At 69.0% G+C, this 114,242-nt stretch carries 104 protein-coding genes and 2 tRNA genes (1 of these 106 running past the window's edge); 66 read left to right on the top strand and 40 right to left on the bottom strand.

What is annotated here, in order from left to right; all coding sequences use genetic code 11:
- The 3 genes from ABD655_RS00530 to ABD655_RS00520 all read left to right on the top strand — a co-directional run.
- Positions 1-585: the 3' portion of an ABC1 kinase family protein gene (locus ABD655_RS00530; protein ID WP_344710568.1), read on the top strand. The gene continues 1,383 nt to the left of window position 1, outside the view; only the last 585 of its 1,968 coding nucleotides appear in the window; the start codon falls outside the window, past its left edge; it ends in the stop codon at positions 583-585.
- A 76-nt stretch (positions 586-661) separates the two neighbouring features.
- Positions 662-1,669 carry an aldo/keto reductase family protein gene (locus ABD655_RS00525; RefSeq protein ID WP_344710566.1) on the top strand — a complete coding sequence of 336 codons (1,008 nt, stop codon included), beginning with the start codon at positions 662-664 and terminating at the stop codon, positions 1,667-1,669.
- 11 nt (positions 1,670-1,680) lie between these two features.
- Positions 1,681-2,160 carry an NUDIX hydrolase gene (locus ABD655_RS00520; protein WP_344710564.1) on the top strand — a complete coding sequence of 160 codons (480 nt, stop codon included), beginning with the start codon at positions 1,681-1,683 and terminating at the stop codon, positions 2,158-2,160.
- On the opposite strand, the gene ABD655_RS00515 is transcribed toward ABD655_RS00520, so the two are convergent.
- Both ABD655_RS00515 and ABD655_RS00510 read right to left on the bottom strand, forming a co-directional pair.
- On the bottom strand, positions 2,136-3,296 hold the full coding sequence (locus ABD655_RS00515) for an aminotransferase class V-fold PLP-dependent enzyme (RefSeq protein WP_344710562.1): 1,161 nt from the start codon (positions 3,294-3,296) through the stop codon (positions 2,136-2,138). The two genes, ABD655_RS00520 and ABD655_RS00515, sit on opposite strands and share 25 nt — an antisense overlap.
- Before the next feature lie 10 nt (positions 3,297-3,306).
- Complete coding sequence (locus tag ABD655_RS00510) at positions 3,307-3,699, bottom strand: RidA family protein (RefSeq protein ID WP_344710560.1); 393 nt, start codon at positions 3,697-3,699, stop codon at positions 3,307-3,309.
- Between the two features lie 161 nt (positions 3,700-3,860).
- On the opposite strand from ABD655_RS00510, the gene ABD655_RS00505 reads away from it, so the two are divergent.
- Positions 3,861-4,961 carry an aminotransferase class V-fold PLP-dependent enzyme gene (locus tag ABD655_RS00505; protein WP_344710558.1) on the top strand — a complete coding sequence of 367 codons (1,101 nt, stop codon included), beginning with the start codon at positions 3,861-3,863 and terminating at the stop codon, positions 4,959-4,961.
- 53 nt (positions 4,962-5,014) lie between these two features.
- On the opposite strand, the gene ABD655_RS00500 is transcribed toward ABD655_RS00505, so the two are convergent.
- Positions 5,015-5,830, bottom strand: a complete 816-nt coding sequence (locus tag ABD655_RS00500; protein ID WP_344710556.1) for a hypothetical protein — start codon at positions 5,828-5,830, stop codon at positions 5,015-5,017.
- Between the two features lie 248 nt (positions 5,831-6,078).
- On the opposite strand from ABD655_RS00500, the gene ABD655_RS00495 reads away from it, so the two are divergent.
- The 8 genes from ABD655_RS00495 (at position 6,079) to ABD655_RS00460 (ending at position 15,515) form a co-directional block, all read left to right on the top strand.
- Positions 6,079-6,762 (top strand): GntR family transcriptional regulator, encoded by a 684-nt coding sequence (locus tag ABD655_RS00495; RefSeq protein ID WP_344710554.1) that lies wholly within the window; start codon positions 6,079-6,081, stop codon positions 6,760-6,762.
- Entirely contained in the window at positions 6,759-8,300 is a 1,542-nt protein-coding gene (locus ABD655_RS00490) for an MmgE/PrpD family protein (protein ID WP_344710552.1), read from the top strand. The genes ABD655_RS00495 and ABD655_RS00490 overlap by 4 nt, the downstream gene beginning before the upstream one ends.
- 114 nt (positions 8,301-8,414) lie before the next feature.
- Entirely contained in the window at positions 8,415-9,314 is a 900-nt protein-coding gene (gene prpB, locus ABD655_RS00485) for a methylisocitrate lyase (RefSeq protein ID WP_344710550.1), read from the top strand.
- Positions 9,315-9,393: 79 nt separating this feature from the next.
- Positions 9,394-10,566, top strand: a complete 1,173-nt coding sequence (locus ABD655_RS00480) for a bifunctional 2-methylcitrate synthase/citrate synthase (protein ID WP_344710548.1) — start codon at positions 9,394-9,396, stop codon at positions 10,564-10,566.
- Between the two features lie 33 nt (positions 10,567-10,599).
- Positions 10,600-11,778: a thiolase family protein gene (locus ABD655_RS00475; protein WP_344710546.1), complete on the top strand. Its 1,179-nt coding sequence runs from the start codon at positions 10,600-10,602 to the stop codon at positions 11,776-11,778.
- 576 nt (positions 11,779-12,354) lie between these two features.
- Positions 12,355-13,512: an acyl-CoA dehydrogenase family protein gene (locus ABD655_RS00470; RefSeq protein WP_344710544.1), complete on the top strand. Its 1,158-nt coding sequence runs from the start codon at positions 12,355-12,357 to the stop codon at positions 13,510-13,512.
- A 28-nt stretch (positions 13,513-13,540) separates the two neighbouring features.
- Positions 13,541-14,440, top strand: coding sequence for a 3-hydroxyisobutyrate dehydrogenase (gene mmsB / locus ABD655_RS00465; protein ID WP_344710542.1), 900 nt, complete (start codon positions 13,541-13,543; stop codon positions 14,438-14,440).
- Between the two features lie 280 nt (positions 14,441-14,720).
- Entirely contained in the window at positions 14,721-15,515 is a 795-nt protein-coding gene (locus tag ABD655_RS00460; RefSeq protein WP_344710540.1) for an enoyl-CoA hydratase, read from the top strand.
- 107 nt (positions 15,516-15,622) lie between these two features.
- On the opposite strand, the gene ABD655_RS00455 is transcribed toward ABD655_RS00460, so the two are convergent.
- The gene (locus tag ABD655_RS00455) at positions 15,623-16,159 is read right to left on the bottom strand and encodes a MarR family winged helix-turn-helix transcriptional regulator (protein WP_344710538.1); all 537 of its coding nucleotides are present in this window, start codon (positions 16,157-16,159) and stop codon (positions 15,623-15,625) included.
- Positions 16,160-16,352: 193 nt separating this feature from the next.
- On the opposite strand from ABD655_RS00455, the gene ABD655_RS00450 reads away from it, so the two are divergent.
- From ABD655_RS00450 to ABD655_RS00435, 4 genes are read left to right on the top strand one after another with little or no spacing between them, the layout of a single operon-like run.
- Positions 16,353-17,129 carry an electron transfer flavoprotein subunit beta/FixA family protein gene (locus ABD655_RS00450; RefSeq protein WP_344710536.1) on the top strand — a complete coding sequence of 259 codons (777 nt, stop codon included), beginning with the start codon at positions 16,353-16,355 and terminating at the stop codon, positions 17,127-17,129.
- 11 nt (positions 17,130-17,140) lie between these two features.
- Entirely contained in the window at positions 17,141-18,109 is a 969-nt protein-coding gene (locus ABD655_RS00445; protein WP_344710534.1) for an electron transfer flavoprotein subunit alpha/FixB family protein, read from the top strand.
- A 5-nt stretch (positions 18,110-18,114) separates the two neighbouring features.
- The gene (locus ABD655_RS00440) at positions 18,115-20,004 is read left to right on the top strand and encodes a cytochrome b/b6 domain-containing protein (RefSeq protein WP_344710532.1); all 1,890 of its coding nucleotides are present in this window, start codon (positions 18,115-18,117) and stop codon (positions 20,002-20,004) included.
- Positions 20,005-20,014: 10 nt separating this feature from the next.
- The gene (locus ABD655_RS00435) at positions 20,015-20,869 is read left to right on the top strand and encodes an MBL fold metallo-hydrolase (RefSeq protein WP_344710530.1); all 855 of its coding nucleotides are present in this window, start codon (positions 20,015-20,017) and stop codon (positions 20,867-20,869) included.
- A 597-nt stretch (positions 20,870-21,466) separates the two neighbouring features.
- On the opposite strand, the gene cofE is transcribed toward ABD655_RS00435, so the two are convergent.
- Positions 21,467-22,237, bottom strand: a complete 771-nt coding sequence (gene cofE, locus ABD655_RS00430) for a coenzyme F420-0:L-glutamate ligase (RefSeq protein WP_378720990.1) — start codon at positions 22,235-22,237, stop codon at positions 21,467-21,469.
- 31 nt (positions 22,238-22,268) lie between these two features.
- Positions 22,269-22,775 carry a GNAT family N-acetyltransferase gene (locus ABD655_RS00425; RefSeq protein ID WP_344710526.1) on the bottom strand — a complete coding sequence of 169 codons (507 nt, stop codon included), beginning with the start codon at positions 22,773-22,775 and terminating at the stop codon, positions 22,269-22,271.
- A 152-nt stretch (positions 22,776-22,927) separates the two neighbouring features.
- Here ABD655_RS00425 and ABD655_RS00420 point away from each other — a divergent pair, with 152 nt between their 5' ends.
- On the top strand, positions 22,928-23,488 hold the full coding sequence (locus tag ABD655_RS00420) for a thioesterase family protein (protein ID WP_344710524.1): 561 nt from the start codon (positions 22,928-22,930) through the stop codon (positions 23,486-23,488).
- Between the two features lie 16 nt (positions 23,489-23,504).
- Positions 23,505-24,794 (top strand): hypothetical protein, encoded by a 1,290-nt coding sequence (locus tag ABD655_RS00415; protein ID WP_344710522.1) that lies wholly within the window; start codon positions 23,505-23,507, stop codon positions 24,792-24,794.
- Positions 24,795-24,801: 7 nt separating this feature from the next.
- On the opposite strand, the gene ABD655_RS00410 is transcribed toward ABD655_RS00415, so the two are convergent.
- The 3 genes from ABD655_RS00410 to ABD655_RS00400 are packed head-to-tail and all read right to left on the bottom strand — an operon-like array spanning position 24,802 to position 26,506.
- Positions 24,802-25,320 (bottom strand): hypothetical protein, encoded by a 519-nt coding sequence (locus ABD655_RS00410; protein WP_344710520.1) that lies wholly within the window; start codon positions 25,318-25,320, stop codon positions 24,802-24,804.
- Positions 25,317-25,862, bottom strand: a complete 546-nt coding sequence (locus tag ABD655_RS00405) for a hypothetical protein (protein ID WP_344710518.1) — start codon at positions 25,860-25,862, stop codon at positions 25,317-25,319. The genes ABD655_RS00410 and ABD655_RS00405 overlap by 4 nt, the downstream gene beginning before the upstream one ends.
- Positions 25,859-26,506, bottom strand: a complete 648-nt coding sequence (locus tag ABD655_RS00400) for a hypothetical protein (protein WP_344710516.1) — start codon at positions 26,504-26,506, stop codon at positions 25,859-25,861. Before ABD655_RS00400 ends, ABD655_RS00405 begins: the two co-directional genes overlap by 4 nt.
- Before the next feature lie 135 nt (positions 26,507-26,641).
- On the opposite strand from ABD655_RS00400, the gene ABD655_RS00395 reads away from it, so the two are divergent.
- A complete protein-coding gene (locus tag ABD655_RS00395) occupies positions 26,642-27,193 on the top strand; it encodes a hypothetical protein (RefSeq protein WP_344710514.1) in 552 nt (183 codons plus the stop codon).
- A 51-nt stretch (positions 27,194-27,244) separates the two neighbouring features.
- Here the strand turns inward: ABD655_RS00395 and ABD655_RS00390 are convergent, their stop codons facing one another.
- Positions 27,245-28,156 carry a LysR family transcriptional regulator gene (locus ABD655_RS00390; protein ID WP_344710512.1) on the bottom strand — a complete coding sequence of 304 codons (912 nt, stop codon included), beginning with the start codon at positions 28,154-28,156 and terminating at the stop codon, positions 27,245-27,247.
- 98 nt (positions 28,157-28,254) lie between these two features.
- On the opposite strand from ABD655_RS00390, the gene ABD655_RS00385 reads away from it, so the two are divergent.
- A complete protein-coding gene (locus ABD655_RS00385; protein ID WP_344710510.1) occupies positions 28,255-32,043 on the top strand; it encodes a proline dehydrogenase family protein in 3,789 nt (1,262 codons plus the stop codon).
- Positions 32,044-32,189: 146 nt separating this feature from the next.
- Here the strand turns inward: ABD655_RS00385 and ABD655_RS00380 are convergent, their stop codons facing one another.
- Entirely contained in the window at positions 32,190-32,948 is a 759-nt protein-coding gene (locus tag ABD655_RS00380; protein WP_344710508.1) for a hypothetical protein, read from the bottom strand.
- Between the two features lie 132 nt (positions 32,949-33,080).
- Here ABD655_RS00380 and ABD655_RS00375 point away from each other — a divergent pair, with 132 nt between their 5' ends.
- The 6 genes from ABD655_RS00375 (at position 33,081) to ABD655_RS00350 (ending at position 38,414) form a co-directional block, all read left to right on the top strand.
- Complete coding sequence (locus tag ABD655_RS00375) at positions 33,081-33,515, top strand: hypothetical protein (protein ID WP_344710505.1); 435 nt, start codon at positions 33,081-33,083, stop codon at positions 33,513-33,515.
- Positions 33,515-33,748 carry a helix-turn-helix transcriptional regulator gene (locus tag ABD655_RS00370; protein ID WP_344710503.1) on the top strand — a complete coding sequence of 78 codons (234 nt, stop codon included), beginning with the start codon at positions 33,515-33,517 and terminating at the stop codon, positions 33,746-33,748. The genes ABD655_RS00375 and ABD655_RS00370 overlap by 1 nt, the downstream gene beginning before the upstream one ends.
- A 203-nt stretch (positions 33,749-33,951) precedes the next feature.
- The gene (gene ddaH / locus ABD655_RS00365; RefSeq protein ID WP_344710501.1) at positions 33,952-34,845 is read left to right on the top strand and encodes a dimethylargininase; all 894 of its coding nucleotides are present in this window, start codon (positions 33,952-33,954) and stop codon (positions 34,843-34,845) included.
- Positions 34,842-36,065 (top strand): ornithine--oxo-acid transaminase, encoded by a 1,224-nt coding sequence (gene rocD, locus ABD655_RS00360; protein WP_344710499.1) that lies wholly within the window; start codon positions 34,842-34,844, stop codon positions 36,063-36,065. Before ddaH ends, rocD begins: the two co-directional genes overlap by 4 nt.
- 51 nt (positions 36,066-36,116) lie before the next feature.
- Complete coding sequence (locus tag ABD655_RS00355) at positions 36,117-36,914, top strand: IclR family transcriptional regulator (protein ID WP_344710497.1); 798 nt, start codon at positions 36,117-36,119, stop codon at positions 36,912-36,914.
- 60 nt (positions 36,915-36,974) lie between these two features.
- Positions 36,975-38,414: an aldehyde dehydrogenase gene (locus ABD655_RS00350; protein WP_344710495.1), complete on the top strand. Its 1,440-nt coding sequence runs from the start codon at positions 36,975-36,977 to the stop codon at positions 38,412-38,414.
- A gap of 64 nt (positions 38,415-38,478) precedes the next feature.
- Here the strand turns inward: ABD655_RS00350 and ABD655_RS00345 are convergent, their stop codons facing one another.
- Genes ABD655_RS00345 through ABD655_RS00325 form a run of 5 tightly spaced genes read right to left on the bottom strand, consistent with a single transcriptional unit; the run spans position 38,479 to position 42,950 of the window.
- A complete protein-coding gene (locus ABD655_RS00345) occupies positions 38,479-39,456 on the bottom strand; it encodes an aldo/keto reductase (protein WP_344710493.1) in 978 nt (325 codons plus the stop codon).
- A 51-nt stretch (positions 39,457-39,507) separates the two neighbouring features.
- Complete coding sequence (locus ABD655_RS00340) at positions 39,508-40,365, bottom strand: ABC transporter ATP-binding protein (protein WP_344710490.1); 858 nt, start codon at positions 40,363-40,365, stop codon at positions 39,508-39,510.
- A complete protein-coding gene (locus tag ABD655_RS00335) occupies positions 40,355-41,131 on the bottom strand; it encodes an ABC transporter permease (RefSeq protein WP_344710488.1) in 777 nt (258 codons plus the stop codon). Before ABD655_RS00335 ends, ABD655_RS00340 begins: the two co-directional genes overlap by 11 nt.
- A complete protein-coding gene (locus ABD655_RS00330; protein ID WP_344710486.1) occupies positions 41,128-41,955 on the bottom strand; it encodes an ABC transporter permease in 828 nt (275 codons plus the stop codon). The genes ABD655_RS00335 and ABD655_RS00330 overlap by 4 nt, the downstream gene beginning before the upstream one ends.
- Positions 41,952-42,950 carry an ABC transporter substrate-binding protein gene (locus tag ABD655_RS00325; protein ID WP_344710483.1) on the bottom strand — a complete coding sequence of 333 codons (999 nt, stop codon included), beginning with the start codon at positions 42,948-42,950 and terminating at the stop codon, positions 41,952-41,954. The genes ABD655_RS00330 and ABD655_RS00325 overlap by 4 nt, the downstream gene beginning before the upstream one ends.
- Positions 42,951-43,157: 207 nt before the next feature.
- Here ABD655_RS00325 and ABD655_RS00320 point away from each other — a divergent pair, with 207 nt between their 5' ends.
- Complete coding sequence (locus tag ABD655_RS00320) at positions 43,158-44,285, top strand: NDMA-dependent alcohol dehydrogenase (RefSeq protein WP_344710481.1); 1,128 nt, start codon at positions 43,158-43,160, stop codon at positions 44,283-44,285.
- A 24-nt stretch (positions 44,286-44,309) separates the two neighbouring features.
- On the opposite strand, the gene ABD655_RS00315 is transcribed toward ABD655_RS00320, so the two are convergent.
- From ABD655_RS00315 to ABD655_RS00295, 5 genes are all read right to left on the bottom strand, one after another.
- Entirely contained in the window at positions 44,310-45,488 is a 1,179-nt protein-coding gene (locus ABD655_RS00315; RefSeq protein WP_344710478.1) for an acyl-CoA dehydrogenase family protein, read from the bottom strand.
- Complete coding sequence (locus tag ABD655_RS00310) at positions 45,485-47,131, bottom strand: AMP-binding protein (protein WP_344710476.1); 1,647 nt, start codon at positions 47,129-47,131, stop codon at positions 45,485-45,487. Before ABD655_RS00310 ends, ABD655_RS00315 begins: the two co-directional genes overlap by 4 nt.
- Positions 47,128-48,045 carry an SDR family NAD(P)-dependent oxidoreductase gene (locus ABD655_RS00305; protein ID WP_344710474.1) on the bottom strand — a complete coding sequence of 306 codons (918 nt, stop codon included), beginning with the start codon at positions 48,043-48,045 and terminating at the stop codon, positions 47,128-47,130. The genes ABD655_RS00310 and ABD655_RS00305 overlap by 4 nt, the downstream gene beginning before the upstream one ends.
- The gene (locus ABD655_RS00300; protein ID WP_344710472.1) at positions 48,042-48,506 is read right to left on the bottom strand and encodes a MaoC family dehydratase; all 465 of its coding nucleotides are present in this window, start codon (positions 48,504-48,506) and stop codon (positions 48,042-48,044) included. The genes ABD655_RS00305 and ABD655_RS00300 overlap by 4 nt, the downstream gene beginning before the upstream one ends.
- 105 nt (positions 48,507-48,611) lie before the next feature.
- Positions 48,612-49,748 carry a zinc-binding dehydrogenase gene (locus ABD655_RS00295; RefSeq protein ID WP_344710470.1) on the bottom strand — a complete coding sequence of 379 codons (1,137 nt, stop codon included), beginning with the start codon at positions 49,746-49,748 and terminating at the stop codon, positions 48,612-48,614.
- Positions 49,749-49,911: 163 nt separating this feature from the next.
- On the opposite strand from ABD655_RS00295, the gene ABD655_RS00290 reads away from it, so the two are divergent.
- The 8 genes from ABD655_RS00290 (at position 49,912) to ABD655_RS00255 (ending at position 57,145) form a co-directional block, all read left to right on the top strand.
- Positions 49,912-50,451 carry a UGSC family (seleno)protein gene (locus ABD655_RS00290; RefSeq protein ID WP_344710468.1) on the top strand — a complete coding sequence of 180 codons (540 nt, stop codon included), beginning with the start codon at positions 49,912-49,914 and terminating at the stop codon, positions 50,449-50,451.
- A gap of 2 nt (positions 50,452-50,453) precedes the next feature.
- Positions 50,454-51,569 (top strand): hypothetical protein, encoded by a 1,116-nt coding sequence (locus ABD655_RS00285; RefSeq protein WP_344710466.1) that lies wholly within the window; start codon positions 50,454-50,456, stop codon positions 51,567-51,569.
- A gap of 55 nt (positions 51,570-51,624) precedes the next feature.
- Positions 51,625-52,908, top strand: a complete 1,284-nt coding sequence (locus tag ABD655_RS00280; RefSeq protein ID WP_344710464.1) for an aconitase X — start codon at positions 51,625-51,627, stop codon at positions 52,906-52,908.
- The gene (locus ABD655_RS00275; RefSeq protein ID WP_344710462.1) at positions 52,905-53,339 is read left to right on the top strand and encodes an aconitase X swivel domain-containing protein; all 435 of its coding nucleotides are present in this window, start codon (positions 52,905-52,907) and stop codon (positions 53,337-53,339) included. Before ABD655_RS00280 ends, ABD655_RS00275 begins: the two co-directional genes overlap by 4 nt.
- 93 nt (positions 53,340-53,432) lie before the next feature.
- Entirely contained in the window at positions 53,433-54,530 is a 1,098-nt protein-coding gene (locus ABD655_RS00270) for an ABC transporter substrate-binding protein (RefSeq protein ID WP_344710460.1), read from the top strand.
- 81 nt (positions 54,531-54,611) lie between these two features.
- Positions 54,612-55,442 (top strand): ABC transporter ATP-binding protein, encoded by an 831-nt coding sequence (locus ABD655_RS00265; RefSeq protein WP_344710458.1) that lies wholly within the window; start codon positions 54,612-54,614, stop codon positions 55,440-55,442.
- The gene (locus tag ABD655_RS00260; RefSeq protein ID WP_344710456.1) at positions 55,439-56,239 is read left to right on the top strand and encodes an ABC transporter permease; all 801 of its coding nucleotides are present in this window, start codon (positions 55,439-55,441) and stop codon (positions 56,237-56,239) included. The genes ABD655_RS00265 and ABD655_RS00260 overlap by 4 nt, the downstream gene beginning before the upstream one ends.
- Before the next feature lie 60 nt (positions 56,240-56,299).
- Entirely contained in the window at positions 56,300-57,145 is an 846-nt protein-coding gene (locus ABD655_RS00255; RefSeq protein ID WP_344710454.1) for an IclR family transcriptional regulator domain-containing protein, read from the top strand.
- A gap of 51 nt (positions 57,146-57,196) precedes the next feature.
- Here the strand turns inward: ABD655_RS00255 and ABD655_RS00250 are convergent, their stop codons facing one another.
- From ABD655_RS00250 to ABD655_RS00235, 4 genes are all read right to left on the bottom strand, one after another.
- Positions 57,197-58,564 carry an FAD-dependent oxidoreductase gene (locus tag ABD655_RS00250; RefSeq protein WP_344710452.1) on the bottom strand — a complete coding sequence of 456 codons (1,368 nt, stop codon included), beginning with the start codon at positions 58,562-58,564 and terminating at the stop codon, positions 57,197-57,199.
- Positions 58,561-60,327, bottom strand: coding sequence for a dihydroxy-acid dehydratase domain-containing protein (locus tag ABD655_RS00245; RefSeq protein WP_344710450.1), 1,767 nt, complete (start codon positions 60,325-60,327; stop codon positions 58,561-58,563). The genes ABD655_RS00250 and ABD655_RS00245 overlap by 4 nt, the downstream gene beginning before the upstream one ends.
- Before the next feature lie 106 nt (positions 60,328-60,433).
- A complete protein-coding gene (locus ABD655_RS00240) occupies positions 60,434-62,119 on the bottom strand; it encodes a thiamine pyrophosphate-binding protein (protein WP_344710448.1) in 1,686 nt (561 codons plus the stop codon).
- A gap of 127 nt (positions 62,120-62,246) precedes the next feature.
- The gene (locus ABD655_RS00235; protein WP_344710446.1) at positions 62,247-63,833 is read right to left on the bottom strand and encodes a molybdopterin-dependent oxidoreductase; all 1,587 of its coding nucleotides are present in this window, start codon (positions 63,831-63,833) and stop codon (positions 62,247-62,249) included.
- Positions 63,834-63,938: 105 nt separating this feature from the next.
- Here ABD655_RS00235 and ABD655_RS00230 point away from each other — a divergent pair, with 105 nt between their 5' ends.
- The 3 genes from ABD655_RS00230 to ABD655_RS00220 all read left to right on the top strand — a co-directional run bounded on the left by ABD655_RS00230 (position 63,939) and on the right by ABD655_RS00220 (position 67,691).
- Positions 63,939-65,642, top strand: a complete 1,704-nt coding sequence (locus tag ABD655_RS00230; RefSeq protein WP_344710440.1) for a circularly permuted type 2 ATP-grasp protein — start codon at positions 63,939-63,941, stop codon at positions 65,640-65,642.
- 233 nt (positions 65,643-65,875) lie between these two features.
- On the top strand, positions 65,876-66,808 hold the full coding sequence (locus ABD655_RS00225) for an alpha-E domain-containing protein (protein WP_344710438.1): 933 nt from the start codon (positions 65,876-65,878) through the stop codon (positions 66,806-66,808).
- A 37-nt stretch (positions 66,809-66,845) separates the two neighbouring features.
- Positions 66,846-67,691, top strand: a complete 846-nt coding sequence (locus tag ABD655_RS00220; protein ID WP_344710436.1) for a transglutaminase family protein — start codon at positions 66,846-66,848, stop codon at positions 67,689-67,691.
- A gap of 81 nt (positions 67,692-67,772) precedes the next feature.
- Here ABD655_RS00220 and ABD655_RS00215 read toward each other — a convergent pair whose 3' ends face one another.
- A complete protein-coding gene (locus tag ABD655_RS00215; RefSeq protein ID WP_344710434.1) occupies positions 67,773-68,165 on the bottom strand; it encodes a DUF5684 domain-containing protein in 393 nt (130 codons plus the stop codon).
- Positions 68,166-68,380: 215 nt separating this feature from the next.
- Between ABD655_RS00215 and ABD655_RS00210 the strand changes: the two genes are divergently transcribed.
- Positions 68,381-68,803 carry a glucose-6-phosphate dehydrogenase gene (locus tag ABD655_RS00210; RefSeq protein ID WP_344710432.1) on the top strand — a complete coding sequence of 141 codons (423 nt, stop codon included), beginning with the start codon at positions 68,381-68,383 and terminating at the stop codon, positions 68,801-68,803.
- Positions 68,804-68,858: 55 nt separating this feature from the next.
- Complete coding sequence (locus ABD655_RS00205) at positions 68,859-70,109, top strand: D-arabinono-1,4-lactone oxidase (protein WP_344710430.1); 1,251 nt, start codon at positions 68,859-68,861, stop codon at positions 70,107-70,109.
- 3 nt (positions 70,110-70,112) lie between these two features.
- Here ABD655_RS00205 and ABD655_RS00200 read toward each other — a convergent pair whose 3' ends face one another.
- On the bottom strand, positions 70,113-71,561 hold the full coding sequence (locus ABD655_RS00200) for an MFS transporter (protein WP_344710428.1): 1,449 nt from the start codon (positions 71,559-71,561) through the stop codon (positions 70,113-70,115).
- Positions 71,558-72,001: a MarR family winged helix-turn-helix transcriptional regulator gene (locus tag ABD655_RS00195; RefSeq protein ID WP_344710426.1), complete on the bottom strand. Its 444-nt coding sequence runs from the start codon at positions 71,999-72,001 to the stop codon at positions 71,558-71,560. The genes ABD655_RS00200 and ABD655_RS00195 overlap by 4 nt, the downstream gene beginning before the upstream one ends.
- 100 nt (positions 72,002-72,101) lie before the next feature.
- Here ABD655_RS00195 and ABD655_RS00190 point away from each other — a divergent pair, with 100 nt between their 5' ends.
- Positions 72,102-72,953, top strand: coding sequence for an alpha/beta fold hydrolase (locus ABD655_RS00190; protein WP_344710424.1), 852 nt, complete (start codon positions 72,102-72,104; stop codon positions 72,951-72,953).
- 12 nt (positions 72,954-72,965) lie between these two features.
- On the opposite strand, the gene ABD655_RS00185 is transcribed toward ABD655_RS00190, so the two are convergent.
- The 3 genes from ABD655_RS00185 to ABD655_RS00175 all read right to left on the bottom strand — a co-directional run bounded on the left by ABD655_RS00185 (position 72,966) and on the right by ABD655_RS00175 (position 76,369).
- The gene (locus ABD655_RS00185) at positions 72,966-73,967 is read right to left on the bottom strand and encodes a sugar phosphate isomerase/epimerase family protein (protein WP_344710422.1); all 1,002 of its coding nucleotides are present in this window, start codon (positions 73,965-73,967) and stop codon (positions 72,966-72,968) included.
- 76 nt (positions 73,968-74,043) lie between these two features.
- A complete protein-coding gene (locus ABD655_RS00180) occupies positions 74,044-75,204 on the bottom strand; it encodes a Gfo/Idh/MocA family protein (RefSeq protein ID WP_344715613.1) in 1,161 nt (386 codons plus the stop codon).
- A 115-nt stretch (positions 75,205-75,319) separates the two neighbouring features.
- On the bottom strand, positions 75,320-76,369 hold the full coding sequence (locus ABD655_RS00175) for a substrate-binding domain-containing protein (RefSeq protein WP_344710420.1): 1,050 nt from the start codon (positions 76,367-76,369) through the stop codon (positions 75,320-75,322).
- A 300-nt stretch (positions 76,370-76,669) separates the two neighbouring features.
- Between ABD655_RS00175 and ABD655_RS00170 the strand changes: the two genes are divergently transcribed.
- The 6 genes from ABD655_RS00170 to ABD655_RS00145 all read left to right on the top strand — a co-directional run bounded on the left by ABD655_RS00170 (position 76,670) and on the right by ABD655_RS00145 (position 83,686).
- The gene (locus ABD655_RS00170) at positions 76,670-78,145 is read left to right on the top strand and encodes a sugar ABC transporter ATP-binding protein (protein ID WP_344715611.1); all 1,476 of its coding nucleotides are present in this window, start codon (positions 76,670-76,672) and stop codon (positions 78,143-78,145) included.
- The gene (locus ABD655_RS00165; RefSeq protein WP_378720682.1) at positions 78,142-79,212 is read left to right on the top strand and encodes an ABC transporter permease; all 1,071 of its coding nucleotides are present in this window, start codon (positions 78,142-78,144) and stop codon (positions 79,210-79,212) included. Before ABD655_RS00170 ends, ABD655_RS00165 begins: the two co-directional genes overlap by 4 nt.
- 109 nt (positions 79,213-79,321) lie before the next feature.
- The gene (locus ABD655_RS00160; RefSeq protein ID WP_344710416.1) at positions 79,322-80,497 is read left to right on the top strand and encodes an ROK family transcriptional regulator; all 1,176 of its coding nucleotides are present in this window, start codon (positions 79,322-79,324) and stop codon (positions 80,495-80,497) included.
- A gap of 36 nt (positions 80,498-80,533) precedes the next feature.
- A complete protein-coding gene (gene lplAB, locus ABD655_RS00155; protein WP_344710414.1) occupies positions 80,534-81,583 on the top strand; it encodes a lipoate-protein ligase LplAB in 1,050 nt (349 codons plus the stop codon).
- A gap of 50 nt (positions 81,584-81,633) precedes the next feature.
- Positions 81,634-82,524 carry a DNA-methyltransferase gene (locus ABD655_RS00150; protein WP_344710412.1) on the top strand — a complete coding sequence of 297 codons (891 nt, stop codon included), beginning with the start codon at positions 81,634-81,636 and terminating at the stop codon, positions 82,522-82,524.
- A gap of 415 nt (positions 82,525-82,939) precedes the next feature.
- Entirely contained in the window at positions 82,940-83,686 is a 747-nt protein-coding gene (locus tag ABD655_RS00145; RefSeq protein ID WP_344710410.1) for a hypothetical protein, read from the top strand.
- Positions 83,687-83,778: 92 nt separating this feature from the next.
- Here ABD655_RS00145 and ABD655_RS00140 read toward each other — a convergent pair whose 3' ends face one another.
- Both ABD655_RS00140 and ABD655_RS00135 read right to left on the bottom strand, forming a co-directional pair.
- Positions 83,779-85,248 carry a carboxylesterase/lipase family protein gene (locus ABD655_RS00140; protein ID WP_344710408.1) on the bottom strand — a complete coding sequence of 490 codons (1,470 nt, stop codon included), beginning with the start codon at positions 85,246-85,248 and terminating at the stop codon, positions 83,779-83,781.
- 119 nt (positions 85,249-85,367) lie between these two features.
- The gene (locus ABD655_RS00135) at positions 85,368-85,709 is read right to left on the bottom strand and encodes a DUF2834 domain-containing protein (RefSeq protein WP_344710406.1); all 342 of its coding nucleotides are present in this window, start codon (positions 85,707-85,709) and stop codon (positions 85,368-85,370) included.
- Positions 85,710-85,816: 107 nt separating this feature from the next.
- Here ABD655_RS00135 and ABD655_RS00130 point away from each other — a divergent pair, with 107 nt between their 5' ends.
- Positions 85,817-86,689 (top strand): tryptophan-rich sensory protein, encoded by an 873-nt coding sequence (locus ABD655_RS00130; RefSeq protein ID WP_344710404.1) that lies wholly within the window; start codon positions 85,817-85,819, stop codon positions 86,687-86,689.
- A 108-nt stretch (positions 86,690-86,797) separates the two neighbouring features.
- On the opposite strand, the gene ABD655_RS00125 is transcribed toward ABD655_RS00130, so the two are convergent.
- Positions 86,798-87,634: an alpha/beta fold hydrolase gene (locus ABD655_RS00125; protein WP_344710403.1), complete on the bottom strand. Its 837-nt coding sequence runs from the start codon at positions 87,632-87,634 to the stop codon at positions 86,798-86,800.
- A gap of 183 nt (positions 87,635-87,817) precedes the next feature.
- Here ABD655_RS00125 and ABD655_RS00120 point away from each other — a divergent pair, with 183 nt between their 5' ends.
- Together ABD655_RS00120 and ABD655_RS00115 are read left to right on the top strand one after the other, a co-directional pair.
- Positions 87,818-88,918 carry a glycerate kinase gene (locus ABD655_RS00120; RefSeq protein WP_344710402.1) on the top strand — a complete coding sequence of 367 codons (1,101 nt, stop codon included), beginning with the start codon at positions 87,818-87,820 and terminating at the stop codon, positions 88,916-88,918.
- A 68-nt stretch (positions 88,919-88,986) separates the two neighbouring features.
- The gene (locus tag ABD655_RS00115) at positions 88,987-90,567 is read left to right on the top strand and encodes a carboxylesterase/lipase family protein (RefSeq protein ID WP_344710401.1); all 1,581 of its coding nucleotides are present in this window, start codon (positions 88,987-88,989) and stop codon (positions 90,565-90,567) included.
- Between the two features lie 25 nt (positions 90,568-90,592).
- Here the strand turns inward: ABD655_RS00115 and pgm are convergent, their stop codons facing one another.
- Positions 90,593-92,233 (bottom strand): phosphoglucomutase (alpha-D-glucose-1,6-bisphosphate-dependent), encoded by a 1,641-nt coding sequence (gene pgm / locus ABD655_RS00110; protein WP_344710399.1) that lies wholly within the window; start codon positions 92,231-92,233, stop codon positions 90,593-90,595.
- A 95-nt stretch (positions 92,234-92,328) separates the two neighbouring features.
- On the opposite strand from pgm, the gene pheA reads away from it, so the two are divergent.
- The gene (gene pheA / locus ABD655_RS00105) at positions 92,329-93,288 is read left to right on the top strand and encodes a prephenate dehydratase (RefSeq protein ID WP_344710397.1); all 960 of its coding nucleotides are present in this window, start codon (positions 92,329-92,331) and stop codon (positions 93,286-93,288) included.
- A 436-nt stretch (positions 93,289-93,724) separates the two neighbouring features.
- Here the strand turns inward: pheA and ABD655_RS00100 are convergent, their stop codons facing one another.
- The 4 genes from ABD655_RS00100 to ABD655_RS00085 form a co-directional block, all read right to left on the bottom strand.
- Complete coding sequence (locus tag ABD655_RS00100; protein ID WP_344710395.1) at positions 93,725-94,777, bottom strand: MsnO8 family LLM class oxidoreductase; 1,053 nt, start codon at positions 94,775-94,777, stop codon at positions 93,725-93,727.
- Between the two features lie 77 nt (positions 94,778-94,854).
- Complete coding sequence (locus ABD655_RS00095) at positions 94,855-95,253, bottom strand: TM2 domain-containing protein (protein ID WP_344710393.1); 399 nt, start codon at positions 95,251-95,253, stop codon at positions 94,855-94,857.
- 228 nt (positions 95,254-95,481) lie between these two features.
- Positions 95,482-96,849, bottom strand: coding sequence for a cryptochrome/photolyase family protein (locus ABD655_RS00090; RefSeq protein WP_344710391.1), 1,368 nt, complete (start codon positions 96,847-96,849; stop codon positions 95,482-95,484).
- Positions 96,850-97,025: 176 nt separating this feature from the next.
- A complete protein-coding gene (locus ABD655_RS00085; protein WP_344710389.1) occupies positions 97,026-98,228 on the bottom strand; it encodes a diacylglycerol/lipid kinase family protein in 1,203 nt (400 codons plus the stop codon).
- Between the two features lie 53 nt (positions 98,229-98,281).
- Here ABD655_RS00085 and serS point away from each other — a divergent pair, with 53 nt between their 5' ends.
- From serS to ABD655_RS00040, 9 genes are all read left to right on the top strand, one after another.
- Positions 98,282-99,562, top strand: a complete 1,281-nt coding sequence (gene serS / locus ABD655_RS00080; RefSeq protein ID WP_344710387.1) for a serine--tRNA ligase — start codon at positions 98,282-98,284, stop codon at positions 99,560-99,562.
- A 58-nt stretch (positions 99,563-99,620) separates the two neighbouring features.
- Positions 99,621-100,616 (top strand): HAD family hydrolase, encoded by a 996-nt coding sequence (locus ABD655_RS00075; RefSeq protein ID WP_344710385.1) that lies wholly within the window; start codon positions 99,621-99,623, stop codon positions 100,614-100,616.
- A gap of 46 nt (positions 100,617-100,662) precedes the next feature.
- A tRNA-Ser gene (locus tag ABD655_RS00070) sits at positions 100,663-100,747 on the top strand.
- A gap of 57 nt (positions 100,748-100,804) precedes the next feature.
- Positions 100,805-102,064, top strand: a complete 1,260-nt coding sequence (locus ABD655_RS00065; RefSeq protein WP_344710383.1) for an LCP family protein — start codon at positions 100,805-100,807, stop codon at positions 102,062-102,064.
- Between the two features lie 116 nt (positions 102,065-102,180).
- A tRNA-Ser gene (locus ABD655_RS00060) sits at positions 102,181-102,269 on the top strand.
- Between the two features lie 107 nt (positions 102,270-102,376).
- Positions 102,377-103,366 (top strand): CoA transferase, encoded by a 990-nt coding sequence (locus ABD655_RS00055; RefSeq protein WP_344710381.1) that lies wholly within the window; start codon positions 102,377-102,379, stop codon positions 103,364-103,366.
- A 68-nt stretch (positions 103,367-103,434) separates the two neighbouring features.
- On the top strand, positions 103,435-104,442 hold the full coding sequence (locus ABD655_RS00050) for an enoyl-CoA hydratase-related protein (protein WP_344710379.1): 1,008 nt from the start codon (positions 103,435-103,437) through the stop codon (positions 104,440-104,442).
- A 127-nt stretch (positions 104,443-104,569) separates the two neighbouring features.
- On the top strand, positions 104,570-106,135 hold the full coding sequence (istA, locus tag ABD655_RS00045; protein ID WP_344710377.1) for an IS21 family transposase: 1,566 nt from the start codon (positions 104,570-104,572) through the stop codon (positions 106,133-106,135).
- Entirely contained in the window at positions 106,132-106,878 is a 747-nt protein-coding gene (locus ABD655_RS00040) for an ATP-binding protein (protein ID WP_344710375.1), read from the top strand. The genes istA and ABD655_RS00040 overlap by 4 nt, the downstream gene beginning before the upstream one ends.
- Before the next feature lie 175 nt (positions 106,879-107,053).
- Here ABD655_RS00040 and ABD655_RS00035 read toward each other — a convergent pair whose 3' ends face one another.
- On the bottom strand, positions 107,054-108,634 hold the full coding sequence (locus ABD655_RS00035) for a flavin-containing monooxygenase (RefSeq protein WP_344710373.1): 1,581 nt from the start codon (positions 108,632-108,634) through the stop codon (positions 107,054-107,056).
- 222 nt (positions 108,635-108,856) lie between these two features.
- Between ABD655_RS00035 and ABD655_RS00030 the strand changes: the two genes are divergently transcribed.
- The 6 genes from ABD655_RS00030 to ABD655_RS00005 form a co-directional block, all read left to right on the top strand.
- Entirely contained in the window at positions 108,857-109,945 is a 1,089-nt protein-coding gene (locus ABD655_RS00030) for an extracellular solute-binding protein (RefSeq protein ID WP_344710371.1), read from the top strand.
- Positions 109,946-110,002: 57 nt separating this feature from the next.
- Entirely contained in the window at positions 110,003-111,112 is a 1,110-nt protein-coding gene (locus ABD655_RS00025; RefSeq protein ID WP_344710369.1) for an extracellular solute-binding protein, read from the top strand.
- The gene (locus ABD655_RS00020; protein ID WP_344710367.1) at positions 111,112-111,864 is read left to right on the top strand and encodes an SDR family NAD(P)-dependent oxidoreductase; all 753 of its coding nucleotides are present in this window, start codon (positions 111,112-111,114) and stop codon (positions 111,862-111,864) included. Before ABD655_RS00025 ends, ABD655_RS00020 begins: the two co-directional genes overlap by 1 nt.
- 13 nt (positions 111,865-111,877) lie before the next feature.
- A complete protein-coding gene (locus ABD655_RS00015) occupies positions 111,878-112,681 on the top strand; it encodes an HpcH/HpaI aldolase family protein (RefSeq protein WP_344710365.1) in 804 nt (267 codons plus the stop codon).
- Complete coding sequence (locus tag ABD655_RS00010) at positions 112,674-113,495, top strand: IclR family transcriptional regulator (RefSeq protein WP_344710363.1); 822 nt, start codon at positions 112,674-112,676, stop codon at positions 113,493-113,495. Before ABD655_RS00015 ends, ABD655_RS00010 begins: the two co-directional genes overlap by 8 nt.
- On the top strand, positions 113,492-114,242 hold a 751-nt coding region (locus ABD655_RS00005; protein ID WP_344710359.1), incomplete at its 3' end, for an ABC transporter permease. The genes ABD655_RS00010 and ABD655_RS00005, both read left to right, overlap by 4 nt.

The following is a 114,242-nucleotide window of genomic DNA, read 5'->3' as shown; positions in this document are numbered from 1 at the left end:
ACCCGCGTCGCCAATGCGCAAGTGGGTGAGAACGTCTTCAGCGCGCTGATCGACGTGCTGCGCAGGCATCGCCTCGCGATGCCGCCGTCGCTGCTGCTGGTCTTCCGCACCCTCATCTCTCTGGAAGGCTCGCTGCGCCGCCTCGTGCCCGGCTACGACATGGTCGGCCGGGGGCTTTCGCGCGCACCGCACATCGCCCTGCAGCTCGCGTCCCCGCGCGCGGTGGCGTTGAGTATTCAGGCGCAGTCTGCGATCGTCGCCGAGCAGCTGCGGCGACTCCCGCGGCGGATCGAGGGCATCACCCAGGCCCTGCAGGACGGCACCTTCCAAGTGCGGGTGCGGGCGCTGGAGAGTGCGGACGACCGTCGCTGGCTGGACTCGGTCCTCGGCGAGGTGACGGCGACGCTCGTCGGCATCGCGCTGGTGGCCACGGGCTTCTTCCTCGCCGTGTCCGATGTCGGGCCGGAGATCACCGAGGGCGTGCCGGCCTTCTCCTTCCTGGGCAGCGTGCTCGGCCTCGGCGGCATGCTGCTGCTGCTGCGGAGCCTCAGCGGAGCCTTCCGCCGGCGCGCTCCGGGACGCTGACCCCGCGACCGGACAGCACGGGCCGGGACCCGCGTCAACCCGGCGCCCGGGCCGTCACCCCCGGTAGCGTTGAGCAATGGTCAATTATCGATATCTCGGCAACAGCGGACTCAAGATCTCGGAGATCACCTACGGCAACTGGGTGACGCACGCATCCCAGGTGGACGACACCGACGCGATCGCCACGGTTCACGCCGCATTGGATGCCGGGATCACGACGTTCGACACCGCCGACACGTATGCGAACACGGGCGCCGAGACGGTGCTGGGCAAGGCACTCGCCGGGCAGCGCCGCGAGTCGCTGGAGATCTTCACGAAGGTCTACTGGCCCACCGGGCCGAAGGGCCCCAACGACGGCGGGCTGTCGCGCAAGCACATCCTCGAGGCCATCAACGGTTCTCTCTCGCGTCTGGGCGTCGACTACGTCGACCTGTACCAGGCGCATCGCTACGACTACGAGACCCCACTGGAGGAGACCTTCCAGGCCTTCGCCGATCTCGTCCGGCAGGGCAAGGTCCTCTACGTCGGAGTCTCGGAGTGGACCGCCGAGCAGCTGCGAGCCGGAGCTGCCCTCGCGAAGGATCTCGGCATCCAGCTCATCTCCAATCAGCCGCAGTACTCGATGCTGTGGCGCGTGATCGAGGGCAAGGTGATCCCGGCCTCCGAAGAGCTCGGGATCTCGCAGATCGTCTGGTCGCCGATGGCGCAGGGCGTCCTCAGCGGCAAGTATCTGCCCGGGCAGCCCGCACCCGAGGGCTCGCGCGCGACGGATCAGAACGGCTCCCGCTTCATCCAGGGCTTCCTCGAGGACGACGTGCTGACGGCCGTGCAGCGCCTCAAGCCGATCGCCGACGAGGTGGGCCTGACGATGCCGCAGCTGGCGATCGCCTGGGTGCTTCAGAACCCGAACGTCGCCGCCGCGCTCGTGGGCGCGTCGCGGCCGGAGCAGATCGCGTCGAACGTGGCTGCGTCGGGCGTCACCTTGGATGCCGACACGATGGCTGCGATCGACGCCGCCGTGGGGGGCGTGGCCGTCACCGATCCCGAGGACACCTACTCCGTCTCGCCCGCCTCACGCGTCTGAGGCGCGAGCCGATGGCTGTGACCAGCGCCGGCATCCTCCTCTACCGCCTTGTCGAGGGCGCCCCGGAGGTGCTCATCGCGCACATGGGTGGGCCCTATTGGGCGTCGAAGGATGCCGCGGCCTGGTCGATCCCGAAGGGCGAGTACGACTCCGACTCCGAAGCGGCGCTCGATGCCGCCCTGCGCGAGTTCGCGGAGGAGCTCGGTGTCCCCGCGCCCGACGTGCCGTACGCCGAGCTGGGCACCTTCCCCTACGCATCGGGCAAGCGGGTGACGGTCTTCGTCGCCGACGGCGGAGCGTTCGCCCTCGAGGACCTGAAGTTCGGGACGTTCGAGCTCGAGTGGCCCCCGCGCTCGGGGCGGATGCAGCCCTTCCCCGAGGTGGACCGCGTGGAGTGGACCGGATGGGACGCCGCGCGTGAGCGGCTGGTGAAGGGACAGCGCCCCGCGCTGGACGCGCTGGAGCGTCAGCTCAGCGAAGCGGGCGCCTGAGCTTCTGCTGCCGCGGGGCGGCGCGCGTCGACCGGGCGGATCCCCGTCGCCGCGACGCTGTCCGCGAGGGCCGCTCCGAACCGCCGGATGTCTTCGCGACTGGTGTAGAAGTGCGGTGACACGCGGACGAGTCCGCTCTTGTGCACCACGTCGATCCCGCGGGTCTGCAGCTGTGCGACCAGTCCTTCGGCGTCGTCGGCGCCGAAGCTGATGATCCCTGCCCGCGCCGCGGCATCCGTCACCGGTGTGAACCCCTGCGCCGACACCGTGGCGTCCACGAGAGCGGTCAGGTCGGCGACCCTGCGGTGGATCTCGTCCCACCCGAGCGCATCCAGGTACTGCAGGGTCGCATCCAGGACGTAAAGGCCGGGATAGTTCGGATCGGAGTACTCGAAGCTCTGACTCGGGGGTGGATTGCGGTAGCCGCGGTAGGCGGGCGTGAGCAGCTCGCGCGCGCGTTCCGCGAAGACGCCGATGCTCAGTCCGAAACCCGACAGCATCCACTTGAACACCGCCGCACCGTAGACATCCACCCAGGTGAGGTCGACGTCGATCGCACCGAGTGCTTCGATCCCGTCGACGACGAAGAGCGCCCCCACCCCGCGGCAGGCCCGTCCGAGTCGCTCCAGGTCGAGGCGGGCGCCGGTCACCGCATGCACGTGCGTGACGGCGACCACCCGCGTGCGGGCGTTGATCTGCGCGAGCAGCAGATCCTCGCGCCGCCGCTCGTCGTCGATCACGACCCGGTGCAGGGTTCCGCCGGCCGCTTCGGCCTTCGTCCAGGGCAGCACCACCGACGGGAAGTCGTCGGCGGCGACGACCACCTCATCGCCCGGCCGCCACGACACGCTGTTGGCCGCGAGGTTCATCACGTCGCTGGTGTTCCGCAGGAACGTCACATCCGTGGGCGGCACTCGCAGCAGCTGCCCGACGTGGGCGCGCGCCAACTCGGCGCGACGGATCCACTCGGGCTGCGCTTGGGCACCCCACGTGGCGAGGTGCGAGTAGTACTCGGCCGCGGCCGCCGGCGCGCCCGGCCAGGGCAGCCCCGCCCCCGCGGAGTTGAGGTAGACGCGTCCTTCGCGGTAGGGGAAGTCGACCTTGGCGCGCGTCTCCCACTCGTCGAGGTTCAGCACGGCGACGGCTTCAGGTGTTGCTCGGGATGGACGCGACGGCCTTGATCTCCACCTTGGCGCCGGGGACGGCCAGCGCGGTGACCGAGACGGTCGCGCTCGCCGGCCGAGCGGTGCCGAAGAACTCCGCGGCCACCGGCGCGATCTTCCCGCGGTCGTCCATGTCGGTGAGGAACGTGGTGATCGAGACGACGTCTTGCGGTGTCGCCCCGGCCGCCTCGAGTACGGTGCGCATGTTGGCCAGCACCTGTCGCATCTGCTCGACGACGTCATCGCCGCCGACGACGGCCAGGTCGTTGTCGGTCGGACCGCATCCGGAGAGGAACAGGAGGTTTCCGTGAGCCACGGCGTCGGTGTAGTGACCGATCGGCGGGTGCAGCTTCTCGGCGCGGATCTCTTTCCTCATGGGGGTCTCCTTGGGCAGCTCAGGCGGGGCGCGCGATGGTGGCGGTCCGGGGTCCGGCTGACGCTACCCGAACCGCCGGATGCCGAATACGAGCCTGCCTTGGGGCGGAAGACCGGTCGCCCCGCGCGCTCCGGCTTCGTATGGTCGATCGAATGTCGGGAATGAGTACGGACGAGTGGACGCAGCGGGTGCGACGGGACTTCCCGTACCGCCCGGACTGGGTGTACCTGCAGTCGGCGGGCACGGGACTGGCGTTTCCCGGCGCCGCGACGGCGGCGGGTCAGTACTACCTCGACGTCGCCGGGCTCGGCTGCGACGCGCAGTCGCTGTGGCAGGTGCCGGTGGTGAGCGCACGGGAGCGGATGGCGCGGCTGCTCTCGGTTCCCGTCGACGAGGTCGGCTTCTTCCGCAACACGAGCGAGGTGATCAACCTCGCCGCGCACAGCGTCGCCTGGCAGCCGGGCGACACCATCGTCGGGATGGCCGACGAGTACCCGTGCAACGTCCTCCCGTGGGAGGCGGCACAGGCCCAGGGCGTGACATACGTGCGGGTGCAACCCGATCCGAACTCGGATCGGGAACAGCAGCTGCTGGACGCGCTCACCCCGCGGACGCGTGTGCTGAGCGTCTCGCACGTGCACCCCTGGACCGGCACCAAGGTGGACCTGACACGGCTGGGCAAGGCGTGCCGCGAGGTGGACGCACTGCTCATCGTGGACGGAATCCAGGCCCTCGGAGCGACGCCGGTCGACCTTGCGTACGTCGACGTGTACGGCGCGGGCATGTTCAAGTGGATGCTCTCCGGTTTCGGAACCGCCGTGGGCGTCTTCCGGGAACGCGCGCGCAGCATGCTGACTCCGATCTTCCGCAGCTACGCCAATCCGGCGCCGAGCACGTCCTTCGCCTACGCCGCGCCGAACGTCCCGGGGCTGTACGTGCTCGATGCGACCCTCGGGTACCTCGAGGAACTGGGCTGGGATCGGATCCACGGTCAGGTCGAGGACCTCACCGCGCGAACGATCGAGGCCCTGGGCGGGCTGGGCATCGCCCCGGTCACCCCGGCTCACGCGCGCGCCGGGATCATCGGATTCGACGTTCCCGACTCCACCCGCGTCGCAGGTGAGATGGCGCGGCGAAAAGTCTCCGTCTCCGACAAGGAGGGGCGGGTTCTCGTCTCGCCCTACTTCTACAACACGCCCGCCGACATCGATCGGTTCGCCGAAGCGCTGGCGGACGCGCTGGAGGTCATCGGCCGGGATTGAGCGCGGTCGGCTCACTGCCGACCCGGCGGGCAGGGCGCCTCACCGCGCTGGGCTCATTGCCATCCCGGCGGCGGGACGGCGGATGCCGGCACGGCGACCACGCCGCCGCTCGGCAGGAGCGTGTATCTGACCGGCTTCTCGGGTGCCGTGTTCTCGCCGGCCGAACCGGCGTGACCGGACGGCAGCACCACCGACACGGGATCGGACCGTGCGCCGTCGACCGGGACGCACGCGATCGACGGCTCCGGGTCGCCCACGACGACCATGCAGATCTGCGCATCGACGGTCGGCCCGACGCCCACGCTCCGCCCGTACAGCGCGCCGTACGGGCGGAGCTGCTCGCGGATGAGCCGGCCGGCGATCTGCTGCATCCCCGGCGCCGCCAGCAGCTGATCGCGCAGGCCGTCGAGGTACCGCTCGTATCCGACCTCGTACGACAATGCCCGGTTCTCCAGCGCGACCGCCGCGGTCTTGGCGTAGCCGGACGGAAGCGTCTCGAACCGATGCGAACCCCACGCCGCCGCACCCAGCACGACGGCGAGGACCGCCGTGCCCGCCAGCAGCGCGGTATGCCCGCGTGGCCGCCGACCGGTCGACCGTGCGACCGGCACGGATGCGGGGACGACCCCGGCATCCGGTGCCGGCGTCTCCGGCGCGGCGATCGTGGGGACGGGGGGTCGGCCGGTTTCGTCGGATGCCGCTGCCGAGAGCTCCCGGCGCATCCGCGCGCGCTCTTCGAGCGCGCTCAGGCGGGACACCGCGCGGGGATCGTCGAAGATGTCGGCATCCGGTCCGTACGCACGCCTGCGCAGCACATCGAGCTCGCTGCGCTCGGCGTGCGGAGCGTCGCCGGCCGGGACCTCTGCCACGCATCCAGGTTACGTCCGCGCCGGCTCGGCCGGGGCGGCGCTCGTGCCCGGATCCCCTGCGGCCGCACTGATCCCGAGACGGCGAGCAGCAGCCATTTCCGAGCCTGCACCACCGCTCGCGAGCGGTGCGGCGGGAGGGCTGGGCGCTGCGGCCAGTGTATACGGAAAAGCCGCCGTCACTCGCTCAGGTGCAGCGATCAGCCTTCTGTGTATACAATAAGGCCTCAGGCTGGGTGAGGAGGCGTGTGATGAGAGCAAGCGACCGCGCCTACCGCACGCTGCTGGACGAGATCCAATCCGGCGCGCTTGCGCCGGGCGCCGTGCTGGGCGAAGTCGAGCAGGCGGTACGCCTCGGCGTGAGCCGCACACCCCTGCGCGAAGCCCTCGGCCGCCTGGCCGCCGACGGCCTGGTCACGCAGCAGTCCGCGCGCGTGACCGTCGTCACCGACGTGGACGCCGACGACATCCGCGCCCTCTTCGGGCTGCGCCGCGCGCTCGAGGAGACCGCAGCGCGGGTGGCGGCCGAGCGGGCCGACGCCGCGGCCTTCGCCGCGCTCGCCGACGAGTTCGCCGGAGCCCGCCTGAACGGGCAGCAGGGACTGGACGCGTACTACGCGCTCATCGCCCGTTTCGACGGCGAGCTGGACGCCGCGGTCGGCAACGACTACCTCTCCTCTGCGCTGCGGACCGTCCGGACCCACCTCGTGCGGGTGCGGCGACTCGCACGCGACAATCCCAGCCGGCTGGCGGCATCCGTGGCGGAGCATCGTCTGATCGCGTCGGCGATCGCTGCGCACGACGCTGAACTGGCCGCGCATGCGACCCACGTGCACCTGCACAACGCGCTGGCCGCGATCCTCGCGTCCGTCGAGGGTGCGCAGAACGACGACACCGAGATTTCGGCAGGCTCAATCACCGAAGGAGCAGCATGACTGTGAACCACCACCTCCGCGTCCACCGCAGCGACGAAGACCTCGCCCGTGAGGGACAGCTGGCCTGGCGCATCGCCGAGGTCGCAGCCGACCCCGTCGAGGTCGATTCCGACGTCGTGGACATGATCATCAACCGCGTGATCGACAACGCGGCCGTGGCCGCGGCATCCATCACGCGCGCGCCCGTGAGCGCCGCCCGCCAGCAGGCGCTCGATCACGCCGTGTCGATCAGCGGCAAGGGCGCGACCATCTTCGGATGCAGCATCGAGCGGCGCACGAGCCCCGAGTGGGCCGCGTGGGCGAACGGGGTCGCCGTGCGCGAACTCGACTACCACGACACGTTCCTGGCCGCCGAGTACTCGCACCCGGGCGACAACATTCCGCCGATCGTCGCCGTCGCGCAGCACGTCGGGTCGGACGGCGCGGCGCTGGTGCGTGCGATCGCGACCGGGTATGAGATCCAGATCGACCTGGTCAAGGCGATCTCGCTGCACAAGCACAAGATCGATCACGTCGCGCACCTCGGCCCGTCGGCCGCCGCCGGCATCGGCACGCTGCTCGGCCTGCCGGTCGAGACGATCTACCAGGCGGTCGGCCAGGCCCTGCACACCACCACGGCCACCCGCCAGTCGCGCAAGGGCGAGATCTCCACGTGGAAGGCGCACGCCCCCGCGTTCGCCGGCAAGATGGCCGTCGAGGCGGTCGACCGCGCGATGCGCGGTGAGACCTCGCCCAGCCCGATCTACGAGGGCGAAGACGGTGTGATCGCCTGGATGCTGGACGGACCCGACGCCACGTACGAGGTGCCGCTTCCCGCCGACGGCGAGCCGAAGCGCGGCATCCTGGACTCCTATACGAAGGAGCACTCGGCGGAGTATCAGGCGCAGGCGTGGATCGACCTGGCCCGCAAGCTCGGCAACGAGAATCCATCGCTGCGGGAGGGCAAGGGGCCGGACGGCCAGGACATCGAGTCGGTGGTGCTGCACACGAGCCACCACACGCACTACGTGATCGGATCGGGCGCCAACGACCCGCAGAAGTACGACCCGACCGCCTCTCGTGAGACGCTCGACCACTCCATCCCGTACATCTTCACCGTCGCCCTCCAGGACGGCGCCTGGCACCACGTCGACTCCTACGCACCCGAACGCGCTGGTCGGGAGGACACGGTCGAGCTCTGGCAGAAGGTCACCACCGCCGAGGACGACGAGTGGACGCGCCGCTACCACTCCGAGGACCCGAACGAGAAGGCCTTCGGCGGCCGCGTCGTGATCCGGTTCGCGGACGGCAGCGAGATCACGGACGAGATCGCCGTCGCCGACGCGCACCCGCTCGGCGCGCGCCCGTTCGCCCGCGAGGACTACATCCGCAAGTTCCGGATGCTCGCCGAGCCGGTGCTGGAGCCGGAGGAGATCGAGCGCTTCCTCGAGCTGGCCGAGCGCCTGCCCGAGCTCAGCGCCGACGAGGTGCAGCAGCTGACGATCGTCGCCAAGCGCGGCGTCCTGGCCAACGCCCCGGCCCCCAAGGGACTGTTCTGACATGCGTCTGTGCACAACGTCGCTGATCCGCAGCCGCACGGCCCGCGCGAGGGCCGCAACCCGCCCGCGCTCCGCGCATCGGCGACGTTGTGCACAACCGGACGGGAGCAACTGATGCTGTACGCCACCACGCCCGCCGCCGAGAAGCGCCGGCTGTTCCGCGAGCGGCTCGCCTCCGGCGAGCTGCTGCGCTTCCCGGGCGCGTTCAACCCGCTGAGCGCGCGCCTGATCGAGCAGAAGGGGTTCGAGGGCGTCTACATCTCCGGTGCTGTCCTGGCCGCCGACCTGGGCCTGCCCGACATCGGCCTGACCACGCTCACCGAGGTCGCCGGCCGCGGGCAGCAGATCGCGCGGATGACCGAGCTGCCGGCGATCATCGACGCCGACACGGGCTTCGGCGAGCCGATGAACGTCGCCCGCACGATCCAGACGCTCGAGGACGCCGGCCTGGCCGGCGCGCACATCGAGGACCAGGTCAACCCGAAGCGCTGCGGCCACCTGGACGGCAAAGCGGTCGTCGACCAGGACACCGCCGTCAAACGCATCCGCGCGGCCGTCGACGCCCGCCGAGACCCGAACTTCCTGATCATGGCGCGCACCGATATCCGCGCGGTCGATGGGCTGGATGCCGCGGTCGACAGGGCGAAGACGCTGGTGGATGCCGGGGCCGACGCGATCTTCCCCGAGGCGATGCGCTCGCTGGAGGAGTTCGCCGCTGTCCGCGCCGCGGTCGACGTGCCGATCCTCGCGAACATGACCGAGTTCGGCAAGAGCGACCTGTTCTCGGTCGACCAGCTGCGCAACGTCGGGGTGAACATCGTCATCTGGCCGGTGTCGCTGCTGCGCATCGCGATGGGCGCGGCCGGCCGTGGGCTGGATACGCTGATCGATGAGGGCCACCTCACCTCCACGCTCGGGGAGATGCAGCACCGTGCGGATCTCTACGAACTGATCGATTACGAGGGCTACAACCACTTCGACACCTCGGTGTTCGACTTCCAGATCACCCGCTGACCTGACCGCTCAGCTGTCACGATCCGCTCCCCATTCGGGCGTGTTGTGACAGGGGAGGGTCGTCCGAAGAGAGCAGAGCATGACTGAACCAGACATCAAGAAGGGCCTGGCCGGGGTCACCGTCGACTACACCGCGGTGAGCAAGGTCAATCCCGAGACCAACAGCCTGCTGTATCGCGGCTACCCGGTGCAGGAGCTGGCGGCCACGCAGTCCTTCGAGGCCGTCGCCTACCTGCTCTGGTACGGCGAACTGCCGACGGACGCGCAGCTGGCCGCGTTCGTTGCCGAGGAGCGCGCGGACCGCACGCTGGATGAGAACGTCAAGCAGGCGATCGACCTGGTGCCGCTGACGGCGCACCCGATGGACGTCCTGCGCACCGCGGTCTCGCTGGCCGGCGCATCCGATCCCGCCGCCTTCGACAACTCCCGCGAGTCCGACCTCGCCAAATCCAAGCGCCTCTTCGCGAAGCTGCCCGCCATGGTCGCCTACGACCAGCGCCGCCGCAGGGGGCAGGAACTGATCGATCCCCGCGAGGACCTGGACTACTCGCAGAACTTCCTCTGGATGACCTTCGGCGAGATCCCGGACCCGGTCGTCGCGCATGCGTTCAACGTCTCGATGATCCTGTACGCCGAGCACTCGTTCAACGCCTCTACCTTCACCGCGCGAGTCATCACGAGCACCATCGCCGACCTCTACTCGGCCGTCGTGGGTGCCATCGGTGCGCTCAAGGGTCCCCTCCACGGCGGGGCCAACGAGGCTGTCATGCACATCTTCGACGAGATCGGATCGGCCGAGAACGTCTCGCCCTGGCTCGACACGGCGCTCGCCGAGAAGCGCAAGATCATGGGGTTCGGACACCGCGTCTACAAGCACGGCGACTCGCGCGTCCCGACGATGAAGGCCGCGCTCGACACGCTCGTGGACCACTACGACGCCCCCGACCTGGCGGCGCTGTACGACACGCTCGAGTCCGAGTTCGTCTCGCGCAAGGGCATCTACCCGAACCTCGACTACCCGTCCGGTCCGTCGTACAACCTGATGGGGTTCGACACGCAGACCTTCACGCCCCTGTTCGTCGCGTCGCGCGTCACCGGCTGGACCGCGCACATCATGGAACAGGCGGCATCCAACGCCCTCATCCGCCCGCTGTCGGCCTACAACGGTCCCGACGAGCGGCACATCCCGGGCTATGTTCCGGATGCCGAGGCCGAGGTCACCCTGGAAAGGCCTGCCGAAGCGACGGGCTGAGCACGGCCGAACATCCATCACTGAGGAGCTGACATGCCCACCGCCGTTCTCGTCGACGTCGTCCGAACGCCGTCCGGCCGAGGCAAGCCCGGAGGAGCGCTCTCGAGCGTCCACCCGGTCGACCTCGCTGCCGGAGTGCTGCGATCCATCCTCGAGCGCAACGGGCTCGAATCGCGGCAGATCGACGACGTGCTGCTCGGGTGCGTCAGTCAGGTCGGCGATCAGGCGATGAACATCGCGCGTCAGGCGGTGCTCGCCGCCGGTTTCGACGAGACCGTCCCGGCAGTCACGATCGACCGGCAGTGCGGGTCCAGCCAGCAGGCGGCTCACTTCGCCGCGCAGGGAGTGATCGCCGGCGCCTACGACATCGTGATCGCGGGCGGCGTGGAATCGATGAGCCGCGTGCCGCTCGGCTCATCGCGTGCCGGGGGATCCCGGTCGCGGCTGCTGGACGAGCGCTACCCCGACGGCCTGATCAACCAGGGCGTCTCCGCCGAGCTGATCGCCCAGAAATGGGGTCTGTCTCGGGATGTGCTGGACGCCTACTCGGCGGAGTCGCATCGCAGGGCGGCGGATGCGGCATCCCGAGGTCTGTTCGATTCGCAGCTGCTCGCGGTGGCCGCCGACGGTGGCGGCGTGGTCACGACCGACGAGACCGTGCGTGCGGGCACCACGCTCGACGGACTGCGCGGCTTGAATCCCGCGTTCCGCACGGACGACCTCGCCGCACGCTTTCCGGAATTGGACTGGCGGATCACGCCGGGTAACTCCTCGCCGCTCACCGACGGGGCCTCCGCCGCGCTGATCATGAGCGAGGAGAAGGCGATCGAGCTGGGGCTGACCCCGCGCGCCCGGTTCCACGCGTTCGCGGTCGTCGGTGACGACCCGGTGTACATGCTCACCGGACCCATCCCCGCGACACGCCGGATCCTCGAGCGCAGCGGCCTGTCGATCGACGACCTCGATGCATACGAGGTGAACGAGGCGTTCGCGTCGGTCCCGCTGGCGTGGGCGAACGAGCTGCGCGCGGACCCCGACCGGCTCAACCCGTGGGGCGGCGCGATCGCGCTCGGTCATGCCCTCGGCTCGTCGGGCACGCGACTGCTCGGAACGCTGCTCGCGAATCTCGAGGCGACCGGGGGGCGGTACGGCCTGCAGACGATGTGCGAGGGCGGCGGCATGGCCAACGCCACGATCATCGAGCGGCTCTAGCGGGTCCTGAGTCTGAGCGGGGAGCGGGTCGCGGATCGGGCGGCGCTGAGCGGGCCGGCGCTGAGCCGGCCGGCACTGCGCGCGTGGTGCGGCGCTGAGCGCGCGGCGCCGAGCGGGCCGGCGCCGAGCGGGTCCTGGGGCACTGATCGTGCGGCGCTGAGCGGATCGCGGGGCTGAGCGGATCGCGGGGCTGAGCGGATCGCGGGGCTGAGCGGGTGCGGCGCGCGCCAGTTGCGCGCGCCGCTTCTTGTTCACTTGCCCTGGATGTACACGAAACGGCCGTCCCGGTGTACATCTACGACAAGTGAACAGGCGGGAACCCGGCCCCCGTCATGCGCCCTGACCGGCCCCCCTCCTGCGCCCGACAGGCGGCCGCGGCAGGCCGCGGCATCCTTCAATTCACTTGTCCTGGATGTACACGAAACGGCCGTCCCGGCGTACATCCACGACAAGTGAACGCAGAGAGAGGCGGTTCTTTGTGGTCCTCGCAAATACTTGGGTGTCCATGTAAAATGGGCATAGTGCCAATGTCGGCACGTCGATCTTCACCAGGATGATCCGCCAACGGAGGCAGTGATGACCATGACGATGCCCACCTCCCCCACGGACGAGCGCGATGCGATCGTCGCGGCGGTCCGCGACTTCGCGCAGGCCGAGATCGCGCCGCATGCGCTGGACTGGGATGAGCGCAAGCATTTTCCCCGCGACGTGCTGCGCCGTGCGGGCGAACTCGGGCTCGGCGGCATCTATGTGCGTGAAGACGTCGGGGGATCGGAGCTGAGCCGCGCCGACGCGGTCGCGATCGTCGAAGAGCTGGCCAAGGCCGACCCCTCGATCGCGGCGTACGTCACGATCCACAACATGGTGGCGTGGATGATCGACTCCTACGGCACCGACGAGCAGCGGCAGAGGTGGCTGCCGCAGCTGACCGCCATGACGGACTTCGGCAGCTACTGCCTCACCGAGCCCGGCGCGGGGTCGGATGCCGCGGCCATCACCACCAGTGCCATCAAGGACGGCGACTCGTACGCCCTCACCGGCGTCAAGCAGTTCATCTCGGGCGGTGGCGAGGCATCCGTCTATGTCGTCATGGCGCGTACCGGGGAGCCCGGTGCGCGGGGGATCACGGCGTTCCTGGTGCCCGCCGACGCACCGGGGCTGTCGTTCGGCGCCAACGAGAAGAAGATGGGCTGGAATGCCCAGCCCACGCGACAGGTGATCCTCGACGAGGTGAGGGTTCCGGCATCCGATGTTCTGGGCGTGGAGGGGCAGGGCTTCAAGATCGCGATGTCCGCGCTGAACGGGGGTCGGATCAGCATCGCCGCCTGCTCGCTGGGCGGTGCGCAGTGGGCCCTGGACCGGGCCGTCCAGTACGTCCACGAGCGTTTCACGTTCGGCGAGCCGCTGGCTGAGAAGCAGTCCGTGGTCTTCACGCTCGCCGACATGGCGACCGAGCTGCGCGCCGCCCGCGCCCTGGTGCGCGACGCCGCACTCGCGATCGACGAGCAGGCGCCGGACGCGGCGATGCAGTGCGCCATGGCCAAGCGCTTCGCGACGGATGCCGGCTCCCGCATCGCGAACGAGGCCCTGCAGCTGCACGGCGGATACGGCTACCTGCACGAGTATGGGATCGAGAAGGTCGTGCGCGACCTGCGGGTGCACCAGATCCTGGAGGGCACCAACGAGATCATGCGCGTCATCATCGGGCGCGAGCTGCTGGGGACCCAGCGATGAGCGACTCATTCGAACGGGGGGCAGCACGATGAGGATCGCATTCCTCGGCCTGGGCCATATGGGACTGCCGATGGCGCGGAATCTGGCGAAAGCCGGGCACGACATGGTCGGTTTCGACGTGGTCCCCGCGGCGATCGACGCCGCAGGTGCGGCCGGGCTTGCGGTGGCCGACTCGGGGCAGGATGCCGCGGCATCCGCCGAGCTCGTGATCACGATGTTTCCGAGCGGCCGGCATGTGCTGGAGGCGTACCGGGGGTCTGACCAGACACCGGGGCTGCTCGCGGTCGCCGCGCCGGGGACGCTGTTCATCGACTGCTCGACGATCGCCGTCGACGAGGCGCAGGAGGCGGCGGGACTGGCCGCCGCCGCCGGGCACCGAGCCCTCGACGCGCCTGTCTCGGGTGGGGTGGTGGGCGCCGAGAACGCGACTCTGGCCTTCATGGTGGGCGGCTCGGACGAGGACTTCGAGGCGGCCCGGCCGATCCTCGAGACGATGGGACGCCGGGTCGTGCACTGCGGCGGTGCGGGACTCGGGCAGGCGGCGAAGGTGTGCAACAACATGATCCTGGGCGTCTCGCAGATCGCGGTGGCCGAGGCCTTCGTGCTCGGCGAGCGGCTCGGGCTCTCGCATCAAGCCCTGTTCGATGTCGCGTCCAATGCGTCGGGGCAGTGCTGGGCGCTGACGACGAACTGCCCGGTGCCGGGCCCGGTGCCGACGAGTCCCGCGAACCGTGACTATCAGCCCGGCTTCGCGGGCGCGCTGATGTCGAAGGATCTGGGGCTGGCCGAGCAGGCGATCGCGCTGACCGGGGTGGATGCGCGGATGGGACGCCTCGCTCGGGAGATCTACCGCGAGTTCGCGGACGGCGAGGGGGCGGGGCAGGACTTCTCCGGGATCATCAACACGATCCGCGCCGAGAGCGCTTGAGCCCGGCCCTTGGTTCCCCTGTCACCAACCGCCGCCGCAGCCGCAGTTTGCGACAGGGGAGCCGGGTCTGATTTGGTTCCCCTGTCACGAAATGTCGGCGAAGGCAGCAGCTTGGGACAGGCGAGCACCGGGGGTTGCGAGACTCGATCGGCTCGCCTGTCACAAAAGCCACCGAGAAGCGCAGTTTGCGGCAGGCAAGCCAACCAGCGAGTCCAGCCAGCCAGTGCTGCGAGCCAGCCGGCGGGGCGAGCAGCGAAGCGACCACCGAGCGAGGAGAGAGATGACCGAGTCTGAGAACACGTCCACGTACGAGACGATCCTGGTCGAAACGCGGGGGCGCGTCGGGTGGATCACCCTGAACCGTCCCGAAGCGCTTAACGCGCTGAACACGCAGGTGATGCACGACATCGTGGCCGCGGCATCCGAGTTCGATGCGGACGAGCGGATCGGCGCGATCGTGCTGACCGGTTCGGAGCGCGCGTTCGCCGCCGGAGCCGACATCAAGGAGATGGAAGCCAAGTCGGGGTTGGACATGGTCATGAGCGATCATTTCGGCGGGTGGGCGCGTTTCGCCGCGGTGCGCACGCCGGTGATCGCCGCGGTGTCGGGATACGCGCTGGGGGGTGGGTGCGAGCTGGCGATGATGTGCGACCTGATCATCGCCGCCGACACGGCGAAGTTCGGTCAGCCCGAGATCAACCTCGGCGTCATCCCCGGCATGGGTGGCTCGCAACGGCTCGTGCGCGCGGTCGGGTACTACAAGGCGGCCGACCTGGTGCTGACCGGACGGATGATGGATGCCGCGGAGGCCGAACGCGCCGGCCTCGTGTCCCGCGTGGTGCCGGCCGCGGACCTGCTCGAGGAGGCGGGGAAGGCGGCGGACACGATCGCGTCGAAGTCGCTTCCGTCGCTGTATGCGGCGAAGGCGGCGCTGGATGTCGCGCTGGAGTCGACGCTGGCCGAAGGCATCCGCTTCGAACGTCACGTGTTCGCGGGACTGTTCGACACGGCCGATCAGAAGGAGGGGATGGCGGCCTTCCGCGAGAAGCGCGCCCCCGACTTCACGAACCGCTGAGTCGCGCCCGATCGGAGACCGCGAGACAGCATGTTCGCCACGAGACTGAGCGCGTCGACACCAGTCTCGTGGCGCCCATCCGGTCTCGCGGGCTAGGGGGGGAAGCGCTACAGCGGGTCGGGCAGCGGGCGCGGCTCGGCGAAGTCCCCGGCATCCTTGCGGAACCGCGCGAGGATCCGGACGAGCTCGACCGTGTCATCGCCCGACAAGCCGGGATCGGCGAACACTTTCGCATTGAGCGCGTCCGTGGCGCGCTCCACCAGATCCCGGCCGGCGGGCGTCAGCACGAGCATGGCTGCCCGGCCGTCGCCAGGGTGCGGCTCGCGTTCGACGAGCCCGTCGCGCACGAGGCGGTCGACCGTGTTGGTGACACTGGTCGGATGCACTTGCAGCCGCGCGATGGCGCTGGCCATCGGCATCCGTCCTGCGCGGGTGAAGCCGAGCAGCCGCAGCATCTCGTAGCGAGCGAAGGAGAGCCGGAAAGGCTTCAGCGCCGCGTCGATGCGCGCGAGCATGAGCTGCTGGGCCCGGATGATCGAGGTGACCGCGGACATGCCGGAGGCGGCGTCCGCCCAGCCGTGCGCCGTCCACTGGCGTTTCGCCTCGGCGATCGGGTCGACGGGGAGGGGTTCTGATCTGGACATCGGTCGCCTCCCTTTCTGCTCCACCGTATCCACATACTCGCTCGCAACGCTCCGCGCGCCGTATTCGGCCGTTTCGGGGCAGCCGAATGTATACATACTGCCCCTTAGGTGAGGTGAATAGGGGCGCCATGCCCGCGAATGGGTACATTGCTCAACGTCACGTTAGACTCGCCGGTGGCGTGAGGAGCTGTCGATGAAGATCGTCGTTTTGGTCAAAGAGGTCCCGGACACGTATGGCGACCGCAAGCTGAGCCTGGAGACGGGGCTTGCCGATCGTGCGGCGAGCGAGACGGTGCTGGATGAGATCGGTGAGCGGGCGTTGGAGGTCGCGCTGAGTTACGCGGACAAGAATGCGGATGCCGAGATCGTGGTGTTGTCGATGGCTCCGGCGGGGTCTGCCGCGACGGTGCGGAAGGGTCTGGCGATGGGGGCGGGGTCGGCGGTGCATGTTGCGGATGAGGGTCTGGTCGGTGCGGATCTGGGTTTGACGGCGGAGGTGCTGGCCGCGGCGGTGCGCCGGACCGGGTTCGATCTGGTGATCGCCGGGAATGTGTCCACGGATGGTTCCGGCGGGGTGATGGCCTCGATGGTGGCGGAGTTGTTGGATGTGCCGGCGGCGACGGCGCTGAACAGCGTGGTGATCGGTGACGGGACGGTGTCGGGGGAGCGGGCCAGTGATGCCGCGACGATGCGGGTGTCGGCGGCGCTGCCGGCGGTGATTTCGATCACGGAGCGTTTGCCGGATGCGCGGTTCCCGAACTTCAAGGGGATCATGGCGGCCAAGAAGAAGCCGTTCGAGACGTTGTCGCTGGCGGATCTGGCGATCGAGCCGGAGGATGCGGGCGCGTCCCGGTCGATCGTGCTGGGGTTGTCGGAGAAGCCGCCGCGGCAGGCGGGTACGAAGATCGTCGACGAGGGCGACGCGGGGCAGAAGCTCGCGGAGTTCCTGGTCCAGAACCGGCTGGTGTAGGGGTGGCGGAGATGACTTTTGCGGACGATGCGGTTCTGGTGCTGCTGGATGTGACGCCGGGTGGGGAGCTGGCCAAGTCCGCCGCGGGCCTGCTCGGCGCGGCCGCGCAGGTGGGCACGCCGGTGGCGGTGCTGGTTTCGGACACGGCGGGGGTGGCGGATGCCGCGGCCGCTCTGGGCGCGGCGCAGGTGCTGATCGCGTCCCCGGGTGCGGGGCTGACCGTGCCGGTGGTGGATGCGCTGGCCGCCGCGGCGGATCTGGTCCGCCCGGACGCGATCCTGATCTCCAACTCGGTCGAGGGCCGCGATGTCGCGGGCCGGTATGCGGCCCGGACGAGGTCGGGGCTGTGCGTGGACGCGGTCGGTGTGTCCCGGGATGCCGAGGGCGTGGTCGCGAACCACTCGGTGTACGGCGGCGCGTACGAGGTGGACTCTGCGGTGACCTGGGGTGCGCCGGTGATCACGGTCCGGCAGGGCGCGGTCGAAGCCCGCGCCGAGGCGGTCGCGACGCCCGAGGTGCAGATGCTGGAGGTGACGGCATCCGGTCGGCGGGCAGCGACGGTGGAGTCCGTCGATGAGGCGGTGGTGGAATCGTCTCGTCCGGAGCTGCGTGGCGCCGGGAAGGTCGTCTCCGGAGGTCGCGGGCTGGGCTCGCAGGAGAAGTTCGCCCTGGTCGAGCAGCTCGCCGACGCGCTCGGCGCGGCCGTGGGCGCCTCGCGCGCCGCGGTGGATGCCGGATATGTGCCGCAGTCGTTCCAGGTCGGCCAGACCGGGGTGTCGGTCTCGCCGCAGCTGTACATCGCGCTGGGGATCTCCGGGGCGATTCAGCACAAGGCCGGAATGCAGACGGCGAAGACGATCGTCGCGATCAACAAGGACGGCGACGCCCCGATCTTCGAGATCGCCGACTTCGGTGTCGTCGGTGACCTGTTCACCGTGGTCCCGCAGCTGATCGCCGCGCTGCAGGCACGGAAGGCGTAGAGCGCATGGCGACCTACACGGGCACGGTGCGCCGCGGTCTGCCGCGGCGGCCCGGCGGCGACCCCTGGCCCCCCGCGGGCGAGGCCGCGGTCGTTGCGGAGCCCGTCGTCGAGGTCGTAGCGCCGGCGGTCGCGTCCGTCGCCGCGGCGCCCGGCGCTGCGCAGGCAGAAGCTGCGGGCCCGACCGCGGCGAAGGCGCCGAAGGTGACTGCGGACGCGCCCGCCGCCGCGGCGCCCGGCGCTGCGCAGGCAGAAGCTGCGGGGCCCGTGGGTGCAGAGTCGCCGAAGGTGACTGCGGGGGCGGGCGCGGCTCGAACGATCCGCCGCGGGCTGCCGCGCGTGCCCGGTGGCGAGCCGTGGCCGCCCGCGGGACTCGCGCCGGTCGCCGCGGTGACCACGGCCGCGACGGGTGCCGCGGGGCCGACGCCGGGTGCTGCGGGGCCGACGCCGGCACCGGATGCTGCGGGCCCCGCCGCGACGACGACCACGCCGGCACCGGATGCTGCGGCCTCGGCCGCGGTGACCACGCCGGCACCGGATGCTGCGGCCTCGGCCGCGGTGACCACGCCGGCACCGGATGCCGCGGCCTCCGTTGCAGCGCCGACCGCGGCATCCGCGAGCCCTGTCGGGGGCACCGAGGTCTCGGACAAGCCGCTGCGCCGTGGGCTGCCCCGCGTCGCCGGCGGTGAGCCGTGGCCCCCCGCGGGGTTCGCGCCCGCGCTCGTGGTCGCCCGCCCGGACACGACCGCTGCGCCCGCCCCTGTCGCGGAGCTCGTCGTTGCCGAGACCGTGCCCGCGGCATCCGTCGGGGCAACGCTGCCGGACCAGGCGCCCTCGCAGGCGCAGGTGGCCGCAGCGGTCGCGACGCTGCCGGCCGAGAGCACCGACCTGTCCGTGCCGCTGCCGTTCACCCGGACCGTATGGCCCGGCACCGGGGGGCGCGCGAAACCCGCCCCGGCGGCCGAGCCTCAGCTGGTCGGCCCGTTCACCCGGCTGCAGTGGGCCGGCGCGGTGATCGTCGGCGGCGTGGGGCTGCTGTTGGCCGCGGCGATGGCGGTCGTTCTGGTGCGCTGGCTGCTCAGCCTGGAGCCGCTGCAGGACTTCCTGACCACCTACCCGGGCGAGTACCACCTGCCCGAGGGTGCACCGGTGGGGTTCCCGGCGTGGCTGGGCTGGCAGCACTTCTTCAACGTGTTCCTGATCGTGCTGATCATCCGCTCCGGGCTGCGGGTGCGCTCGGAGAAGCGGCCGACCGCGTTCTGGTCGCCGCGGTGGAACAGCAAGCGCAAGATCAGCCTGACGCTGTGGTTCCACCAGTCCCTGGACATCCTGTGGCTGGTCAACGGCGTGATCTTCGTGATCCTGCTGTTCGTGTCCGGGCAGTGGATGCGGATCGTGCCGACCTCCTGGGAGGTGTTCCCGAACGCGATCAGCGCCGCGCTGCAGTACGTGTCGCTGGACTGGCCGACCGAGAACGGCTGGGTCAACTACAACAGCCTGCAGCAGCTGGCGTACTTCACCACCGTGTTCATCGCCGCACCCCTCGCGGTGATCACCGGGGTGCGGATGAGTGGGATCTGGCCGGCGAACGCGAAGACCCTGAACCGGATCTACCCGGTCGAATGGGCCCGCGCGCTGCACTTCCCGGTGATGCTGTACTTCGTCGCGTTCATCACCGTCCACGTCGCGCTCGTGTTCGCCACCGGGGCGCTGCGCAACCTGAACCACATGTACGCCGCGCAGGGCTCGGTCGATGGCGTCGCATACGCCGACAACTGGGCCGGATTCTGGATCTTCATCGCCTCGATCGTCGTGATCGCGGCCGCCTGGATCGCCGCCCGCCCCCTGGTCCTTGCCCCCATCGCACGCCTGTTCGGAAAGGTCAGCGGGCGCTAGCCCGACCCGAATGACGAATCGCAACGCAGCGCCAGAGAACAGCACGGCTTCGGACATCACGGAGCCGGAACGCTGGAGCGCGCTGACCACACGGGTACTCGCGCCCAATGCCGGGCTGATGACCCTCGACGGCACGAACACCTTCGTCATCCGCGCGGCGGGTGCCACCTCGGCCGTGGTCGTCGATCCCGGCCCCGACACTCCGGCACATCTCGATCGCCTCGAGGCGCTCGGCCCGATCTCGCTGGTGCTGCTCACCCACCATCACTTCGACCATGTCGAGGCTGCCGCGGCATTCGCCGAGCGCACGGGCGCCGTCGTGCGCGCCCTCGACCCCGCCCTGTGCATCGGCGCCCCGCCCCTGTACGACGGCGAGATGATCGACGCCGCCGGCACTCGCATCGTCGTGATCGCGACGCCGGGCCACACGGCGGATTCGGTCTGCTTCCTGCTGCCCGAGGACTCCGTTCCCGGCGCCACCGGAGCGGGCGGCACACTGCTGACGGGGGACACCATCCTCGGACGCGGCACCACGATCCTCGCGCGTCCGGACGGGTCGCTGCGCGATTACCTGCGCTCGCTCGGAGAGCTGCGAGACCTCTCCGGCGTGGACCTCGTGCTGCCGGGACACGGCCCCGCGCTCCCCAGCCTCGCCGCCGTCGTCGACTCCTACCTGGAGCACCGTCGCGAGCGCCTGGCGCAGGTGTCCGCGGCGCTGCGGACGCTCGATCTGCCGCCGACGTCCGACGCCGACGTGGTCACGCAGGTGACGGACTTCGTCTATCCGCACACGCATCCCGGCGTGCGCTTCGCGGCAGAGGCCTCGACCTACGCGCAGCTGGCGTTCCTCGAGACCGAGCGCTGAGCGCAGCCACCGCCGCGAACCGTAGCGCCCGCACTCGGGGCTCGGGTGTCGCATTCTGCGGGTCGCGGTGGCGTCTTGTGACAGCGGAGCCAACGGCGCCGCTCAACCGAGGCTCCACTGTCGCATTCTGCGGGTCGCGCGGCATCTTGTGACAGCGGAGCCGAGGCGCGGCCCGCGGCGGAGCTGATGCGCAGCCCAACCTCGGGGGCTCGACTGTCGCGTTCTGCGGGTGGCGCGGCGTCTTGCGACAGCGGAGCCAACGGCGCAGCCCGCGGCGGAGCTGATGCGCAGCCCACCCTCGGGGCTCGACTGTCGCATTCTGCGGGTCGCGCCGCATCTTGCGACAGCGGAGCCGAGGCGCAGCCCCAACCCCGGGGGCTCCCCTGTCGCATTCTGCGGGTCGCGCCGCATCTTGTGACAGCGGAGCGAACGGCACAGCCCACAGCGGAGCGAACGGCACAGCCCACAGCGGAGCGAACGGCCCAACCTCAGGGCTCCACTGTCGCATTCTGCGGGTCGCGGCGGCATCTTGTGACAGCGGAGCGAACGGCACAGCCCACAGCGGAGCCGACGGCACAGCCCCAGCGGGGCAGCGGGCTACTCGGCCACCGATTCGACGGATGCCGCGCCCGCGGCGAATCCGTCGGCATACGCCTCGTCGGCTCCACGCCAGAACATGTCGCGCTCCGGATCACGCACGATCGCGCGCGCCCCGGGCAGATCGAGCGGGCCGACCAGGTCAGCGCGTCCTCGGACCACGGCCACCGGCAGGCGGGACGCCTTGCCCTTCACGAGATCCGCGGCGGCGGCCAGCTCGTCGGCCACGCACGGCAGTGTGACGACGAGCGGCCTGCCCTCGGCATCCGTCTGTCCGCGCATGTCCTCGAACACCTCCACGCCGGCCGCGCCGATCGCGCTGTCGGTCTGGCCGTCGCGCCACGCGCGACCGAGGGTGTCCGAGATGATCACTCCGACGCGGATCCGGAGCCGCTGACGAAGTCGTGCGGCGAGAGCAAGGGCAGACTCATCCGGGTCGACCGGAAGCAGCAGCACCGTGCCGTCGGGAGTGTTGGACGCGTCGACGCCCGCCGCGGCCGAAACGATACCCAGCTTGTTCTCGACGATGCGCGTGGTGTGCCCGGTGGGCGAGGTGCGCGTCGCGACCACGCGAACCGTCTCGGCGGTGATCGCGTCCTCGCGATCGTCCGCGGCGACGATGCGACCCTCCGCCTTGGAGACGATCTTGGAGGTCACCACCAGGATGTCGCCGTCCCGAAGGGTCGAACCCGCGGCATCCAGGATGACCTCGAAAAGATTCGTGTGGGGAACGACCTCGGGGATGCCCTCGAGGGCCCAGATCTGGAGCACCTCAGTCAATCGGAACGTCAGCGCTGTCGCGTCAGCGGACGAACCGAACCTCGGTCAGCGTCTCGCCGAGGAACGGCTCGGTGTGCGTGGCGCCGTCGAGGGTGAAGCCGTTGCGCGTGTAGAAGCGGTGCGCACGCGGGTTGTCTTCGGCGACCCACAGGTACACCGACTCGGTCGTGTCCACGGCGGCATCGAAGAGCTGCTGACCGATGCCGGTGCCGTGATAGGCCCCGAGCAGGTAGATGAAGTACAGCTCGCGCAGGCGCGGCGCATCTCGGTCGCGCGCCGGACCTGACCCGACGAACCCGACGATCTCGCCGTTGACCAGCGCCGCGCTCATGCGGAAGTCCGGACCTTGAGCGGCCCAGTGGGTCCACAGCTCGGCCAGGCGCCGCGGCGACACCATCTCCAGCGCCGCCTTGCTGATCAGGTGGTCGTAGGTCTCGTGCCAGCAGGTCGCGTGGACGCGTCCGAGCGCTTCAGCGTCGACGTCCCGCACCGGACGGACGACGATGTCGGTCTGCAGTTCGGCTCCCATGGCCAGACTCTACGCGCGAGCGGCGCGCAGGAGAAATCCGCGGATTCGGGTGCTCGTAGCCCTCTTCACCGACACGGGATGCCGCGCCTGCGGCTGTCGATGAACCACAACGGAATCGCTGCTCACGTCTCGGATGGCTACCATCGCATCTCGTGAATGTGATCTGGCGGACTGTCCTGACCATCTGGCGCGCCAAGCTGCAGCTGCGCCGCCACGGGACGCTCGAACCGACCGCGATCGGGCGCGTGCGGGTGCGCACCCTCCCGACCGACATCGACATCCTCGGGCACATGAACAACGGCCGTTATGGGTCGCTGTTCGATCTCGGCCGCTTCGACCTGCTGGTGCGGACCGGCATCTGGGACGTGTTCCGGGAGAAGGGCTGGTACGCGGTCGTCGCGAACGAGACGATCACCTTCCGCAAGTCGCTCGAACTGTGGCAGCGGTTCACCGTGGAGTCTCGTCTGCTCGGTCACGACGACAAATCCGCGTACCTCATGCACCGCGCAGTGGTGGATGGCGAGGTCTACGCGGAGATGATCGTCCGGGCGAGATTCCTGCGGCGAACGGGCGGCCTCGTGCCCCACGAGGAGCTCTTCGGTGCGCTCCATCGGCCCGACAACCTGCCGGAGCTGGCCCCGTGGGTGACGCAATGGGCCGCCGCGTCCGCACTGCCTTCGACCCGGATGCCGGCGCCGAGCCTCTGGAAGTGACCGCTAGCGTGGACGGATGATCGCCGTCCTGCGCGTTTCCGGGCTCCTCCTGTGGAGGCACTGGCCCGCACTGCTCGCGCTGTACCTCGCGGGGACCCTCGGACGATACGTCGTCATCGAGGTCGCGGGTTTCGTCGGCGCCTACAGCGCGATCGCGGGCGCGCTGCTGTTCCCGCTCGCGATCCTGTCGCGCCTGGTCGCACTGGTGGCGATGCTGCTCGTCCTCAGAGACGGGATGGTCCAGCTCGGGGTCCTCGCCCCGATCCCGGCGGGTCGGTCCGAGCGACGCCGGGCGTTCATCGACGCCCTGCTGGCCGGCATCCTGCCGTTCGTCGCGTTCTACGCCGCCTGGGGATACCTGCGTGAGGATGCCGCGGCGTACTTCAGCCGACTGCTGGAGATCAACGCCGGCCTGATCGCCGATGAGGTCTTCGGCGACGTGCAGCGCGCCGGCGACGGAGCCGTGGGTGAGCTCAGCTTCGGGCCCGTAACGATCGCCATCATCGTGGCCGCGTTCGCCGGGCGATGGCTGTGGAAGCGCTACCGGGCGCGGGTTCCGAAGGCGTTCGCGGCGATCGCCGTGTACCTCGAAGTGCTCTGGGTCTACCTGTCGGTGACTCTCATCGCGGATGCGCTCAACATCGTCGCGGCGTGGGCGCAGTCGCGGCAGGCGATGGTGTGGCTCGGAGATGTGCGCGAGTGGGTCGGCGAGCAGCTCGTGCCCATCGCGTGGGTGTGGGATGCCGCGGAGTGGCTCCTCACCGAGGTCGGCGGCATCGTGCTGCTTCCGATCGCGTGGCTGGCGATCGCGGGTGTCATCTACGGGCAGGCGGTGGCGCCGCAGACCTTGCAGCTCGGAGCACCGGTCGTCGTTCGCGCGCGTGCGCGCTTCGACACGCTCCCATCCCGCCTGCGCGCGCGGCTGGAGGATCTCTGGGCGGATCTGATCTCACGGTTCCAGCCGATCGGACGGGCGCTGCTGCTGATGTGGCGTGCGGGTCCTGTGCTGGTCGGCTCGTACATCCTCCTGTTCACCGTCGTGCTGTTCCTCGACGCCGGGCTCGAGTTCGGCATCACGCGGGTGATCGGGCCCCAGGAGCTGGGCGGATTCTGGATGGTCAACGCCCCGTTGATCTTCCTGTTCGTTCCGCTCGTCATCGAGCCGCTCCGGGTGGTGCTGGTGGCCAGCGCCTACGACGCCGTGATCGGCCGCCTTGTATCGCCGACGGTCCCGGCGCAACGACCTGCTGCTGCGCCGGAGCCCGATGCGGCGGCCGATCCCGCCGGAGGAGCAGCGATTCGCTGAACCGCGGTCAGGGCTCGACGATCAGGCGGACGAACTGCGGGATCCCGGCGGCGGACTCGAGCTCGATGACGAAGGGTCCCGCGGCATCCTCGGGCACCAGGTAGTCCAGCGTGAGCGAATAGCGGATCGGAAGATCGGAGTCGCAGAACGTGAGCCGGTCGGGGTCGTACTCGCGATCCAGTCCGGCGGATGCTTCGTTCCACTGCCTGCCGGCGCCGCTCTCCTCGCGGAGCTTCGGGCTCAGGCAGCTGATCGGCTCCTCCCCGGGTGAGACCAGCACCGTGGCGCTGACCAGGCGCGTGCCGGGAGGCGCGGCCGGATCGTTCGCGAACCGCGCCCGGGCCGGGCCGATCGCCGCGCCCGCGTAAGGCGCGGAACCGCCCGGCTCCACGGTGATCGGCTTCGTGGCGTGGCCGAGGTCCCACTCGGACCATTCGTTCACCGCCACGACCCCCGCGGTGACCGGGAGGAGCACCGCGACCAAGGCGAGCGACAGGGCGTTCCGCCGCCACCAGCCGGCCGTCACCGGGTGCTCCAGTCGACGGGGATCAGCTCGGCTTCGCCGTCGAGCGCGATGTCGTCCAGATCGATCTCGAGCACGATGAGCGAGTCCAGGCGGGGATCGGTGCTGACGCCGAACGTCAGCACCGCGGGCCCCCCGGCGGCCTCGTCCGGCAATTCGAATGCGACGCTCCCCGAGAGCGGTGCGCCGACCGACAGCGCATGGCCCAGGAGCGACTCGGGCCGCTCGCTCGCCCGGAAGGTGCGGCCGCCGGTCTCCAGCGTCACCAGTGCGAGCGAGTTTCCGTATTCCGACAGCACGGCCGCGGCATCCAGGTCCACCACGACCCAGTTCCCGGCGGCGCTCCACTCGTCGGTGCGAGCCGCCTCGGCGCGGCGGACGTCGACGACCGTCACGGCGAGGTCCCGGCCCATGCCGGCCTCACCGATCTGCACGGCCACGGGGAACGGCTCTTCCGGCGCAGCCTCCGAGGGGGTGATCAGCGCGATCCCCCAGGCGGCGGCGATCAGCGCGGCGCCGGTCGACCAGGCCAGCCACGCCCTCACCCGCCGGCTCCGATGTCGTCCAGCGTCACCGTCATGGTCGCGGCGGGTGCCGGGTCGTCCCACCATTGCCCGCTTGCGACGAAGGATCCGGTGTACAGCGTCATGTCGGACAGGGTGATGCGCATCGGCTGCGCGTCCGTGAACTGACCGGCCTTCACGGCCCACGCCAGAACGAGCTGGGCGGGCACCCCGGGCTGCAGCCACGGCGCCACCGTGCCGTCGTCGTAGCGTGCGATCGAATCGGGAGGCGTGTCGGAGAGTCCGTCCAGCCGCACGGACTCGGTCAGGCTGCTCGTGGGATGCACCGCGATCGGCCGTGTCCAGGTGTTCTCGACGGTGACCACGAGGGCCAGGACGCGCTCACCGTCGTCGACGTAGACGCCGGCCTCGGTCAGCTCGTCCACCAGCAGGACCCGCTCGACCGTGACGGCGAACTGATCGTTCCGATGCTCCTGGCCGGGCTCGATCGCGACGGGGCCGGGTTCGGCGGCGGTGGCCAGGCCCCCGAACGCCGCGGTGGCGACCAGGAACAGCCCGGTCGCGATCACCGTCAACCAGCTGGTGGGAAGACGATCGGATGCCGCGCGGAGCCATTCGAGGCGCTGACGTGGTGGGGCTGCCGAGTCATCGCCCTCCGTGGTCACCCCCTCACCCTACGTGTGCGTTAGCTCACCCCATGCTCCGGCGCAAGGCGTTGTGATGCGTCACGGTGGTGCGCTTGCCTGTCCTATGGAATCGCCCGACCCCGGGGCGGTCCGCAAACCCGAAGGAGTGAGCTCGTGGATACCTCGACACTCATCTGGATCATCGTCGGCATCGTGGTGGTGGTGGCGATCGTCATCATCGTGGCCGTGGTGCTCTCGCGCCGGAACTCGGCGAAGAAGCTGGAAGCACAGCACGAGAAGGCCCAGGTCCTTCGCGAGGATGCGCGCAAGACCGAAATGGCCGCCCGTGAGCGCGAGGCGCAGGCGGCGCAGGCTCGGGCGGACTCCGCCAGCGCTGCCGCCGAGGCCGAGCAGGCCAAGGCCCGTGCCGCGCAGGCGAGCGTCGAGGCCGAACGCGCCGCCGGAACGATCGACGATCACGCCTCCGATGCCGCGAAGCTGCGCGCCGAGCAGGCCGAGAAGCTGCGCGAAGCCGACAAGATCGACCCGGCCGTCACCACCGACGCGTCGGGGCGCACCGCAGACGACCGCCGCACTGCGCGGAGCGACCACGGGGACCCGGTGTTCGACGACGGCACCTCCACCCGGAACGAGCGTGACGTCGTCCGTGATCAGAACGGCGACATCCGCACCGACGGTCGTCCGTCCTCTCCCGACCGCGCCTGATCCTGCGGAGGGGTTCCGTCCGCACCTCCGTCCGCGGGTGGCGGGGGCGGCTCACCCCGCCGTGGACGGCCGTGCCGCGCTCGAGCGGGCATCGAAGGCGTCGCGCAGAGCCGTCCGGACGGCACGGATACCGCCGCGTGACATCGAGGACTGTCGCGCGGCGGTGAAGATCTCGCGCGCTGGATCGCCCGGAAGATCCAGCAACCGGACCGGGGGATCGAGGTCCGCCCAGACCAGGTCGGGCAGAACACCGACCGCGCGGCCGGCGGCGATGAGCCGCACCTGCGCGGTCAGGTCGGCGATCTCGAAGCGGATGTCCGGCTCGAAACCGGCGGCGCGGCACTGCTGCACCGCCCACTGCCTCGCCGCGGTGCCGGCCGGCTCCATCACCCACGCCCGGTCGCGCAGCTCCGCGACGCCGCCGGCGGGATCGTCCGGCGGCAGCGCCAGGCGGATCGGGTCGCTGCCCAGCATCTCCCGCTCCAGTCCCGCGCGGTGCGCGCGCGTGTGGCCGGGGTACTGCTCGGCGATCACCAGATCGAACCCGCCGGCGGACAGCTCGAAGAGTCCGTCCTCGGGCGGGACCTCGGCGATCTCGACGCGCAGCCGCGGTTCGCGATCGGCGAGCAGTGTCAGGGCGACGGGGAGGATCGCCTGGGCGGCCGTCTGCAGCACCGCGACGCGGACCGGAGCGATCCCCGCCTGCAGCGACTCGAGCTCGCCGCGGATCTGCTCCTCCAGCTCGAGAGCCCGGGACGCGTGCGCCGCGAGGGCGACACCGTGCTCGGTGAGGCGCACCCGCCTGCCGTCGGGAATCAGCAGCGGAACGCCGGCGTCCCGCTCGAGCTGCGCGAGTTGCTGCGAGATCGTCGAGGGACTGTACGACAGGGCGTCCGCGACCGCCGCGAGCGTGCCGCGGAGCGCGAGCTCGTGCAGCAATCGCAGCCGGCGCAGTTCGAACACGGCGATCCTCGCTCGGGAAGAAACAGTCGATAGGACTGATTGGTATCGATCATAGATGGTCGCTTTTCGTGAACGATCGGATGCCGCATGCTTGAGTCATGCACTCGACACCCGTGCCGCCCACCGCGCCCGCCGATACGCTCGCTGACCAGGCGATCGAACTCGCCCGTCGGTGGGTCGCCGAGAGCGCCGAGGCCGACGTCGACCCCGCCGCCGCGCGCTTGGCGGGCGTGCTCAAAGACCCCAGCGGCCTGCCCTTCACGATCGGCTTCGTCGACGGTGTCATGCGCCCCGAGAGCCTGGCGGCCGCGGCATCCAATCTGAGCCGAGTCGCCCCGCTGGTACCGAAGTTCCTGCCGTGGTACCTGCGCAGCGCCGTGCAGGTCGGCGGCGCCGTCGCGCCCGTGCTGCCCGCCCCGGTCGTTCCGATCGCGCGTCGCGTGCTGCGCGAGATGGTCGGGCACCTCGTCGTGGACGCGCGCCCGGACAAGCTCGGCCCGGCGATCGCACGAATCCGTGAGAGCGGAGCAAGGCTCAACCTGAACCTCCTGGGCGAGGCGGTTCTGGGCGAGCAGGAGGCGCTGCGCCGGCTGGACGGCATCCACGAGCTGATCCGCCGGCCGGATGTCGACTACGTCTCGGTCAAGGTGTCGGCGATCGCGAGCCACATTTCGATGTGGGCGTTCGACGAGGTCGTCGACAAGGTGATCGAGCGACTCCTTCCGCTCTACCTGACGGCGGCGTCACCGGACGCGGCGAACGGACCGACCTTCATCAACCTCGACATGGAGGAGTACCGCGACCTCGACCTGACCATCGCGGTCTTCACCCGCCTGCTCGAGGACCCGAGGCTCCAGGGACTCGAGGCGGGCATCGTGCTGCAGGCCTACCTGCCGGATGCACTGCCGGCGCTCGAGCAGCTGACGGCCTGGGCGCGGATGCGGGTCGGGGCCGGCGGAGCGCGCATCAAGATCCGGTTGGTCAAGGGCGCGAACCTCGCGATGGAGCGGGTGGACGCCGTCCTCCACGACTGGTCGCTCGCGACGTTCGACAACAAGCTGGACTCCGACGCCAACTACCTGCGGTGCCTGGACTTCTCGCTGCGCGCCGAGCACACGGCGGCGGTGCGGATCGGAGTCGCGGGACACAACCTGTTCGACATCGCCTACGCGTGGCTGCTGGCCGGACAGCGGGGTGTGCGGGACGAGATCGACTTCGAGATGCTGCTGGGGATGGCCCAGGGACAGGTCGAGGCGGTGGCCCGCGAGGTCGGACAGGTGCTGCTGTATGTCCCGGTCGTGCGGCCAGACGAGTTCGATGTCGCGATCAGCTATCTGGTGCGCCGCCTCGAGGAGAACGCGTCCAGCGAGAACTTCCTCTCCGCGGCCTTCGAGCTGGCCGACGACCCGGCGATGTTCGACCGGGAGCGCGACCGGTTCCTGGCGTCGATCGCGCGCTCGTCGGACGCCGCGCTGCGCACAGGACCGAACCGCGGCCAGGATCGGAACCGACCGCCGGCGGACGAGGCGACGGAGCGGGGTCCGGGTGCGGCTGAGCGGCTCGTGCGCGGTGCCGCGGGTCAAAGAACGGGGACCGATGGCACTCCGGCCGACGAAAGCGGCGACTCGGACGAGGTGGATCCCGGCGGTTTGACGCAGGCCGTGCTCGGCATCACCCGTTCCGGCTCGGGCGAGGGCGACACGGTGCCGATCGAGCCCTCGGCGGCGGCCAGCGTCTTCGGCGGCGCGACCTTCGTCGAGACCGCCGTCTACGCGGCGCGCGAAGCAGACGGCCGGGCGGGGGGTGCGCCGGGATTCCGCAACGCCCCCGACACCGATCCCTCGCTGGCGGCGAACCGGGAGTGGAGCCGCGCGATCCTGGACCGGGTCGACACCTCGACCGCCGGTGACGCGACGATCGCCGCTGCGCGCATCACCGACGCAGGCGCGCTCGAGCAGACCGTGGCCCGGGTGCGACAGGCCGCGCAGGCGTGGGGCGCGCGGCCCGCCAGCGAGCGCGCCGCCGTGCTCGAGGCGGCGGCACGCGCCCTCGAAGCCCGCCGTGGTGAGCTGATCGAGGTCGCTGCCTCCGAGACGGGCAAGGTCTTCGCCGAGGCGGACGTCGAGGTCAGTGAAGCGGTCGACTTCGCCGGCTACTACGCCGCGACGGCGCGAGAGCTGGACCGGGTCAGCGGTGCCGTCTTCATTCCGGCGCGACTGACCGTGGTCACGCCGCCGTGGAACTTCCCGGTGGCCATTCCCGCGGGCGGAGTGCTGGCCGCGCTCGCCGCGGGCTCCGGCGTGGTGTTCAAGCCTGCCCCCCAGGCACGTCGCTGCGCCGCCGTGGTCGCCGAAGCGCTGTGGGATGCCGGGGTGCCGCGGGACGTGCTCGCGCTGGTCGACATCGATGAGGGCTCACTGGGACAACAGCTCGTGTCCCACCCCGACGTGGATCGCGTCATCCTCACCGGCTCCTGGGAGACGGCGGCCCTGTTCCGTTCCTGGCGGCCGGACCTGCCGCTGCTGGCCGAGACCAGCGGCAAGAACGCGATGATCGTGATGCCCTCCGCCGACCTGGATCTCGCGGCATCCGACCTCGTCAAGAGCGCCTTCGGCCACGCCGGGCAGAAGTGCTCGGCGGCCTCGCTGGCCATCCTCGTGGGTCCGGTCGGCCGTTCCAAGCGCTTCGCACGTCAACTGGTGGATGCCGCGACCTCGCTGCGCATCGGACTGCCCAGTGACCCGATGGCCGAGGTCGGACCGGTCATCGAGCCCCCTCAGGGCAAGCTCGCGTGGGCGCTGTCCACGCTCGAAGAGGGCGAGCACTGGCTCGTCGAGCCGCGGCCACTGGATCACGGAGTCGAATTCGACGGGCGGTTCTGGAGCCCCGGCATCCGCGCCGGTGTGCAACCCGGATCCCGCTTCCACCGTGAGGAGTTCTTCGGGCCCGTGCTCGGCGTGATGCACGCGCACTCGCTCGGGCACGCGATCCAGCTGCAGAACGCGGTGGCGTACGGGCTGACCGCGGGGCTGTACACGCAGAATCCGGATGACCTCGAGGTCTGGCTCGCCGACGTGGAGGCGGGCAACCTCTACGTCAACCGGGGGATCACCGGCGCGATCGTCCAGCGTCAGCCGTTCGGCGGCTGGAAGCGCTCATCCGTCGGCGCCGGCGCCAAGGCGGGCGGACCCAACTACCTGATCGGCCTGGGCTCCTGGCGCCCGTCCGCCGGGACGGCGACCTCGGCGACCCTGCACCTGCGGGGCCTGGATTCGCGGATCACAACGGTCATCGAGGCAGCACAGCCGTCGCTGGACTACGAAGCCTTCGAGTGGCTGCGCCGCGGCGCGCTTTCGGACGCGCTGGCCTGGGATCGCGAGTTCGGTCAGGTCCGCGACGTCTCGCGCCTCGGTGTCGAGCGCAACCTGTTCCGGTACCGGCCGGTGGATGTCGCGGTCCGCGCGACCGGGGACGCATCGTGGCAGGCGCTTCTGCGGATCGTGCTCGCCGGTCTGCGCGCCGGATCGGACTTCACGCTCAGCGCGCCCGTCGGCCTTCCCGCTGCGGTGCGACGCTCGCTCAGCGAGCAGGGCGTCGCGGTCTTCGTCGAGAACGATGAGCAGTGGCTGGAGCGGATGATCGCTGAGGACCCGGCATCCGGTCCCCGCCCACCGCGCGCGCGTCTGGTCGGGCCGGCGCCGTCGGTCGCCGCGCTGCACAGCGCCTTGGCCGAAGCCGTGGGCGGCGATCCGGACCTGGTGATCCACCCGAATGAGGTGACGACCTCAGGCAGGCTCGAGCTGCTGCCGTTCCTGCACGAGCAGTCGATCACGATCACCGCGCACCGGTTCGGCAACCCCGACGCCTGGTCGGAGTCGGTGATCTGACCTGGTCGGCAAAGGGAGACCGGCGCCGCCCAGAAGAAAGAAGTTATCTTTCTAGCCGTGCGCGCCCTGTGCCGTCACGATGGTGTGTGGGGGGACGGACGCGCCGTCGAGTATCGGGCCTGGACGTCGCGTCTTTTGCTGGGGGATCAGCGACCCCGGCCACCGGCGCTCTGCGTCGGTCGGCCGGGGGCCGCATCCTCATCCGATGCGGGCAGGGTGAACCCGTCCACCAGACCGAGGATCGCGATGCCGAACAGGGTCCACCGCCCGCTGGGCACCTCGGCGTCCTGCGGGATGTCGTACCGGGGGTGATCGAGCCCCTCGGCCGATCGAATGGCGAACCCCTCGCCCAGCGCTGCCATCGCCTCGGTGAAGTCGATGATCGTCAGCGGTGACCGCATCCGCCGCCCGTAGCGGTGCAGCAGGGCCGCGTAGAACTCGGTGAATGCCGCCACCGAGGCGCGATGCCGTTCCGCGCTCGCCACCCGCAGCTCCGGCCAGGCGCCGGCGGCCGTGCGCAAGGCCAGGGCGGTGATGAACGCGTGCGAGTCGCGCGACTCCGGCTCGAGATGGAACTTCGATGCGTAGGTGACGTGATCCAGTGCCGCGGCCCGCACGACGTCGTGCATCGAGCCGTCCGAGGCGAGCACGTCCTGAATCGCCTCCGTCGCGCTGGCGACGGGGGGCGCGAACCGAACCCCGACCATCTCCACGGCGAGATCCCGGTGGAACTCGGTCTGATCCGTCCAGATCCGGTACGCGGCCCCCGTCGTGAGACCCACCGAGCGCAGTACCTCCTGGAGGCGGATGTGCTGTACACCCGCGGTCACCCCGCGCTCCAGCAGCATCTGGATGGCGGCCTCGAGGATCAGGCGGCGAGTGTCTTCAGCGGTCCGGCGCGTCATGCCTCCAGCCTGTCAGGCGCTGACCGGGCTGCACGTCGCTGAACACGCCCGAATGAGTAAAGAATATTTGACATCTATCCGTCGCCCGCGATACCGTCTCAATGTCAAATATTCCAGACATGGGGGTGGATCATGGTCTACGAGGAACGCAACACCTGGACGAGTCTGATCGTCAGCGCGATCGGTACCGCGATCTACGTGATCGTCATCCTCCAGCAGGCCGGGGACGGACCGCTCACCGACGTGGTCTGGTGGCCGATCATGCTCTGGACCATCGGCGGAAGCATCGTCGTCACCATCGTGCTCAGCATCCTGTGGGGGATCTTCGCGGGCATGGGCGATCCCGAAGGCGTCGGCGCCTCGGACGTCCGCGATCGCGACATCTCGCGGATGGGAAGTCGGGTCGGGCAGAGCTTCTTGCTGATCGCCGGACTCGGCGTGCTCGTGCTGTGCGCCTTCGAAGCCGACTGGTTCTGGATTGCGAACACGATGTACTTCGGGTTCGCCCTGGCGGCGATCGTCGGCAGCGTGGCGCGCGTCATCGCCTACCGTCGCGGGATCGCCTGATGGTCAAGCCCACGAAGGTCACCAACTCCATCCGCGTGCTCCGCGAAGCCGCCGGGCTCACCCAGGTCGAGCTCGCGCGGCGCATCGGCGTCACCCGCCAGACCCTGATCGCCATCGAGCAGGGACGCTATTCGCCCACCCTCGAGCTCGCGTTCCAGATCGCCCTGGTCTTCGGCGTGGGCCTGGATGACGTCTTCCAATACCCCCCGGCCGAACACGCACAGACGGACTGAGGGCGGATGCTGTCGCCGGCGTCGCCGGCATGCCGTCGCAACCGGGCACATCCATCGGGGATCCTGGCCTCGCGCATGCGAGAATGGGTGGCGGCGTGCTCGAGTCGCACCCTTCCACCCCGCGCGGATCCTGCGCGAACGCAGCGGGTCGGAGGGCCGCCGGGCCCCTGGACAGCGTCCGCCGTCCCTGCCTGAGGAGCAGAATGTCCACGCAGAACACGGCGCCCGCCGCCCACGCGCTCAGCGCCTCCACCCGCATGCAGCACCATCGCCGCTACCTGATGTGCCGGCCGGAGCACTTCACGGTCAGCTACACGATCAACCCCTGGATGGTGCCGGCCAACCCCACCGACACCGCGGTGGCGGTGCGCCAATGGCAGACGCTGTACGACACCTACCTCGCACTCGGTCACGAGGTGGAGCTCATCGACCCCGTCGAGGGGCTGCCGGACATGGTCTACACGGCCAACGGCGGGTTCGTGATCGACGGTGTCGCGTACGGTCCGAAGTTCCGCTTTCAGGAGCGTGCCGGTGAGGCCGGACCGTTCATCGACTGGTTCCGCGCCTACGGGTTCGACACGCGCGTCCCCGTCGAGGTCAACGAGGGCGAGGGCGACTTCCTGCTCGTCGGCGACACCATCCTCGCCGGCACCGGCTTCCGCTCCACGGGCGACAGCCATCGTGAGGTCGGCGAGGTCTTCGGCCGCGAGGTCATCTCGCTGAGCCTCACCGACCCGCGGTTCTACCACCTCGACACCGCGCTCACCGTGCTCGATCCGGTGGAAGGCGTGGCCGACGGCGGACCGGAGCGCGCGAACATCGCCTACCTGCCCGCCGCGTTCGACGCGCGCAGCCAGGCGATTCTGGCCGAGCGCTATCCCGACGCCATCCACGTGTCCGACGAGGACGGCGCGGTCTTCGGGCTCAACTCCGCCAGCGACGGCCGCAACGTCCTCATCTCCCCTCGGGCCAAGGGCTTCGAGCGGCAGCTGCGCGACCGCGGGTACAACCCGGTACTGATCGATCTCTCCGAACTCCTGCTCGGCGGCGGCGGCATCAAGTGCTGCACCCTGGAACTTCGCGGAGCGACATCATGACCGTCCCGGTGGTCCTGGATGCGGCGACCTCGGCGATCATCACCGCCGAAGCGGAGCACGTCGCACACAACTATCACCCGCTGCCGGTCGTCATCGCGCGCGGTGAGGGCGCCTGGGTGACCGATGTGGAGGGCAAGCGCTACCTCGACCTGCTGTCGGCGTACTCCGCACTGAACTTCGGGCACCGGCATCCGGCGATCCTGGCCGCCGCCCAGGAGCAGCTGGCCCGCCTGACGCTGACGAGCCGGGCGTACCACAACGACCAGCTCGGAGTCTTCGCGGCCGCGCTCGCCGAGATGTGCGGCAAGGACCTCGTCCTGCCCATGAACACCGGCGCCGAGGCCGTCGAGACGGGCATCAAGGTCGCCCGGGCGTGGGGCTACCGCGTCAAGGGGATCGCCCCCGACCGCGCGACGGTCATCGTCGCGGGCGGCAACTTCCATGGCCGCACGACCACGATCGTGGGCTTCAGCGACGATCCTCAGGCCCGGGACGACTTCGGTCCCTATGCGGCGGGATTCCGCACCGTGCCGTTCGGGGATGCCGCGGCGCTGGAGGCTGCGATCGACGAGAACACCGCGGCCGTGCTGCTCGAGCCGATCCAGGGCGAGGCCGGTGTCGTGATTCCGCCGGAGGGCTACCTGCGCGCGGTGCGCGAGATCACCCAGCGCCACAACGTGCTGTTCATCGCCGATGAGATCCAGTCCGGACTCGGTCGCGTGGGCGAGACGTTCGCGTGCGATCGCGAAGGTGTCGTGCCGGACGTGTATCTGCTGGGCAAGGCGCTGGGCGGCGGGATCCTGCCGCTGTCCGCCGTGGTGGGCGACCGCGACGTCCTCGGCGTGATCCGCCCCGGTGAGCACGGTTCCACGTTCGGCGGCAACCCGCTGGCCTCGGCGGTGGGCACCCGGGTCGTCGAGATGCTCGCCACCGGCGAGTTCCAGCGTCGCGCGGCCGCGCTCGGTGAGCACCTCCAGGTCAAACTCGCAGAGCTCGTCGGCTCCGGCGTCACGGCGGTGCGCGTGGTCGGGCTGTGGGCGGGCATCGATATCGACCCCGCCGTCGGCACCGGCCGCGAGGTCGCGGAGCGGATGATCGCTCGAGGCGTTCTGGTCAAGGACACGCACGGCCAGACCATCCGCATCGCGCCCCCGTTGGTGGTCCGTTCCACCGAGCTGGACTGGGCCGTCGAGCAGCTGCGCCTCGTGCTCGCGGGCTGAGGCCGGCTGCTCCGGCGCGGGCGGGCGCGTCGCCGGGACGATAATGGAACCGTGACAGCGGAGCAGCAGGCGGACCAGGATGAAGGCGGTCCGTCGCGCTCGGTGATCGATCGCGCGTTCGCGATTCTCGGGACCTTCCAGGGCGGCCGCATCCGACAGTCCCTCTCGGACATCAGCCGGCGGACCGGCCTGCCGATCGCGACCTGCTACCGGATCGTCCAGCGCCTCACCGAGTGGGGCGCGTTGGAGCGGGACGGCGAGAGCAAGTACCGAGTCGGCCTTCGCCTGTGGGAGGTCGCCTCGCTCGCGCCGCGTGCGGTCGGGCTGCAGCGGTTGGCGCGACCGTACATCCAGGACCTCTACGAGACGACCGGCTACGCATCGCACCTCGCGATCCGCGAGGGTCTCGAGCTGGTCTCGATCGAACGCTTCCAGAGTCCTCGCCGCCCCACGCGACGGCCGCTCGTGGGCGGGCGCTATCCGATGCACGCCACGGCCATCGGTCAGGTGCTGCTGGCTCACGCTCCCGAGGAGGTGCAGGAGCAGGTGCTCTCGGGCGACCTCGAGCCGTACACGTCGCGCACCTACACGGATCGCGCCGTGCTGGAGCGGGTGCTCGCCGACATCGTGCGCACCGGCTACGCGGTCAGTGACCGGCAGATCGACAACGTCCACATCGGTGTGGCCGCCCCGGTGCGCGGTGCGGACGGAATGGTGATCGCCGCCGTCTCGCTCGCGCTGACCGAGAAGGATGCCGACGGCAAGAACATGATCCACCTGGTTCGCCTCACCGCCGCCTCCATCTCTCGAGCGCTGGATGCCGCGGGCTTCGACGGATCGAACAGCTGAGCTCCGGCATCCATTCGAGATATACCTATGGGTATAGCCATCGATGCTAGGCTCTCGCCCATGACGTCAATGGCGGTGTCGCGGGATCGAATCTTTGTCGGTGGCGAGTGGGTCAGCCCCTCTACGAGCGCCCAGGTGGTCGTGGAAAGTCCGGTGGACTACAGCGAAGTCGGCCGCGCGCCCGACGGGTCGGCGGAGGATGTCGACCGCGCGGTCCGCGCCGCCCGCGAGGCCTTCGACCACGGTCCATGGCCGCAGTTGAGCTCGGCGGAGCGCGCCGACTGGATGGATCGCCTCGCCGATGAGCTCGAGCGGCGCGGGGCGGAGACCTCCGCGCTGATCACCGCCGAGATCGGCCAGCCCGTCGCGCTCTCGCGCCCGTGGGGCGGCATCCGCCCGGTCAGTCACCTGCGCTATTACGCGAAGGTCGCGCGCGAGACGGATGTCGAGGAGGTCCGCGCGAACGTGAGTCGCCCCGGCACCTCCATCGTCCGGCGCGAGCCGCTCGGCGTCGCCGCGCTCATCGTCCCCTGGAACCACCCCCAGGCATCCACCACGCTCAAGCTCGCCCCGGCGCTCGCGGCCGGGTGCACGGTCGTGATCAAGCCCGCCGCCGAGACTCCTCTCGACATCTTCAACCTCGCCGACGCCAGCCTCGCCATCGGGATGCCGCCCGGCGTGATCAACATCGTCCCCGGCGGCCGTGAGACCGGCCAGGCGCTGGTGGCGCACCCGGGAGTGGACAAGGTGGCGTTCACCGGGTCATCCGAAGCCGGCCGCCAGATCGCCTCGGTCGCGGGACGCCGTCTCGTCCCGGTCACGCTCGAGCTCGGCGGCAAGTCCGCCGCCATCGTGCTCGAATCGGCCGATCTGGATGCGACCTTCCAGAGCCTGCGCAACGCCGCTTTCGACAACACCGGGCAGACGTGCGCCCTCATGGCTCGCGTGCTCGCGCCGCACAGCCTGTACGACACCGTCCGCGACCGCCTGGTGGACCTGGCCCGCGACCTTCGGGTCGGCGATCCGCTCGATGAGTCGACCGAGCTCGGCCCGCTCGTGTCGCGGCGCATCTACGACCGCGTGACCGGCATGGTGGAGGCGGCCCGGACAGCGGGCGCAACCATCCTGGCCGGGGACACCACGCTGCCGGACGAGGGCTACTACGTCGCGCCGACGATCGTCACGGGTGCGGCCCTGGACAGCCAGATCGCGCAGGAAGAGGTCTTCGGACCGGTGATCACCCTGCTCGCCTACGACGACGTCGATGATGCCGTCCGCATCGCCAGCGATTCGCGGTACGGACTCGCCGGCGCCGTGTACGGCGACCCCGATGCGGTGCTCGACGTGGCACGGCGCATCCGCACCGGCTCGATCGGGCTGAACGGATACCGTCCCGACCTCAACCAGCCGTACGGCGGCTACAAGGACTCCGGTCTCGGCCGGGAGTTCGGCCCCGAGGCGGTCGGCAATTTCCAGGAGATCAAGTCCATCTGGCGGTGACGGGTTCGCGCGTCCCGCGACGGGGTCACCCGGCCTCGGCCGGCGACCCCGCCTGAACTGAGCCTCAGAAGCCTTCGGGCCTGCGGGGTCGGTAGGGCGCCTCGAGCCGCTGCACCTCGTCGGCCGTGAGCTCGATCTCCAGCGCGGCGATCGCATCGTGCAGGTGGCTGGGCTTGGTGGCGCCGATGATCGGGGCAGAGACCGCGGGCTTGGCGAAGTGCCACGCGAGGGCGATCTGCGCCCGGGACGCCTGACGTTCGTCCGCGATCGCACCCACCGCTGCCGCGATCGCCCGGTCGGACTCCTCGTCCTGGAGGTAGAGGCGCGAGCCGGTCTCATCGAGATCGAGGCGGGGGCTGGGCGCACCGTGATCGCGCGTGAGGCGACCACGCGCGAGCGGGCTCCAGGGAATGACGCCCACGCCTTGGTCCAGACAGAACGGGTGCATCTCCCGCTCCTCCTCGCGCATGAGCAGGTTGTACTGGTCCTGCATGGAGACGAAGCGGGTCCAGCCGTTCAGGTCGGCCGTGTACTGCATCTTCGCGAACTGCCAGGCGTGCATCGACGACGCGCCGATGGCGCGGACCTTGCCCGAGACCACCAGGCCGTGAAGGGCCTCCATCGTCTCCTCGACCGGGGTGCGGTGGTCAAGACGGTGGATCTGGTACAGGTCGATGTAGTCGGTGCCCAGGCGCCGCAGCGATGCCTCGACCTGCGTCTGGATCGCGCTCCGGGTCAGTCCCGCGTCATCCGGGCCAGGACCCATCGGCATCCCGAGCTTCGTCGCGATGATGACCTGATCGCGCGAGGTGAACTCTCGCAGGAGCTGCCCGGTGATCTCCTCGCTCGAACCCAGCGAGTACACGTTCGCGGTGTCGAAGACGGTGATGCCGGCCTCGACGGCGTCTCGGAAGAACGGGCGGGAGTCTTCCAGCCCCAGGGACCAGCCGTGAGCACCGCGTCCGGGCTCGCCGTAGCTCATGCAGCCCAGGATGATGCGGGAGATGCGCAGGTCGCTCGCGCCGAGCGTCGTGTACTTCATGGCGGGGAGGGGTTCCGTTCGGGTCGGCAGGTCGGGGAGGTGTCGACCCGGTCAGAGCGCGGGGGAGGAGGCCTTGAGCGTCCGGATTCCCTCGGTGTCGCCGGTGTACGTCTTGGCGAGCTGGATCTGCTCGTAGACGTGGTGGCGCAGCTCCACGAAGCGTGGATCCGAGCGGGTCTCGAGCTGATCGCGCTCCAGTGGCAGGTCGACGGTGAGGTCCTCGAGGATGACGGTCGGCGACGACGAGAGGATGATGACGCGCCCGCCGAGATAGACCGACTCGTCGATGTCGTGGGTGACGAACAAGACGGTCAGGCCGAGCTTCTTCCACACCGAGCGGATGAGGTCTTCCAGATCGGCGCGGGTCTGCGCGTCGACGGCCGCGAACGGCTCGTCCATGAGGAGGACCTCAGGTCGGTAGGCGACGGCGCGCGCGATCGCGACGCGCTGCTGCATGCCGCCCGACAGCTGCCACGGATAGGACTTGGGGACATGCGAGAGCCCGACCGCCTCGAGGGCTTCGCGCACCCGCTCCTGGCGCTCCGCCTTCGGTACGCCGGCCGCCTTGAGCGGCAGTTCCACGTTCTCGGCGACGCGCATCCACGGGTACAGCGACCGGCCGTACTCCTGGAACACCAGGGCCATGTTGCGTGGCGGGCCGTCGACGATCGTGCCGTCCAGCGTGACGGTTCCGGCCGTCGGCGCCATGAGGCCCGAGATGCACTTCAGCAGCGTCGTCTTGCCGGAGCCGGACGGCCCTACCAGGCAGACGAACTCGCCCTTGTGCAGGTCGAAGGTGAGGTCGCGCACGGCCTCGACCGCGCCGCCGGGTGTCGCATAGATCTTCTGCAGTCCGCGGACGGACAGCAATGCCCCGCCCGTCACGGGCGCCGGTGATTCACGACTCACGGGATTCCACCTCTCGTTGTCCGTAGTACCAGGCCAGCACCCTGCGGTCGACCAGGCGGAAAAGCACGGCGATCAGGATGCCGATCAGTCCGATGATGACGATGCCTGCCCACATGGGGCCCATCTGGAAGGTCTGCTTGAACAGCATGATGCGGTAGCCGAGGCCATCCAGCGCCGCGTACATCTCCGAGACGACCATCAGGATGATCGCGATCGGCAGCGCCAGACGGATGCCGGTCATGATCCGCGGCGTGGCCGCCGGCAGGACGAAGTACCGCAGCCGTGACCAGCCGCGCATTCCGTAGGTGCGTGTCGTGTCGGCCAGAACCGCGTCCACGGATCGGACGCCGTCGATCGTGTTCAGCAGGATCGGCCAGAGGCAACCGAGGAAGATCAGGAAGATCTTCGAGCGGTCGTCGATGCCGAGGATGAGCAGCAGCACCGGCAGCAGGACGGGAGGCGGCACGGCGCGGATGAACTCGAAGATCGGGCCGGTGAGCTTGCGGGCGAACCGGTTGGAGCCGATCAGCAGGCCCAGCAGGATGCCGACCACGATCGCACCGCCGAGGCCGACGCCGAGTCGGTAGATCGACGGCAGGACTTCCTCGCCCAGAAGCGGTCCCACCCAGACCGTGAACAGGTCGCTGATCAGCTGTCCGGGCTTGGGCACGAACGGGTTGGTCTCGTTCAGCGTTGCCAGCCACCACACCAGGACGATGAGGATCGGCAGGGCGAGCGCGGCGGAGGCGATCTTCACCGCTCTCATGCCACCACCTCCGCCCGCATCGACGGGTGCCAGGCGAGCACGGCGTTCTCCAGGGTTCGCAGGAGCAGGTTGATCACGAGACCCAGGACACCCGCGAGCAGGGCGATCGCGAACACGACGGTGACGTTGCCGGCGGACTGGTAGGTGGCGATCATCTTTCCGATGCCCGGTGCGCCGACGACGATCTCGATGGTGATCGCGACCACCAGTGCGATCGTGCCGGACAAGCGCACCCCCGTCATCAGGTACGGCAGGACGGTGGGCCATACGACGTAGCGTGCGCGATCGAGCGGTCCGAGTCCGTAGCTGCGGGCGGTCGCGTCCGCGACGGGATCGACATCGGTGACACCGGCGATGACGTGGATGAGGATCACCCAGAAGCAGGCCCAGACGATCACGAAGATCGTCGCCGAGGGGCGCACCCCGAAGATGACGATCGCGATCGGGATGAGGCCGACCGAGGGGATCGGTCGAAGGAACTCGATGGTCGAGTGGGTGTACTCGCGGATCCAGCGGCTGGAGCCGAGGATCACGCCGAGCACGACGCCCAGAACCAGGGAGAGCGCGAGCCCCACCGCCCACCCGAACATCGTCATGCCCAGCGCTTCCCAGAACTCGCCCCGCAGCTGTTCTCCGCCGACGACCTGGAAGACCTCGGCGAAGACTACGGAGAAGGGTGGGAGATAGTCCGGATTGACGATGCTCAGGCGGGACGCGAGTTCCCAGATGGCGATGAAGGCGAGCACGCCCACAGTGCCGAGGACCGGGGTCGACCAGCGGGTCCGGCTGAACGTCAGGCGGGGGCGCTCCTGTACCGCGGTCACGGCTCCCAGATGAGGGTGTCGAAGTCGACCGGCTTCTTGATGTACCCGAGTTCGAGCGACCAGTCCGCGATCGGCTGCAGGTTCTCCACGGTCAGGGGGAGCTTGCCGTACGAGCCGAGCCGGATGCGTGCGGCCAGTGCCGGATCGATCTTCGTGAACGCGGCGATGTTCTCGCGCAGCTCCTCGTCGTTATCCAGCGCGTACGCGTTCGCAGCGTCGATCGTCTCGGCGACCTTGGCGTAGTACTCGGGGTTCTTCTCGACCTCGGCGCGGATGGCGTACCAGACGCCCGCCACGACGGCGTGGTCCGAGAGCTCCACGAACGGGTTGGCGAGGGTCTTGAAGCCCTTGTCTTCGCGCCCGAGCGTGCCGAACGGCTCACCGGCGACGAAGGAGTCGATCGCGCCGCTCTCGAGCGCCGCCGGCTGGTCCGGGACACCCATCTGCACGTACTCGACCTTGCTGGGGTCGCCGCCGTCCGCCTTGATGGCGATGTCGGCGAGGAGCTGGGTGTAGCCGCCGGGGGCGTTGACGGCGACCTTCTTGCCTTCGAGATCCTTGGCGGACTTGAGCGGGCTGTCGGCCACGACCAGAAGGTCGTTGATGCCGTTCTCGGGATCGTCGGGGGTGGCGCTCGCGGCGGCGATGATCACGAGGTCGATGCCGTTCTCGACTGCCTGGAAGACGCCGGTGGTGCCGCCGTAGCCGATCTGCACCTGGCCGGACTGCATGGCCTGGATGATCTCGGCCGACGAGCCGGCCGGCTGGAGGGTCAGGTCGAAGCCGTTCTCCTCGAAGACGCCGTTCTGCTGCGCCATGTACACGGGGCCTATGTCGGTGACCGGGATGACGCCGGCCACGAGCGGCTGGATCTCGACGGGCGTGTCTGCGGCCGCGGTCTCAGTGGTTGCCGGTGCCGCTGAGCTGCACGCGGTCAGTGCGACCGCCGCGATCAGTCCGATTGCGCCGAGCAGGGGTCGGGTGAATTTTGCCATGACTGCCTCCGTTGCCAGTTTCACTGCGATCGTGACAGATCGAGTGACCGTTGTCTAGCATTTCGCGCCACAATGCGTACCGACGTACGCTGTGCGGTACAAATGCCTTGCCTTTCCGGGGCGGGCATACATAGGCTTACCCGCGCACCGCCGGTCCATCCGCTCGTCAGAGCGCTGCGGCCGGCACATCGTTTCAAAGGAGAGACCATGCCAACCAAGACTCGAGCTGCGATCATCCGCGAGCAGCCCGGCACGTTCGAGGTCGTCGACGTCGAGCTCGACGACCCGCGTCAGGGAGAGATCCTGGTGAAGATGGTCGTCAGCGGTCTCTGCCACTCCGACTACCACCTCGTCACCGGTGACAGCACCGCCGGCACACTCCCGATGGTCGCCGGCCATGAGGGCACCGGGATCGTCCAGGAGGTCGGTCCGAACACCCCAGGCTGGGAAGTCGGCGACAAGGTCGTGTTCTCGTTCATCGCCAGCTGCGGCAAGTGCCGCTGGTGCAACGAGGGAATGACGAACCTCTGCGACCTCGGCGCGTTCCTGATGCGGGGCAGCCGCTTCACGGACATCGACAGCTACCGCGTGTCGCTTCCGGACGGCACGCCGGTCAGCCAGATGTGCGGTCTCGGCACGTTCGCCGGCCACACCGTCGTGGATGTCAACTCCGCGGTGAAGCTCCCCTCCGATGCCCCGCTGGACAAGCTCTGGCTCCTGGGCTGCGGAGTCGGCACCGGCTGGGGATCGGCTGTCTACTCCGCCGAGACGCGCCCCGGGGACACGATCATCATCATGGGCGTCGGCGGTGTCGGCATCAACGCCGTCCAGGGCGCAAAGCACGCCGGGGCGACCGCGATCATCGCCGTCGACCCCGTCGAGTTCAAGCGTCAGAAGGCGCTCGAGGTGGGCGCGACGCATGCGTTCGCGACGATCGCCGAGGCCACCGAGTTCGCCCAGAGCATCACCAACGGACAGGGCGCCGACCGGGCGATCGTCACGGTGGGCGTGGTCTCGGGCCAGGACGTCGCGGACGCCTTCTACGCGATCCGCAAGGCCGGAACCGTGGTCGTGACCGGCATCGCTCCGGCGTCGGAGACCAGCATCCCGGTGCCGGTGCTGGACATCACCCGCTATCAGAAGCGCATCCAGGGCGCCATCTACGGCTCGAGCAACCCGCGGGCCGACATTCCTCGCCAGTACGCCATGTATCAGGCGGGTCAGCTCAAGCTCGACGAGCTCATCTCGGGGTTCTACTCCCTCGAGGACATCGAGCAGGGCTATATCGACCTCCTCGAGGGCCGCAACATCCGTGGCGGCATCCGCCACGACTGACCCGCGTCGGCACCGGGCTGAGCGTCAGCGCGTGAAGGCGCTCAGCCCTGTGATGGCCTTGCCTACGATCAGCGAGTTCACCTCGTGCGTGCCCTCGAACGTGTACAGCGCCTCGGCGTCTGCGAAGAACCGCGCCACGTCGTTCTCGACGCGGATCCCCTCGGCGCCGCAGATCTCCCGCGCGAGGGCTACCGTCTCGCGCGCTCGATCCGCCGACCACGTCTTGGCGAGCGCGGCGTGCTCATCGGCCATGGCGCCTCGTCGATGCAGCTCGGTCAAACGCACCGTCATCGCGAGCGTCGCCGTGGCGTTGCCCAGCATGCGGGTCAGCTTCTCCTGGATCAGCTGGAACCCGGCGATCGGACGCCCGAACTGCTCGCGTCGCAGCGCGTACGCCAACGCCGCCTCGTAGGCACCGGCCTGAAGGCCCGCGGCGTTCCAGCCGACGGCGTAGCGCAGCTTGGCGAGGATGGCGGAAAGGTCACGGAACGAATCGATCCGCTGCAGCCGCTCTGATTCGTCCACGCGCACGTCGTCGAGGACGATGTCCGCGTTGCGCACCATCCGCAGACTGATCTTGCCGGTGATGTCTGTCAGGCTCAGACCCGGCGAGTTCCGGGGGACCAGGAACGCCTTCGTGCGTCCGTCAGCGGCATCCCGCGCGACGACGACGATGATGTCGGACTGTGCGGCGTTGCCGATCCAGCGCTTATGGCCGCTGATGCGCCAGGTATCGCCTTCGCGTGTCGCCGTCGTCTCCATGCCTCCGGCCACGTCCGACCCGTGCAGCGGCTCGGTGAGGGCGAAGCACCCGGTCACTTCGAACGACGGGATCAGCGGGTCCAGCCGGGCCACCTGCTCGGGCGAACCGCCCTCGCGCACGACGGTGCGGAACATGCTGACCTGGCCCCCGTAGAGGGTGCCGATGGACATGTCGAAGCGGGCCAGCTCGAAGTGACGGAAGCCGACGTAGAACGGGCTCAGCCGGCCGTCGTCGTCGAGCAGACCCGGATCGTCCTCCAAGCGCAGCGCCGCGAGCTCTGCGCGCAGATGCACGGGGGACTCGGCCCGCTCCCACCAGTCGGCCAGGTGCGGCCGGGCCTGTTCCTCGAGCAGGTCCCGCAGCGACTGCAGTTTGGCCAGCTCGAGTTCGGACAGCAGCTCGCTGTAGCCGAACAGGTCCGTGGGCGGCGCGGCGGTCACTTCACGACCTCCGCATGCTCGGCCGGCTCCGCCCGTTCCGCCAGCTCGCGGGCGGCGTCCTGCTTGACCCGGGCCAGCTCCACCTTGCCCGTCGAGGAGCGCTCCAGCGACTCGCGGACGAAGACGTGGCGAGGCTTCTTGTAACCGGCCAGTCGCTGATCCAGGAACGCGAGCAGCTCGGGCACGTCGATGCGTGAGCCGGGCATCGGGGCGACCATGGCGCTGACGACCTCGCCGAACCGGCGATCCGGCATCCCGAACACGATGACGTCGTCGACGCCCTCGTGCTCCAGGAGTGCGTCCTCGACCTCGGCGGGGAACACCTTCTCGCCGCCGGTGTTGACGACGGCGGCGAGCCGGCCGAGCAGGTCCACCGACCCGTCGCCGCGCGCGCGTGCCCAGTCACCCGGCATGACGTAGCGATGCCCGCGGATGGTCGGGAAGGTCTTCTCGGTCTTCTCGGGATCCTGGTAGTAGCCCTTGGGCAGGATGCCTCGGAAGGCGAGGATGCCGAGGGCGCCGGCATCCGCCTGGATCTCATTCAGATCCTCGTCCAGCAGCACCGTGCCGGGGGTGATCATGAGCTTCGCCGGCAGGTCGTCCGCGTTGCGGGTGATGCCGAACGCGTAGGGCCCGCCCTCGCTCGAGGCGAGCATGTCGACGATGGCGATGTCGCCGAGCGCGTGCAGGCGTCGCTTGACGTCGTCGCTGAAGCGCATGCCCGAGCTCACGATGGAGTTGACGCCGGAGAGGGCGACCTCGAGTCGCTCCGCAGCCTCGACGAAGGGGAGCGCCAGGGCATCGCCGGCGACGATCAGCCGCGTGACGTCGTAATAGATCGTCAGCCGCAGCGCCTCTTCGATGTCCATCCGCGGTGCGGCGTGCAGCACCACCGTGCCGCCGAGTGCGAGTGTGCCCATGGTCGTGGACTGCGCCGTGCCGTGCAGCAGCGGAGTGAGGGGCAGCGTGACCACGCGTGGCGTCGCCGGGTCGACGGCGATCTGGATCGCCTCGTCGAGATCGGTGGGCGGAGTCACCCCGATCAGACCCCACGTCGACTGCTGTCGCGCCACCAGGAGGGTGTCCAGATCCCACACCACGGCCTTCGGCATGCCCGTCGTGCCTCCGGTGTAGAGGCGCAGCTCGGCTCCGCGCGGAGCCTGCGGGGGGAGTGTGCCCCCCGCGGCGACGATGTCTTCGTAGCGGGTCGCGCCGGCGATCGGGCCGCCGCCGTGCAGAGCGCTGTCATCGACGGCGATGAGCTCGACCGCCGGCTCGATGCCTGCCACGGCCTCGCGGGCGAGGTCCGCGAGCGAGGTCGGGACCAGCAGGACGCGCAGGTCGGAATCCAGGACGAGATCCCGCACCTCGCCGGCGCGGTAGCGGTAGTTGATCGCCACGGGGGCGACGCCGATCGCCAGGCACGCCCACGTGAAGCTGAGGTACTCGGGACGGTTGTAGAGGAGCATGCCGGCCGCGTCGCCGACCGAGAGGCCGCGCGCGGAGAGGTGACGCGCCAGCGCGCCCGCCTCGGCTGCGAGGCGGCCCCACGTCACCTGCTCCTGGCGGGTGATGATGGCGATGCGTTCCGGGTCGGCCTGGGCGATCCCCTGCCAGAGATCGCTGTAGTGGGGTGCGGTCACTTGTCGCCTCCATCGCGAACGGGTGGTCCTGAACGGGGTGCCTGGGCGGCGAACCGAGCGCGCCATGCGGTGTCGATCGTGTCGGCGCTCCACCCGCCGTCCGCATACTCGGCATCCTGCTCCGCGGGATGCGAGTAGAGAGTGAGCTTGTCGCCGCCGATGCCGATCGCCTGGCCGGTGACATCACCGGATGCGGCCGAGGCCAGCCAGACGATCAGCGGGGCGACGTCCTCGGGGGTGCCGAGGGCGTTGTCGTGGCGGAACTTCTGCGGGATCGGCTCTCCGGCCATGTAGCGCTCGTACAGCTCGGTGTAGGCGGGGATCGTGGCCGTCATCGGGGAGAGGGCCGTCGGGATCACCGCGTTGGCGGTGATGCCGGCACGGGCCAGCTCGAGCGACCAGGTGCGCGCCATGGCGACGATGCCCGCCTTCACGGCGGCGTAGTTGGTCTGGCCGAAGCTGCCGAACTGCCCCGCCGGCGATCCGACGAGGATCAGGCGCCCGCCCTCGCCCTGTTCCCGAAGACGCGTGGCGACAGCGCGGCCGCAGGTGAAGGTCCCACGGAGGTGGCTGGAGACGACAGCGTCGAACTCGTCGTCGGACATCTTCCACAGCACCCGGTCACGGAGCACCCCGGCGTTTGCGACGAGGACATCGACCCGTCCGAACTGGTCGACGGCATCCGCCACGAGCTGCTCCGCCGTCTCGGCCGGACCGACCGCGCCGATCGAGGCGAAGGCGCGGCCGCCGCGGGAAGCGATCTCGGCGACGGTCTCCGCCGCGCTGGGTGCATCGACGTCGTTCACGATGACACTCGCCCCCGCGTCGGCGAGGGCGATGGCGTAGGCGCGGCCGAGGCTGCGTCCTGCGCCGGTGACGATCGCCGACTGGCCGTCGAGCCTGATGGCGCTCATCGGTAGTGCCTCAGGATGAGCTCCGCGTAGACGGCGGGCTTGGTCGCGCCCTCGACCTCGAAGGTCAGGGCCAGCTCCACCTGCCAGCCACCGGAGATCTCGGTCACGTTCGCGACCTCTCCTCGCACGCGGATGCGGGCGCCGGTGGGCACGGCATTCGGGAAGCGGATCTTGTTGAAGCCGTACACGATTCCGGTGGAGGTGCCACTCACCCGGTAGATCTCGCGCAGGTGCGGCACCACCATGCTCAGCGTGAGCATGCCGTGCGCGATGCGCCCACCGTACGGAGACTTCGCCGCGGCCTCGGCATCGACGTGGATCGGGTTGTCGTCGCCGGAGAGCTGCGCGTAGACGTCGATGTCCTCTTGCGGGATCTCCCGCCACGTCGAAGGTCCGAACGTCGCGCCGACGATGCCGCCGACCTCGTCGATCGTCACGAACACGTGGGGTGATTCCGTCATGCCGACTCCTTTGGTGCGTCCTGCTGGATGATCTGGGATAAGTGAATGTCAGGTTACCTGAGAATATTTACGAGACTCGTGAGATGCGGGCGGGATGCCGCGTTCTCAGTTGCGCGCGCCCATCGTGATGATCGCACGGCCGGTGATCTCTCCCCGGGAGAGCGCCTGATAGGCGGCATCGGCCTCGGCCAGGTCGTAGCGTCGCGTCACGAGCGCGCCGACATCGAAGCCCCCGGACGCGGCCAGCGCGGCGACCTCGGGCAGATCGGTGCGGGTGCGCCCGCCGAACGACCCGACGATGTGATACCCCCGCCGCACCAGCGGCGTGATCTCCACCTCGGCGGCGGCCGTTCCGGCTCCGATGCCGATGGCCACCATGCGGCCCCCGTCATCCAGCATGCCGACCGCTTGCCGGAATGTGGCGGGGTGGCCGAGCGCCTCGAATGCCACACGCACGCCGCCCACCATCTCGCGCACCGCGGCGACGGGGTCGACCTCGGCCGCGTTCACGACATGCGTGGCGCCGAGCTCGCGAGCGCGGGCGAGCTTGGCATCGGCGACGTCGATCGCGACGATCGTGGTGGCCCCCGCGCTCAGCGCCATCGGAATCAGGCTCGACCCGATTCCGCCCACGCCGACGATGGCCACCGAATCGCCCGGCGACACCTCGCCTGCCCGGAAGACCGCGCCGTACGAGGTGAGACCGGAGCAGCCCAGGATGCAGGCGGATTCCGGGTCGAGGCCATCGGGGATCGCCGTCAGCGCGGACAGCGGCACCACCGCGTACTCGGCCAGGCCGCCCATCGAGTACATGGCCAGGAACGAGCCGTCCGGCATCGCGAGCCGGCTCTCGCCGTCGTAGAGCGTTCCCCGCAGCCGGTTCTGGGCGAAGAATTCCAGGCACAGGTCGTCGCGTCCGCGACGGCACTGGTCGCAGTTCTCGCACGGCATGATGAAGCCCGCGGCGACCAGATCGCCGACCGCGAGACCACGCGTGTCGGTGGTCTCCGCGCCCAGCGCCACGATCCGGCCGCTGATCTCATGACCGAGCACCGCGGGACGCGGGAAGGCGACCTCGCCCTTGAGCACGTGCAGATCCGTGTGGCACACACCGCACGCGATGACCTCCAGCAGCGCCTCGCCGGCGCGCGGAGTCGGTGTGGCGATCTCGGTGATCTCCAGGTGCGGCTGGTCTCCGACGAGGATCGCGGCCCGCATCGTTGCAGGGAGGGCTGTGGGCACGGTGTGGATCCTCGAATCTCTGGGGGGACGACACTTCGAATCCTGTCGTGTCGACACCGGTTGCGGCACGAGTCTTTTCGTTTAGTGAAAGCGAGGGTGGGGATGCCGCATGGCCGGGTGCCATATTGATCCGACGTTGAACCGATGAAAGAGGAGTGTCGCGATGGCAACCCAGGAGCTGCTGCTCGACCCGACGGGGATGGAGGACGGCGCGCAGAACAGCACGCTGTCGCCCCGACCGGTGAGCCTGCGAGGACTGACGATCGGTCTCCTCGACAACACGAAGCCGAACGCGACGATGTTGTTGAACGAGATCGCGCGGGAACTGCAGGACCACCACGAGGCCGGCGAGTCACGCCTGTACACGAAGGACTACTTCGGCACCCCGCTGAGCCAGGAGCTGCTCGAGCAGATCGCCGGCGAGTGCGACGTGGTCATCACGGCCGTGGGCGACTGCGGCTCGTGCAGCGCGGCGACTGTCGCCGACGGCATCCTGCTGGAGCGCGCCGGCGTGCCCACCGTCAGCATCACCTCGGACTCGTTCCTGATGTCCGGTGCGGCGATGGCGGCGGTGCAGGGGTTCCCCGGATTCGATTTCTACGCGGTCAAGCACCCGATGGCGAGCTTGACCGCCGACGAGGTGCGCGAACGCGCGCTGACCGCGCTGCCGGACGTGCTGCGCATTCTTGGAGTTGAGGGTTGATGATGAGCACGACAGCACTGGATCAGGTAGCGGCACCCGAGGTCGACGCCGATCGGATCCGCGAGGCGATGGAGTACTACTGGGCCAAGGAATGGACCGACGGCCTGCCGGTGGTTCCGGTGACCGAGTCCTACCTGAACCAGTTCCTCGCGGTCGTCGACCGCGATCCGGAAGAGGTGCTCTTCACGATCACCCACCTGAACCGCCACCTCACGGTCCGCCTCGCCGCGATCAACGCGGCCCTGGCCGGATGCCTGCCCGAGTACTTCCCCGTCGTGCTGGCGGCCTGGGAGGCCATCGCCAAGGAACCGCACCCGGCTCGCGGCATCTGGCAGAGCACCACCGGCACCGCCCCGTTCCTCGTGGTGAACGGTCCCATCCGCAACGAGATCGACCTGAACAGCCAGGGCAACATCTTCGGCTCCGGCTTCCGCGCGAATGCCACCATCGGTCGCGCGATCCGGCTCGGCTGCATCAACGTGTTCGGTCTGCACCCGCACAAGCTGGATCAGGCCACGCAGGGCACCCCGGCGAAGTACTCGGCGTGCATCGCCGAGAACGAGGAAGAGAGCCCCTGGCCTGCGCTGCACACGGAGTACGGCTTCGACGCATCCGACAGCGTGGTCACGGCATACGTGATCCGCTCGGTGATGCACATCGAAGCGCGGCACACGATGGAGCCCGAGCAGCTCGCCCTCGACTTCGTCGACAGCATCTGCCGCACCGGCGCCCTGATCCACGAGTACACCAGCGCGCTCCTTGTGATCGTGCCGGAGCACGCACAGGTCTTCGCGTCGGCGGGCTGGAGCAAGGACGACCTGCGCGACTACGTGTTCGAGCACGCCGTGCGGCGTCGCTCCGAGCTGGTGGCCGTCGGCAAGGACGCACTCTCGCACAAGACCCGCTGGCGCCTGTCGTCGGAGCACCCGGACTCGATGCCCGACACCGCGAGCACGACGACGGATGAGCCGGATGTGGTCCGCGTGCTGAGCCACCGCAGCTCGATCCAGATCATGGTCGCGGGCGCAAACAACGCGGGTGTCTCGGCGGTCGTGGAGATCTTCACCCTCAACCCGCCGCGCGAGAATCCGTTCTCGTACAGCCAGATCGGCGCATAGCACCCTCCGCAGTACAGGGCGGGCGGCGGGTTTCCGCCGCCCGCGAGAGGAACAGATGAGACTCACTGACGAGGAACGCATCATGCGCGACGGCGCGGAGGGCGAAGCGGTCGCCGCGGCGATGGACCTGCTCATCCGCTACGGCGAGGCCCTCGGCGCCGAGCGCCTCGTGGACACGCGCAACGTCGCGGGAACGATGACCCAGCCGTCGCCGGCGAAGGCCAAACTCGAGAGAGAGGGCGGCTGGGCCCGCGCGTACGCGGTCATCAATCTGGACTGCGACCGGGAAATCGAGATCCCGCGCATGAAGGTGCCGACATGTCAGCTGCAGCACGGCTTCTCCGAGGACGCCGCGGGCCTCACGGCGTACCCGGCGACGTCCATCGAGCTGCAGGGCAGCGCCGAGAACTACTTCAGCGAGCGCGGCGTCAACATTCTCGCAACCTGCACCCCGTACCAGGTCGGCAACCTGCCCGTTCGCAACGAGCATGTGGCGTGGATGGAGTCCTCCGCCGTCGTCTACGCCAACTCGGTGCTCGGCGCCCGGACCAACTGCGAAGGCTCGGCCTCGACCGGGGCGGCCGGTCTCACCGGCAAGATCCCGTACTGGGGCAACCATGTTCCCGAGAACCGCCTGGCGACCCACGTCGTGCGCGCCGACGTCGCCGTCGACAACTTTCAGGAGTGGGGGATGTTCGGATACTTCGTCGGCGAGACCGTCGAAGAAGCCCGCCCCGCCGTGATCGGATCGCTGGCACAGCCGGACCTCGCCGACCTCAAGCACTTCGGCGCGGCAACGGCCACGTCCGGCGGGGTCGAGCTCTTCCACATGCCGGGCGTCACCCCTGAGGCGCCGACGATCGAGGCGGCCTTCGGCGGATTGCACATCCCCGAGCCGGTCGCCTACGGGCCGCGAGAGCGGCAGTGGGTCTACGACACCCTCAACGCCCAGGGCACGAGCACCGACGTCGACTTCGTCCTCCTCGGCTGCCCGCACGCGTCGCTGGATCAGGTCGCCCGGATCGCGCAGCTGCTGGAGGGTCGGCGCCTCCACGCCGACACCGAGCTGTGGGTCATGACCCCTCGCGCGCTGCGCACGATGGCCGACCGCAACGGCTACACGCGGATCATCACGCAGGCGGGCGGCCACGTCCTGACCGACTCGTGCCCCGCCATGTCGAAGGCGGCGCCTCCGGGAACGCGCGTGTTCGCCACCGACTCCGCCAAGCAGGCGCACTACCTGCCGGCCATCCTCGGCATCGAAGCGTGGTTCGGGACGCTCGACGAGTGCATCGACGCGGCCGTCACCGGCCGCTGGCGCGGGGGGCTGCGCCCATGATCGAGCTGCGCGGACGCGGCATCGTGCCGGGAGTGGTCGAGGCCGAGGCCCTGGTCACCCACGACGCGATCTCGGGCTTCGGCGGCATCGACGTCGCGACCGGAACGGTGATCGAGCCGCGGCACGAGCTGTTCGGCGTCTGCTTCACCGGCAAGGTACTGGTCTTCCCGGGCGCCAAGGGTTCATCGGGATGGTCCGGATTCTTCCAGAGCACCCGCCTCATGGGCACCGCCCCGGCGGCGATGGTGTTCCGCGTGATCACGACCAAGGCAGTACTCGGTGCTATCGTCACGCGGGTGCCGACTGTCGTGGAGGCATCCCCCGACCCCCTCGAGACCATCCGCACCGGCGACTTCGTGCGCGTCGACGGCGATACCGGACTGATCACCATCCTCGACCGAGACAGGCACGATGCGGGTTTCACTCAGTGAAAGGAGTGCTGGAGCCCGAGTAAGGAAGTAGGCAGACTCGACCCCGCCGCCCGCGAAGCCGCGGGCGTGTGGAACCCGACACAGGAGTCAGGCATGATCACAGCAGTGACACAGCGCACCACACGATCCCCGAAGCGCCGGATCGCAAAGATCGCAGCCACGCTCGCCGCCGGAGCGCTCGCGCTCTCCGGATGCGCGAGTTCCGCCCCCGAGCCCGGAGGAACCGAAGCGGCTCCCGAGGCCAAGCTGACGAAGATGGTGGTCGTCACCTTCCTTCCGCTGGAGTCCTTCACCTTCACGCCCGAGATGTTCGCCTACGCCGGCGGCTACTTCGAGAAGCACGGCCTGGACGTTCAGCTGCAGCCGGTGCAGGGCACCGCCGCCGCGATCCAGACCCTGTTGGGCGGCGCGACCCCGATCACCCGGGCGAGCACGGTCGACGTCTTCCCCGCCATGGAGAAGGGCCAGCCCATCATGGCGATCGGCACGATGGCCTACAAGTCGAACCTCCGGGTCGCCTCCGCGGAGAGCAACCCGATCGAATCGGCTGCCGACATGGAGGGCGAGGTCATCGGCATGGGCTCGATCGGCGGAACGAGCGAGAAGATGCTCAATCTCGCTCTCGACGCCTCTGATGTCCCGCGCGACTCGGTGACGCGCCAGGCCGTCCCGGTCACGGGCGCGACGTTCGAGCTGGTGAAGCAGGAGCAGCTGGCCGGCTACATCGTGAGCCTGGACACGTCGATCGCCCTGGCCGAGCAGAACCCCGACGCGGTCATCAGCTCCGCCGACCTGGGCGATGCACCCGACCTGCAGACCTGGATCACGACGCAGGCCAACCTCGACAACCCCGACCGGGTCAAGGAGATCCAGGCGTTCCTGTCCGCCATCCGAGAGGCGACCCAGTTCGTCATCGACGACGCGGAGAACGACTTCGAGAACGTCCTGCAGATCATGCGCGACAGCGGCGACTTCGCCTTCGCGGCGCTCGACGACGACGACGTGGCTCAGCAGGCCCTCGATGTGTACACCAGCCAGACCTGGGTGGACGCCGAGGGTGAGAACGACCTGCTGGAGAACGACCTCGATGCCTGGACCGCCGCATACGAGACGTACGCCAAGTCCGGTCTGCTCGAGGGTGGTCAGGATCCGCTCAAGTGGATCACCAACGACTACCTGCCGGCTGACTGATCGCACTCCGTCCGTGCCCGCTCCACCCGCCTCGCGGGTGGAGCGGGCACGGGACACCGACATGAGAGGCAGCATCCCCCAATGACCAACGAGACGCTCGTGCCGAGCGCATCCCCCATCGCCCCTGTCGAGCCGCCGCGGCTGCACATCAAGGACGTGGGACGCGATTTCCACACCCGCAACGGTGTGACCCATGCGGTGGCCGGCATCAACCTGAGCATCGAGCGCGGCGAGTTCGTCGCGCTGATCGGCCGTTCGGGCTGTGGCAAGACGACGCTCCTGCGGATGATCGGCGGTCTGCTCCCGCCCAGCGCCGGTACCGTCGAAGTCGACGGCAAGTCGCTCTGGCGCGGCAGCCACGTCGATCCCTCCGCCGTGACGAAGCTCGGCTTCGTCTTCCAGGAGAGCAACCTCTTCCCGTGGTTCTCGGTGCTGGATAACATCGCTCTTCCGCTCAAGCTGCGCGGAGTGGGCAAGGCCGAACGCCGGGAACGGGCTGCAGAGCTCGCCGGACTCGTCGGACTCGCCGGCTTCGAACGCTCCTACCCGCGCGAGCTGTCCGGCGGAATGCGCCAGCGAGCCGCCATCGCGCGCGCGCTGAGCACCGAGCCCGAGCTGCTGCTCATGGATGAGCCGTTCGGCGCGCTGGACGCCCTGACCCGAGAGCGGATGAACCTCGAGCTTCAGCGCATCGTGCTGCAGACGAATTCGACGGTGGTGTTCGTGACTCACGACATCCCCGAGGCGGTCTTCCTCGCCGATCGGGTCGTCCACATGACCCCCCGCCCCGGTCGGATCCGCCAGATCCTGCCGGCGGATTTCCCCAAGCCCCGCGCCGTCGAAGTCACGACGACCCCCGAGTTCAACGAGATCGTGCGCATCCTGCGTCGCGACCTCGACGAGGAGGAATGACCATGTCACCCCGCATGCTGAAAGCACTCCCGTGGATCGTCACACCGTCACTGGTGATCGTCCTCGTCTTCGCCTGGTGGGCGATCGTGACGCTCCTGAACGTCAACCCGTTCATCTTCCCGCCGCCGCAGGCCGTCGCGGAGTCCTTCGTGCAGCTGCTCTCCGAGCCCCGCACCTGGTCGGCCGTCGCCGTGACGGTGAGCGAGGTCATCTTCGGCTTCCTGATCGCGGTAGTCCTGGGTGTCGTCGTCGGTGTCGTGCTGGGCAAGGTGCACTGGCTGGAACTGAGCCTGCGACCCCTCATCGTGATCGCCCAGGTCGCACCGAAGGTCGCCTTCGTGCCGCTGTTCGTCATCTGGTTCGGGTTCGGCCTGACCTCGAAGGTCGTCCTGTCGGCGCTGCTGGCCTTCTTCCCGATCATGCTCAACGTGCTGCTGGGTGTCCGCTCCGTCGAGCAGGGCCACCGCGAGGTGATGCAGAGCCTGAACGCGACCAAGCGTCAGACCTTCCTCCAGCTGGACATGCGCAGTCTCCAGCCGTACCTGTTCGCCGGCATGGAGGTCGGCATCGTGCTGGCGACCATCGGCGCGATCGTGGGCGAGTATCTGGGCGGCAACAACGGCCTCGGCAACATGGTCGTCTCCGCGATGAACTCGCTGGATGCGGCTCGAACCTTCGCGCTGATCCTGTTGCTGTCGATCATCGGCCTCGTGCTGTATCTCATCGTGAATGAGGCGAAGCGGTTCGTGATCCCGTGGCACGAGTCCGTGTACGGGCTGCGGAACGTCACGGCCTGATCCCGCGGGCACGCTCTCTGCAGTTGACATAACGCGTCGCTTCGCGTTGCGATCCCTAGGATGGAATCGCAACGCGAAGCGCGCGTGTATCGGGACGGCGGCATACCAGTGGCGGAAGACAGGTCACGCGATCGAATCCAGAGCATCGAGCGCGGCATCGAGGTGCTCCGGGCCTTCGGGGGCCACGACGCGGCGCTGAGCCCCAGCGAGATCGTCGCGCGTGTCGGGCTTCCGCGCCCCGTGGTGCGCCGCATCCTGCTCACCTTCGCCCACCTCGGCTACGCCCGCTCGCAGAACGGCATGTGGAGCTTGACGCCGCGGATCCTCGAGCTCAGCTCGGGCTACTTCTCCACCGCCTCGTTGCCCGAGGTCGCCTACCCGTTCATGGGCGAGGTGGTCGAGCGCACGGGCGAGACCTGCAGCGTGGGTGTGCTCGACGGCGTCGACATCATCCACGTCGCCCGCGTCGAGGACCGCCGACCGCTTCCGGACGCGGTGCGCGTGGGGATGCGCCTGCCGGCGCACGCGACAGCGCTGGGAAAGGTTCTGCTCGCGAACGTGCCCGACGCGACCGTCGATGACTTCTTCCGCGTCGCGCCCCTCGAGGGCCACACACCGCAGACGATCGTCGACGAGGCCGGCCTGCGTCTGCGCCTCGCCCAGGTGCGTGAGCGCGGCTTCGATGTCTCCGTCGAAGAGCTCCACCCCGGGATGCTCGCGGCGGCCGTGCCGATCCTGGTGGACTCGGAGGCGGTCGGGGCGCTGGCCGCTTCGTCGACGACAGTGCGCGAGTCCGAGCAGAGCATGATCGACGACGTGGTCCCGGTGCTCCAGGACGCCGCCGTGCGCGTCGCGCGCACCTACCGCAGTGCGAACCCGCAGCTGTTCCGGACGCCGCGCGCCTAGCGGTACCCGGTCATTGCGCGGAGTGCGAGCGCAAAGACCGGGTACACCGGGCTAGCGGACCGGGGTGGCGATGCCCGTCGGCAGGCTGGTGCCCAGATAGGCGCCCGCGGCGGTCAGCCGGGCCTGGAGCTCGCGGATGTCGATTCCGGCGGCGCTCGTGCCGCCGCTCAGCGCGAGGTCGGCGGCCGTACCGGCGGCCTGGCCCATCACGAAGCACGGTCCGGTGACGCGTCCGGAGGACTGACCGCCCTGCGTCATCGAGGCGCAGCGTCCGGCGACCAGGAGATTCTCCACGACCTGGGGAACCAGCATCCGGTAGGGGAGCTGGTTGTAGCCGCGGGAGTCGACGGGGGCGAAGCGGAACTCGACGTCGCCGACGACGTGCGCCTCGACGGGCCAGCCGTTCACGCCGATGCTGTCGTCGAAGTCCGCGCAGCCGAGCACGTCGTCCTCGGTGAGCTGGTACGGCCCGACGATGCGTCGGGTCTCGCGGATGCCGATCGACGGCGCGATGTCGACGATGTAGGAGTCCTGGAAGCCGGGGGTGACGGCCTTGATGAACGCGAACGTGTCCTTGACCTGCTGACGGCCCTGGATCTCACCGCGGGTCATCTGCTGGACGTTCGTACCGTCGACCGCCGAGCCGTCCTCGTTGGAGAGCTGAGTGAGGTTCGAGCGCCATTCCAGCGGGTTGCGCTGCGGACGCACGATGGGCTTCTTACGCGGGAAGCTGTGAGTGCCGGCCTCTTCGGCCTCTTCCATGATCCGGCGGATCGTCTTCCACGCTTCGCCGGCCTCTTCGGGATGCACGCCGTTGATGCGGAACATGAGCGACGGGTACATGAGGTGCTCGGAGCGCTCGTACGGCGCCCCCGACCAGGCGGCGAGGTCGCCGTCGCCCGAGCCGTCGATGAAGAAGCGGCCCCGGATCGCGGCGCGGCCCGACTTCGACTCGACCACGACGGCGTCGATGATGCCGGCGTCAGCCATCACGACATCGACCACGGCCGTGTGGAAGAGCAGCCCCGCGCCGCTGGCGAGGACCAGCTCGTCGGCGGCGATCTTCAGGACCGAGATGTCGTACGAGAGCGCCTGGATGCGGTTGTCCACCGAGAGATGCGGCTCGTTGAGGCCGTCCATCGCCTCCATGCGTTCCAGCAGCTCGTCGGTGTAGCCGCGGATGACACGACGGTCCTCGCCGTAGATCCGTGCGTGCAGCCCGCAGAACGTGGCGAGCCCGCCCATGGTGCCCGCGCCGCCGAGGAAGCCGTAGCGCTCGATGAGCAGGGTCGATCGGCCCGCCCGCGCGGCGGCGGTGGCGGCCATGATCCCGGCGGGGCCGCCCCCGACGACGACGACGTCGTACTCGCCGATGACCGGCACGTCGGCGGCGGGCAGGTGGATGGTGGGGGTGCTCATGCGGTCTCCGTCAGTGAAAGCGCGGATGCCTCGTCCGAGGCGTCCGATTGGCAGGGCCCGGCCGGACGCGCGCAGAGCACGGCGCCGCAGCTGAGCGGTTGGACGAGCTGCTCGTACTGGTCGAGCATGCCGCCGCCGGTGTCGCGATCCGCGGGCGGCTGGTAGCTGGGGCGGCCGGCGAGCTCGGCCGGATCCACGAGCAGGTCGAGACTGCCCGTGGCGAGGTCGATGTCGATGATGTCGTCGTCCTGCACGAGGCCGAGGGGCGCCCGCGGCGCTGCGGCCTCGGGCGAGACCTCGCCCACCGTCATGCCCTGGTTGACCAGGCCGCTGAACTGCCCGTCCGTGACGAGGGCGACGCTCTGGGCGAGACCCTTGGCGTGCAGGGCGAAGATGAACGCGCTGGTAAGTCCCATGCCCGGCGCGCCCGAGACGCCGATGCCGCGGATCACCGCGACGTCGCCGGAGCGCAGTCGGCCGTTCGAGATGCCGGCGATGGCCTCCTCGCGATTCGCGAAGATGCGGGCCGGCCCGGTGAACCGGCGCGGACCGGGGTCGGGGACGGGACGCTTGGCGACGGCGCCTCCCGGCGCGAGGGTGCCTCGCAGCACGGCGATCGCCGGGTCGGTGCCGAACGGATTCTCGAGGGAGCGGATGATCTCGCCGTCGGCGGCTCGCGCGTCGGCGGCGTTCTCGGCGACGGTCTTGCCGGTGACCGTGAGCTGGTCGCCGTCAAGAAGCGGAAGCAGCTCGCGCTGGATGGTCGCGCCACCGCCGACGTCTTCGAACTGCTCCACCAGCCACGGGCCGTTCGGGCGCACCGAAGCCAGGAGGGGCGTGTCGCGGCCGAGCATGCGGAAGGTCTCCCACACGTCGATGTCGAGGCCGGATTCCACGGCGATGGCCTGGAGGTGCTTGATCGTGTTGATCGAGCCGCCGACGGCCAGCATCGTGCGCACGGCGTTGCGGATCGAGCCGTCCGTGATGATGGCCCGCGGACGGATGTCGCGCGCGATCAGATCGACCAGCGCGACTGCGGAGCGGCGCATGGCGTCCCACATCGGCTCGCTGTTCGCGCGCACCGGCGATGAGCCGGGCACGGCCATGCCGATCGCCTCGGCGACCATGTGCATGGAGTTCGCGGTGGCCAGTCCCGCGCACACGCCCGGGCCCAGGATCGCGTCGTCGGCGAGCTCCTCGAGGTGCTCGGTGGACTCTCCGGTCACCGCCGCCTTCGCGGCGAGCAGGAAGACCTCCTCGACGTCGGCTTCGCGTCCCTCCGCAAGACCCGAGTGCTGGTAGCCGCACGGAATGATCACGGTCGGGATGTCCAGACGCCCCGCGGCCATCAGGTGCGCCGGGGTGGTCTTGTCGCACGAGCTGAGGCAGATCATCGCGTCGAGCTTGGCCCCCTCGACGGCGGCCTCGATGTCGTTGACGATCAGGTCGCGGCTGGGGAGGATGTAGCGGCCGGCGCGACCCGCGCTGGTGACGAAGTCACTCGGCGCGACCGTGCGGATCTCGAACGGCAGCACGCCGAGGGCGCGCAGCTCGACCTTCAGCGCGTCGGCGATGTCGTCGAGATGCGCGTAGCACGCGGCGAGTTCGGACGACGTGTTGACGATCGCGACCTTGGGCTTGAGCAGATCGCTGGCGGGAATCCCGAGTGATCGCCACTGCGCACGCCGGGCGATTCCCAGAGCGGAGGTGGGTGGGAGGTTGCTGCGCAGGGGCCTGGCGGCGTCGCTGGGTGAGTCTGGCATGGTCGTCCTCGTCTCATGCGGTGCCGGCGCGAAAGGGAAATGGTCGTGCGGCCGACGGGATCAAGTGTACGCAATGCGGTCCGTGTGTCGCAATGCGTACTGGTGGTCAGTGTGAGATGCGCACCGGCTGGCCCGCGTCGGTGGGTTGGCGATGCCGGCGCGCCATGAGCCAGGAGGGGAATTTGGCGATCTTCGCATCGATCACGAGGGGACGGCCGCGGGGACCGGTGATCCAGTCCTGGACCGCGTCGAGGTCGGCGATGCTGCGCACGGTGATCCCGTCGCAGCCGTAGCCGCGGGCGATCGCGGCGATGTCCGTCTCGGGGAAGCGCACGAGGTCGAGCTTGTCGGTGTACGGCTCGAAGAGGTTGACCTCGGCTCCGTACGCGTCGTCGTTGTAGACGATGACGACCATGCCCAGACCGAGCCGGACCGCCGTGTCGAGCTCGACCAGCGACATCAGGAACGCGCCGTCGCCCGTGCCGACCACCGGCAGGCGATCCGGCTGCGCGACGCCCGCGCCGATTCCGGCGGCCAGGCCCATGCCGATGGCCTGGAACGACAGCGGGATGCAGTACCCGCGCTCGTCCGGAACCCGCAGGTGCGCCCCCGGGTAGCAGTTGACGTTGCCGCCGTCGGGCACCACGACCCGCTCGATCGGCAGCATCGCATCCAGCGCGTTCGTGAGCTCCTGAGGGTCGACCCGGCCGGGGGCCGGTCTCGGTTCGAACGGCTGGTCCTTCCAGTACCGGAAACGGCGAACGCGGTCCGCTGTGTCAGGAATCCGGTAGCCCACCTTGTCGGGCACCCGCGCCGTCACGGCGTCGGCGGCCGCGGCCGCGACGGATGCGGCATCCCCCACGATGCCGATGTCGACCGCGCAGTGCAGCCCGATCGCGGCCGGGCGGTCATCGATCTGCACGGTCGTGGCCGTCTGCAGCAGCTCCCCGCTGCGGGTCGTCCACTTGTTGAGCGCGGCGCCGAACACGACGAGGACATCGGCCGCCGAGATCAGCTCCGCGGCACCCTCGGTGGCGAATCCACCCATGATGTCGAGCGCCCACTCGTCCTCGACGAACAGTCCGCGCCCAGCCGCGGAGGTCACCAGCAGGGCGCCGGATGCCGTGGCCAGTCGTCGCAGCTCATCCTTGGCGCCCCACGCGCCACGCCCGCCGACGATGACCGGTCGCTCCGCCGCGGCGAGCAGGCCGACGAGCTGCCCGAACTCCTCGGGCGACGGGTCTGGCACCGGGGGAGCGGGAAAGAGCATGACCGCGGCCTCATCGAAGTCGACGTACTCCTCTTGCAGGTCGACCGGCAGGGACAGCACGACGGTCTCGCGGCCGGACACCGCAGCGCGGATGGCGGCGGCCGTGTCCGAGACCGCCGACAACGCCGTGCGGATCCGCGCCGGAGTGGCACCGACGGAGGCGACGGCCGCGTCCTGATCGATGTAGAAGTTCGAGGTGACATCGCCGGCGGCAGTGTCGCCGGTGACGACCAGCAGCGGGGTGTGGCACTTGGCCGCCTCGGCGATGCCGGTCAGGGCGTTCGTGAGGCCGCAGCCCTGGTGGACGGACAGCACGCTGAGGCGTCCGGAGGTCCGGCTGAACGCATCGGCCATCGTCGCCGCGCCCATCTCGTGCCGCGTCGCGGTGAACGGCATGCCGGCGTCGATCATCGCGTTGGTGACATGGAAGTTGCCACTGCCGACGACGCCGAAGATGTGCGCCCCGCCGAGAACTGCAATGGTCCTGCCGATGGCCTCAGCCACCGTGATCCGCTCGCTCATGCCGCCTCCGTCGCCGTGGCGCTCCCGGTCGGCGACCGGGGGGCCCGCCGTCCCAGCATCGCTGCCCGCGTCCCCGACGTCAAACACCATGCGTACGAAAGACCGCTATGCGTACGTGCGATGTGGCTCAGAAGACCTCGACGAAGCGTTCGGGCCAGCCACTGGCCCCATCGGGATCCGTCCGCGTGCGCTTCTCGGTCTGGACCTCGCCCGTCTTGCTGGTCGCACGGCTGCGGATCACGTGATCGCCGGCGGTAGCCGTCCACGGCAGCATCCACTGCACCCAGGTGTCGTCGGAGATGGCGGTCGCCAGTGTCGCCGGCAGCCACGGCTCGTCGTCGATCTGCACCTCGACCGCGGCGATCCCGACCGTGGGCTGCCACGCGACTCCGGCGATGACTGTCTCGCCCGCTTTGAGTCCCTGCGCCTTGCGCGGCACGTCGATCCGCGACTGCAGCTTGATCGGCCCGCGCGCGGACCATCCGCGCGTCGTCCAGTAGGCGGTCCCCAGGTCGAACCGCGTGACCTCGAGCTCGGTGACCCACTTCGTCGCCGACACGTAGCCGTACAGGCCCGGGACGACCATGCGCACCGGGAAGCCGTGCTCGGGTGGCAGCGGCTCGCCGTTCATCGCCACCGCCAGGATCGCGTTGCGCGCGTCGGTGAGCGCCTCCAGCGGTGAACTCGCGGTGAAGCCGTCGATCGAGTGCGACAGCACCATGTCGGCCTCGGCGGTCGGCGCGGCTCGCGCGAGGAGATCGCGGATCGGGTACCCGAGCCAGAGCGCGTTGCCGATCAGGTCGCCGCCCACCTCGTTCGACACGCACGAGAGGGTGGTGTAACTCTCCTGCAGCGGCAGGGCCAGCAGCTCCTCCCATGTGATCGTCACCTCGGTGGTGACCATCCCGTGGATGCGCAGGGTCCAGCCGGCGGGATCGACCTGCGGGACGAGGAGCGCCGTGTCGATGCGGTAGAACTGCGCGTTGGGGGTCACCACCGGCGCCAGCCCGGGGATGTCCAGCTCGGCCGCCGCCGGCACCGGCGGTGCCGGGACAGCGGGTGCCGGCAGCTTCAGCGCGTCTCGCACAGCGGTCACCGCGTGGACGCCGGCCCGCGCCAGCGAAGAGCCCACCGCGGCCAGCACGCCCACGGCCATGGTGCCCACCGTCCACAGCAGGAACGTGCGTCGCTGAAGAGCGGTGGGCTGCTCGGCAGGGTCGGGTTCGGGCTCGGTGGCACGCTCCGTCATCGGTATCGGCGCGACCTTCAGCCGCCCGGGCACTCGGGCGATCAACAGGGCCAGGGCCAGGGCGGCCCCCGCGCCCGCGACCACCGACGGCACCCAATCCAGTGCACCGGCGTTGACGCGGGTGACGGCGGCGACTGCGCCGACGCCGCCGAACAGGATCATCGCGGCGACTCCGAACGGGGGCCAGCGCAGTTCCACCAGTCCCGCGATCACTGCCAGTCCCACCAGCACGATCCCGATGCCGATGATCAGCGCCAGCTTGTCGTTCGTCCCGAACAGCGTGATCGCGGTGTCCTTCGCCCAGGACGGCGCGGCATCGATCAGTGCCGAGCCGATCACGGCCACCGGGCTCGCATCGGGCCACATGAGGGTCGCCGCCAGCTCACCCAGCCCGACGCCGAGCACAGCCGCAGCGACGCCGGCCGCCGCCGCCGCGAACCGCCGACCTCTCGCCCCGCCCGCCACGGCTGAAGCCTACGCTCGGACCGAACCGGGCGGGGGTCCAGCTCGGCTCCAGCGCCGCGGAATGCCGAAACATGCGGGCAACACAGCCCGGACTAGAGTCGTCGCATGGGCGATCTCTTCGACGGCTACGGGTCCACATTGGCACCCCGAAAGACAGCCACCGGCATCCCGGCCTTCGATGAGATGTTCGCCGGCCCCTCGCAGCCGGGCGAGGCCGCGGAGTCGCGCGAGGCCTACCGGGAGCTGTACCAGGCCCTCGCCCAGATGACCCAGGAGGAGCTGCGCGGGCGGACCGAATCGCTCGCCAGTTCGTACCTCGCGCAGGGGGTCACGTTCGATTTCGCCGGCGAGGAACGGCCATTCCCGTTGGATGCTGTTCCCCGCGTCATCGCCTTCGACGAGTGGTCGCGGGTCGAGTCCGGCGTCAAGCAGCGTGTGCGTGCGCTCGAGGCCTTCCTCGATGACGCGTACGGTCGCCAGCACTGCGTACGCGATGGCGTACTGCCCGCCGGTCTGATCGCCTCGTCTCAATACTTCTATCGTCAGGCCGCCGGGATCCGCTCGGCCAACGGCGTGCGCATCCAGGTGTCGGGCATCGACCTGATCCGCGACGAGCACGGCGAGATGCGCGTGCTCGAGGACAACGTGCGCGTGCCCTCCGGCGTCAGCTACGTCATCTCCAACCGCCGCGTCATGGCCCAGACGCTGCCCGAACTGTTCGTCTCGATGCGCGTGCGGCCCGTGGGCGATTACCCGAACAAGCTCCTGGCTGCGCTGCGCGCCTCCGCACCGGCCGGCATCGAGGACCCGAACGTCGTGGTGCTCACTCCCGGGGTCTACAACTCCGCGTACTTCGAGCACACGCTGCTCGCGCGACTGATGGGCGTCGAGCTGGTCGAAGGGCGCGACCTGATCTGCGTGGGCGGAAAGGTCTTCATGCGCACCACGCGGGGACCCCAGCGGGTCGACGTGATCTACCGCCGCGTCGACGACGACTACCTGGACCCGCTGCAGTTCCGTGCCGACTCGATGCTGGGCGCACCGGGACTCATGCTCGCCGCACGGCTGGGCAACGTCACCATCGCCAACGCGGTGGGCAACGGCGTCGCCGACGACAAGCTGCTCTACACCTACGTGCCGGAGCTGATCCGGTACTACCTCGCCGAGGAGCCCATTCTCAAGAACGTCGACACGTGGCGGCTCGAGGACCCGGGTGCGCTCGAGGAGGTGCTGGACCGGCTCGACGAGCTCGTCGTCAAGCCCGTCGACGGCTCCGGAGGCAAGGGGCTGGTGGTGGGTCCGGATGCATCGCCGGCCGAGCTGGACAGGCTGCGCGAGCGGCTGCGGGCAGACCCGCGCGGCTGGATCGCACAGCCGGTGGTCATGCTCTCGACGATCCCGACGCTCGTCGAGGACGGGATGCGCCCGCGGCACGCCGACCTGCGCCCGTTCGCCGTGAACGACGGCGAGGACATCTGGGTGCTTCCGGGCGGATTGACTCGCGTCGCCCTGCCGGAGGGACAGCTCGTGGTCAACTCCAGCCAGGGAGGCGGGTCGAAGGACACGTGGATCGTCGGCGGTTCCGCGCCGTCGCACGTCGAATACGGGCAGGGAAGCGGACTGGCCGGTCTCGTGGCGGATCAGGCGGCGACCATCACCGCGGCGATCCCGATCATCTACGACGGACAGCCGCCGCCCACCCATTCTCCGCAGGATCGTCCACGGACGCGCGTCGAGCAGCAGGAGCAGCAGCAGCAGACGCGGGATACCGTGACAGGTCCCGATGAGAAGGGTTCCCGGACGTGCTGAGTCGCATCGCCGTGTCTCGATACGCGCGCTGCGCGCGCTACTCGACAACCGGGGCGGGGGAGAGTGGTCGGGAATGCTGAGTCGCATCGCCGTGTCTCGATACGCGCGCTGCGCGCGCTACTCGACAACCGTCGGTGAGAAGGGTTTGAGGACTTGCTGAGTCGCATCGCCGTGTCTCGATACGCGCGCTGCGCGCGCTACTCGACAACCGGCGCGGGGGAGAGTGGTCGGGAATGCTGAGTCGCATCGCCGAGAGCCTGTTCTGGATCGGCCGGTACATCGAGCGCAGTGACGGGACGGCGCGCATCCTCGACGTGCACCTGCAGCTCCTCCTCGAGGATCCATGGATCGACGAGGACACCGCGTGCCGGTCGCTTCTGCTGGTCATGGGCGCGATCCCGCCCGGCCCCGACGAGATCGTGCGCCGCCAGGACGTGCTGGCCAAGCTCGCCGTCGATCAGATGAATCCGGCATCCATCTCGTACGCCCTGCAGGCGTCGCGCGAGAACGCCCGCCGCGCGCGGGAGATCGTCTCGACCGAACTGTGGGAGACGCTCAACACCACCAATTCCCGGATGCCGCGGCGCCTGCAAGCCGATAAGGCCCACGAGTTCTTCAAATGGGTCCGTGAGCGGGCCGCGCTCGCCGTGGGCACCGTCGACTCGTCGACCAGCCGGGACGAGGCGTGGCAGTTCTTCACGCTCGGACGCAGCATCGAGCGTGCCGACATGACGGCACGACTGCTCGCGACGAGGTCGCTGACCGAGGCGTCCGGCCCGTCGTGGACGACGATCCTGCGGTCGTGCGGAGCGTACGAGGCGTATCTGCGGACGTACCGCGGGATGCCCAGCGCCCGCAACGCGGCGGAGTTCCTGCTGCTGGACCGGCTGTTCCCGCGCTCGATCATCTACTCGATCCAGCGTGCGGAGGAGTGCATGAGCGCGATCGACCCGCGGGCCGATCGCGTCGGTCACTCCAACACCGTGCTGCGGGCGCTCGGGCAGATCCGCAACGACCTGGAGTACCGTCCGATCAGCGAGATCCTCGACCACCTGCCGCAGCACATGCGTGCCGTGCAGAAAGTCACGCGCGAGGCATCCGAGGCCATCAAGCAGCGCTTCTTCCCGACCCAGGCCGAGCCGAGCTGGATCGGAGAGGTCTCGTGACGGTTCGACACGCGCACCGATCGCTGAGGCGGCGACCATGAAACGACTCCGCATCGAGCATCAGACGGGGTTCTCCTACCCCGGGGAGGTGTCCGCCTCCTACAACGAGGCACGCATGCTGCCGAGCTCGACCGACAGCCAGTTCGTGCTGAGTTCCTCGCTCGACATCGAGCCGTCGACGTCCGTCAACCAGTACGTCGACTACTTCGGCACGCGGGTCGCCGCCTTCGACGTGCTCTCACCGCACGCATCCCTGACGATCTCCGCACGGTCGATCGTCGAGGTCCGCCCGCGACCGATGGAGCACGCCGACATCACCTGGCCCCGCCTGCGCACCGAGGTGCAGCGGTCGATCGAGACGGTCGAGCAGCTCGGCCAGACCGACCGCACACGCCCGCATCCCGAGATCGCGGAGATCGCGCGGACGATCGCCGCTCAGCACGAGCGGCCGGGTATCGCAGCGCACGAGATCTCCATGGCGGTAGGCAACGCGGTCGAGTACATGCACGGCATCACGGGCGTGCATTCGACGGCAGCCGAGGCCTGGGCGGAGCGAAAGGGCGTCTGCCAGGACATCGCCCACATCACGCTGGGCGCGTTGCGCGAGGTCGGCATCCCTGCCCGGTACGTCTCGGGGTACTTCCACCCGCGGCCCGAGGCGGACGTGGGGGTTCCGGTCACGGGCGAGTCGCACGCGTGGGTGGAGTGGTTCGCGGGCGAATGGCAGGGCTTCGACCCGACGAACAACATCGACATCGGCGATCGGCACGTGCTGGTCGGCCGCGGCCGCGATTACAACGACGTTCCTCCGCTGCGGGGCGTGTACGCCGGTCCGTTCAAGTCGCAGCTGCACGTGAAGGTGACCATCACTCGCGAGGCGTGAGCTGACGCATGCAGGACCCTACGACGACGGCCCACCCGAACCGCGGCGGATGCGCGGATCGGGTGGGCCGGAACGTGTGCTCTACGCGGCGACGCGGGCCTTCTGGTACTGCGCCGAGCCGAAGCCGAGGACCAGGTAGCCGACGAACGCGAACAGCCACAGCAGGAACACGGAGAACGCCGCGCCCTGGGCGAATCCCTTGCCGACGCGCAGCGCGACGATGATCGCGAAGACGATGTTGACGATCGGGATGATGTAGAGCAGGCCCATCCACGCCGAGAACCCGGCGATCTTGACGAGAACGAACACGTTCACGATGGGGATGATGGCGAGCCATCCCGCGTAGCCGGCCTTGGTGAAGACCCGCCACAGGGCGACGACGGTGATGACATAGATGATGAGACCGAAAATGGACGAAGTCGTGTAGAGCGAGGAGACGTCCGCCTGGGACGTGATCGAGCTGAGGTTATGCATGTTGCTCAGCCTAGGGGCGTGAAAGCCCCTGTCCCCGGTACATTCCCTGAACGGCACGCCGCCCCGCCGGGATTCATCACTTCTGCGACATGCGTCTGCGGTCACACCGTGCCGGCGTCGTCGCCTAGCGTAGATATTGCGAGAGCAGCCCCGCCCGCGCGGGCGGAGCGCACAAGCCGATCACCGGCTCACGAGGCTCGCACGAGAGGACAGCCATGAAGGTCGTTGCATCATCCGACTGGCGAGATGGCATCCCATTCGACACGCCCGTGATCGTCGCGGATGTCCTCCCCGGCGAGGAGACGCGCTGCTCGGTCTGCGGCGGCGACTCCCCGCTGCGTGCGCGAACGGAGCTGTGGGCCGTCAAGCACCGGCATCCCAAGCACCATGACGGCTTCGTGCGGTTCTACTGCGTCGAGCACCTCCCCGAGATCACTCCGGTGGAGGTCCCGGTCGCGCCGATTCGCCCCGCCGCCCGTGCGAGCCGTGCGGCGCCGCGCACTTCTCCGGCGCCACGCACACCGACCGCGCCGCGCACTCCCGCCGCGCCCGACAGGGTGCGGGCGATGTGTCCCGACTGCTTCGTCGAGGTCTCGGCCCTCGGGCTCTGCGGCATCTGCGGGCAGACGATCACCTGATCACATCGCGGCCGCGGCTGCTGCCCGCCGGACCGCGCAACGGGAGGAGAGCGCCATGCCGCGCAACTGGGCCGGAACCCACGAGTATGCCGCCCCGCGCATCGTCGTCGCGTCGACGGTTGCCGAGGTGCGGCGGGCGGTGGCGATCGGCGGCCCGGTGCACGCCCTGGGGACGCGCCACTCGTACACCGATCTGCCCGACACCACCGGGACGCTGATCGACCTCGCCTCGTTGACAGGGGGATTCGCGCTCGATCCGGACGCGTCGACGGTCACCGTCGCGGCAGGGACCCGCTACGGGGAACTGGCGCTGTGGCTGGAGGAGCGGGGGTTCGCGCTCCACAACCTCGGCTCGCTGCCGCACATCTCCGTGGCCGGGGCTATCGCGACCGCGACGCATGGCTCCGGTGACTCCAACGGCGTCCTGACCAGCGCGGTGCGCGGCATCCGGTATGTCGGAGCGGACGCGCAGGAACACGAGGTCCGCCGCGGCGACGCCGACTTCGATGCGCTGGCTGTCGGCGTGGGTGCCTTCGGCGTGATCGTCGCGGTCACCCTCGCGGTGCAGCCGACCTTCCGGGCTCGCCAGGACATCTACCGGGGTGTGTCATGGGATGCCGCTCTCGGCGGTCTCGACGAGGTCACCGGGGCGGGCTACAGCGTGTCCGTGTTCACGCGTTGGGAACCCGACGTGATCGGCGACGTGTGGGTGAAGACCCGCCTGACCGCCGACGACGACGAGGTTCCGGGTGCGCTGCTGGACGGTGCGCTGATGGGGGAGGCCAACCCGCTCGAGGGGCTCGCCGACCTCACTGAGCTCGGCGGCGTGCCTGGACCCTGGATGCTGCGCCTGCCGCATTTCCGGCTCGACGGCACGCCGTCATTCGGGGACGAACTGCAGACGGAGTACTTCGTGGCACGGTCGGAGGCGCCGGCCGCATTGCGCGCCGTGCGCGCGCTGGCGCCCCTGATCCGGCCGCATCTGTTCGTCAGCGAACTGAGGACCGCGGCATCCGATGATCTCTGGCTCAGCGGAGCGTACCGCCGGGACTTTCTCGCGATTCATTTCACGTGGCACAACGACCCGACGGGGGTTCGCGAGGTGCTGCCGCACATCGAAGCCGCTCTGGCACCGTTCGAGGCGCGTCCGCACTGGGGCAAACTGCACCTGTTCGACGCCGAAGCCATCGCGCGCGTGCACCCCCGCGCCGCCGACGCGCGGGCTGTGTTCGAACGACTCGACCCGGACGGGCGTTTCGTCAATGCGCATCTCGAGCGCGTGGGGCTGCGCGAGCGTCGTCGCTGAGGCTCAGGGCGTGCGCGTCAGCTCTTCGCTGGCCTCGCGGCGCGTGCGCGTCAGCTCTTCGCTGGCCTCGCGACGCGTGCGCGTCAGCTGCTCCGCGTGATCGCGCGGCAGAACCGGTTCCCGCGCCTCGCGCGGAAGTCCGATGGGCGTGGTCGAGGCGACCTCGTCGCTGAAGTCGGCCGGGACGGGGCGCACGACGCTGATCGGTAGCGTCTCGTCGATGGTGAGGGCGAACCGTCGGGACTCGGAACGACGCAGCCGCCCGGTGGCCAGCAGCCAGATGCCGCCGATCGCGAACGCGACCACCGCCGAGACCGCGCCGAGGAGGATCGCCGTGCGCGGCCCGTACTCGTCGGCCACCCAGCCGACGATCGGTGCTCCGATGGGCGTGCCGCCCATCAGGATCGCCATGTACAGCGCCAGCACGCGTCCGCGCAGAGCGGGGTCGGTCGTGGTCTGCACATACCCGTTCGCGGTGGTCAGCATCGTGACCACCGCGAAGCCGGTGAACATGAGCGTCGCGGCATACCCCCAGTACGTGGGCATGAAGGCGGAGACCCCGGCGGCGACGGCGAACAGCATGGTGCCCCCGATGACCACCCGCAGGCGCGCGCGGTCTCGACGCGCAGCCAGCAGCGCACCGGCCAGCGAGCCGATGGCGAGGATCGAGCTGAGCAGCCCGTACCCGTCCGCTCCCTGGCCGAACTCGAGCGCCATGGTGGAGGCGAAGATCGGGAAGTTCATGCCGAACGCGCCGACGAGGAAGACCATCGCGAACGTCACGACGAGGTCGGGCCTGCGCGCGACGTAGCGGAAGCCGTCTGCCAGCCGGGACGCCCCGGACGTGTTCGCGCGCGGCTGCAGTTCGTGCGAGCGGATCATGAGCAGCGCCACGACCATGCCGAAGAAGGTGACCGCGTTGATCAGGAAGACCCACCCGGTGCCGACCGCGACGATGACGATGCCGGCCACGGCCGGGCCGATCATGCGGGCGCCGTTGAAGGATGCCGCGTTCAGCGCGACCGCGTTGGACGCGTTCTCGCGCGTCACCACGTCGGAGACGAAGGCCTGCCGGGCGGGGTTGTCGAACGCGGAGACCACTCCGAGAGCGAGAGCGAAGCCGTACATGATCATCAACGTCATGTGGCCGGTGAGGATCATCACCCCGAGCGCGATGGCGAGCAGGAACAGCAGCCCTTGCGTGACCATGAGCAGCCTGCGCCGGTCGAATCGGTCGGCGACGTAGCCGGTGAGACCGACGAGCAGGAGCGGAGGCGCGAACTGCAGCGCCATGGTGATGCCCATCGCGGCGGCGTCATTGTCGGTGAGCTGGGTGAGGACGACCCAGTTCTGCGCGGTCGCCTGCATCCAGGCGCCGATGTTGGACACGAGCGCGCCGATGAACCACACGCGGTAGTTGAAGACGGAGAACGAGCGGAACATGGCGCTCATCGGGCGACCATCCTCTGCATGATCGCGGCGGCACTCGCGAGGATGACGCGCTCGTCGGAGCCGATTTCGGCGAGGGCGCCTTCGACCCAGGCGTCCCGTCTCCGGGCGGTCTCATCGACCACGGTGCGGCCCTCGCCGGTCAGATCGATCACGACCTTGCGACCATCGCTCTCATCGGCCGACCGGCTGATGTAGCCGGCCTCCTGAAGGCAGTTGACGGTTCGGTTCATCGAGGGGGCCGACACGCGCTCGCGGTCCGCGAGTTCGGTCAGCGTGTGCGCTCCGTGGACGGACAGGACCGCCAGCACGGCGAACTGGCCGTCGCTCATCGAGTCGACGGCGCGCTCCGTGCGCATGCGGCGCGCGAGCCGGAACACGGCGATACGCAGATCTGATGCCTCACGGGAGAGGTCGGGGCCGGGTTCTGCGTTCTCTGTCATCGATCCTTAGCTTAGTTCATTACCGTTGCTAAGTAAATCCCCCCGATGCTCCTCTCGTTAGAACGAATCCGCGTGCCCTGTCGTGTCTAGACTCGGGCCCATGCCCGAGTTCATCGATGCGCACGGCATCGCGATCGTCTACGACGTCCACCCCGCCCAGATTCCGCCGCGGGCCATCGTGCAGATCGCGCACGGCGTCGGCGAGCACGCCGGACGCTACGGGGCGCTGGTCGAGGCACTCGCCGCCGACGGATACGCCGTGTACGCCGATGACCATCGTGGTCACGGTCGCACCGGGATGAAGCAGCACGACAGCGATGTGTCGAAGCTCGGCCGCCTGGGACAGGGGGGCGTCATGGGCGCCGTTCGGGCGGTGTCGCAGCTCACGGCCCTGATCCGGTCCGAGAATCCGGACCTGCCACTCGTGCTCCTGGGTCACTCGTGGGGCTCGTTCATGGCACAGATGCTGCTGAACCGTGAGCCGGAGGCCTACGACGCACTGGTGCTCAGCGGTACGGTCTACCGCCAGCTCGGCTGGGGCAACCTCGGCGACCTCAACGCGCGATGGAACGGGCCGGATGCGACCGGCATGGAATGGCTCGCCAGTGATCCCGAGGTCGCTGCAGAGTTCCTCGCCGATCCGCTGACCACCGCTACGCCGATGCGGGAGCTCTTCGGCCTGCACGGCCAACTGCGCCTGATGGGCAAGCCGAAGAAGAACCTCGGCCACGACATCCCGACACTGCTCATGGTGGGTCGCGACGACACGGTCGGCGGCCCGCGCAGCGTGCACAAGCTCGCCGATGCGTACCGCACGCGTTCGGGTTTCACCGACGTCACGACGTTCGTCTACCCGAACGCGCGCCACGAGATCTTCAACGAGGCAGCGCAGGTCCAAGTGCGCGCGGACCTGCTCACCTGGCTTGACGCGCGCTTTCCCGCGCGCGACTGATGCGACGGTGGCTCAGCGGGCGCTGAATGCCGCGTCGAACGCCGCCTCGGGCGCCGCGAAGGCGTTGCGCTTGACGAACGCGAGGGCCTCGGGTGCGCCGAGCAGCCGATCCATGCCGGCGTCCTCCCACTCGACCGAGATGGGCCCGTCGTAGCCGATGCTGTTCAGCGCACGAAACGACGCCTCCCACGGAACGTCGCCGCGACCGGTCGAGACGAAGTCCCACCCCCGGCGCATATCGCCCCACGCGAGGTGGGAGCCCAAACGCCCGTTGCGCCCGTTGCCGAGGTTGAGCTTCACGTCCTTGCAGTCGACGTGGTAGATCAGATCCTTGAACTCGAGGATGAAGTCGACCGGGTTCAGCTCCTGCCACATGAAATGGGACGGGTCCCAGTTCAGGCCGAACGCCGGGCGGTGCCCGATGGCCTCGAGCGTGCGCACCGTCGTCCAGTAGTCGTAGGCGATCTCACTGGGGTGCACCTCGTGCGCGAACCGCACGCCGACCTCGTCGAAGACGTCCAGGATCGGGTTCCACCGGTCGGCGAAGTCCTGGTAGCCGGCGTCGATCGCCGCCTGCGAGACGGGCGGGAACATCGCCACGTACTTCCAGATGCTCGATCCGGTGAAGCCGACGACGGTCTTCACGCCCAGCTTGGCGGCAAGGCGCGCGGTGTGCTTCATCTCTTCGGCGGCGCGCTGGCGGACGCCCTCGGGGCCCCCGTCTCCCCACACGCGATCCGAGAGGATGTCGCGGTGCCGCTGGTCGATGGGGTCGTCGCAGACCGCCTGGCCCTTGAGATGGTTGGAGATGGCCCAGACCTTGAGCCCGTGCCGTGCAAGCAGGGCGAGCTTGCCCTGCACGTACTCGTCGTCGTCCCAGCGCCACGGGTCGAGGTGGTCGCCCCAGCAGGCGATCTCGAGCCCGTCGTAGCCCCACTCGGCGGCCAGCCGGGCGACTTCCTCCAGCGGCAGGTCGGCCCATTGCCCGGTGAACAGCGTGATCGGTCGCGTCATTGCGGTGTTCCTTTCCTCACGCCCCGCGACGTGGCGGGGGAGTGTCTGTCAGAGTGCACGGTGCAGCGGGTGCGGGTCAACTCTGGATCGGGACCCAGCTGCTGCCTGTCGCGGAGCTGCGCTCCACGGCATCCAGGACTCGCTGGACGTGCAACCCGTCCGCGAAGGACGGATGCGGCTGTGTCTGCTCGGCGATGGCCGTCACGAAGTCGACCACCTGATGCGAGAAGCCGTGCTCGTAGCCGAGCATGTGGCCGGCCGGCCACCACGCGCCGACATAGGGGTGATCGGGCTCGGTGACGAGGATCTTACGGAAGCCCTGCTCGGTCGGCGGCAGCGTCGCGTCGAAGAAGTCCAGCTCGTTCATGCGCTCGAGGTAGAAGGCGACCGCCCCCAGGGAACCGGACACCTCGATCCTCAACGCATTCTTGCGGCCGGTGGCGAAGCGGGTCGCTTCGAACGTGCCGAGCGGCGCATACGCCCCGTTCGCGGAGCCGTAGCGACCCGAGAAGATCGCGACGTCATCGACCGTGACCGCACCCCGCTCCGCGGAAGCGGTCCCGGACAGGCCGATGCCTTCGGCCAGCAGCGGGCGCTCCGTCACGATGGTGTCGAGAATGCCCGAGACGCTCTGCAGCCGCAGCCCTGTGATGTACTCCGACAGATCGACGGCGTGAGCGCCGATGTCGCCGAGCGCCCCGGACCCGGCGCGTTCCTTCTGCAGACGCCACGTCAGCGGGCCTTCGGCGTCGCTCAGCCAGTCCTGGCGGTAGGACGCGCGCACCTGCCGGATCTCGCCGACGCGGCCGGCGGCGACCAGGTCGCGGGCCAGCGTCGCCGCCGGGACGCGACGATAGGTGAACCCCACCATCGCGCGCACGCCGCGCTCCGCAGCGCGGGCCGCGGCATCCGTCATCGCCTCCGCCTCGGCGACGGAGTTCGCGAGGGGCTTCTCGCACAGGACATGTTTGCCGGCCTCGAGGGCGGCGATCGCGATCTCGGCGTGCGTATCGCCGGGGGTCACGATGTCGACGATGTCGATGTCGTCGCGGGCGATGACCTCACGCCAGTCGGTGGCCGCTTCTTCCCATCCCCACTTCGCCGCGGCGGCCGTGACCGCGCCGGAGTTGCGACCGACGACGACGCTCATCGAGGGCTGCGCGGGAAGGTCGAAGAAGCGGGGGGCGACGCGCCACCCCTGCGAGTGCGCGGCGCCCATGAAGCCGTAGCCGATCATGGCGACGCGAAGGTTCTCGGTCACAGGTACTCCGTGGGGGTATCGAAGGCGGGAAGAGCCTCGAGGGGGCGTCCGCGAACGGCAGACGCCCCCTTTCGGCGTTGAGTGGTGCGAATCAGGACTCGAACGCCAGACCGATGTACTGGTCGACGTTCTCCTTCGTCACGACGGGGGCGTCCAGCACGATGCGGTTGGCCACACCGGGCGTGATGAGGTCGCTCATCGTCTTTCCCTGTGCGATCAGCCGGGCCAGGGCGATGCCGTCGGCGGCCTGCGTCGACGGGTAGATGATCGTCGCCTTCAGGACGGTGTCATCCGCCTCGATGGCCTCCATCGCGTTCAGCGAGCCGGCGCCGCCGACCATGAAGAACTCGTCACGACCGGCAGCGCTGATGGCCGCGAGGACGCCGATGCCCTGGTCGTCATCGTGGTTCCACAGCGCGTCGATCTGGGGGTTGGCAGACAGCAGCTGGGATGCCGCGGCCTCGCCACCCTGGACGGTGAAGTCAGCGGCCACGCGGGGGCCGACCTCGAGTCCGCAGTCCTCGAGCGCGTCGGCGAAGCCCGCCGAGCGGTCCTGCGTGAGCGGCAGCGAGTCGATGCCCGCGATCTCGGCGACGATGGCGTCGGGGTTGTCGCCGATCTGTTCGCAGATGTAGGTGCCCGCGCTGACGCCCATGCCGTAGTTGTCGCCGAGCACAGTGGCGCGCGCGGCGAACGGGCTGGAGAACTCACGGTCGACGTTGATGACCGGGATGCCGGCCTCCATGGCCTTGATGGCGACCTCGGTCAGCGCCGCGCCGTCGCTGGGCAGCAGCACGATCGCGTCGACCCCGTCGTTGATGAAGGTCTCGACCGCGGCGATCTGCGCGTTGACGTCGTTGGTGCCCTCCGCCAGCTGCAGTTCGACGTCGGGGAAGCTCTCGGCCGCGGCGATGGCGCCCGAGTTGATGGCGCCGAGCCAGCCGTGGTCGGCGGCCGGTCCGGAGAATCCGATGACGACCGTGTCGCCGGTCGCCTGGTTCTCCTCCGAGGTGGTGCCCTGGTCGGCGGCCTCGTCTTCTTCGGGTGCGCCGGGAGTACAGCCGGCAAGCAGTGCGATGGCCGTCAGCGCGGCTGCGCCGGCGCCGATCGCCCGCGTACGCACGGTACGGGTTGAACGCATGAATTCCTCCTTGAATGTGAATGCAGGTCCGGCGGCGAGGGCGTTCTCGCGTTCGCGCGAGGATCGGCCCCGGAGCTGACCGCCTTCAACGTAGCAGAACGGGTCACCGATGCGACAGCTTTCGTTTGCGTACGGGTAAAAGCCTCGAAGGACCGAATTTCCGGAGATCCGGCCGTGATCTCGCGAACCAAGGCCGGGTCAGATCGCCCTGAATGCCTCTCGAAAGAGCGAACCTCGACATGTTATGGTCGGCGTGTGATCAAAGACGACCAACATTCGGCGTTACTCGAGGTGCGCGGTGTGACGAAGAGCTTCGCGGGGGTGCAGGCCCTGCGCGGGGTCGATCTCGACGTGCTCCCCGGCGAAGTCCATTGCGTCCTCGGGCAGAACGGCGCCGGGAAGTCGACGCTCATCAAGACCCTCGCCGGCGTGCACCGCCCCGACGAGGGGACGATCGGCTGGATGGGCGAGCCGGTCGAGATCGCTACGCCGGAGGCGGCTCTCGAGCTCGGCATCGCCACGATGTATCAGGAACTCGACGTCGTGGACGGACTGACCATCGCGGAGAACATCTTCCTCGGGCACGAGCTGGCGCGGGGCGGGTTCACCAAGCGATCCGAAGCCGCGCGTCAGACGAAGGAACTGCTGCGCCGTCTCGGCCACGCCAACCTGTCGCCGCACACCGAGGTCGGTCAGCTCAGCGCGGCCAACAAGCAGATCGTGAGTATGGCGCGCGCGCTCTCGCACGACATCAAGCTCATGATCATGGACGAGCCCTCCGCGGTGCTCGACACCGAGGAGGTCAAGAACCTCTTCTCCGTCGTCAGGGAGCTCACCTCCGAGGGCATCGCCGTCGTCTACATCACGCACCGCCTCGAGGAGATCCGGCAGATCGGCGACCGGATCACCGTCCTGAAGGACGGGGCGTCGATGGCCTCCGGTCTGCCCGCGGCCGATACCCCGACCAGCGAACTCATCCGCCTCATGACCGGCCGCGCCGTCGAGAACGTGTTTCCGCCGGCCGTTCCCGTGCCGGAGGATTCGCCGCTCGTTCTCGACGTCGAGGGGCTGGCCCTGGCCGGGGTCTTCTCGGACGTCACCTTCACCGTCCGGGCCGGCGAAATCGTGGGGCTCGCCGGCCTGGTCGGCTCCGGCAGATCCGAGATCATCGAGACCGTCTACGGTGCGCGGAAGGCGACGGCGGGCACGGTCCGGGTCGCCGGCAAGCGCCTGCGTCGAGGCTCGGTCGTCGCCGCGGTCGAGGCCGGTGTCGGACTGTCGCCGGAAGAGCGCAAGAGCCAGGGCCTGGTCTTGGATGAGCCGATCTTCGTCAACGTGACACTCTCCTCTGTCTCCCGGTTCGCCAGAGCAGGATTCCTCGACGAACGCGCCGAGCGCAGAGTGGCCGGCGAGCAGATCGAGGCGCTCGAACTGCGACCGGCCAATCCCGACCGGCCGACCCGGACCCTCTCCGGCGGCAACCAGCAGAAGATCCTGCTGGCGCGCTGGCTCGTGCACGGCGCCCGCGTACTGCTGCTGGACGAGCCCACCCGCGGTGTGGACGTCGGCGCGCGCGCCGAGATCTACGCCCTGATCCGGCGACTGTCGGCGGCCGGCAACGCCGTCGTCATCGTCTCCAGTGAGATCGAAGAGGTGCTCGGCCTCGCCGACAAGGTCCTCGTCATCTCCGACGGGCGCGTTCTCCAGACGCTCCCGGCCTCCCAGATCGACGAGCACGGTGTGCTCGACCTCGTCATGAAAGGAACCGCCGCGTGAGCGAGCCAGTAACCACGGGGGACCTGGTCGGTCCGCCCTCCTCCGGGGATGCCCCGTCTCCCGCCGGGAACGGCGCGTCTCGGAACACGGAGAAATCCGGAATGCAGAAGATCCTGTCCGGCTCCGTCGGCCGCAATCTCGGGCTCGTCGTCGCGCTGCTGGTGTTGGTGATCGTCGGTGCCGTCACCGCCGGGGAGAGCTTCACCACGCTCAGCAATGCGCTCGTGATCCTTCGTCAGGCGTCGATCATCGGTGTCGTCAGCATCGGCATGACCCTCGTCATCATCGCGGGCGGCATCGACCTGTCTGTCGGGTCGGTGCTGGGCCTCGCCTCGATCGTGGCGACCCTCGCGGCGATCCAGGACCTCGCGGACCAGACCCACTGGGTCGTCATGATCGTGATCGCGCTCGCTGTCGGGCTCGGTGCGGGCCTGATCAACGGTGTGGTGATCGCATACGGCAACGTCGTCGCCTTCATGGCGACCCTCGCAATGCTGGTCGCGGCGCGCGGACTCGCGGAGATCCTCGCCGAACGCCGCACACTCATCGTCGAGGACCGCGGCTTCATCAGCTTCATGAACGCCGACTTCATCGGTGTCGACGTCCTGATCTGGATCTTCGCGATCGTCGCCGCGGTCGGCTGGGTGATTCTCAACCGCACGACGTTCGGTCGCCGCACCGTCGCCATCGGCGGCAACCGCGAGGCCGCCCGGCTCGCGGGCATCAACGTGAAACGCCACACGATGTGGCTGTACGCGATCGCCGGCCTGTGCGCGGGCATCGGCGCCGTGATGATCCTCGGACGCACGACGGCCGGCAGCTCGACGCACGGCACGCTGCTGGAACTCGACGTGATCGCCGCGGTCGTCGTCGGCGGCACGCTGCTGGTCGGCGGGCGCGGCACGATCACCGGCACCGTCTTCGGGGTGCTGATCTTCGCCACCCTGACGAACGTGTTCGTCCAGAACAACCTGACATCATCGGTGCAAGCGGTGGCCAAGGGCATCATCATCGTGGTCGCGGTGCTGCTGCAGCAGCGGTTCGCGAGGCCCGGCGGTCGCGCATAGTAACGCAAAACGGGGGCTTTTGTCCGTTGTGTAGCGTTGCGACCGACGGGAACGGCAGAACTTCCCCAACTTCGGCCGACCCGGTCGTGTGAGTGAGTGGATCGTGGCAATGGGTGTCGAATCTTCCGCCGGAATGGGCGTGACGGAGCTCTTCCAGCTTCTTCGCGACGGCGTTCCGCGCACGCGCGCTCAGCTCGCGAAATCCACCGGCCTGGCACGGTCGACGATCGCCGTCCGGGTGGACGAGCTGATGCGCATGGGACTGGTCACCCCGGTTGCCGAGGCCGCGTCGACCGGGGGCCGGCCGCCGTCGCAGTTCGCCCTGAACCCGGGGGCGCGTGTGGTCGTCGCGGCGGACATCGGCGCGACGCACGCCACCGTCGCGATCAGCGATCTGGGTGCGACGATCCTCGCCGAGCGCATCGAACCGCTCGACATCACGCTCGGTCCCGTGCCGGTGCTGACCTGGACCCTGGAGACGGCGCTCAGCCTGCTGGCGGAGGCAGGCCGGGATGCCGGCGACATCGCCGCGATCGGCATCGGCGTCCCGGGGCCCGTGGAGTTCTCGACCGGGCGCCCGGTCAACCCGCCGATCATGCCCGGGTGGGACCGGTTCGACATCCCGGGATGGGTGCGTCAGCACCTGGACGCGCCCGTGCTGGTCGACAACGACGTCAACATCATGGCGCTCGGCGAACGGGCCACCGCGTGGCCGGCAGTGGAACACCTGATGTTCGTGAAGATCGCGACGGGCATCGGCGCGGGCGTGATCTCCGGCGGCCAGCTGCTGCGCGGCGCGCAGGGCGTCGCCGGTGACATCGGGCACGTGCGCGTAGCGCGGGGCTCGGACGTGCCCTGCAGCTGCGGAAACCGCGGCTGCCTCGAGGCCCTCGCCTCGGGTCCCGCCATCGCCCGTGAGCTGCGCGCGCAGGGCATCACCGCGGCGAACGGCGACGATGTGGTGGAGCTCGTCAAGCACGGCAACATCGATGCGATCCAGGCCGTGCGACAGGCCGGCCGCGACATCGGCGAGGTGCTCACCGCCTGCGTGAGTCTGATGAACCCGTCCATCATCGCGATCGGCGGCTCGATGGCCCGTGTCGGCGAACACCTCATCGCCGGCGTGCGCGAAGTCGTCTACACCCGCTCGACGCCGCTCGCGACCGAGCATCTGGCCATCGTGCAGTCCTCGGCCGCGGAGAATGCCGGCGTGCGGGGCGCGAGCATGCTCGCCATCGAGCACGCCCTCTCACCGGCCGCGCTGCACATGCTCGTCACCGCCTGAGCGGCTTCGCCGCGACGCCGCGCTTAGGCTGAATCCATGCACGGCGAATACAAGGTGCCCGGAGGCAAGCTGGTCGTCGTCGACCTCGAAGAGCGCGAGGGCAGGATCTTCGGATTCCGCCTCGCCGGCGACTTCTTCCTCGAGCCCGACACCGCCCTGGACGATATCAACGACGCCGTCAACGGCCTCCCCATCGAGACGGATGCCGTGGCCATCGCGGCCGCCGTGCGCGCGTCCCTGCCCGAGGGCGCCCAGCTGCTCGGGTTCACACCCGAGGCGGTCGGCACCGCTGTCCGCCGTGCGCTGGTGACCGCACCGGGCTGGCGCGACTTCGAATGGGAGATCCTGCACGAGCGACCCGTCTCGCCGCGAATGAACCTCGCGCTGGACGAAGTGCTCACCACGCGGGTCGGTGACGGGCGGCGTCGCCCCACGCTCCGCCTCTGGGAATGGGACGAGTCGGCGGTCGTTATCGGGTCGTTCCAGTCCTACCGCAACGAGGTCGATCCCGAGGGCGCGGCCCGGCACGGGTTCGACGTGGTGCGGCGCATCTCCGGCGGGGGTGCCATGCTCATGGCCGCGAACTCGATCGTGACCTATTCGCTCTATGTCCCGGCATCCCTCGTCGCGGGGATGACGTTCGCCGACTCGTACGCGTTCCTGGACGACTGGGTGCTGCAGGCGCTGCGCTCGCTCGGGATCGAGGCCACCTACCAGCCGCTCAACGACATCGCGAGCCCGCAGGGAAAGATCGGCGGCGCGGCGCAGAAGCGGCTCGCCAACGGCGGGGTGCTGCACCATGCCACGCTCAGCTACGACATGGACGGTCAGGTGATGACCGAGGTGCTGCGCATCGGGCGCGAGAAGCTCAGCGACAAGGGGACGACCTCGGCCGCCAAGCGGGTCGATCCGCTCCGCCGCCAGACCGGCCTGCCGCGCGAGGCGATCATCGAGCGATTCATCGACACGTTCGCGAAGCTGTACGGGGCTGTGCCCGGCCGCATCACGGACGAGGAGTACGCGGAGGCCGAAGCCCTGGTCGAGTCGAAGTTCGCCACGGACCCGTGGCTGTACCGGGTGCCGTGAGCGGCGCTGAGGCGGTCGACCCAGCGGATTCCGCGCCGCCGCGAGGCTCGGTGACGATCCACCACGGCGACAACCTCGCCGTCGCTGCCGCGTACCCGGACGAGTCGTTCACGCTGATCTACCTCGACCCGCCGTTCAACACCGGACGCGTGCAGGGGCGGGCACTGGAGACGGCGCGCTCTGTGACAGGCACCGCACCCACGCCACCGACGGGGTCTGCGACGTCGGAACCCCCCGCGATCGTCGATCCCGCGGGTGGCGGCGTCGTGCGACGCGGGTTCCACGGGCGTGAGTACGAGCGCCTGCGCGGCGACCTGCGCGCTTACGATGACCGGTTCGACGACTACTGGGGATTCCTCGAGCCCCGTCTGGCCGAAGCCTGGCGTCTGCTGGCCGCGGACGGGACGCTCTATGTGCACCTGGACTACCGCGAAGCGCACTACGCGAAGGTGCTCATGGACGCGCTCTTCGGGCGCGAGCGCTTTCTCAACGAGCTGATCTGGGCATACGACTACGGAGCCAAGACGCGGCGACGGTGGCCGACGAAGCACGACACGATCCTGGTGTACGTCAAGGATCCCGACCGCTACTGGTTCAACTCGGACGCCGTCGATCGCGAACCCTACATGGCACCGGGACTCGTCACCGCAGAGAAGGTCGCCCGCGGCAAGCTGCCGACCGACGTGTGGTGGCACACGATCGTGCCGACCACGGGTCGGGAGAAGACGGGCTACCCCACGCAGAAGCCGGAGGGCATCCTGCGACGCATCGTCCAAGCATCCAGCCGGCCCGGTGACCGCGTGCTCGACTTCTTCGCGGGCAGCGGCACGACCGGCGCGGTCGCTGCGGCCCTGGGACGCGACGCCGTACTCGTCGACGCGAACGTCGAGGCGATCGAGGTCATGCTCAAGCGCATGCCGGGGGCGCAGCTCATCGTCTGACTCCGTCGCCTCGGGCGTCGCGGTGTCGCCGGTGCTCGAGCGGCTCGGGCGACGGTCCGGGCCCGCCGGCGGCTCCGGCGCACGGGCGCGCCGTCAAAGTCGCGGGAGATAGTGCGTCCGGGTGGCGGGTGCGGCCGTCGGTGGCCGGAACCTCCCCGTGTTTTGACCGGGCGACGGTCCGGGCCCGCCGGCGGCTGAAGCGGCTCCTCCCCAAGGCGCACGTCGAGGGCAGAACTGCCCGAATCGTCCAGTGCGGTCGGAGTGGTCTCGGCTCCCCGCCAAGCTGGCCGGCATGCTGCAGCCCGTCGACCTCGATACCCGCGGCCGGTTCACTCACTTCCATCGGCGACGAGATCTCGTGGCGCGAGGATGGACAGATCGGAACCTGCGTGCGGCCGTTGCGGATGGGCGGGTCATGCGCCCACGCCCGGGTGCCTACCTCCCCGTCGACACGCCGGCCGACCTCGTACAGGCGTGTGCGCTGGGCGGGCGCCTCGCGTGCGTGTCGGAACTCGCCCGGCATGGCGTCTTCGTGCTCGACACGTCAGCTCTGCACGTGCACCTCCACGCGGCCCGGCCCTCCGCTCCACGACCGACGCGTTCCGTTCGACGCCACTGGGGGCGGCTCCATCGCACCCCGCACCCGTGCTCCACGTCGGTGGAGCTGTTCGATGCCGTCGTCTCCGCCATCCGCTGCCAACCACCCCGAGCAGCTCTCGCCACGCTCGACTCGGCCCTGCGGGTCGGGATTCTCGCACTGGACGATCTCGATGAGCTCTTCCGCGTGCTTCCGAGGCGCCACCGCGTGCTGCGCCGGCTGATCGACCCACGCGCGGAGTCCGGCCCCGAGACGCTGCTCCGGCTCATTCTGCGTTCGCTCGGCGTCCGCTTCGAGGTGCAGGTCCCGATCGCCGGCGTAGGTCGCGTCGACTTCGTCGTCGACGGGTGGCTCATCGTCGAGTGCGACAGTCAGGAGTTCCATTCGAGTTGGGCGGATCAGCGAAGGGATCGCCGTCGCATTCAGGCTGCTGCGGCTCTCGGCTATGCGACGTACAGCCCTATCGCCGAGGATGTCATGTGGCACGCGGATCAGGTGCGAGCGGCCCTGGCCGGCTTGCTGGCCAGTCGTCGCCGGAGCCGGTTTGTGGCAGCCGGGCGGTGAATCCGCGGGGAGAATCCCGTCCGAGGGCAGCCCCGGGCCTTGCCGCTGCGCGAATATCCCCGGTCATCGACACAGAACGGCCGCGCGCCGACTCAGACCAGGGCGCGGACGCTCGCGTACCCGTCGGCGGTGACGTCCGGACGGGACGGCTCACCGCCGAAGATGCGCGTGGAGCCGGGCATCGTCGACCAGGCCCGCCACCCCGGTTCGCCGTCCCGCGCGAACGCGACTGCCGAGCCGTGCACGGCGGCCGCGAGCGCGCGGGGCGGGTGGTCGCCGGCAAGCGCACCGACCCCGGCATCGAGGCAGTCGAACCAGAACGGCACGTCCAGGCAGTGGCACGCCCAGCCGATGACCGGCGACGGCCACTCGAACCGGTACACCCAGGTCGCCGCCTGGGCGCGTGCCTCCGCAACGCGGACCACCCCGGCCCGGAAGACGGCATCGGTCGCGTATCGCCCCAGCACGGCCGCGGTGCCTTTGCGACGCTGCGCCGCGTTGTCGCGCAGGTACGCGGCGCGTGTTCCCGGTGGCACGCCCAGCAGGCCCAGCGCGAACGACGCCGGCACGAGCCGCAGCTTGTTCTTGACGCGGTCGGCCAGCATCGTGAACTCGTCATCGGTCGACCCCACAACGAGGGGGATGCCGGCTCCGACGCCCGCGCGGAGCGCGTCCACCGTCGAGGTCTTGATCAGGTCGCCATCGACCATCGGGCCCCAGGGGAGCCCGTCGACCAGGACCGCGCGAAGACCGGCGAGCCGGTCCTTCGAATCGCTGGAGGCCGCCCCACGCTGCAGCTCGACCAGCTTCGCCTCGGGAACACCGGCGAACCCGTCGCGCGTGGGCGCCACCCCCGCGAGGTTCGCCAGCTTGGCGGAGAGCGTTCGGGCGCGTTCGGGCGGAACGTCAGCAAGCGCGGGGGACATCGCCCACGCGGCCGAGAACAAGCCCTGGGCTGCCGGCATCCCGAGCAGGGTGAGGACGGCGCCGCCGCCGGCGGACTGCCCGGCGATGGTGACTCGACCGGGGTCGCCGCCGAACGCGGAGATGTTCTCGCGCACCCACTCCAGCGCGGCCAGCCAGTCGCGCACGCCGCGGTTGCTGGGTGCTCCGGCGATGTGGCCGAACCCGTCGAAGCCGAGCCGGTACGACAGGGTCACCGTCACGACGCCGTCGCGGTTGAAGGCGGCGCCGTCGTACCAGGGACTGGCGGGAGAGCCTTCGGTGTAGCCGCCGCCGTGGATGTATACGATGACGGGCAGCTCCCCCGGGTCGCCCGGTGCCGGCGTGAAGACATTGACGTTCAGGGTGGCGTCGCCGGGCACCGAGGGCTCGGGGATCAGGGTGACCTCGCCGGGCTTCTCGCGGTGCGCGGTCGCGCCGTACTCGAGCGCATCGCGGACCCCGTCCCACGGCTCGGGCGGTACCGGCGCCGCGAAGCGGAGGTCACCGACCGGCGCCTGCGCGAAGGGGATGCCGAGGAAGGCCGCAGAGCCGTCGCGCCAGAAGCCGCGCACCCGGCCGGGTGCGATGGTCACGATCGGGTCAGGATGCTGCGGCACGGGTCGTTCCTTCGGTAAGGGTTGCGCGGTCGGGTCGACGGCGGCGAGGCGGGTTCGGTCCAGTTTCGCGTGTCCAGGGCGATCACACCGGGACGGTCCCGATGTGATCGATCACCAGGTCACGAGGTCGAGCGGGCCATGCGGACGAGCCGACGCTGTCGCATGGCGAGGAAGAGAGGGAAGGTGAACGCAAAGGCCGTGAGGGCGGAGCCCGCGACGTAGAGCCATCCGAACCGCATGCGCAGGCGCCGCGCCTCCACCAGGACGAAGACGCTGCCCGCGATCGCCGCGACGAGCAGATCGACCGTGATGGAGGAAACGGCCGGTCCGCTGGTGGTGAGGTCGCCGATGAAGTCGACCATCTGGACGATGGCAAGGGCGTTGAACCACCACGTTCCGATCAGTCCGACCACCGCCAGCAGCAGATAGGCGAGAGCCAGGGGCGTCCAGTCACGGGTCATGGCGCCATGATGCCACCCCGCTCCCCGGGTGTCGCGATGATGCCACCCCCGCTGTGCGGGTGTGTCAACCCCTACGCCGGACGGTGCCGTGGACGTAGCGTGGCAGGGTGACGACTCCTCGAGCGACCAATTCTCCGGGCGCGGCTCCCACCTCTGCGATGCCCGGGGCGCGGCGTACGGCGTCCACCGGCCTTGACCTCGCGCGCCAGATCGCGGTCCTGTCCGCGTTGGGATTCACCCTCGTCGCGGTGCTGGTCGGTGTCGGCGGACTCGGCGGAACCGACGTGGCCGATTCGCAAGGCGGCCAGCTTTCCGCGCAAGGATCGTTCCTGGCCCCCGCAGGCCCTGCGTTCAGCATCTGGTCGGTCATCTACGCCGGCCTGATCGGATACGCGGTGTGGCAGGCGCTGCCGGGGCAACGAGCCTCTGACCGCCAGCGGGCGGTGGGCTGGTGGATCGCCCTCACGATCGTGCTCAACGGCCTCTGGCTGGTGGCCGCTCAGTTCCTCACCATCGAGTGGACCGTCGTGGTGATCCTTCTGCTCCTGGTCGCGCTGTGCGTCACGTTCCGCCTGTCGGTGGTCACCCGGACGCCTCGCGCGGGGTTCTGGGATGCGCTGTGGATCGACGGCGTGACCGGCCTTCACCTCGGCTGGGTCACCCTCGCCTCGGTCGCGAACATCGCCGCGTGGCTCACCGGGGTCGTGCCCGAGTCGTGGGCGGATGCCGCGTCGGCGTGGGGCATCGCGGTGCTCGTGGTCGTCGCCGTGATCGGACTCGGCATCGCATGGGCGAGCGGCTGGCGCGTCGCTCCCGCCCTGGCCCTGGCCTGGGGCTTGTCCTGGCTGGCCGTCGGCCGGTTCACCGGGGAGCCCCGAAACGACGCCATCGCCGTCACCGCCATCATCGTGGCCGCGGTCGTGCTGCTGATCCCCCTCGCGGTCGCCGGGCTCCGGCTCCTGCGGCCCGAACACGACTGACGCCCCGCCTTCGAACCGCGAAACTGCATAGGCGCCGCGAGACCGGGGTGATCAACCTCCGTCTCGTCGCGCCTATGCGGTCTCGCGGCTGACAGCGTCACGGGGCGGTCAGGAGCTCAGGAACGCGAGGAGGGCCTCGTTCACCTGGTCGGCGTGGGTCGACAGCATCCCGTGCGGTGCTCCCTCGATCTCGATGTATGTGGATTCGGGCAGCAGCTTGTGCAGGGGTCGCGCCGTCGAGTCGATCGGGACGATGTGGTCGGCAGTCCCGTGCACGATCAGCGTCGGAACGTCGATCTTGGCGATATCGGCACGGAAGTCCGTCGGCCACGTCAACGGGGCGGCCGCGATCGCGGCGTTGCCGGCGTGGTTGGCGGTCTGCACGCTCGCCGCGAGCGCCTCCGGCGAGAGGCGTGAGCCGAGGTTCTCGTCGAGGTTGTAGAAGTCCTTGAAGAAGCCGGTCAGGAACGCATACCGGTCTGTGCGGAGGGCGTTCGCCAAGCCGGCGAAGAACTCCTCGGGGCCCGCGCCGTCCGGGTTGTCGTCGGTGTTGAGCAGGTACGGCACGATGCCGGAGATGAATGCGGCCTTGCCGACCCGCTCGCTGCCGTACTGACCGAGGTAGCGGGCCACTTCACCCGTCCCCATCGAGAAGCCGACGAGCGTCACCCGCTCCAGATCCAGCGTGTGCATGAGCGAGTTCAGGTCGGAGGCGAACGTGTCGTAGTCCGAGCCCGCGAAGGTCTTGCTCGAACCGCCGAACCCGCGTCGGTCGTAGGCGATCACGCGGTATCCGGCGTCCAGGAGAACCGACTGCTGTCTGCCCCACGACTCCGCGTCGAGGGGGAAGCCGTGGATCAGCACGACAGTCGGCCCCTTGCCCTGATCCGTGTAGAAGAGCTTGACGTCAGCGGAGTTCTCGACGCCGACGGTGATGAATGCCATGGGCCCATCCCTTCCGCCCAGGCTTCGCGTGCCCAGCGCTTCCCCGACTGTATGGGGCGCAGTCCGTGTCGGACAGGGGGTTGCGAGGACCGCGCGGTGTCGTTACGTGCGAGCGGGAGGGTGTGCGCATCTCGTCCGTAAGCGACGCGCGCTCCCGCGGCCCGCGCCGAGTACTGTGAGGCCGTGATCGTCGTCTTCGCCCCCGACTCGTTCAAGGGCACGATCAGCGCAGCGGATGCCGCGTCCGCGCTGGCAGACGGGTGGCAGTCCGTCCGGCCGGAGGATGAGCTCGTCCGCCTGCCGATGGCGGACGGCGGAGAGGGCACCCTCGACGCGTTCGCTGCGGCTGTTCCCGGCGCCGCGCGTGTGCCCGTGCGTGTCACCGGCCCCGCGAACACCGACGTCGACGCCGCATGGCTGCGCCTGCCGCCGACCGCGCAGGCACCGTCCGGTACCGCGGTCGTGGAACTCGCCGCGACGTCGGGCATCGAGATGCTCGACGAGCTGCGCCCGCTGGAGGCGCACACCTACGGGCTCGGGCAGGCGATCGCCGCGGCGCTGGCAGCCGGCGTCTCGCGCGTGGTCGTCGGACTCGGCTCGTCGGGGTCGACCGATGGCGGCACCGGGATGCTGCGCGCTCTCGGCGCCCGTCTTCTCGACGCGCGCGGTGCAGAGGTCCCCCTCGGCGCGGGCGGGCTGTCCGCCATCGGGGAACTCGACCTGTCGCACCTGGCGGCGCTGCCGCCCGCGGGCGTGGTCGGGCTCGTCGATGTGACCAGCCCGCTGCTCGGTCGGCGCGGTGCCGCCGCGGTGTTCGGTCCCCAGAAGGGGGCGGATCCGGCACAGATCGTGCGGCTGGATGCCGGCCTCGCCCACCTTGCGCGGCTGGTCGCGGCGGATCCGGCCACGCCGGGGGCGGGGGCCGCCGGCGGCACCGGCTTCGGGCTGCTGGCGTGGGGCGCGACCCTCGCGCCGGGCGCGGCCACCGTGGCCGAGCTCATCGGGCTGCCCGACGCGGCGGGCGCGGCATCCGTCGTCGTGACGGGAGAGGGCGCGTTCGACGGACAGTCCGCGTCCGGGAAGGTGCCCTCCCACGTCGCCGGAGCCGCCCACGGCGCTCGCGTCGCGCTGGTCGCCGGACGGATCATGACGGATGCCGACACCTCCGCCTTCGCCCACGTCGTCTCGCTGACAGCGCTCGCCGGAACCGCGCAGGCGGCGATGGCCGAGCCCGCGCGGTGGCTGCGCGAGGCCGGCCGGCGACTCGCGCGCGACCTCGGCTGAACCCGCAGCCGCACGTACCGCGCGCGGGGCCGTGGTGCTTCGCGCGCAGACGGCGTAGACACGGGACTGTGAACACGCAGCGTCCGCTCGAGGTGCGGGTGACCGGAGGGCTCATCCGCGGCATCCGCGAGGGCGCGACGACCGCGTGGCGGGGCATCCCCTACGCTGCCGCACCGGTCGGTCGACTGCGGTTCCGCGCGCCGCGACGAGCCGTGCCCTGGACCGGATGCCGGGACGCCACCGTCTTCGGCAAGGTCGCTCCGCAGGTGCACAAGGGCCAGTTCACCGGCGCGGCGCCGGACGTACCGTCCGGCGAGGACTGCCTCACCATCAACGTCGTCGCTCCCACGTCTGCGTCGGCGGGGCTGCTGCCGGTCATGGTCTTCATCCACGGCGGCGGATACAGTGCCGGCTCGTCCAGAGACTTCAGTGGTCAGGGCCGCAACTTCGTCGACACCGGCAAGGTCGTCTACGTCAGCTTCAACTACCGGCTCGGGGCGCTGGGCTACCTCGACTTCTCGCGGTACTCGACGCTCCGACGTCCGATGGAGTCGAACCTCGGGCTGCGGGATCAGATCGCCGCGCTGGGATGGGTGCATCGCAACATCCATCTGTTCGGGGGCGACCCGGATCGGGTCACCGTCTTCGGGGAGTCCGCCGGCGGCAACGCCGTCACCACACTGATGGGGACGCCTTCCGCGCGCGGGCTGTTCGCACGCGCGATCGCCCAGAGCGCACCGCCCGATGCGGTGTACTCCCGCGCGATGGCGGCCGGCTGGGCCGAGCAGTTCGTCGAGGTCCTGCGCAGTCAGACCGCGCTCGTCGGGCCCGATGCGCCGTCCGGGGCGGGGGAGCCCGTCGCGCGGGACGCTCCCCTCACCGTCGAGGCGACGGTCGCTCTCCTCACCCGAGCCGAGCCCCTGGCCTTGGCGACCGCGGCGCTGGTTCTGCAGGCCCGCACGCCCGCGCAGATGCCGGGAACGTTCTGCCTCGCGCCGGTGATCGACGGGCGACTGGTGCCGCGGCATCCGATGGCGTCCTTCCGCAACGGAACCGCGCACCGCATTCCGCTCATCATCGGGACCAACGACCGCGAGGGAACGATCTTCCGCGGGCGGATCGACATCCTGCCGCGGTCGGCACCGCGCATCGCGGCGGTCCTCGCTCGCGGAACCGACGAGGGGCGCGATCACATCGCACGGGCGTATCCGGGTCTGCCCGGCGCGGGGACGGCCGCGGACTTCGGAGGGGACTACGCGTTCTGGTACCCGTGCGTGGCAGTGGCGGAACGGCATTCGCGGTACGCGCCGGTGTACGTGTACCGCTTCGACGTCGCGCCCCGACTGCTGCGGTGGGCCGGGCTGGATGCCACACACGGACTCGAACTGTTCGCGTTGTTCGAGCAGGCGGATGCGCCGCTGGCTCGGACGATGACCTCGCTCGGCGGACGGAAGGTGTTCAGCAGTGCGGGGGCGCGGATGCGGGATGCCTGGCTGCGTTTCGCCGCCGTCGGCGCGCCGCCGGCGTACTGGCCCGAGTACGTCGTCCCCCGGCGGCTCACGTTGATCATCGCGCAGCCGGATCGCATCGAATCCGACCCGAGGGCCGAGCGTCGCCGCGCCTGGACCGCGCTGCTGCCCCTCGCTTAGCCCGGCGCGCCGGGCCCGGCGGGACTCAGGCCAGCGCGGCCGCGACGACGGCGCGGGCCTCCTCCTGCACCTCGCGCAGGTGCTCCTCGCCGCGGAGTGATTCGGCGTAGAGCTTGTACACGTCCTCGGTTCCGGAGGGGCGGGCCGCGAACCAGGCGTGCTCGGTCACGACCTTGAGCCCCCCGATCGCGGCGCCGTTGCCGGGAGCGTGCGAGAGCTTCGCGATGATCGGCTCGCCGGCGAGCTCGGTCGCGGTGACGGCGTCGGGTGACAGCTTCGCCAGCTGCGCCTTCTGCGCCGGTGTCGCCGGCGCGTCCACGCGCTGGTATGCGGACGAACCGAACCGGGCTTCGAGCTCGGCGTAGCGCTGGGAGGGGGTCTTGCCCGTGACGGCGAGGATCTCGGCGGCCAGGAGGCACAGCAGGATGCCGTCCTTGTCGGTGGTCCACACCGTGCCGTCCGTGCGCAGGAACGACGCGCCCGCGGACTCCTCGCCCCCGAACGCGACGGAGCCGTCCAGCAGCCCCGGGACGAACCACTTGAATCCGACCGGGACCTCCAGCAGCCTCCGCCCGAGCGCGTCCGCGACCCGGTCGATGATCATCGATGAGACCAGGGTCTTGCCGACCGCGGCATCCGCCGGCCAGTTCGGGCGGTGCGAATACAGATAGTCGATCGCGACGGCGAGGTAGTGGTTGGGGTTCATCAGCCCGGCGTCGGGGGTGACGATGCCGTGGCGATCGGAGTCCGCGTCGTTGCCGGTCAAGATGTCGTAGTCGTGCCGCCTCGCCACCAGAGAGGCCATCGCCGACGGTGAGGACGGGTCCATGCGGATCTTCTCGTCCCAGTCCAGCGTCATGAACCGCCAGGTCGGATCGACGTCGGGGTTCACGACCGTGAGGTCGAGTCCGTAGTGCTCTCCGATCAGCGTCCAGTAGTCCACGGACGCGCCACCGAGAGGGTCGGCGCCGATGCGCACGCCCGCGCGGCGGATCGCCGCGATGTCGATGATGTTCTCCAGGTCGCCGACGTACTGCCTGCGGAAGTCGTACTCGCCCAGGGCGTCGGCGTCGAGGTCCTTGAACGGCGTGCGGCGGACGCCGTCCAGGCCCGCCGCGATCAGCTCGTTCGCGCGGTCTGCGATCCACCCGGTCGCGTCGGTGTCGGCCGGGCCGCCGTTGGGTGGGTTGTACTTGAAGCCGCCGTCGCGCGGCGGGTTGTGCGATGGGGTCACCACGATGCCGTCCGAGCGTCCCGGGTCATCGAGCGCACGCCCGCGGTTGTAGGCGAGGATCGCGTGGCTGATCGCGGGTGTCGGCACCCACGAGTCGCGGGAGTCGACGCGCACGTCCACCCCGTTGGCCACGAGCACTTCGATCGCGCTGCGTTCCGCCGGCAGCGACAGCCCGTGCGTGTCGCGGCCCAGGAAGAGCGGCCCGGCGATGCCCTGTGCGTTGCGGTAGTCGATGATCGCCTGGGTGGTGGCCAGGATGTGGTCCTCGTTGAAGCTGGTGCTCAGCGACGAGCCGCGGTGGCCGCTCGTGCCGAACGCGACGCGCTGCTCAGGGATGGCGGCATCCGGCTTTCTGTCGTAGTAGGCGGCGATCAACTCGTCGATATCGATGAGGTCGGATGCTTCGGCCGGAAGTCCTGCGCGCGTACTCATGTGTTCCAGTCTGCCGGGTACAGCGGTCCTGGGTCACCCGGTATCCGCAGATTCGGGCGCGAGGCCCCGCGGCCGGTCCTGGCTAGGCTATGCGGGTGACCACGGACCCTGATGCCCCCGCCCGCCGCAGCTACAGCTATCTGGGACCGGCGGGCACCTTCACGGAGGCCGCGCTGGCCCAGGTGCCCGAAGCGCGCAACCAGCACTGGCGGTCGGTCCGCAACGTCGGCGAGGCGCTCGCCGACGTCGTGGAGGGTCGTTCAGACGCCGCGATGATCGCGATCGAGAACTCCGTCGACGGCGGTGTCTCGACCGCCCAGGACGCGCTCGCGACGATGCCCGGTCTGCGGATCGTGGGGGAGTACCTCGTCCCGGTCGACTTCGTCCTCGTCGCCCGGCCGGGGACCACGCTCGAGCAGGTCTCGCTCATCGCGGCGCACCCCGTCGCGTATGCGCAGTGCCTGCAGTGGCTGACCCGCACGCTTCCCGCGCACGCGCACGTCCCGGCATCCAGCAATGTCGCCAGCGCCATGGGCCTGCTCGACGGGACCAGCGATGCGGATGCCGCGATCGCGCCCCCCGGGATCCTCGAGCATCACGAGCTGACCCTGCTCGCCGAGAACCTCGGCGACAACCCGAACGCCGTCACGCGGTTCGTGCTGGTGGCCCGCACCGTCGCGCCGCCGGCGCCCACCGGCGCCGACAAGACGTCGCTCATCGCAGAACTGCCCGATGACCACCCCGGTGCGCTGCTGGAGATGCTGGAGCAGTTCGCGACGCGGGGCATCAACCTCTCGCTGCTCGCGTCCCGCCCGATCGGCGATGCCCTCGGCCGCTACCGGTTCGTCATCGACGCCGATGGCCACATCGAGGACGAGCGCATGGCCGACGCGCTGCTGGGTCTGCGCCGCTTCAGCCCGAAGGTCGTCTTCCTCGGGTCCTACCCCCGCGCGGACCGCGCGATCGTGCGCTATCCCGAGCGGTACTCCGACGACGTCTTCGTCGAGGCGCGCGACTGGCTGCGCGGGCTGCTGAGCGGCGAGCCCGAGGCCTAGTCCCGCCCGGTCGGCCGAGGGTGGTCGGTCCAGTGCGGTCGGTCGCTTCGGCCGTTGCCTCGTGAGGGGATGCGCGAAGCTGAGGATTGGATCGGGCGCTTCGGTCCTCAGGACTGACCATCTCCTCCGGTGCGCACGCCCGGACCGCACGTACCGTCCACGTGCTCCGGTGCGCACGCCCGGACCGCACGCACCGTCCACTTGCTTCGGTGCGCACGCCCGGACCGCACGTACCGTCCACTTGCTTCGGTGCGCACGCCCGGACCGCACGTACCGTCCACTTGCTTCGGTGCGCACGCCCGGACCGCACGCGAGGTCCACGTGCTCCGGTGCGCACGCCCGGACCGCACGCGAGGTCCACTTGCTTCGGTGCGCACGCCCGGACCGCACGCACCGTCTACCCGCTTCGGGGAGTTCACCGGTCCGAGCTCCCCGCTCAGGCCGCGAGCAGCTCCAGCGTCTGCGCCCGGCCGGTCGCGGCATCCATCGGCTCGCCGTCGAAGGCGCCGCCGACCGGCGAGATCATGACCTCGTCCACGCCGTACTTGGCGGCGAACTCCGCGACCTGGGCTCGCACGTCCGCGCCGGTGCCGACGAGCCAGCGGCGGCGTGCGGCGGCCATGATCGACTCTGCCTGCGCGTCCGCCTCGGTGGCGAGGGCGGCGCGCGCCTCCTCGACGGTCTCGAGCGCGGTCAGCGGCTTGCCGGTGCGCAGCCGCGCCATCATGCGCAGCTGCGGCAGTGCGCGGGCTTCGGCCTCCTCGGCATCCGTCGCCGCTACGGCGTTGATCGTCAGGAACGTCCGCGGCTCGGGGTGCGCCTCGGTGGACTGGTAGCCGGTGCGGTACAGATCGAGCGCGCGCTCCAGGCCCTCGCCCGAGAAGTGGTTCGCGAACACGTACGGCAGACCGAGGGATGCCGCCAGCTGCGCCGAGTAGTCACTCGAGCCGAGCAGCCACACGTCGGGGGCGCCCTCGGCCTGGGGTGTCGCGTGGATGCCGTACTCGCCGCCGCTCGAGAACCGCACGGTCGCCCCGTCGGGTGAGACGAGCGAAATGATGTCGCGGATGTGATCGGGGAAGCGTTCGACGTCCGACGTCGTGCCCGACATCCGCAGAAGCTGCGTGATCACGGGGTCGCTGCCCGGCGCCCGGCCGATACCGAGGTCGATGCGGCCCGGCGCGAGCGCCTCGAGCGCGGCGAACTGCTCGGCCACCACGAGCGGCGAGTGGTTCGGCAGCATCACACCGCCGGACCCGACGCGGATGCGGCTGCTGCGCGCCGCGGCGGCGGCGATCAGGACAGGGGGGGTGGTCGAGGCGACCGCGGGCATGTTGTGGTGTTCCGCGAACCAGTAGCGACGGTAACCGAGGTCATCGGCGCGCGCGACGAGGTGCAGCGACGCCGCCACCGCCTGAGCGCTGGTCTGCCCGGTGCGCACGGGCACGAGGTCGAGAACGGACAGGGCGGGTGCAGGTGGGGTGCTCATCCCCAGATGCAACCCGCTCGGCCGGTCGCGGCATTCCCGACGGGCGTCGCGTGTTCACAGGCCGCGCCGTTCCGGGGCTAGGTGGCCTTGACGACGAGTCCCTGCTTGTCCGTCGCCGCTCCCGCGATCGTGAGGATGATGTCGATCAGCCACCAGATGCCGAATCCGCCGAGCGTGACCAGCTTCAGGATGCCGGTGCCCACCTTGCCGAGGTAGAACCGGTCGATGCCGAGCTCGCCGAGGAAGATCGACAGCAGCAGGGTGGCGACCCACGACTTGGGGCTGAGCCCCCGCTGCGGAGCCGCACCGTACTGCGGTGCCGATGCACCATACTGCGGGGACCCGCCGCCGTACTGAGGTGCTGCGCCGTACTGCGGGGCTGGGGCACCGGGCGCCGGCTGGTACTGCGGTGGCTGCTGCTGGTACTGCGGCGGCTGCTGGGGCTGCGGCTGCGCGGGCTGGGTCGGTTCGGACATCGGGTTCCTGTCGGTTCGAGGGCAGTTCCCTCGAGCGTAGAGGTCCGGTTGTCCGCGCACCCGGTGGCCAACCCCCGGATGCGCCGCGGGCTGGCCCGCACGACCCCGCCGGTGACTGAGCGAAGCCCCCCGTGTTCACTTGCGCTGTTTGTACGCCGCAGAGCGCCTTTCGCGTACAAACAGGACAAGTGAACGAGAGTGAGGGAGCAGGAGTCGGCGCACCGGCCCTCAGGGGCGTGACGTGCGGCGCATCCGCTCGTACGCCGCAAGCGCGTCCTTTCGCGACTGCGCGAGGTCCACGATCGGCGGGGGCGCGAGATCCGCGGCATCCGGCCCGTACTCCGGCGCCCACTGTCGGATGTACTCGGAGTGCGGGTCGAACTTCTTCGCCTGCAGCTCGGGGTTGAACACACGGAAGTACGGGGCGGCGTCGGCGCCCGACCCGGCCACCCACTGCCAGTTGAACGGGTTGCTCGCGCCGTCGGCATCCACCAGCGTGTCCCAGAACCACTCCTCGCCCCGTCGCCAGTCGATGAGCAGGTTCTTCACGAGGAAGGATGCCGTCACCATCCGGATGCGGTTGTGCATCACCCCCGTTCGCCAGAGTTCGCGCATGCCGGCATCCACGAGCGGGACGCCGGTGCGGCCCTGCTGCCATGCGCGCAGCTGCGCCGGACGCAGCCGGGGCCAGGGGAACGCGTCGAACTCGGGGCGGAGGTTCTTCGTCGCCAGATCCGGGTGGTGATACAGGACATGGGACGCGAACTCCCGCCACCCGAGTTCGGAGAGGAACCGCCCTGCCGGGTGACCTGACTCGATCGTCTCGTGCCACACCGTGTGCGGGCTCAGTTCGCCCCAGCGCAGCCGAGGGGAGAGCCCCGAGGTCGCGCCCGCCGACGGCTCGTCCCGCGAACGGTCGTACTCGGCGAGGTCCTCGGCGAGGAACTCCCGCAGCCGAGCGCGCGCGGCGGGTTCGCCGGGTTCCCACGTCTCGCGCAGGCCCCCTGCCCAGTCCGGATCCGTCGGCAGCAACGCCCAGTCGTCGAGGTCGTCGCTCGTGGGCTCCGACTGCGGGCCCGGGATCTCGCGCGGCTCGGGAAGCGGCGCCCGCGGCGCCGGCATCGACTGGCACGCCCGCCAGAACGGCGTGAAGACCGAGTACGGCGTGCCGGCGCCCGTCTGCACGGTCCACGGTTCGAACAGCAGCGAGGCGCCGAACGACGCGACCGTCACGCCGCTGCCGCGCAGCGCGGACTTCAGCGCGGCATCCACCTCCCGCTCCGCCCCGCCGTATCGACGGCTCCAGAAGACCGCGTCGGCGCCGGCATCCTTCACCACCTCTTCGACGACGGATGCCGCTCGCCCGCGCCGCAGCACGAGCGTCGAGCCGCGCTCGGTGAGGCGCGCGGACAGCGAGCGCAGACTGCCGTCGAGCCACCACTTCGCCGCGCCGCCGAGCGGGCGGATGCCGTCGGACTGCTCATCGAGCACGTACAGGCCGATCACCGGCTCACCGCGGTCGATCGCGGCCCGCAGCGCCGGGTTGTCCGCAAGGCGCAGGTCATCGCGGAACCACACGATCGACGGCTGGCGCATTGTCGGATGCTACCCGCGCCCGGCGCGAGCGGACCGAGTGGTTGACACGGAGGCTGCTGCGCACCCGCCCGCGCCGTCCCTCTCTCCGTGTCCCACTTATGCATGCGACACGCCGCGGCGCGCATGCATAAGTGGGACACCGAACAAGAAGAACAGAAGCTGCGGCATTCCGCGCCTCAGAGGCTCGAGGTGTCGTGCCCCTTCGGGACGACGGTGAGCAGCCCGCCCTCCACGACGCGGCAGCGCATGCGCACGGCTTCGCCGAACTCGTCGCCGTCCAGCTGCACCGGCTGCGCCGGAGTGGTCGCCAGATCCAGGCCCTTTCCGCGTGCATAGAGGACGGAGTTGTCCTTCGTGCGCAGGGACAGGACGCGGCGCCCGGCGCGGAAGCGGCGGAGGAAGCTGTTGTCCCATGCGACGCGGCGCCACACCAGCAGCCACCCGAGGGTGTTCTTGGGCTGGAAGATCGCGACGTCCAGGTCGCCGTCCGACACGGATGCGTCGGGGATGAGTTCCAGACCGGCCGGAAGCGAGCCGCAATTGGCGACGAGGACACTCTGCACGCGCGCCGAGTGGAGGCGCCGGCCGGGCACCTGATAGACGACGCGGAAGGCCTTCGCGCCCGCGAGCGACCGCGCCGCGCCGTCGACATAGGCGATCCAGCCCACTCGCCTCTTGAGGGTCCCGTTGGTGTTCGCGATCATCGCGGCATCCAGGCCCATGCCGCCCATCACCACGAACGCCCGCTCTTCGCTCTCGCCGTCTTCGCGCCGGATGGCGGCGAATCCCACATCGACCGCCAGCGTGTCCCCGTCGAACGTCGCGCGCACCATCGCCTCGGGGTCGGTCAGCGGCAGCAGCAGGTTGCGGGCGAGCAGATTGCCGGTGCCGCTCGGAACGATCGTCAGAGGCACCCCGCTCTCGCTCATCGCCTCGGCGACGGCGCGAACGGTGCCATCGCCTCCGGCGACCAGCACCGCATCCGCTCCCGCCTTCAGTGCCTGACGGGCCACGTCATCGCCGAGGTCATCGACCGTCGTCTCGTAGAAGAGGGGTTCGCTCCACCCTGCCTTCGCCGAGAGGCGCTGGACCATGGCGCGTAGGGCGGCGGCATCCACCTTGATCGGGTTGTAGATCAGGGCAGCCTTCGGACTCGGCTTCTCGGCGCCGCCGGCCAGGGGCTCGGTTCTGCCCTCGGCGTCGACCCGCCGGGCCTCGCCGCCCTCGCCGTCCGTGGTGTCCGGGGCGACGTCCTCGGGCTCGCGGATCACCTCGTCCGGCTGGGCCGCGTCCACGGGATCGATCGCGTCGGCGTCGGTGCCGGCGGGCGCATCCGCGGCCCGGGCAGGCATGCCGGACGCGTCCCCTGCGGTCACCATGGCTCCACACTAGGGCCGGCCGGTCGCGCGATGCCGCTGAGTACACTTGTCGGGTGATCGATCCTGTCTTCCTCCGCGAAAATCCCGAGCTGGTCAAGCGCTCGCAGGAGGCCCGGGGGGAGTCCCCGGCCACCGTCGACGAGGCCGTCGCCGCCGACCGCGCGCGTCGCGCCGCGATCACCGCCTTCGAAGAGCTGCGCGCCGCCCAGAACGCGCACGGCAAACGCGTCGCTCAGGCGCCGAAGGACGAGAAGGCAGCGCTCGTGTCGGCCGCCAAAGAGCTGAGCGAGCAGGTCAAGGCTGCGCAGCATGCGGTGACCGCCGCCGAGGAGGCCGCCGACGCCGCTCTCGCCACGCTGGAGAACATCGTGATCGAGGGCGTCCCTGCCGGGGGCGAGGACAACTTCGTCACGCTCCGCACCTCCGGGGAGCCCCCGGTCTTCGACTTCGAGCCCCGCGACCACCTGGAGCTCGGCGAGCTCCTCGCCGCGATCGACATGGAGCGCGGCACCAAGGTGTCCGGCAGCCGTTTCTACTTCCTCACCGGCATCGGCGCGCGGCTCGAGATCGCCATCATGATGCTCGGGCTCGACCGGGCGCTCGCCGCCGGTTTCATCCCGCTCATCCCGCCGACCATGGTGCGGCCGGAGGTCATGCGCGGCACCGGATTCCTCGGGCAGCACTCCGACGAGGTCTACCACCTCGAAGAGGACGACCTCTATCTCGTGGGCACCAGCGAGGTTCCGCTCGCCGGGTACCACATGGACGAGATCCTGGACCTGGGCAAGGGCCCGAAGCGCTACGCCGGCTGGTCCACCTGCTACCGGCGCGAAGCCGGCTCGTACGGCAAGGACACCCGCGGCATCATCCGCGTGCACCAGTTCAACAAGCTCGAGATGTTCGTCTACACGACACCGGAGGATGCCGAGACCGAGCACCTGCGCCTCGTTGCGATGCAGGAGCAGATGCTGCAGGACCTCGGACTGGCCTACCGGGTCATCGATGTGGCGGCCGGCGACCTCGGCTCCAGTGCCGCGCGCAAGTACGACGTCGAGGCATGGGTTCCGACCCAGGGCGCGTACCGGGAGCTCACCAGCACCAGCAACTGCACAACGTTCCAGGCGCGGCGGCTCGACATCCGCTACCGCCCGCCCGTCGAAGGCGGCGGTGCCGGCAAGACCCAGCACGTCGCGACCCTGAACGGCACCCTGGCGACCACGCGCTGGATCGTCGCACTGCTCGAGACGCACCAGCGGGCGGACGGGTCCGTTCTGGTGCCCGAGGTGCTGCGGCCCTACCTCGGGGGCCTCGAGATCCTGGAGCCGGTCGCGTGACGACGCGGAACGCGTGTCGCGCGTGTCAGCGCGCCGATCGCCCGGAGGGGACGATCGGATGAGCGAAGCGCACCTGCCGCCCACGGGCAGCGTCGAGGTCGTCCCCGAGCAGACCGCGGTGGATCTCGTGGAGGATGTGGCGCGCGAGGCGGAGGATCCCGGCATCCGCACCGAGCCGCTGCTCATCGCGCTCGACATCGACGGGACCATCATCCTGGAGGACGAGACGTTCAGTCCCGGAGTGGTCGAGGCCGTGGCGCATGCGCACCGTGCCGGACACGAGGTCATGCTGGCCACCGGTCGCAGCTGGGAGGGCACCGAAGAGTTCCTCGCATCGCTGAACATCGCACCCGAGTTCGTGGTGACCTCCAACGGGGCGATCATCCTGCGCAAGTCCGATGCCGACGTGCTCGCCTACGAACGCTTCCACACCGAGACGTTCGACCCCATCGAGGTGCTCACGCTGCTGCGCGAGCACCTGCCGGACGCGAAGTACATGGTCGAGCTGGCCGATGGGCGTCGCCTCTACACCGAGCACCTCGGGGACTGGAATCTTGAGCACGCCGATCGTGTGCCGTTCGAGCAGCTCAGTTCGATGCCGGTCTGCCGCATCGTGGTCGTGTCGCCCGGCGACACGGAGCAGGACTTCGTCGAGCTCGTCGAGCGCATCGGCCTCAACGAAGTGTCCTACGCCGTGGGCTGGACCGCCTGGCTGGACATCGCCCCGCAGGGCGTGGACAAGGGCACCGCGCTCGAGCGGGTGCGGTCGTGGCTCGGAATCGACCCGGCGCGCGTTCTGGTGATCGGCGACGGCCGCAACGACGTCGGCATGTTCCGCTGGGCGCTCGAGAACGGCGGCCGGGCCGTCGCGATGGAGCAGGGTCCGCAGGAAGTTCGGGATGCCGCGGGCGAGGTCACCACGTCGGTGCAGGCCGGGGAGTGGCCGAGGTGCTGCGCAGCCTCTGAGCAAACGTCGACTGTGCTCGGAGTGCGTGACTGTGCTCAGGAGCCGTCCAGGCGCCCCTGGAAGAATCGGTTGGTGGTGCTCGGCTAGACTCGACGCCTGTTCGACGGATGCCGCGACCCTGTGTCGTCTGTCGGGAGGGTTGTCCGAGCGGCCGATGGACCTGGTCTTGAAAACCAGTGGGCAGCAATGTCCCGTGGGTTCGAATCCCACACCCTCCGCGTCGTCGTGGGTATGCTCGCCAGATCCACACCCCGAAGCATCCTGAAAGGACCCGAGTGAGCCAGACGACCAAGCCCGTCAAACGTGGCCGCCGCACCGTCGCGCGCCACGGGGAGCTGAAGTCGCCGCATCCACTCGCGATGCTGATGAAGATCCTCGGGATCTTCGTCGCTGTTGTACTCGTCTCGGGGGCCGGCGTCGCCGCGTACGCGGCCTACGACCTCACCGCCAGTTTCACGGACGACGCCGTCGACCTCGAGGGCCAGGACTCGGTTCCGCCGGACATCGGCGCGATCGAGGGTGGTGTCAACATGTTCATCGCCGGCACGGATGCGTGCGAGCCCGACTACGCCGCGTACTTCGGTGATCGCTGCACCGGTCCGGACTCCGAGGGCGAACTGAACGATGTGAACATGCTCGTGCACATCTCGGACGCTCCGCGTCGCGTCACGGTGATCTCGTTCCCGCGCGACCTGATGATCCCGATCCCGTCCTGCACCAACGAGGACGGCTCCGAGACGCCCGCGATGAGCAAGCAGCCGATCAACACCGCATATTCGTACGGCGGCCTGTCCTGCGTCGTGAAGACCGTCGCCGCGCTCAGCGAGCAGCCCATTCCGTTCGCCGCGAAGGTCACCTGGGGCGGCGTCATCGAGGTCACCAACGCCGTCGGCGGCGTCGACGTGTGCTTGGCCAGCGGCATCCGGGATTACTACACCGGGATCGACTGGCCGGCCGGGATTCGCAACATCCAGGGGATCGAAGCCCTTCAGTTCCTGCGCACGCGCCACGGTGTCGGTGACGGCAGCGATCTGGGCCGGGTCAGCAACCAGCAGCAGTACATGTCGCGCCTGGCCCGCAAACTGGTCAGCGAGGATGTGCTTTCCGATCCCGGTGCGCTCATGAAGCTCGCGACGACGGCGGTCGACAACGTGACCCCGAGCAAGAGCCTGACCAACCCGCTCACGCTCGTGCAGATCGCCCTCGCGGTCAAGAACGTGCCGTTCGAGGAGATCGTCTTCCTGCAGTACCCGGTCTTCACGGACCCGGCTGATCCGAACAAGGTCGTGCCGAACTACGAGTCGGCGCAGGCGATCTGGGACGCGCTCGCCGCCAACCAGCCGTTGCAGCTGACCGGTGACGCGGGCTCCAACGAGAGCGTCGTCGTCGTCGAGCCGGAGACGCCGGTCGAGCCGGCCGTTCCGGACCCGTCCGCGCCACCCGTACAGGAGTCCATCGCCCTGCCGTCCGACATCACCGGGTCTACGGCCGCTCAGGAGACCTGCTCGAACGGGAATCTGCGCGACGGCGGGTAGGTCTTCGGGGTCGCGGGTTGCGGGGCTCGCTCGGGAGGCTCCTTCTGGTTCGCTCGGCCCACTGCCAGCGGTTATGATTGCTGGGCGCATCAGCGTGGTTTCGACCACAGATGCCTGGAGACGTCGCATAGTCCGGCCTAGTGCACCACCCTGCTAAGGTGGAGACCCCTCACGGGGTCCGAGGGTTCAAATCCCTCCGTCTCCGCGTAGCGAATCGGCCCGAGTTCCCTTGTAAACACTGGGATCGCGGGCCAAAGCTTTGTCGGGAGATCGCGATTTGCGAAGAATCTGCGAACAACTGGGATTCCGCCGTTGCGCTCGCTCGCGATTGACCTCAGGCATCCGCATGGTCACGCCCTGTTCCGGCGGCTAGTGATGGCTTCCGATGTCGTCATCGACAACTTCCGATCGGGTGTACTCGGGCGATTGAGGATCGATCATGGCGCCCTCCTCGCAATGAACCCACACGTGTCTTCCGTCTCCATCACTGGCTTCGGCACTTCCGGACCGATGCAACACGAACCGGGGTTCGATCCCGTGCTGGGTGCCATGAGCGGGATGATGTTCGCCCAGGGTGGCTCGGACGACCCGGTCATGCACACGGTCGCGATCAACGATGTGACCGCCGGAATCATGGCGGCCTTAGGCTCGTGCCTCGCCGTCTACGCCCGGCGCACGGGCGCGGCCGCAGGGCAACAGGCGTCGACTTCGCTCGCCGCAGCCTCCGCTTTCGCGCAGATGGGTGAGCTGGTGCGATATGCGTCCCGTCCGCCAGCTCGCGTCGGATCGGCCGACCACCTCGGTGCCACGCCCCTCAGCCGCAGCTATCAAGCGTCCGATGGATGGGTGCGGATCCACGCTGAAGACGAAGCGGCGCAAACCCTGGTGCGCGCCGGTGTCGTCGGGTCGGCCGATTCTGCCGTGCTCGGTGCAAACCTCGAGACTCTTTTCGCAGCGTCGACGTGCAGGGAAATTTGCGAAATTGTGAGGGAACACGGCATCGTGGCGGTTGTCGCGCGATCCATGTCTGAGGCGACAAGCGATGACGGCGCGCTGGCGGTCGACTTGTTCCATCCGATGTCGAAGGCGGACGGCGGCCGGATGATGGTTCCGGGTCGGCTCGCGCATTTCAGCCGAACACCCCAGACGGCCGTCCTCGGTCCGCCCGGATTGGGCGAATACAGCCGCGGCGTTCTCGGAGGTTTCGGGGTAGACAACGCTGAGATCGACGAGCTCGTTCGCGACGGTGTCGTCGTAGAAGGCTCGCCAATGCGAATCGTCGGGATGCCCGGATACCGCTGACCGAGGGAGACAGTGTGCACGCCGAAACTACGCCCGCAGTAGGTACAACCGAGCGCCGTGGGCACACCATGGTGATCACGATCAACCGACCCGAGGTGCGCAACTGCGTGAACGCCGCCGTTCAACTCGGGATAGGCGGAGCCCTCGACGAAGCCGAGGGCGATCGCGACATCCGAACGGTGGTGCTCACAGGAGCGGGGGAAGCGTTCTGCGCGGCGGCTGACCTCAAGGCTGTGAGTCGCGGCGAAAGCCTGCTGCCGGAGGATCCCGTCGCTCGGTCCTGGGGGTTCGCGGGATACGCGTTCCACCCGATCACCAAGCCTACAATCGCCGCCGTCAACGGCGCGGCGCTAGGCGGTGGCACAGAGCTGGTGCTCGCTTCCGATCTCGCGGTCTCTGCGTCCACGGCGCGATTTGGATTGCCCGAAGTGACGCACGGGCTTTTCGCCTCAGAGGGCGGAGTCATGCGACTCGCTCGACAGATTCCCCCAAAGCGGGCTATGGAGATCATGCTCACCGAGGACCCAATCGATGCCCGTGAGGCATTCGTTCTTGGACTCGTGAATCGGGTAGTCGCCCCTGGGGACGTCCTTGACGCGGCGCTCGAGTTCGCCGAACGGATCAACGCGAATGCTCCTCTTGCGGTAGTGGCGAGCAAGCGCGTCGCGAAGGGCTCGTCGGAGGACGATCGCTCGATGAAGTCGACAGACTCTCCCTCACGCACGAACTTCAGCAGCTGGTACGGTCATCGCGAGACTTTCGGGAGGGGCCGCGTGCGTTTGCTGAGCATCGCGCGCCCCGGTGGGAGGGCCGCTAAACGCAACGATCGTCTGTGCGCTCCTTACCCACGAGCTGAAGGACCGAGCAGGATCGCAAACGATTCTGATCGACGGGATTCAAGCCAACCGTCACGTCCGGAAATCCCTCGGTTGACTGCAACCATGATCGTTCGGGGACCCGCTGCAACTGTCCACCGCCGTCGCGGCGTTCGCAGGGTCGAGCATGCGCTGCACAGCCTTCACGTTCGCGTTGGCACTGTGATGAGTATTCGGTCTTCTGAGGGCCGCCGTTATTGAGGTCGGGGGCCGGGCTTGCGTCGACGCGTTCGTGTCCGTGAGGGCCACCCGATGTTCGGGTTGAGGGCCATCGTTTCTAGGCTCCTTCTGCCGCGTGGCCTATCGCGCGGCAGAAGGAGTGATTCGGATGGTACGCAAGATCAGAGCGAAGCTGGTGCTCCGGCTTCGGGCGGAGGGGCTCTCGGGGCGGCAGATCGCAGCGCAGGGCATGTCGCGCACGAGCGTGGCGGCGGTCATCGACGCCGCTGTTCGTGAAGACGTGGGTTGGGACGACATCGCCGATCTTGAGGAGGCGGCGGTCTATGCGCGCCTGTTCCCGGGTCGTGGTGAGCACGACAGCGTCTACGCACAGCCGGACTGGGAGAGGATGCACCGAGAGTTGGCTCGGGTCGGGGTGACGCTCAAACTGTTGCACGGCGAGTATCTCGACGCCTGCCGGGTCGAGGGGTCCCCGGCGATGGGTTACGACCGGTTCTGCAAGTCCTACCAGCAGCACGTCCTCGTCGCCGGGGCGGCGTCGCGGGTCGGCCACAAGGCGGGTCAGACGGTCGAGGTCGACTGGTCGGGCAAGACGATGCAGCTCACCGACCCGGCCACAGGGCAACAGACTCGGGTGTTCGTGTTCGTCGGGTGTCTGCCGTTCTCGCGGTTCGCGTTCGTCGAGCCGACCCTGGATATGAAGCAGGACACCTGGTTGCGCGCGCATGTTGCGATGTTCGACTGGTTCGGCGGGAGCGTCCCTCGGGTCGTCCCGGACAACCTGAAGACCGGGGTGATCAAACACCCTGCCGAGGGCGAGGTGGTCCTCAACGACGCGTATCGAGAGCTCGCGGCGCACTACTCGGCGGCGGTGCTGCCGGGGAGGGTGAAGAAGCCGAAGGACAAGGCGAGTGTCGAGAACACCGTCGGCAACATCGCGACCTGGGTGATCGCGTCCCTCCGCGACACGCAGTTCGGCACCTTGCCGGAGTTGCGCGCGGCGGTCTATCAGCGCGTCGCCGCATACAACGCTGAGCCGTTCCAGAAGCGGCAGGGCTCCCGACAGGGGGTGTTCGAGGCGGAGGAGAAGCCGCTGCTGCGGCCGTTGCCGGCGACGCCGTTCGAGATCTCCCGGTGGGTCTATAGGCGCCGGGTTCAGAAGAACGGGCACGTGGTTTGGGAGCGGAACTTCTACTCCGTCCCTTACCCGCACATCGGCCGCGGTGTTGATCTGCGGGTCACCGACACCACGCTCGAGGTCTTCGCTGGGGACCAGCGGCTGACTAGCCACGTCCTCGCCCCGATCGGCGTCGTGAACGAGTATCGGACACATGACGGTGACCTACCTGACGGCCCTCGCTACCGGCAATGGGACGCCGCTCGGGTCAGGGAATGGGCGGCCCGGATCGGGGTGAACACCACGACGGTGGTGAACCGGATCTTCGAGTCCGTGCCCGTCGAGGAGCAGGGCCTGGACGCGGCGTTGGCGGTGTTGCGACTGACCCGCCGCTACTCCGCGGCCCGGGTCGAAGCCGCCGCCGGGATCGCCTTGACATCCCGGGTTCGGTCTCCGCGCTACGCGCACCTGCGGCCGATCCTCGAGACCAGACAGGACGACCCCGACTCCCGTGACGCCTGGTCGACACCAGCGAGAACGGCGGAGCCGGCCGGGTATGTTCGCGGCGCGGACTACTACGCGGGAGGCACCCGATGAGCCGCATCGATTCGGAGACGAAGCGGAAGCTCCGTGAGATGCGCGTTACGGCACTGGTCGACGCGTTCGAGGTCCAGGACGACACCCTGACGCTGGGGATGGTGTTCGAGGAACGCATCAAGCTCGCCGTCGATGACGCGCACGCCACGTTCAGCCATTCCAAGGTCGAGGGGCTGATCCGGCGCGCGGGGTTGCGTTACCCGAACGCGGACCTGCGCCGGCTCGATCTGCTAGAGCAGCGCGGCCTCGATCGGGGTGTGATCGCGCAGCTCGGGACCTGCGCGTTCATCACGAGGCAGCAGAACGTCGTGTTCCAAGGGTTCACCGGATCGGGGAAGTCCTACCTCGGATCCGCTCTCGCGAAGCAGGCCTGTCAGCACCGCTACCGGGCGCACTACGTCCGCATGCCCGATCTCGAAGAGACCTGGGCCGCGGCCCGGGATCGGCCCGGCGGGAAGGAGAAATGGCTCCGCAAATACGCTGCGTTCACGCTGCTCGTGATCGATGAATGGCTCCTCGACCCACCCGCCGATGACGTCCGCAGCATGCTGCTCGAGCTCCTCGAACGGCGCTACGACACCACCTCGACGGTGTTCTGCACCCAATACGCGAAGAAGGACTGGCACCAGAGGCTCGGCTCCGACGTCCACGCCGACGCGATCATGGACCGCATCGTGCACAACACCATCTGGATCGAGACCGGCAGCACCAACATGCGCGAACACACCGCCACCGCCAGCTGACCCGGCGCCGGTGAGCGCCCGTCACCTCGGCTGGCGCTCACCGGCAATATCGCCTGGCCCTGAACTGCAATATCCCCTGGCCCCGAACCGCAATAATCACTGGCCCTCAAACGTCCGAATACTCATGTGACTCGTGTGCGCTTCGGCCAACCGCCAAGGGTCACGCTCGTTTCAATCAGTCAGCCCTGGAGGACGACCGCAGCAGGATTGGTTTCGAGGTGTGGTCCCTCGTGCTACCGGACGATCGCGGTGTGTCGACGCGATCAGAGAAGATGAGTCCGCGCCGGGCGAGGAAACGCGTCGCCAGAAAGTAGATCCAATGGGTACGTGGCCACTGCGTGACGTTGGCGCCGCCGTCGAGGGTGTAGTAGTTGTGGCAGCCGGAGTTCATCGCGGACGCGTGTGTCTCTAGCTGCTCGTCAATCCACGCGGTCCAGCGTGCGAGCATTGATGGGTCGGTGTCGACGACCCGGCCACCGAACCGTTCGATTCTCCTGATTGCGCGAACGGCGAGTTCGGCCTGTCGTTCTAGCTGGGCGATAATCGAAGTCCCGCCGTTGGTGTTGGGCCCGTAGAGAATGAAGAAATTCGGAAATCCGGGCACGGTCACACCGAGAAAAGCGGTCGCCCGTTTCGCCCATGCCTCATGGAGTGACAGGTTGCCGCGTCCGCGGATATCGACGCTGCTGAGGAACTGCTGCGGCTGGAAACCCGTGCTGAGGATTAGCACGTCTGCTTTGCGTTCGACGCCGTCCGCGTCGATCAGCCCGTTCTTGGTGACACGCGTGACGGCGCGGGGGACAAGGGTGACGTTTGGGCGGTTTAGCGAGGGATAGAAGGTGGAGGCCACGACCGGACGCTTGCATCCCCACGCGTAAGTAGGAGTGACCGCGGCGCGGGTTTCGGGATCCTCGATCGTGCGGTCGATGAAGTCCTGACACAGGTCCTGCATCTTTCGCTGCATCCGTGACCTCGTGTCATACGCCTTGAACCGGCGATTGGCCTTGGCGAGCAGGAGCAGACGGTGAGCGCGCTGCGCAAACGGGACCCTGCGGTAAAAGGCCCTCTCCCTCGGGGTGTACGCGCGCTCGTGCTTGGGCTCGATCCACCCCGGTTCGCGTTGGTAGACGGTGAGATGTTCCACTCGAGCTGCTAGAGCGGGTGCCACCTGCACGGCGGTCGACCCTGTGCCGACGACCGCAACGCTCTTGCCGGCCAGGTCGTGCTGGTGCTCCCACCGTGACGTATGGAACGAGACACCCTCGAAGCTGTCGAGCCCGGGCCAGTCCGGATAGCGGGGCACGTTGAGCAGGCCCACCGAAGAGACGACGAAGTCGAACTCATGTAGCTCGCCGGTTGCGGTCTCGATCGTGTAGGTGGCGGAGTCTTCGTCCCATTGGGCGCGGTCGACCTTGGTATTGAGCCGGATGTTGTCGCGGATGCCGAAGATTTCGGTGGCCCGCTCGGCATACTCACGGAGCTCCGGCTGAGTCGCGTGCGTGCGCGGCCAATCCCACTTGAGGAACGAAAACGAGTAGACGTGGGAGGGGATGTCGACCTCGCAGCCAGGGTAGCGGTTCTGCCACCAGGTCCCTCCAACTCCGCTGTCCTGTTCAAAGATGGTGATCTCTGCGCGAGTCTTCGCTTTCAACTTGACCGCGAGCGCGATACCCCCGAAGCCAGCGCCGATGATCCCTACTCGGAGCGCACGCCTACCTGTGCCGGCGTTTGGGTGAGAACGGTCGGTGGTCTCCATGCGGGTTCCTTCTCTGACGGAAGAGTGGCGAGGCGCAGCGCAGTGACCTCATGGAAGCGAGTGTAGGACCGTCATACGATTTTTGTCAAAATGCTTGACCCCTGGACCGCTTGCGCCATACGCTAACACCAAATCCGAATAAAGGGATGCCCGTCCCGCAATGCGGAATTTCAACTACGAGTGAACCAAGGACGGTTCGCGCTCTCATCGAGGAGAGGCATCATGAAGAAGGCAATCAGCGGCCTGGGTATGCTCGCGGCTCTCATGTTTACGGTCAGCGCATGTGCTGCCGTCGACCCTGTGAGCGCCGATCCCGACGGAACGCGAAGCGCACCACCGACAAGCGACGTCGTGCTCACGTGGGAGACGACCGGGGGGCCGTCGACGGAGCGGGAGAAGGCAGCCTTCCAGGATCCATACACTGCCACGACGGGCGTGCGTTTCGAGAACGTGTCATCGCCCACCGCAGTCAACCAGATCCAGACGATGGTCGAGACCGGCAATGTGCTGTGGGACATAACCCATAAGGGATCCTTCGTCGCAGTACAGCACTGCGGCACGCTGTTCGAGGAAGTCGATTTCGCATCGTTGCCACTCGACCTCTTCCCCGACGGGTCGACGTCCGCTTGCGCGCGTCCGCTCACCAAATACGGCACGGCGTTCGCCTACGACCACGAGGTGTACACCGGAAAGGTCCCCAGCAAGATCGAGGACTTCTTCGATCTGGAGGCGTTCCCAGGCAAGCGAGTCGTCTACGCGGCCAGCGCGCGCGGCGTCTTTGAAGCGGCGCTCGCGGCAGACGGCGTGGCAGCGGACAACATGTATCCGCTCGACATCGACCGGGCGCTCGCGAAGCTCGACACAATCAAAAGCGACCTGATCTTCGCACCGACACTGCCGGCGCTTCAGCAGAACATGCTAGATAAGCAAGCCACCATGACGCTCACTTTGACGGGCGGCCTCGGTTCGATCTATGACCGCGGCGGCACCATCACGCCTGTGTGGGACTTCACCGCCTGGGACTTCGATGCTCTGCTGATCCCCAAAGGCTCCAAGAACACCGAAGAGGCGGCGAAAGCCATTGAGTTTTCGCTCCAGCCCGAGCAAGTCATCCGTTACGCCGAGACAGGCGGTCAAGCCCCGGCACGTAATGACGTGGACATCAACTCCATCGACTACTCGGAGTCGCAGCGACTCTTCAACCCCTTTCTCAACACGGATAAGGGGGAACTCTGCCTTCTCGATCCGACGTGGTGGGCCGAAAACAGCAGCCGAGCCGCCGAGGCATACGTCGCGTGGCAGGTCGGCTGACCACTCCTTTGGGGCAAGAACGTGTGTGCAACGAAATTACAAGCGAAAGGCGAAACCGTGTTGAAAAAGAAAAATCGATTGCGTACCCCGCTCGCAACTGCCGGGTTGGTGGGTGCCCTGTCTATCGCCCTCGTAGCCTGCGGTGGAACCGCGAACCCCGCGAGCACCGGTGAAGGCGCGGCTCCCCAGAGTGACGTGACGTTGATTTGGGAGGCCACGGGAGCATCGGAGGATCGCCGCAAGATCGCCTATCAGGATCCGTTCACGGCTGAGACAGGCATCAAGATCGAGAGCGTCTCCTCGCCATCGGCCGTGGCGCAGATCCAGACGATGGTCGACGCCGGGAACGTCATTTGGGATATGACCCACAAGGGCTCGTACACAGCCAACCAGTACTGCGGCACGCTGTTTGAGGAGCTGTCGTTCGATGGCCTCTCTGTGGACGCGTTCCCGGAAGGTTCCACCACGCCCTGCTCGCGGCCAGTTGCTCGCTACGGGTCGGCGTTCGCGTACGACGCAGCGGTGTACACGGACAAGGTGCCCACTAAGATCACCGACTTCTTCGACGTGGAGACGTTCCCCGGCAAGCGCGTCATTCTTGGTACCAACGCTCGTGGCGTGCTGGAGGCGGCACTGGTCGCAGACGGTGTGCACCCCGACGATCTCTTCCCGATGGACGTCGACCGCGCGATCGCCAAGCTCGACACCATCAAGGACGACATCATCTTCTCGCCGACGCTGCCGGCGTTGCAACAGACTCTTGTGGACAAGCAAGCGACGATGACCCTAGCGCTCACCGGTACCTTGCCCACCGCTAATGACGCTGGAGCGACGATGGCTCCCGTGTGGGACTTCACCGCGTGGAGCTTTGATGCCTTCATGGTGATCAAGGGCTCCAAGCACGCGGCGGAAGCGGAGCAATTCATCGAGTTCGCCCTTCAGCCCGAGCGGGTCAAGCACTACGCCGAGCTGGGGGGAACCACGCCAGTGCGACTGGACGTCGACTTGGCCACGATCAAGTACACCGATTCGCAGAAACTCTTCAACCCTTTTATTGGAGAAGTGATCGACGAGGAGCGCGGAACGCTGACGCTTCAGGACCCTGACTGGTGGGCGGAGAACTCCAGCTCCGCAACCGAGGCGTACGTGGCATGGCAGGTGGGTTGATGGCTGGACAGGCTCCTGTGGCGATCGTCACCGGCGCGGCGGGGGGTGTCGGCCGCGCCGCGGTCGACGCCCTCCGGGAGCGCGGCTATTCCATCGTCGCGGTGGACATCACCCCCGCAGTCAGCGAGCTGGCCGTCCGCGAAGGGAACACCCCCGCGGTCGTCGCGTTGATCGCGGACGTGCGTCATACGAGCACCGCAACTAGAGCGGTCGCGACCGCCGTCGAGGAATTCGGGCGGCTGGACCTGCTGGTCAACAATGCCGGACGGTTCCATCGGCGCTCGATCCTCGAGTCCACTGACGAGGAGTTCGACATGCTCGTCGAGATCAACGTCCGGGCGCCGTTCGCCTTTTCCCGCGCTGCCGTTCCGCATCTGCGGGAATCGAAGGGTTCGATCGTCAATCTCGCATCTGTCGCCGGCTTCATCGGAGTGGCTCAGCAGCCGATCTACGCCATGACCAAGGGGGCGATCGTCCAGCTGACGCGTCAGCAGGCCATCGAACAGGCACCGCACGGAGTTCGCGTGAACGCAGTCGCACCCGGCGCGGTCGATACCGACTTCACCGCCGAGGCGACCGCGTCCGATCCCGACGCCGACGCAACTGCTCGAGCCTCGCTCGCACGTCACCCGATCGGCCGTTATTCGACGCCGAGCGAAGTCGCCGAAGTGATCGTCTTCCTCGCGTCTGATGCGGCCAGCGGCATCACCGGCGCCGTCGTCAACGTTGACGGCGGATACCTCGCTCAATGAATGGAACTGCATCATGACCGACAATTCCGTGACGGGCACGCGAGGGTTCGCCCGGCGCCTACGTGACACCGATCACTGCCTGTGGGGCACTTGGGTGAAGATTCCTGCGATGGAGACGGTCGAGATGATCGCGATGGCGGGCTATGACTTCGTGATCATTGACCAGGAACACGCACCACTTAGCTTCGAATCGGTCTACCGGACCACCTCCCTCGCCCAGGCTCTCGGTCTCCAGGTCCTGGTGCGTGTGCCTGACCGCAGTGGGAGCCATCTGCAACGGCTGCTGGACATCGGTGTAGACGGTATCCATATTCCGCGGATCAGCGACGTCGCCGAAGCACGCCGCGTCGCGAGACAGATGATGTTCAGTCCTGCGGGGGAGCGCGGCCTGGGCACAACGGCACGCGCCGGCGGGTGGGGTGCCCTCACACGGACCCAATACCTGGAAACGGGTGATTCGGACGTGATGCGTGCAGTGCAGCTAGAGGACGTGGCGGTCCTGGAGCAGGTCGAAGCCATCGTCAACGTGCCCGAACTCAACGGAGTCTTCCTGGGCGCCGGCGACCTCGCGCTCTCCTCCGGTCTGCCGAGCAGCGACCCCAAGATAGAGGCCCTGGTCGACCGGATGCTTGCCGCCGCCGCCACGCGCGGACTTCCGTGCGGTGCTGCCGTGAGCACTGCGGCGCAGGCGAAGGCTGCCGCCGACCGCGGCTTCCGTTACGTCATGATCAGCAATGACGCCAGCATCTTCCGCGAAGCGGTGACGGGCATCCGCCGGGAACTAGCCGCCCTTGCATCGGAAAAGATCCATGACTGAGCAACTCGAAACCGGGCAATACGCGTCGGCCAAACGCAGGCCCGCCCAGCCGCCGAACAAAGTCAAAGGAGCGGACATGACATCACCCGCGAAACCAGAGCCCAGTGCGAGAGGGGACATCCAGGTGGTCTCACGCGTCGCTGCACTCCTTGACTGCTTTACGCTCACCTCGAAATCACTCGATATCCAGCGGGCGGCCAGTGTGCTTGGTGTCGGCAAATCGACGGCTCACCGATACCTCGCCTCGATGGAGAAGTCGCGGCTGCTCGAACGAGACGACTTGGGGAAATACGTTCTCGGGCCCAGCCTCGTGCGCATCGGCGCGGTCGCCTTCGCGGGACCGGGGTTGGTCGAGGCCGCGGGGCCGGTGATGACGGAGCTCGCATCCGGCATCCTGAGCACGATCGTCCTGAGTGTATGGGGTGGGGACGCTCCCGTCGTGGCTCGGGTCGAGCGAAACACTCAGCAAACCACCACGGTGGCAGTCGACGTCGGGCGCTCGCTCGAACCGTATTCGGCCCAGGCAATGCTCTTCCGCGCCTATCGCAGGGGCCTCGACGGCGAGTCGGCCGATTCGGCGACGATTTCTGAGCACACCATCCCGGACTCCCCGACAGGGGAGAAGGTGATGGTCGCCCGCACAACCTACGCGGACGGCGCCCTGCGGGCGATCTCCGTTCCGGTCCTCAGTCGCAACGGCTCCATCGTTGCCAGCCTCGCGGTGCTCGGTTTTGGCGTCTCGCTGCCCGAAGCCGATGACGAGATGGTAATCGCCCAATTGATCACTGGTTCGAGGAAGATGCAGAACTCATGACCACCGGCACCTCCACGCGGGCCGCGGCCACGCGCACGGTCGAGAATGACCAATCATCAAAACAGGGACGTGTCCAGCGCGGCCGTCGTGGCCGGTTCCGTACATGGTTCTCCAACGCGCTGCCCACAATCCTCTTGATGCTGCCGGCAGCGGTTGCGTTGTCGATGCTGTTCTTTTACCCATTGATCCGCATCATCGAGATCAGCCTGACCCAGCCGGAGCCGGGACTGGGTAACTACATCGACATGTTTACGGACGGCTACACCGTGACGATCCTTCTGCGGACAGTCTGGGTTTCGTTCATCGTGGCTCTGGTCACAGTGACTCTCGCATTCCCGCTCGCCTACGCGATGACGATTTGCAAGCCGCTCACCCGAGCGATCCTCTTCACGATTGTCCTCATCCCGTTCTGGACGAACGCGACGGCCAAGAACTTCGTCTTTCTCGCCCTGTTTCAGCGCGATGGCGTGATCGACGACTTTCTGCAGCAGTTCGGCATCAACTATCCGTTAATCGGAACGCCCTTTGGTGTCACCATCGCGATGTCGCAGGTGCTTCTGCCGTTCGCCGTGCTGCCGCTGTACGCGAGCCTCGGGCAAATAGATCGCCGGCTCCTCGACGCCGCGGTGGGCCTCGGCGCGACCCGCCGGCGCGCCTTCTTCAAGGTGTACGTGCCACTGTCGGCTCCCGGTCTCGCTGCCGGCCTCATCCTCGTGTTCATCCTGTCGCTCGGCTTCTACGTCACCC

The organism is Microbacterium terregens (assembly GCF_039534975.1).
Classification (GTDB): Bacteria; Actinomycetota; Actinomycetes; order Actinomycetales; family Microbacteriaceae; genus Microbacterium; species Microbacterium terregens.
The sequence above is the reverse complement of the archived record's forward strand: the minus strand, read 5'-3'. Positions and strand labels throughout refer to the sequence as shown.

What these genes read in the sequence shown, in the direction of transcription:
- ABD655_RS00525 (WP_344710566.1), top strand. Translation starts at nt 662, where the DNA reads ATGGTCAATTATCGATATCTCGGCAACAGCGGACTCAAGATCTCGGAG.
- ABD655_RS00520 (WP_344710564.1), top strand. Translation starts at nt 1,681, where the DNA reads ATGGCTGTGACCAGCGCCGGCATCCTCCTCTACCGCCTTGTCGAGGGC.
- ABD655_RS00510 (WP_344710560.1), bottom strand. Translation starts at nt 3,699, where the DNA reads ATGAGGAAAGAGATCCGCGCCGAGAAGCTGCACCCGCCGATCGGTCAC.
- ABD655_RS00505 (WP_344710558.1), top strand. Translation starts at nt 3,861, where the DNA reads ATGAGTACGGACGAGTGGACGCAGCGGGTGCGACGGGACTTCCCGTAC.
- ABD655_RS00495 (WP_344710554.1), top strand. Translation starts at nt 6,079, where the DNA reads ATGAGAGCAAGCGACCGCGCCTACCGCACGCTGCTGGACGAGATCCAA.
- ABD655_RS00490 (WP_344710552.1), top strand. Translation starts at nt 6,759, where the DNA reads ATGACTGTGAACCACCACCTCCGCGTCCACCGCAGCGACGAAGACCTC.
- prpB (WP_344710550.1), top strand. Translation starts at nt 8,415, where the DNA reads ATGCTGTACGCCACCACGCCCGCCGCCGAGAAGCGCCGGCTGTTCCGC.
- ABD655_RS00480 (WP_344710548.1), top strand. Translation starts at nt 9,394, where the DNA reads ATGACTGAACCAGACATCAAGAAGGGCCTGGCCGGGGTCACCGTCGAC.
- ABD655_RS00475 (WP_344710546.1), top strand. Translation starts at nt 10,600, where the DNA reads ATGCCCACCGCCGTTCTCGTCGACGTCGTCCGAACGCCGTCCGGCCGA.
- ABD655_RS00470 (WP_344710544.1), top strand. Translation starts at nt 12,355, where the DNA reads ATGACCATGACGATGCCCACCTCCCCCACGGACGAGCGCGATGCGATC.
- mmsB (WP_344710542.1), top strand. Translation starts at nt 13,541, where the DNA reads ATGAGGATCGCATTCCTCGGCCTGGGCCATATGGGACTGCCGATGGCG.
- ABD655_RS00460 (WP_344710540.1), top strand. Translation starts at nt 14,721, where the DNA reads ATGACCGAGTCTGAGAACACGTCCACGTACGAGACGATCCTGGTCGAA.
- ABD655_RS00455 (WP_344710538.1), bottom strand. Translation starts at nt 16,159, where the DNA reads ATGTCCAGATCAGAACCCCTCCCCGTCGACCCGATCGCCGAGGCGAAA.
- ABD655_RS00450 (WP_344710536.1), top strand. Translation starts at nt 16,353, where the DNA reads ATGAAGATCGTCGTTTTGGTCAAAGAGGTCCCGGACACGTATGGCGAC.
- ABD655_RS00445 (WP_344710534.1), top strand. Translation starts at nt 17,141, where the DNA reads ATGACTTTTGCGGACGATGCGGTTCTGGTGCTGCTGGATGTGACGCCG.
- ABD655_RS00440 (WP_344710532.1), top strand. Translation starts at nt 18,115, where the DNA reads ATGGCGACCTACACGGGCACGGTGCGCCGCGGTCTGCCGCGGCGGCCC.
- ABD655_RS00435 (WP_344710530.1), top strand. Translation starts at nt 20,015, where the DNA reads ATGACGAATCGCAACGCAGCGCCAGAGAACAGCACGGCTTCGGACATC.
- ABD655_RS00425 (WP_344710526.1), bottom strand. Translation starts at nt 22,775, where the DNA reads ATGGGAGCCGAACTGCAGACCGACATCGTCGTCCGTCCGGTGCGGGAC.
- ABD655_RS00415 (WP_344710522.1), top strand. Translation starts at nt 23,505, where the DNA reads ATGATCGCCGTCCTGCGCGTTTCCGGGCTCCTCCTGTGGAGGCACTGG.
- ABD655_RS00385 (WP_344710510.1), top strand. Translation starts at nt 28,255, where the DNA reads ATGCACTCGACACCCGTGCCGCCCACCGCGCCCGCCGATACGCTCGCT.
- ABD655_RS00380 (WP_344710508.1), bottom strand. Translation starts at nt 32,948, where the DNA reads ATGACGCGCCGGACCGCTGAAGACACTCGCCGCCTGATCCTCGAGGCC.
- ABD655_RS00375 (WP_344710505.1), top strand. Translation starts at nt 33,081, where the DNA reads ATGGTCTACGAGGAACGCAACACCTGGACGAGTCTGATCGTCAGCGCG.
- ABD655_RS00370 (WP_344710503.1), top strand. Translation starts at nt 33,515, where the DNA reads ATGGTCAAGCCCACGAAGGTCACCAACTCCATCCGCGTGCTCCGCGAA.
- ddaH (WP_344710501.1), top strand. Translation starts at nt 33,952, where the DNA reads ATGTCCACGCAGAACACGGCGCCCGCCGCCCACGCGCTCAGCGCCTCC.
- rocD (WP_344710499.1), top strand. Translation starts at nt 34,842, where the DNA reads ATGACCGTCCCGGTGGTCCTGGATGCGGCGACCTCGGCGATCATCACC.
- ABD655_RS00350 (WP_344710495.1), top strand. Translation starts at nt 36,975, where the DNA reads ATGACGTCAATGGCGGTGTCGCGGGATCGAATCTTTGTCGGTGGCGAG.
- ABD655_RS00345 (WP_344710493.1), bottom strand. Translation starts at nt 39,456, where the DNA reads ATGAAGTACACGACGCTCGGCGCGAGCGACCTGCGCATCTCCCGCATC.
- ABD655_RS00335 (WP_344710488.1), bottom strand. Translation starts at nt 41,131, where the DNA reads ATGAGAGCGGTGAAGATCGCCTCCGCCGCGCTCGCCCTGCCGATCCTC.
- ABD655_RS00325 (WP_344710483.1), bottom strand. Translation starts at nt 42,950, where the DNA reads ATGGCAAAATTCACCCGACCCCTGCTCGGCGCAATCGGACTGATCGCG.
- ABD655_RS00320 (WP_344710481.1), top strand. Translation starts at nt 43,158, where the DNA reads ATGCCAACCAAGACTCGAGCTGCGATCATCCGCGAGCAGCCCGGCACG.
- ABD655_RS00305 (WP_344710474.1), bottom strand. Translation starts at nt 48,045, where the DNA reads ATGAGCGCCATCAGGCTCGACGGCCAGTCGGCGATCGTCACCGGCGCA.
- ABD655_RS00300 (WP_344710472.1), bottom strand. Translation starts at nt 48,506, where the DNA reads ATGACGGAATCACCCCACGTGTTCGTGACGATCGACGAGGTCGGCGGC.
- ABD655_RS00290 (WP_344710468.1), top strand. Translation starts at nt 49,912, where the DNA reads ATGGCAACCCAGGAGCTGCTGCTCGACCCGACGGGGATGGAGGACGGC.
- ABD655_RS00285 (WP_344710466.1), top strand. Translation starts at nt 50,454, where the DNA reads ATGAGCACGACAGCACTGGATCAGGTAGCGGCACCCGAGGTCGACGCC.
- ABD655_RS00280 (WP_344710464.1), top strand. Translation starts at nt 51,625, where the DNA reads ATGAGACTCACTGACGAGGAACGCATCATGCGCGACGGCGCGGAGGGC.
- ABD655_RS00275 (WP_344710462.1), top strand. Translation starts at nt 52,905, where the DNA reads ATGATCGAGCTGCGCGGACGCGGCATCGTGCCGGGAGTGGTCGAGGCC.
- ABD655_RS00270 (WP_344710460.1), top strand. Translation starts at nt 53,433, where the DNA reads ATGATCACAGCAGTGACACAGCGCACCACACGATCCCCGAAGCGCCGG.
- ABD655_RS00265 (WP_344710458.1), top strand. Translation starts at nt 54,612, where the DNA reads ATGACCAACGAGACGCTCGTGCCGAGCGCATCCCCCATCGCCCCTGTC.
- ABD655_RS00260 (WP_344710456.1), top strand. Translation starts at nt 55,439, where the DNA reads ATGACCATGTCACCCCGCATGCTGAAAGCACTCCCGTGGATCGTCACA.
- ABD655_RS00255 (WP_344710454.1), top strand. Translation starts at nt 56,300, where the DNA reads ATGGAATCGCAACGCGAAGCGCGCGTGTATCGGGACGGCGGCATACCA.
- ABD655_RS00250 (WP_344710452.1), bottom strand. Translation starts at nt 58,564, where the DNA reads ATGAGCACCCCCACCATCCACCTGCCCGCCGCCGACGTGCCGGTCATC.
- ABD655_RS00245 (WP_344710450.1), bottom strand. Translation starts at nt 60,327, where the DNA reads ATGCCAGACTCACCCAGCGACGCCGCCAGGCCCCTGCGCAGCAACCTC.
- ABD655_RS00240 (WP_344710448.1), bottom strand. Translation starts at nt 62,119, where the DNA reads ATGAGCGAGCGGATCACGGTGGCTGAGGCCATCGGCAGGACCATTGCA.
- ABD655_RS00230 (WP_344710440.1), top strand. Translation starts at nt 63,939, where the DNA reads ATGGGCGATCTCTTCGACGGCTACGGGTCCACATTGGCACCCCGAAAG.
- ABD655_RS00225 (WP_344710438.1), top strand. Translation starts at nt 65,876, where the DNA reads ATGCTGAGTCGCATCGCCGAGAGCCTGTTCTGGATCGGCCGGTACATC.
- ABD655_RS00220 (WP_344710436.1), top strand. Translation starts at nt 66,846, where the DNA reads ATGAAACGACTCCGCATCGAGCATCAGACGGGGTTCTCCTACCCCGGG.
- ABD655_RS00215 (WP_344710434.1), bottom strand. Translation starts at nt 68,165, where the DNA reads ATGCATAACCTCAGCTCGATCACGTCCCAGGCGGACGTCTCCTCGCTC.
- ABD655_RS00210 (WP_344710432.1), top strand. Translation starts at nt 68,381, where the DNA reads ATGAAGGTCGTTGCATCATCCGACTGGCGAGATGGCATCCCATTCGAC.
- ABD655_RS00205 (WP_344710430.1), top strand. Translation starts at nt 68,859, where the DNA reads ATGCCGCGCAACTGGGCCGGAACCCACGAGTATGCCGCCCCGCGCATC.
- ABD655_RS00200 (WP_344710428.1), bottom strand. Translation starts at nt 71,561, where the DNA reads ATGAGCGCCATGTTCCGCTCGTTCTCCGTCTTCAACTACCGCGTGTGG.
- ABD655_RS00195 (WP_344710426.1), bottom strand. Translation starts at nt 72,001, where the DNA reads ATGACAGAGAACGCAGAACCCGGCCCCGACCTCTCCCGTGAGGCATCA.
- ABD655_RS00190 (WP_344710424.1), top strand. Translation starts at nt 72,102, where the DNA reads ATGCCCGAGTTCATCGATGCGCACGGCATCGCGATCGTCTACGACGTC.
- ABD655_RS00185 (WP_344710422.1), bottom strand. Translation starts at nt 73,967, where the DNA reads ATGACGCGACCGATCACGCTGTTCACCGGGCAATGGGCCGACCTGCCG.
- ABD655_RS00180 (WP_344715613.1), bottom strand. Translation starts at nt 75,204, where the DNA reads ATGATCGGCTACGGCTTCATGGGCGCCGCGCACTCGCAGGGGTGGCGC.
- ABD655_RS00175 (WP_344710420.1), bottom strand. Translation starts at nt 76,369, where the DNA reads ATGCGTTCAACCCGTACCGTGCGTACGCGGGCGATCGGCGCCGGCGCA.
- ABD655_RS00160 (WP_344710416.1), top strand. Translation starts at nt 79,322, where the DNA reads ATGGGTGTCGAATCTTCCGCCGGAATGGGCGTGACGGAGCTCTTCCAG.
- lplAB (WP_344710414.1), top strand. Translation starts at nt 80,534, where the DNA reads ATGCACGGCGAATACAAGGTGCCCGGAGGCAAGCTGGTCGTCGTCGAC.
- ABD655_RS00145 (WP_344710410.1), top strand. Translation starts at nt 82,940, where the DNA reads ATGCGCCCACGCCCGGGTGCCTACCTCCCCGTCGACACGCCGGCCGAC.
- ABD655_RS00135 (WP_344710406.1), bottom strand. Translation starts at nt 85,709, where the DNA reads ATGACCCGTGACTGGACGCCCCTGGCTCTCGCCTATCTGCTGCTGGCG.
- ABD655_RS00125 (WP_344710403.1), bottom strand. Translation starts at nt 87,634, where the DNA reads ATGGCATTCATCACCGTCGGCGTCGAGAACTCCGCTGACGTCAAGCTC.
- pgm (WP_344710399.1), bottom strand. Translation starts at nt 92,233, where the DNA reads ATGAGTACGCGCGCAGGACTTCCGGCCGAAGCATCCGACCTCATCGAT.
- ABD655_RS00100 (WP_344710395.1), bottom strand. Translation starts at nt 94,777, where the DNA reads ATGAGCACCCCACCTGCACCCGCCCTGTCCGTTCTCGACCTCGTGCCC.
- ABD655_RS00095 (WP_344710393.1), bottom strand. Translation starts at nt 95,253, where the DNA reads ATGTCCGAACCGACCCAGCCCGCGCAGCCGCAGCCCCAGCAGCCGCCG.
- ABD655_RS00090 (WP_344710391.1), bottom strand. Translation starts at nt 96,849, where the DNA reads ATGCGCCAGCCGTCGATCGTGTGGTTCCGCGATGACCTGCGCCTTGCG.
- ABD655_RS00085 (WP_344710389.1), bottom strand. Translation starts at nt 98,228, where the DNA reads ATGGTGACCGCAGGGGACGCGTCCGGCATGCCTGCCCGGGCCGCGGAT.
- ABD655_RS00075 (WP_344710385.1), top strand. Translation starts at nt 99,621, where the DNA reads ATGAGCGAAGCGCACCTGCCGCCCACGGGCAGCGTCGAGGTCGTCCCC.
- ABD655_RS00050 (WP_344710379.1), top strand. Translation starts at nt 103,435, where the DNA reads ATGGTGATCACGATCAACCGACCCGAGGTGCGCAACTGCGTGAACGCC.
- istA (WP_344710377.1), top strand. Translation starts at nt 104,570, where the DNA reads ATGGTACGCAAGATCAGAGCGAAGCTGGTGCTCCGGCTTCGGGCGGAG.
- ABD655_RS00040 (WP_344710375.1), top strand. Translation starts at nt 106,132, where the DNA reads ATGAGCCGCATCGATTCGGAGACGAAGCGGAAGCTCCGTGAGATGCGC.
- ABD655_RS00035 (WP_344710373.1), bottom strand. Translation starts at nt 108,634, where the DNA reads ATGGAGACCACCGACCGTTCTCACCCAAACGCCGGCACAGGTAGGCGT.
- ABD655_RS00030 (WP_344710371.1), top strand. Translation starts at nt 108,857, where the DNA reads ATGAAGAAGGCAATCAGCGGCCTGGGTATGCTCGCGGCTCTCATGTTT.
- ABD655_RS00020 (WP_344710367.1), top strand. Translation starts at nt 111,112, where the DNA reads ATGGCTGGACAGGCTCCTGTGGCGATCGTCACCGGCGCGGCGGGGGGT.
- ABD655_RS00015 (WP_344710365.1), top strand. Translation starts at nt 111,878, where the DNA reads ATGACCGACAATTCCGTGACGGGCACGCGAGGGTTCGCCCGGCGCCTA.
- ABD655_RS00010 (WP_344710363.1), top strand. Translation starts at nt 112,674, where the DNA reads ATGACTGAGCAACTCGAAACCGGGCAATACGCGTCGGCCAAACGCAGG.